The following is a 115,343-nucleotide window of genomic DNA, read 5'->3' as shown; positions in this document are numbered from 1 at the left end:
TAGGACGCTGCTTTCGCGGCATGGCACACAGGTGTGCATGCAGACGCCACGCTTGTGCCTTCAACGCTTCTGCCGACTTCGCGCTCATCGGCCATACCGCAACGCTTAGCGGCATCACTGCAAGATCGGGATTGCCCGCCGACGCCGCCGTTGGCTCGGCAGGAGCCTGCTCCAGGATGACGTGTGCATTCGTTCCCGAGATACCGAATGACGAAACACCGGCACGACGGGGACGTCCGTACTCCGGCCATTCCCGCTCCTCAGTCAGAAGCTCCACAGCGCCGGAATCCCAGTCGACGTGCCCTGACGGCGAGTCGACATGCAGAGTCTTGGGCATCACCCCATGCTGCATAGCCATAACCATTTTGATCACGCCGCCCACGCCGGCGGCCGCCTGCGCATGACCGATATTCGACTTCAGCGAACCCAGATACAAAGGCCGGACGGCACCGTCCGCAGCCACCGGACGCTCCTGGCCGTACGTCGCCAACAGCGCTCCAGCCTCGATCGGATCACCCAATGCCGTACCCGTACCGTGCGCCTCCACCACATCCACATCAGCAGGCGAAAGCCCCGCATCAGCCAAAGCCGCACGAACAACCTGTTGTTGAGCAGGCCCATTGGGGGCAGTCAGACCATTGCTGGCACCATCCTGATTAGTGGCGCTCCCCCTGATCACTCCTAGAACCTGATGCCCTAGTGCTCTGGCATCCGAAAGACGCTCCAGCACCAGCAAGCCCACGCCTTCGCTGAACACCGTTCCGTCTGCGGAGTCGGCAAACGCTTTGCAGCGCCCGTCAGGAGCCAGGCCGCGCTGCCGAGAGAACTCAACGAATACGTGGGGAGTCGACATTACGGTCACACCGCCTGCCAGTGCCCTTGAACACTCGCCAGCCCGAAGAGATCGTACTGCTAAATGCAATGCAACCAGAGATGAAGAGCATGCCGTATCCACGGTCATTGCAGACCCTAAGAGGCCGAACTGGTAGGCGATGCGGCCTGATAGTACACTTCCAGCAGCACCAGTCGCCAACATTCCCTCTAATTCTTGCGGAATTTTCCCAAATGATGGCGCATACTCGTTATGCATGGAACCCACGAATACGCCTGTATTGCTGCCGCGAAGACCGACCGAATCGATGCCTGCATCCTCAAATGCCTCCCACGCAGTTTCCAGTAACAGGCGCTGCTGCGGGTCCATCGCAAGCGCCTCACGCGGCGAAATTCCAAAGAATTCTGCATCAAAACCTGCCGCATCAGACAAAAAACCGCCCTGTCGCACATAACTTTTACCAACAGCATCTGGGTCCGGATCGAAAAGATCGTCTCGCCATCCCCGATCAGCCGGAAAACCTGATGCGACGTCCGTTGCGGAATGCACCAGTCGCCATAATTCTGTTGGATTCGTGACCCCCCCTGGGAAACGGCAGGACATTCCTACAATCGCAATTTTTTCGTGCTGGCGGTCTTCCAATTCTTTAACACGCGCCTGAGCGTTTCGGGCATCAATAAGCGCTCGCTTGAGATACTCGAGCATCTGTTTTTCGTCAGCCACTTTCGTCTCCACTCTCGCGAGCCGCACTGTCCATAAGGGCAAAGATTTCTTCAGCGGTAGCCGTCTGCAGGTCCTTATGGCTGCCGTAGATCTGCCTGCCGTTTGTATCGAGAAGAGACACGATATCACTTAAGCTGGCTCGTATCGCCGCTGAGTCATCGACACCAAGTCTCGCCTCTTGAAGATGGAGCTTAATCTTCTCAAGATCCGCAAGGACAGACGAACCATCTACATTCGCGACAGTCCTGCCCTGTATCTTCTCGTTTAAATATGCCGCCATCTCGATGGGGCTGGGGTAATCGAAGACGATGGTGGAAGAGAGTTTGAGATTGCTTAGGGAGTTGAGACGGTTCCGTAGTTCGACGGCAGTGAGCGAATCAAAACCGATGTCCTTAAAATTATCCTCACCACGGATTAGCCGCTTTCGTTCGTGACCGAGCACGGAAGAGGCTTCTCGACGTATGAGATCAAGCAGGTAATCAAAACGCTCATCGGCGTTCGCCAATGCTGCGAGCGTGCCTTGTAAGTCGACGCTGCTGCCCTGACGTTCGCCGGGCGTGCGTGTCCTACGCCGGCTTACCACGCTCCGCAGAATCCCCGGGACCCCATCATGGCGACGTGCAATCAACCCAGAATCAAGGCCTATCGGAGCGAGGGCCGGGCTCTTCGCAAGCAGGGCTTGATCGAAAAGCTCCATTCCTGTGCTGGCCGACAATGGGAGCAGGCCAGACTCGCTTAGTCTATTTCGATCAGTCACCGTGAGATGCGTCGTCATGCTGCTGTCCTCCTCCCACGGTCCCCAGGCTAGTGACAGCGCCGGGAGACCAGCCTGGTGTCGGATCCGAGCGAGCGCATCGAGGTAACTGTTTGCCGCGGCATAGACACTTTGGCCCACAGAACCTAGTACCCCTGCGGCTGAAGAGTATAGGACGAAGAAAGCAAGGTTCAGATCTTGTGTTAACTCATGAAGGTGCCAGGCAGAATCCACCTTCGATGGAAACACACGCGCTATTTGCTCCGAGGTTACCGTCATAACGGTGGCATCATCGAGAACCCCGGCCGTGTGCACAACTCCTGCAAGTGGGTGCTCGTTAGGTATACATGCCAGCAATCGCGTCAAAGCGTCTCGGTCGCTGACATCACAAGCAGAAACAGTTACTTCTGCGCCGAGGCTTTCCAGTTCCGTTACGAGTTCGAAAGCCCCCGGAGCCGCCGGTCCTTGCCTGCTGGCGAGCAGCAGGTGAGTCACGCCGTGAACACGGACGAGATGACGTGCGGCCAGCGCACCTAGTAGTCCTGTGCCGCCGGTTATAAGCACCGTGGCGTCACTCGGAAGCTGGCTACTTACCTTCGCTACGTCCGACGCAGCAGATTTCACGTCCTCGGTGCGCACAAGCCTTGGAACGAACCACCTACCGGAGTGCAGGGCGAGCTGTGACTCATCCGCTAGGAGTACCTTCGCAATCCACCCCTCGGGCGGTGACGCGTCGCCGATGTCAACCAGGATTATGCGTTCGGGGTTCTCACTCTGTACTGCGCCCAATAGCCCCCACGCTGCTGATTGGGAAGGATCTGCAGCTCGCTCCGGGAACGTAACAGCATTGCGACTGACAACAATTAGTCGACTCTGGGAAAGCCTGGCGTCAAACAGGAATGCTTGAGCCAATTGTAGAGTCCTGGTAACCAATAAGCGTGTCGCGTCCGGGCCTACCTCTTGACACGTCGGCAAATCTACTACGATTTCCGATGGAACTGGTTGACCATTTTCGAGCGAGGCAATCAGGTCGGCAATTTCTCCATGCTTGCTAGATATGCCGATGCAATTTGAAATAACCGAGCCTACGTAAGCAGTGCTGCTAAGTTGAGACGGAGAGCGCGGGGGTGAATCACGTCGACTTATGTCCAGCTCTTTCCACGTCACTTCGAAAAGTTCATGTTTGGAACCGCGGTCGGCTGCCCCATCCAGCTCCTCGATTTGAACAGGTCGGACCCTAATTTCGTCAGCAGTGATTATCGTTCGGTTATTTAAGTCGTTTGCTCGCAGCGACCAGGCATTGTTGCCCACCGGACTTAGCGTCACTCTTAACATACCGACAGAAGAATTACGTTCCATCCGAACGCCGGACCACGAGAAAGGCAGAAGTGTGGTGGATGTAGTACGGAACACCGTGGTTAGTAGGGCATGCAGCGATGCATCGAGAAGAGCAGGGTGTACAAGGAATCCACTGCCTTGCGTGTTCTCGTCAAGTGGAGGCAACTGGACTTCGGCGTAGATGTTTTTTGCATCGCGCCAAATTGACTCGACTCCAGCAAATAGCGGCCCATAGGCGTAGCCACGATCAGCGAGCTGATCGTAGAGTCCGGAGACATCCAACCTCTCTGCGCCTCGGCGCGGCCACATATCGCTCTGTGTCACTCCACCAAGGGAGAAGTCTGCATCTACACTCTCGGCGGGCGTCTGCCCCGAGGTGAGCCTCCCCGACGCATGTCTCATCCATAGACCGGAGAAATCATCAACCGCACGAGAGAGCACCGTGAGCTGGAAGGCTTCACAGTCGCCCTCGACTGCCTCGGGACTAACCACAACTCTTATATCCCGCGCGCCTTCGAGAACTAAGGGTGCTTCCAAAAGCAGCTCGTCAATATGCGGAAAATCGACCCACTCCCCTGCCCATGCCGCCATCTCCAGCAGGGCGGTTCCTGGTAGCAAAATGTGATCGCCTACCTGATGGTCCGCCAGCCATGCGTGGGTGTCGACGTCAATCCGGCCAGTCGCCACAATGCCGCCGACAGAGTCACGTCCTCCGCTTTCCAGCCCCAGGCCTACAACAGCACTCAGAAGAGGATGGGCAGCAGGTTCCAACCCGGCCGCCGCAAGATTTCCTGCCCCAATTGGTGCGTCCAGCCAGAATTTCTGACGCTGGAAAGCGTAGGTAGGAAGAGCGATGGTGTTCGTATCGGTTGGAAAGAAGGATCCCCAGGCCATGGAAACGCCGGCAACGTACGCCTTACCGAAACTGATGGCCAGATCCGAGGGATCGGCATTTCCTCTGCTGACACTGGCGAGGGTATTCGCAGCGTTCCCACTGTCGTCGATGGTAGGAATAAGCGACGGGATAAGAATGGGGTGCGGGCTTATCTCCACGAATACATTGTACCCGTCGTCGAGAAGTGACCGGGTGGCCTGATGGAATAGAACTGTCTGACGCAAGTTTCGCGTCCAGTAGTCAGAGTTGCAGGTTTCTGGCTCTATGATGGCGCCAGTGACAGTTGAATACATAGGCGCGTGTCCAGGAGCGGGAATTATCTCGCCTAGGATGTCAGTCAGGACGTCACAGAGTGGGTCCACTGCCGCTGAGTGGGAGGCATAGTCGACGTCGATTATGCGCGCTCGTATTCCGTCTGTCTCGCATTGAGCAATCACCTTCTGAACGGAGAGCCGGTCGCCCGAAACGACCGTGGCGTCCGCGCCGTTAATTACTGCAATCTCCGTGCCAGGCCATTGCGCCAGGCGGCCCTGCACAGCTTCGGCCGCAAGGCCAAGCGAGACCATGCTACCGCCACACGCGAACCGCTTCAGTTCCCGACTGCGCACCGCGACAATCCGCGCCGCGTCGTCCAGCGACAGAATTCCGGCGATATATGCGGCGGCTATCTCTCCCTGGGAGTGCCCGACAACGGCATCCGGTGGGATCCCTGCCGATTCCCAGACCCGCGCCAGAGAAACCATCACGGCGAACAACACTGGCTGCACAACATCGACACGTGACAGATCCGGCGCGTCAGGAGCACCGGATAGAACTTCAGTAAGTGACCAATCTACATGCGGCGCAAGCGCCCTCTCGCATTCGCTGATAACTCGCGCGAACACGTCAGAGCCGGCTATGAGTTCCCGCGCCATCTCCGGCCACTGCGCCCCCTGGCCGGGGAACACGAAGGCGACTTTCTGATTGTCCGTCGCCGGCTCATCCCCGACGACAAGGCGCGGGTGTGGCCGACCCGCGGCCAGAGCCTCGAGCCCTTCCAACAGGTCATCAAACGTGTGGCCAACAACGCACGCGCGGTACGGAAGATGGCTACGCGTGGTCGCCAGGGACAGTCCTACCTCTGCAGGGGTAGGACGCTGCTTTCGCGGCATGGCACACAGGTGTGCATGCAGACGCCACGCTTGTGCCTTCAACGCTTCTGCCGACTTCGCGCTCATCGGCCATACCGCAACGCTTAGCGGCATCACTGCAAGATCGGGATTGCCCGCCGACGCCGCCGTTGGCTCGGCAGGAGCCTGCTCCAGGATGACGTGTGCATTCGTTCCCGAGATACCGAATGACGAAACACCGGCACGACGGGGACGTCCGTACTCCGGCCATTCCCGCTCCTCAGTCAGAAGCTCCACAGCGCCGGAATCCCAGTCGACGTGCCCTGACGGCGAGTCGACATGCAGAGTCTTGGGCATCACCCCATGCTGCATAGCCATAACCATTTTGATCACGCCGCCCACGCCGGCGGCCGCCTGCGCATGACCGATATTCGACTTCAGCGAACCCAGATACAAAGGCCGGACGGCACCGTCCGCAGCCACCGGACGCTCCTGGCCGTACGTCGCCAACAGCGCTCCAGCCTCGATCGGATCACCCAATGCCGTACCCGTACCGTGCGCCTCCACCACATCCACATCAGCAGGCGAAAGCCCCGCATCAGCCAAAGCCGCACGAACAACCTGTTGTTGAGCAGGCCCATTGGGGGCAGTCAGACCATTGCTGGCACCATCCTGATTAGTGGCGCTCCCCCTGATCACTCCTAGAACCTGATGCCCTAGTGCTCTGGCATCCGAAAGACGCTCCAGCACCAGCAAGCCCACGCCTTCGCCTAGGCCAGTTCCATCGGCTGCGGCAGAAAAGGCCTTGCAGCGCCCATCAGGAGCCAATCCTCGCTGCCGGGAGAACTCGACGAGTGCGTGCGGCGTAGACATAACTGTTACACCACCCGCTAATGCCATCGAGCATTCACCAGAACGAAGAGACCGCACCGCCAGGTGCAAAGCCACGAGCGAAGATGAACATGCCGTGTCTACGGTCAGCGCCGGTCCCGTCAGGCCAAATTGGTAAGCGATGCGACCTGAGACCACACTGCCAGCAGCACCGGTCGACAACATGCCCTCCAGATCGGCGGGCCTCTGGCCGACCGGCGGCGCATAGTCCTCGTACATGGAGCCCGCGAACACGCCCGTCTTGCTGCCATGCAGCGTCAGTGGATCGATGCCTGCTTGCTCGAATGCCTCCCACGCAGTTTCCAACAACAGGCGCTGCTGCGGGTCCATCGCAAGCGCCTCACGCGGCGAAATTCCAAAAAAGCCCTCATCGAAATATTCAGCATTAGACAGAAAGCCGCCATAACGAGTATACATCGTGCCAGGCCGAGCTGAATCGGGGTCGTATAAACCACGTCCGTCCCAGCCCCGTTCAATCGGATATTCTCCTATTTTATCCTCACCTGCTGTCAGGGTTCGCCACAGGTCTTCCGGCGCGGCAATTCCTCCGGGATAACGGCACGCCATCCCCACAATTGCGATCGGTTCACGATTACGCTCCTCCAATTCTTGGACGCGCCGGCGGGCCTTGCGGGTCTCGGCCAGTGACCGGATAAGGCTGTCGCGAAGATTTTGCTGTTCGTCGGCCATTTGTTAGCTTCCTTGTGTCGGTTCGTCGAGAAGCGCGATCAGCTCCTCGTCGGTGGCAAGCCCCAGTTCGGCGAGATCTTTATCCAGTTCGCTCTCACCCAGCATTGACTGGATTTCCGAAAGGATATCTCGGATCGCGTCAATCTCGCTTGAGCCTGGAACTGTAGTACTGATCACTTCCTTAATTTGGGCTAGCTGAGTCATAACAGCAGGCGCACTGCTTTTTGCTGCACTATTCAGGACCAATTTCTGCTGTAGATAATGCGCAAGACGGTTCGGCGTGGGGTGGTCAAATAGCAGGGTAGAAGGCATTTTCAACCCGGTCATAGCATTGAGTCGGTTGCGGAGTTCCAGGGCCGTTAGCGAATCGAACCCAAGGTCCTTGAATGCATGACCAGTGATTAGGTCCTTCTGCTCATATCCTAGGACGGCGGCAGCCTCACGAATCACCAGATCTAGCACGAAGGCGGGACGATCCTCGCCGGCCATCGCATTCAGAGCGCTGACGAGATTGAACTCGCCCTGAACAGGCTGCTTAGCCGCGGAACTGCCACTGCGCGGAGGCACCAGGTCGCGCAAAATTGCCGGTATTTGCTCAGGCTGGTTACGCAATACGCCGACGTCCAAGCCGGTTGGTAGCAGCGCAGGTCCGCCATGGTGGAGGGCCTGGTCGAAGAGCGTCATGCCGGTTTCGGAGGGAATAGAGACGAGGCCGTTTCGCTTCATCCGATGCAAATCTGTGTCGCTCAGATGGCCGCTCATTTCACTGGCTTCTTCCCAGAGACCCCAGGCCAGAGCGAGCCCAGGGAGCCCGGCCTGCCGACGGTGCGTGGCAAGGGCGTCGAGATAGCTGTTAGCTGCGGCATAGATTCCTTGGCCCGCAGTTCCCAGGACACCCGCGGCGGAGGAATAGAGAACAAACATCGACAAGTTCAAGTCCTGTGTCAGCTCATGCAGATTCCATGCTGCGTCAGCCTTTGGCCCGAATACTGTAGCAATTTGATCAACAGTCATCGAGGTGATGGTGGCGTCCTCGAGAACACCCGCCGTGTGCACGAGCCCCGTCAGAGGGTGATCGGACGAAACCGAATCCAGCAGAGATGAGACGGCCGCGCGGTCGGCGACATCGCAAGACGCCACAGTCACCGTCGCTCCGAGAGCTTGCAGATCGGCTACCAATTGCTGAGCGCCGCTCGCCTCAGGACCGCGACGGCTGGCCAGCAGCAGATGCCTCACGCCATGGTTGACCACCAGATGACGCGCGACCAAGCAGCCGAGTAAACCGGTGCCACCCGTGATGAGAACGGTGCCGTCCGCGCTCAGAATGGGCCGACCCTGCTGGCCGGCTTCGGTCCGAGTCGACGGGGCGTTGGCATGGGTAAGCCGCGGGACCAGGAATTCCCCCCCCCGTATAGCATACTGTGGTTCGGCCGCAGCCAAGGCTGTTTCGAGCCAGTTTTCGGGCGCTTCGTCTTCGTCCAGGTCCAATAAGATGATACGGTCCGGGTTCTCGCTCTGCGCAGTCCCCAATAGACCCCATACCGCGGCGTGGGACAAATTGATTGGTGTACTAGAACCACCAGTCGCCTGGCGGGTCAAGACGACAAGCTGACTCGTCGAGAGCCTGGCATCTGCCAGAAATCCCTGGATGAACCGCACTGCATTTTCCATCGCAGCATGCGTGCCATTCAGGCCAGAGTTCGGCTCAGCTGCGAGGCCAGCCACCAGCACCAACGGGACCGGCGCACCTTCGTCAAGTGCTCTGCCGAGTTCCATCAGGTTGTCATAGTTAGCGGCAGGAAAAACCCCTACGTCGGCGCCTAGCCCACCGACCTGTGCAACGCGGCCCAGTAAAGTCTGATCTCCGGCAGTAGAATTTCTATTAGAACGAAGCCGAACCCACTGCAATTCGAATAGACGGTGGGCATTCCCTCGCTCGATTCGGCGTAACGCTTCAACGGCGACGGGGCGAGTGGTCACCGCATTGGCGGTCAAAACGGTCCGGCCAGACGGGTCGGCCACGTGAAGCGACCACGTGTTGTCACCGATCGGGCTAAATGCGGCTCTTAATGAGTCTGCCGCGTTGGCATTGGTGTGAACTTGAACACCAGCCCAGGCAAAAGGAAGGACTGTTTCACCGCTACGAACGAATATCTCAGGAAGTAGCGCGTGCAAAGCAGCGTCGAGTAGTGCCGGGGGGAACACGAAGGACCCAGTAATGAAGCTTCTCTCAGAATCGAGCACGACTTCCGCGAAGATCGAACCGTTTTCGGTCCAGGCCTGCCTCAGTCCTTGGAAGGTCGGCCCGTAACCGTAGCCATAATCGGCCGCGCGTTCGTAAAAGCGCTCAAGATTTACGCTCACAGCCCCCGCCGGGGGCCAATGCTGCGGGAAAAGGCTGGGGGTGTTAACTGGTCCGACCTCCAGAAGCCCCGTTGCGTGCTCGGTCCATATACCGGATTGTGGCTCTGCAGTTCCGGGCCGAGAGTGAACGGAAAAGGTCCGATTCCCTCTTTCGTCGGGTGCGCCAACCACAACGCGTAACTGAAGATCCCCTACTGGAGGCACCACGAGAGGTACAAGAAGATTGAGCTCGGCTAGTTGCGGGCAGTTCGTCCGCTCCCCGGCTTTCAGCGCGAGGTCTACGAAAGCAGTTCCGGGCAGCAGTACCGTTCCGAACACCGAATGATCAGAGATCCAAGGCGAGCATTCCATAGAAAGTCGGCCAGAGAGCGCCACTGAACCATCGGGGAGTTCCACCACAGCTGCCAATAGTGGATGCCCTGCTCCATCCAATCCAGCGCCCGCCGCATCACCAGGGTTTTGTCCGTAGGGCAGCCAATAATCCCGGTGTTGGAAGGCGTAGGTGGGAACAACGGCTGGTTCGGCAACAGGAAGAATTTCAGACCACGCGAGGGAGGTACCATTTGCCCAGGCTGTAGACGCCTGTGTGAGAAATTCTTTCCAGCTCCCTCGCTCTCGGCGGAGCGTGCACAATGCTACGACGTCCTGCTTGCAGGCGTCTGCAACTTCTTCGATGGGCTGAATCAGGACCGGGTGAGGACTGCACTCTACGAAGGTGTTATGCCCAGTTTGGATGAGTTGGTCAATTGCACGGTCGAATCGTACCGTTTGGCGAAGGTTCTCGACCCAGTAATTAGCACCCACCTCTGGACCCTTCAACCATGCGCCAGAAACGGTGGACAGCATCGGAATACGGCCTCGCTGCGGGCTTATCCCGGCTAGGGCATCCCGCAATGGTACTGAGACGGTGTCGACTTGCGGACTATGACTGGCATAGTCGACTGGTATGCGTCGCACCCTGGCTCCAGTTTGGGTCGCCAGGGCTTCGAGGCTTTCGAGCGCAGTAACTTCCCCAGCGACCACAGTGGATGCCGGGGCATTGACCGCTGCGACGGACAAAACTGAGTAAGGCTGTGCCTCTAGCCATCGTTGCACCTGGTCGGCAGGAGTCGAAACCCAGGTCATGGCTCCGCTTCCGGCCAGGTCGGAGGCAATGAGCTGGGACCGCACAGCCACGATTCGAACTGCATCCTCCAGCGAGAGAATGCCGGCCACATAAGCGGCGGCAATTTCTCCCTGGGAGTGACCCACCACGGCATCAGGTGTCACTCCGGCACGGGACCACAGTCCCGCTAGAGCCACTGCCACGGCGAACGATGCCGGCTGCACCACATCAACTCGCTGTAGCATTGCGTGCGGACCATCGCCGCGCAGTACCTCGTCCAACGACCAGTCCACATATGGCGCAAGCACCAAGGCGATGCGGGCGATCTCCTTTGCAAACCACGGGGATTCATCGAGTAGGTCCCGGCCCATGCCTACCCACTGGGCGCCCTGTCCGGGAAAAACCCAGACTGTGCGTGCCGTTTCGGTAGCAGTTCTGCCAGTCACCAAGGCTGGGTGCGAGGCACCTGCTGCCAGTGCGTCCAGGGCTGCAACACGAACAGCGTGGTCGCTTTCCAGCACCACGGCCCGGTCAGGGAAGGCGGTACGCGATAGCGCCAACGTCCGTGCGACGCCTAATGTGTCGACCTCACCAGCCGTATAGCGCGCTAGGTTCCGCGCCTGTGCACGCAAGGATTCGCGTCCGCGCCCAGATACCGCCCATGGCACCAGATGACCAGCGTTGCGAGCGGCGTCATCGGACACTATCCTTTCATCGCGATTAGTCAGATGGGTCGCCGTTGGCTCGGCAGGAGCCTGCTCCAGGATGACGTGTGCATTCGTTCCCGAGATGCCGAATGACGAAACACCGGCACGACGGGGACGTCCGTACTCCGGCCATTCCCGCTCCTCAGTCAGAAGCTCCACCGCGCCGGAATCCCAGTCGACGTGCCCTGACGGCGAGTCGACATGCAGAGTCTTGGGCATCACCCCATGCTGCATAGCCATAACCATTTTGATCACGCCGCCCACGCCGGCGGCCGCCTGCGCATGACCGATATTCGACTTCAGCGAACCCAGATACAAAGGCCGGACGGCACCGTCCGCAGCCACCGGACGCTCCTGGCCGTACGTCGCCAACAGCGCTCCAGCCTCGATCGGATCACCCAATGCCGTACCCGTACCGTGCGCCTCCACCACATCCACATCAGCAGGCGAAAGCCCCGCATCAACCAAAGCCGCACGGATCAAATTCTCCTGCGATAGCCCGTTAGGGGCAGTCAGACCATTGCTGGAACCATCCTGATTGCTTGCGCTCCCTCTAATCACAGCCAGTACAGAGTGCCCACGGCGTCGAGCCTGCGAAAGGGGCTCCAATACGAGTACGCCTACCCCCTCGCTAAAGCTCGTTCCGTCGGCCGCGGCGGCAAATGCCTTACACCGTCCGTCAGGAGCCAGGCCCCGCTGTCGAGAGAACTCAACGAAGGTTTGCGGCGAAGCCATAACTGTGGCACCGCCCGCCAGAGCCATTGAAGACTCACCGGACCGGAGAGATTGAACTGCCAGATGTAATGCAACCAGAGACGAAGAGCATGCCGTATCCACCGTCAGGGCCGGGCCCACGAGACCTAGCTGATACGCAACACGACCGGAAGCTACACTGGTGGCTGTCCCTGTCAAGGTGAAATCTTCATGCCCTGCAGCCTCCGGACCAGTGCCATAGCCTTGCGACCAGGTCCCGAAAAACACACCTGTGGAGCTACTCCGCAATGTTTCTGGAAGAATAGCGGCGTTCTCTAAACTCTCCCAGGCAACCTCTAGTAACAATCGCTGCTGCGGGTCCATAGCCAATGCCTCACGCGGCGAGATGCCAAAGAACGGCGCATCAAAGCGCGCTGCGTCATGCAGGAAGCCACCGCGACGGACGTAGGTCGTTCCAGTGCTACTCGGGTTGGAATCGAATAATTTCTCCATATTCCAGCCGCGATCCGATGGAAACGATTCAATTGCACTCCCGCCTCGAGAAACAATGTCCCATAGGCCTGAAGGCGATTGTGCATCTCCCGGGAAGCGGCAGGCCATTCCCACGATAGCTATGGGCTCGTTCTCATCCCCTTCCCTTCCAAGTGAGGCACTGGAATCAGGGGAGTCTCCGCCCTGTTCGTGGCAATTCTCCTGCGATCCCATGAGGCGCCGAAATAAAAAATTCGCCAAGAGGCGAGGGGTGGGGTGGTTGAAAATAGCCGCCGTGGGAAAAACAACTCCTGTAGCTTCAACCAGACGATCCCGCAGCCGCACCAATGACAAAGAATTTACGCCGATCGCGGTGAAAGTTAGATCAGGGTCAACCTTACCGTCGATTTGATCTAGAATTACCCGGAGGAGTGCTAACTCCTGATCTATTCCATAGGAAGAATGAACTTCCTCAACACGCAGTCTGGGAGCTATTTTGGTCAGACTGGTGTCACGTAAACCTTCCTGAACAATTTTCCGGCGAACTTTACCGGACGCAGTCCGGGCGATGCTGGTAACTTGATATATTTCGTGGGGGACCTTGAAGTAAGAAAGTTCCGCTCGACAGCCCGAAATCAGTACTTCGGGATCAAAGGCATCAGAGGCAGGTACAACAACAGCTATCGGGATTTCGCCCAACTCATCGTGGGGAAGCCCCACGACTGCCGCATCGAGAACTCCGGGCATCCGCTGAAGAACGTGCTCCACCTCATCGGGAACTATGTTCTCTCCAGCACAGATAATTATCTCTTTGAGGCGCCCGGTTATAACGAGCTGACCCGAAGATTCGCGGCGGGCCAAATCCCCAGTCCTATACCATTCTCCCGAGAAAACTTCCGCCGTCAGGTCAGGCTTTTTATGATAACCGATCATTACCATCGGGCCGGCGGCCCACACTTCGCCTTCTTCTCCATCAGCGAGGTCTTGCCCTGTTTGCGGGTCTGTGATGCGCAAACGCAGGCCTTCGATTGCGGAGCCACAGGACCCAGTGACTCGATCTCCAACCGACCGATGCGCGGTAAACAGTCCGCTCACCTCGCTTGCGCCGTACCCATCGAATAGGTTAACTCCAAGTGTGTCCTCAGCTGATTCCACCAAGGCGGCAGAACACTTGGCGCCGGCAGTAATGCACGCGCGCAGCGAAGGCAAAGTAACAGCCCAGTTTTGATCTTCTCCTTGCGAATTCAGGACAATTTGTTGGAAAATGGTAGGGACGCCGATCAAGATCGTACTGCATTCCCGCTCCAGAGCTTCCTTTATATCCACAGGAGAGAAGCTTGTAATGAACCTGGCACTTGCGCCACTCATAAGTACAGAGACCAGTCCCACTCCGAAACCAAAGGCGTGATGGAGTGGGACTGGGCATAGCAACCTATCTTCCGCTGTTAGGCCCAAAGGATGGATATAAGAACCCGTGGCTGATGTCAGATAGCCGCGTTGGCTAGAAACGATTCCCTTAGGTGTTCCAGTGGTTCCGGAAGAATAGAAAATCCAAGCAGGCTCATCTGGGCCAAGGCAATCGGGAGCTGAGGACCGTGGGTCTGTAGTGCAGAATTCCTCGAAGGAATCTCCGGTGACCAGGATCTGCGCCTCCGGTCGTACGCGCATAACCCTGTCGGAATTAGCAGTATCAGTGATTACAACTTTGGCGTCACAGTCATCAAGTATATTTTTGATTTCAGCGTCAGAGGAATGCATGCTGAGGGCAACGCCCACGCACTCCGCTCGGAGGATTCCTAGATAGCCTTGGACCAACTCCACACTGTTAGGCAAAAGAATCGCCACACTGGTGCCGCGTGTAAGACCAAGGTCAACCAGATTGCCGCCGAGGCATCCTGTACGACGCCAAAGATCAGAGTACGTAACTATGCGCAGACCGTCTGAGAAGGCAACCTTTTGGGGCGCCCGCAGAGCCATGTTTCGTAAGTGGTCAATCAAATTAAATGTCACTGCTTAATCCGTTCTGCAACGAGAAAAGTAAATTGATTTCACCTACTTAGCCGTAGATGAAGGCAGGACCACACTAGTGTTCAACGGCGTTCGGGCGGCGTGTCAAAAATGCGCCGCCTGATGGCAACTAACTATGCATACCCTCTGTCATTCAGAGCGTGATTTTTTCCACTGTGACACGGCTGCTAAGAGAAGCTCGATGTCATCAACGTTGTTGAAATAGTGACATGATACTCGTATTCCACCGACGCCAGATGTATAGCGGACGCTGACGGCAATTCCAACATCTGCCAGATACTCCGACAGGGCAACATTCGATGAAGCGCCGTTGAGATCAAACGCCACGATGCCGGACCTCGCGATCTCCTCGCGTGGGGAGACAACCTTAATGGAAAGTCGATCGAGTCCCTCGATAAGTCGATTTGTGAGATTGATGATGTGCTCCGAGATTGCGCTCAAACCTAGTTTGAGCGCAAACTCCGCTGATGCCCCTAACGCCACGGCCCCAATAAAATTTCCCGTGCCGCCGCTTTCGAATAGGCGAGCGGTGTTCTCGAATTTTAGATTGCCGTGAGGAATAAATTCTGGATTTTTGAAAGCATCACCCCATGTGGGCGCTGGAGGTGCAGCAGCAAAGAATCCGGATATGGGAGCACGTAAGTACTCGCGAATGGCTGGCGAAATATACAGAAAACCCGCCCCGAAGGGCGAATTCAGCCATTTATGCCCACCGCAAACGAGGAGATCTACCGGGCATTCGGCCACATTGAATGGAATGGACCCTATGTGCTGAGCTGCGTCCACTAGAAGCCAAATGCCTCGATTTTTACAAATCTCTGAAATCGTTTCTAAATCGGCACGGAACCCGTGAGTCCACTGAACGGAGCTGATCGCAACGACACGCGTGTGCTTATTTATGGCCTTCAGGATCGAGTCTGCGCTTACTCTCCCTGATTCATTCTTCAGAATATTAACAGAAATCCCTTGCCGAGACTCTATTTGGCTCCACACCGCCCCCATCTGCACAAACTCTAAATCGCTGTATATTACCTCATCACCTTGGTTTAGGGGTAAGGCTTGAGCGGCTACAGCGAGCCCTTGGCTGGCATTCTCTAACAGTGCAATATCATCTGAATCGCATCCGATTAATCTAGATATGCTGGATCTTGCCGAAGCGCGTAATGCAGATAGCTGTTGATGATGCTCCGTGCCGGTCCGAGCCGGGCAGAGTGTGACCCGGTCAAGATATGATGTGACTGTTTTCGCAGAGAAGCGCGAGACCAAACCAATAGTTGCAGTATCTAAGTAAACCTTATGGTCGAGCGCCGAAAAGTGATTGCGCGCAGCAGCTAATGATGTGCCACTATCAATCTGCAAGTTGCCACCTAAGGCGAGATGCTCAGCTTCGTTGGTTGCGTAAGGGCCCAAGGTGCTCTCGATACGGCTGCGTTCTGGCGAGCAGGAATGACCTGTCACAATAGCTCCCATTCTTATTCTTGCCTAGACTTGCTCAGGTCGACGCCTACAGCTAAATGTAAAAATATATTGCTAGCAATTCACCCGCCGCGGAAGAGCGGACTTGCCAACCAGCTAAGCAAATGCGCACGCCGAGGGTCCGCTCCGCTGTAAGTAGTGCGTGCGAAAATTGCTCTGCGGTTTGACTTATCGGCTGCACTTCGGCGTCAAGGTGAAGGGAGGTGGGACAGAAAGTTGCGCCAGGCGCGGCGCATACTCGCATTAAGCGGCTCGGTTAAATGGGACCACATTGCTCCACGTCAGGACACCATTCTCGATCACGAGCAGCATCTCGCTGGCCACTGCAGGAGGGAGGTGGAGGCATCGTTGGGCAGAACGCTTAGAGATCCTGCACCTGATAGCAGGTCAGCTCGTGAGTAATCCTTGCTCTATTGGCTCATTTGTGCTGTTGGAATTGATTTCCCGCAACTACGGACATTGACGATTGGCCTGCATTGTGGTATGGGCTGAGCACGGACGGTGGCCTACGTGGTAGCAGACGGCAGATGAGAGCGGTCCGTGACAAATGTTTGCCGACTGGGACTGGTTCAGTTCGGCAAACGTCCGAGAGCTGGGCTCGAGCCCTGTCCGACGCGGCTGAAGCACGCATATCGGTTCATAGCCCTCGCCGACAGTGGAGTTGAGGCATTTGCCCACTATCGGGGCGCCTGTCCGGATCTCGGCTACCGCCCTGTCCGGGAGCAGCGTGGTCCTCACGGGCGACAATCGTTCAGCCTGCTATTCGCCAAAATGAACGAACGAACCGAGTTCACCAGGCCTTGCCGGCCCCTCAGCGGCGAGACGAGCCCGATGCATAGCGGTTCGCCAAGGAAACGCCGAGCCCACGCCTTCCCTACCTGGTGATTTGGTTGTGAGTTGATTCGGCAGCACGTGAGTTGCTTTGCGTACCAATTCGCGGGGGGCCGGGTGGCAGGTGTTGAGCAACTGGGTCAGGCGTCGGGCGACCGCGCAGGGTCTGGCTCTGCGGGCGAGGATCGTGCTGGCGTGCGCGGTGGGTGGGCCGAACCTGGCGGTGGCCGCCCGGCTGGGAGTGGACCGGGGCACCGTCGCGAAGTGGCGGGCCCGGTTCCTGCGAGACCGGCTCGATGGACTCGCGGACGAACCGCGGCCCGGGGTCCCGCGGACCATCACCGACGCCCAGGTGGAAGAGGTGGTGGTCCGCACCCTGGAGGAAACCTCTCCTGGCGGGACGCACTGGTCCAAGCGGGAACTGGCCAAGGCCGTGGGCATCTCGCCAGCCAGTGTGCTGCGGATCTGGCATGCCTTCGGCCTCCAGCCGTGGCGGACCGAGACCTTCAAGATCTCCCCGGACCCGTTCCTGATCGAGAAGATCCGCGACGTCGTCGGCCTGTATCTCGCTCCGCCGGCGAACGCGGTGGTCTTCGCGGTGGACGAGAAACCGCAGATCCAGGCCCTTCAGCGGACCGCGCCGGTGCTGCCCATGATCCCGGGGGTGCCCGAGCGGCGCAGTTTCGACTACGTCCGGCACGGCGCCGTCGACCTGTTCGCCGCCCTGAACACCGCGACGGGCAAAGTGATCACGAAACTGTCCGCGCAGCACCGGGCAGTGGACTTCCGGGACTTCCTCGACGAGATCGACCGCCAGACCGACAAGAGCCTGGCGGTCCACGTGATCTGCGACAGTCTCTCCGCCCACAAGGCGCCGGTGGTGCACAGGTGGCTTCTGGCGCACCCCCGGTTCCAGCTCCACTTCACCCCCACCTACTCGTCGTGGATCAACCAGGTCGAGCGGTGGTTCGCCAAGCTGGAACAGCGCTGCCTGGAGCGCGGAGTGTTCTGCTCACCCAACGACCTCAAAACCGCACTCGAAGGCTGGATCAAGGTCTGGAACGACGACGCCGGCCCTTCAAGTGGACCAAGACCGCCGACCAGACCCTCAACCAGATCTGCCGCCACTGCTCACGCATCTCCGAACCAGATCACTAGGCTAGCGGCACCAGCAGGGCGCCTATGCGTTGATAGCCGCGGCGAGCCGGGCAGGCTGCGATTGCTCGGCTCAAGGATTGGTAGGCAGATGCAATACCCCGGACACCAACCTGTCGGTCCACTCGGTTGCTGGCCGTCTGCACGTAGGGGCGTGCGTTTTTACGCTCCTCACGCGCGTTGCCGACCCTAGAACTGCTCGCAGTCTTTGCACGCGGCTACGGCTTGAGAGACCGGTTGTGGAACTCACTTGATTACGTCTGGCTGCCCGCACCTGGCGAGCGTGCAGCGGCGGAAAATCCATGATGGTGTAGCCGGGCCGCGAGGGCAGATTATAGTAGACCAAGCGATGCTAATTTAGCAGGCCACCAGGCGTCCTAAGGTTACGAGTGGCCAGGCCCGGCGAGAAGCCAGGCCGCAGAGACGAAGTGGTGCTTTGCACCGACGCCACGGGCCGCTGTTGAATGTGCACCGTGGGGCCCGTGTGCTGGCGTTCGACAACAGCATCGGCGAACGGGCGGGATTCTTGAACGTGTTCTGCGGGATCGACTGGGCGGAATCACGACGTACAGTGCTCATCTACGGCACCGGCAAGCTGCTGGAGCAGTGCCGCATCGGCGACGACCTCGACGGCTACCGCCTGCCACTGGATTTCCTGGCCGAGCACAGGACACCGCCGAGGCGCCGATCCCGGTGGCGACCGCAACCAGCCGTGGCCTGCTGGTCGCGACGCTGAGGCAGGGGCCTCGGCAGATGATCGCGGTCAACCCGATGGCAGCTTCCCGCTACCGCGACCGCCACGGGGTGAGCCGCAAGAAGTCTGACCCCGGCGACGCGCTCGTGTTCGCCAACATCATCCGCACGGACATGCCGATGCACTGACCGCTGGCCGCCGACACCGAATTGGCCCAGGACGTGCCCGTCCTGGGCCGAGCACAGCAGGACGCGGTCTGGAACCAGCAGCAGGTCTGCAACCAGCTCCGTGCCATGCTGCGTGAGTACTTCCCTGCGTTCCTGGATGCGTTCGACGACAAGCAGGGCGGTCTGTCCCGCCCGGACGCTGGCCGGATCCTGGCTGCTGGTGGCACCCACGCCTTCGCTGGCTGCCAAGCTGCCGCTCTGGCGCATGACGGCGATGATGAAGCGGGTCGACCGCCGCATCAACATTGAAGCCGATGCCGAGCGACTGCAGCACGTCTTTCGCCGGGAAGCCCCGTTCAACGTCCCGCTGGTCGAAGACACGATAGGCAAGCAGGCTGCGGCTCTGCTTCGCAGCTGGACACTGCCTGCGCAGCAGTCGCCGATCTCAGCGAAGCCACGGAGGGGGGTTTCCGAGCTCATCCCGACGCCACGATTATGCTGAGCTTCTCCGGCAGCGGATCCCAGATCGGCGCACGGATCCTCGCTGAGATCGGCGACGACCGCACTCGGTTCGCCAGCGCCGGAGGGCTAAAGACACACGCGGGCGCTGCCCCCACCACCCGCGCTTCCAGCAACCGCCACTACTCGGACGTGGGTACGTCAAGGACTACCGGCTCAAATACGTCGGCCACCTCTGGGCTTTTGCCTTCCTCAGCGGCTCGGCCGGCGCCGACACCCACGGACCGGCGGGGACTGGTACGGGCAGGCGCTGCGGCACCTCTTCAACCGCATGCTCGGCCAGCTCCACCACTGTCTCCAGGCCCGGATCCCATTCGCCGAAATCATCGCTTTCCGCACGCTCCCAGAGCCCGCCGTCGTAACGTCCTAACTCCATGCTTGACCAGGGCTTCTTGAGCTCCTCGGCTCGGCTGGCCCACCCCCACGCGAGCTGATTAGACAAGCCGATACAGCAAGGCGCTCACAGCTCCCTCCAGGGCCTTGGAAAAGGACATCTGTAACCGAATCGCGCCTGAAACACCGACCCCGAACCCTACGTCTGGAAGCAAGATCACGGACGAGAACCTCGAACGCCTCGCCCGATACCTGAACTTTCGCGGCCTTTATCCCCTAATTCTTTGGCGCCGTTCATGCCATGGCGGATCGGCCTCTGTGATCAATCGTCAGTATCCTTAAGATCCGCCAGTGTATCCACGAGTCCCTTAGACTAGCGGCCACACGAACGTACTGTCGTGACAAGCCCGTCAGGGTCTGGGGGGGCTGATGGAGAGGTCAAGGCAGGCGTGCTGAAGGGCATGACGGGCCTGGAGGAGATGGGCTGCGGTGGGAGGGTAGGGCTGGGTGCGTGTGGTGTGAACTGCTGCTGCGGCACTATGGACGATGAGGTCGTTGGCCGCAGCTGTCAGCTCGGGGAGCCAGGCGAGATAAAGGGGACGATCGAGGCTGGGGTTGGCGCGGGTTTGAGTGCGGTGGTAGGCATGGACTAGCCAACGGCGAGTCGGCAGGCCCCCAGTGAGAGACGTCAGGTGCTGGTTGGCGATCATTGCTAGTCGGAGACGCCAAAATCGCGCGTGTGGTCCAGGTAGGGACGCCAAAGCGTCGTGGAAGGTCGCGAGGGCCTCGAGCAGGATGCCGCACCATCGGCGCAGGCTGTCGGTGGGGGAAGGGGGACGCTGGGGGTGCCGGGCCGCTTGGCGCGTGATCCAGTGCAACTGACTGCAAGCCGCCTCCTCAGCCCTGCAGACTAAGCCATCGATGGAGCCGGTACAAGCGGTGGAAGCACGTCGCAGGGGGATTGTCATGGGGTCGGCCATTCGTCTAGACATACCGCATCAGCGCAAGCAGCTTGTTCTTGCCGTCGGACCATCCGCGGGGCGAAAAGCTCGAAATAGTCATCTGCATTCTGGGCCCCCATTGCCCCGTTCGAAATCGCCCTATCGGGGAAATACTCGGCGATCGCCCTATTTGCCGTCTTCGATCTGCGCCAGTCGGCGCGACGTATGAATGCGCGAGAAATGCTCTGTGCCCGTATCGGCACTATATATCGCGTCAAAGCTCCAACCCGAGGCTGCGCCGTCCTGTCCATCAATGCCTGCGTCTCTGCTGCCGACCCTTAGCCGGCTCGCGATCCAATAGAATCAGTTCTTTCCTCGCGTCTCATCTTCGCAGAAGGCAGAAAAACTTCCTGAGTAGACGATGCTGATCCTTGGACGCAGGTAATCTCTGCGGACTCGCAGCGCGGCGTCGCCGTTGATCATGAAAGTAGCCCTGCCGGGTAGCCTGTAGCGTTTGCGGGACCCTGGTGCCGACGCTACCATTTGCAGATGCAAGTTCGATTGGTGCCGTAGTACCGTCAGGCGGGCAATGTTCCCCGTGACCGCGTGCCAGGCGGGGAGTGGTCGTCGGCGGCGGAGTCAACGAAGCAGTAGCCAATCACCGGCTTGGAGTTCCGCCGTTCGTCCGTAGTGGCGAGTTTGTTATCCATCGCCGGCCGGCGATCCATGACTTGGTGCCCGCCTCCGTCGAGGATGCTGCCCAACTTCTCGAACGGACGACCTGGAGGGTGTCGCCGGGACCGGTATGTGCCGTCACAGGCGCTGATAAGAGACCCGGACACCGCCCAGTCCGGTGCAATGCCGGTCGGTTGCGGGCGGCAGGTCTGCATAGCATGGACGCGCGACCACGGTGCCATTGTCGAGGCCGGAACGATTACTGACTGGAAAGAGTGCGAGGTTAGACACCGAAGGCGTGGGCGTGTTCCTCAACCTGGACGTCGGCCCAACAGCGAGCCGAAGCCGCGAGCCGTTTTCGACAAGCTAAAGGCCAAATTCGACTTCCTGTCATTGTGCACCAGTCGGCATCCATACGGCGCCCTGCTTCTGACCGTCGTCCGCGATGTCGACTGCCAGGTCGCCTACCTGCCCGGACTGGCGATGCAGCGGAATGCGGAGCTCTATCCGGGAGAAGCTAAGACCGACGCGAAGGACCGCGGAGGTCATCGCGGACTCTGCCCACACCCTGCGGTCTCTGGAACTCACCGACGAGATCAACGCCGAGCTGACCGTCCTGACCGGCTTCGACCAGGACCTCGCTGCGGAAGCCACCCGCACCTCCAACCAGATGCGCAGCCTGCTCACCCACATTCACCCGTCCTCTGCAGCGAGTCCTGGGCCCGCGGCTGGACCGCCCCGCCATCACCGGCTCTTCGAGTGATACGGCTCCCCCGGCATCGGGGAACATCAGCACAGCCGTTGGCGCTGAGAATGATCATGGTCGGCTAGCACAGTGATCGTCGCCGGAGCAGGGTTTACTGAAAGATCGTTGATCATGGGTGGGGCCTGACTACGGTCCGCCTCATGCCGGTTGATTTCTTAACTGATGATCAGGTCGAGGCGTACGGGAAGTTCTCCGAGGAGCCGACGAGGCCTGAGCCTCACGGCCGGGCGTGGACGCACCCGGAGGGGCCGGTGGCCCTGTTCAACCAGGCGGTGGGCTGGCTGCGCAGGAACCGGGTACTACTGCCGGGTGTCTCGGTGCTGGCCCGACAGGTGTCCGAGGTCCGCACGATCGCGGAGAAGCGGCTGTACGCCGCCGTGGCCAGGGCGGCTCACCGCGCGGATCCAGCGCTGCCAGCGGATCTGGTGGCCACGCTGGTGGTGCCGGAGGGCGGGCGGTTCTCGGAGTTGGAGCGGCTGCGTCGGCCGCCGACGCGGACGACGGGCACGGCCTTCGCCCGGTCGCTGGAGCGGGTCGGTGAGATCAGCGCATTCCAGCTGAGTCGAGCGTTTCGCGTTTGAAGGTCGTGTTGAAAGACTCCGCCAGCGCGTTGTCCGCGCTGGACCCGATCGCGCCCATGCTCTGGATCACTCCTGCTGACGTGCAGGCTTCGGCGGATGCCCGGCTCTTGTACTGCGAGCCGTGATCGGTGTGCATGATCGCACCGGTCAGGCTGCCGCGGGTCCGCCGGGCCGCGGCCAGGGCGTCGGTGACGAGTTCCGTGCGCATGTGACCGGCGATCGCCCAGCCGGCCAGGCGACGTGAGGCGAGGTCGATCACGGCCGCCAGATAGAGGAACTTCCCACCGTCCAGCGGTAGATAGGTGATATCGCCGACGTACTTCGTGTTCATCTCGGTCGCGGTGAAGTCACGTCCGAGCAGGTCGGGGGCGTTGGCCGCGGCCTGGTCGGGGACGGTGGTGCGGTGCCTGCGGCGAAGCCGCAGGCCTGCGAGCCCGATGCTCCGCATGATGCGGGCGACCCGCTTGTGGTTGACCGGCTCGCCGTCCTCTCGGAGCTCGGCAGTGATCCTGGGGACGCCGTAGGTTCCGTCCGATTGCTGGTGCACGACCGGTATTCGGGTGGCGAGCCGGGCGTCGGCCGCCTGGCGGGCGGCTCGGTCGGAGGCTGTCGCGCGCCAGCAGTAGAAGCTGGAGCGGGCGATCCCCAGAATCCGGCTTAACCGCTTGACGCCGTACCGGCGCTGGTAGTCGGCGACGAACTGGAAGCGGTTCACCAGCGCGTCTCCCCGGCGAAATACTTCGCCGCCTTCCTCAGGATCTCGCGCTCCTCCTCCAGCTCGCGGATCTTCATCCGAAGAGCGGCGTTCTCCGCCTCCAACGGCACCGCCGGCTGGGCCGGCGCCTGCGCTTGGTGTCCGCGGGGCCGGCTCGCGCCAGCGGCTCGGATCCAGTTGCGCAGGGTTTCGGGGTTGATTCCCAGATCGGCGGCGATCTGCTTGATCGTCGCTCCGGGCCGTGACTGGTACAGCGCGACCGCGTCCGCCCTGAACTGCGGCGGACAGTTCTTCATGACCACGAGATGTCCGTCCTTCAGATCCTCAGGATCCACTGTCTCGTGTGTCCAGGATCAGGGGTCAAGGCCCCCAACCAGGTCCGCGCCTACGACCTGCTGCGGATGTTCGGCCGCGAAGGACACCCCACCCAGCTGGGGCAGGCGTTCGCCGAGTACGGGCGGATCGCCAAGACCGAGCACCTGCTCCGCGTGGTCGACCCGGTCGACGACACATACCGCCGCCAGATGAACCGCCAGCTCACCGTGCAGGAATCCCGGCACAAGCTGGCCCGGGATGTGTGCCACGGCAAGCGCGGCACCATCCACCAGGCGTACCGCGACGGTATGGAGGACCTGTTGACCGAACTACCGGGGTGTGAGCCGACGAGTCCCCGGAGATCGACGCACGGTGACGGGACCAAGCACCAGGCCGGTCAGCTTGCCTCGGAAGCCGTGCCACATCACCTTCCTGATGTGCTGTCATCACGAGCTGTTGGAGACCACAGCAGCTCGTGGAGGCTCAGGTGCAAGAGGGCATGCAGTTACGGGACGTCACGGCGCTCGCGGTGCCGAGGGTCGGCCGGGTGGAGGAGACCGGCGATCCGTCGCTGCCGTACCGGCTGCTCGACCGGGACGGGATTGAGGTGGCGGCGGTCAGCGAGTTCCTGCTCGACATGCTTGCCGACGACGACAGCCCGGCCTCGCTCCGCTCGTACGCGTACGAGCTGCTGGCCTGGTTCCGGTTCCTGTGGGCCCTCGACGTGCCGTGGGACCGGGCCGGCCGGGCGGAGGCCCGAGACTTCGCACTTTGGCTGAAGATGGTCAAAAAGCCGCCGCGGCCCCGGCGGCCGGACGCCCCGGCGCCCGGGTCGGTCAATCCGGTGACTGGCAAGCGGTACGCGGGCGAGAACTACGCGGCACGCACCCGGAGGCACGCGCGGGCAGTCGTCCGCAGCTTCTACGAGTACCACCGCGACATGCACGGACGGCCGCTGCTCAACCCGTTCCCGAAGACCAAGCGCGCCGAGGACGAGCACCTCAACGCCCACCACAACCCGGTGCACGCCTTCAAACGCCCTGCCCGCCGGGCCCCCTACCAGCCGAAGGAACCCCGGCGAACCCCGCGTGGCATTCCCGACCAGGCATTTAACGAACTGTTCGCGGCCCTGCCCTCGCACCGCGACCGCGCGCTGGTCGCCTTCTACATCTCGGCCGGCCCGCGCGCCTCGGAACTCCTCGGGGTCAGCCGCGACCGGGTCAGCCCCGGTGACCAGACGATCGGCGTCATCCGCAAGGGCTCCCGGGCCCTGCAATGGATCCCCGCCTCCAGCGACGCGTTCGTATGGCTGCGGCTCTACCAGCAGCAGATCCGCCCGCAGGCCCTCGACGGGCCGGAGGAACCACTGTGGTGGACCCTCCGGCGCCCGATCAGGTTGCTGAGCTACGACGCGGCCCGCATGGTGTTCACTCGGGCCAACGAGACCCTGGGAGCGAACTGGACCCTGCATGACCTGCGGCACAGCGCGGCCAAACGCATGGTGCGCGACCCCAAGCTCTCGCTCACCGACGTCCAATGGGTCCTTGGCCATCTCCACATCAGCACCACGGAGCAGTACCTCGAACCCGCTGAAGACGAGGTCGTCGCGCACGTGCTGGCCCACCACGCCCGGCAGGCTGCTGAGCCCGTCAAACCGGTGATGCCCGCCCCGGGCTACCGTTCCGAGGTTCTCCAGACGCTGCTCGGCACGGCCGCCCTCGGTGGAGGCCCGGCATGACCACCGCGACCGTGACTGCCCGGCCCTCCGCCCCCGTCCGCCACGCCCCCTTGCCTCCCGGCCAGGAGAAACGCGAAGCGCCGACGACCTGGTGGCAGACGGAGGAACCGCGCGAACAGGTGCTGGAGCGCACACTCGCGCTGCCGTTCACCGCGGACAGCGATGCCAATCAGCGCTCACGGCACCGCGGTCTGATCAAGCTACTGGACTGGCTGGAGGACCAGCCCGGCGGCACCTGGCAGGAGCGCTGGATGGCCAGCGGAGCCGAGGAAGCAGGCCGGGAGTGGACGCGGCTGCCAATGCAGTGGCTCGCCGAGCACCAGCGGGCACGCAAGTACGACCGCGCCGATCTGTGCTGCGGCATGATCCCGCTGCTGGGCGGCCAAGTCGTACGCCCCGCCTACCGGTGGCTACTGCGGCAGCGCCCTTCGCAACTGCTGGCGCACATCCGCAGCGTCACCGATCCCGACGGTTTCGCGGCGCTCAAGGACCAGTACACGGCCACCGGCCACGCGGGAGCCAACGACTGCAACAACGCACTCAACCGCGTCACCTGGATCGTGACCTCCAAGGGCGGGACCGTCCACGACGTCACCATCGGCGACTGCGTCGAGCTGCAGCACGCCATCGGCGAGCACCAGACCAACGGCTACCACGGCAAGCACCTTTTCTACGCGCTCCTCGCGGGCCTCGGCGTCTTCGGCCCTGATGCCCCGGCGCGGCTGAAGACGGTGATGCTGCCGGGACAGTTGACACCGGCAGCCCTGGTCGACCGGCAGGGCATCACCTGCACCGCGATACGAGACCTCCTGGTCGACTACCTCACCGAGCGCGCGGTGGACGTCGACTACACCACGCTGGAGGACATGGCCCGCACCCTGGCCGGACTGTTCTGGCGCGACCTGGAGAAGCACCACCCAGGCATCGACTCGCTGCGGCTGGACGCCGGCATCGTCACCGCCTGGCGGGAGCGCGTCCGCATGGTCCGTGACCGGCACGGCACCCCCATCCGGCCGCGGGTCAACGCGCACACTGTGTTCAGCTGGGTCCGCACATTCTACCAGGATCTCGCCCGCTGGGCTGCCGACGAGCCGACGCGCTGGGGCCCGTGGGTCGCACCCTGCCCGGTCCGCGACAGCGACACCGACCACAGCAAGAACCGTGCCCGCCGCAAGGCGGCCATGGACCAGCGCACCCGCACCCTGCTGCCCGCACTCCCGGCCCTGGTCAAAGCCGTCGAGCGCCAGCTCAAGGACGCCCAGACCTGTCTCGCCACCGGGCAGGAGACCCCGGCCGGAGCCCCGTTCACCACTCCGGCGGGCGAGAACCTCCTCCGCCGCGCCGGGGTGTCCTCCCGCATCTACGCCGACGACCCCGCCACCGGCCGGCGCCGGGACCTGACCGTGGAAGAGGAACGCGCCTTCTGGGCCTGGGCCATCGTCGAAGTCCTTCGCCACACCGGCATGTGCATCGAGGAAGCACTCGAACTCACCCACCACAGCTTCGTCGCCTACCAGCTGCCCACCACCGGCGAGATCGTGCCCATGCTCCAGGTTGCCCCGTCCAAGCTCGACCAGGAGCGGCTGCTGCTGGTCTCACCAGAGCTCGGCGAGGTGCTCACTGCGATCATCCATCGCGTCCGGCGCGGGCAGCAGGCCATGCCCCTGGTCTCCGCCTACGACAGTCTGGAACGGCTCTGGAGTGCATCGATGCCGTTCCTCTTCCAGCGCCGCTGCGGCCCGGAAGACCGGGCCATCCCGCGCAACTACATCTACACCTGCCTCAACGATGCCCTCGCCACGAGCGGGCTGACCGGGCCCGGAAGCGAGCAGCTGCGATACACACCCCACGACTTCCGGAGAATCTTCGTGACCGACGCCCTCCGCTCCGGTCTGCCCCCGCACATCGCCGCCCGCATCTGCGGCCACCGGACGGTCGACACGACCCTCGGCTATGCCGCGATCTATCCCGAGGACGTCATCAACCACCACCGGTCCTTCATCGCCCGCCGCCGGGCACTGCGACCCGGAGAGGAGTACCGCGAGCCCACCGCACAGGAGTGGCAGGACTTCCTCGCCCATTTCGAGCTGCGGAAGGTCGCCCTCGGCGTCTGCGCACGCGACTTCGGCACCCCCTGCGTCCATGAACACGCCTGCATCCGCTGCCCTGTCCTGCGGCCCGATCCCGAGCAGATGCCCCGCCTGGAGGAGATCCACGCGAACCTGCTCGACCGGCTCCAGGAGGCCAAGGAACAGGGATGGCTCGGCGAAGTCGCCGCGATCGAGGCCAGCCTCGCCGCCGCCGAGCAGAAGCTCGCCGCCATGCGCGACCTCGCGGCCCGGCATACCACCGTCCACCTGGGCATGCCCGATCTCCGTGGCGTCGTCGCACGCATCGACTCCGAGCAGCGAAACGAGGATGCGAAGGGGCAGTCCTGAGCACTACAACGAGGGGATGACCGTCTTCCTCTGTGCCAAGTGCGGCACCGCGATCACGCCGGAGCTCGCCGAGCTTGCCGCCGTCCCTGACGTCTCAGACGACGAGCGCGACCGGGACAAGAAGACACGGCGGGCACCGGCCACTGTTCCGCGGGGCCACTACGCGATCGATCCCGAGCCGTGGGGACCTCCCTACGTCGTGCAGGACGATCAGGAGGACCCGAAGCCAGCTCAGTCCCGCGGACCTGTGGTCTGCCATGAAGAAGGCTTCGTCATCTCGGCCGGCAGCCGACACACAGTGCTGGTGCACCCTGATGACGCCGCCGGCCTTCAGCCACTGCCCAACTGGGAGAACGGCAGTGGCTGCTGCGGACCGAGAGGCGACGAGGGACTCAACCGGGCCTGCCCCTGCGGCGCTCCGGTCGCGACCCTCGCGGCCGACTGTTTCGGGCCCTTCGAACTGCACCTCGACCCCGTCCGGACCTACGCGTTCTCCCAGTAGGACCGCAAAGCGCGCGGACGACGTGCACGACACGCCCGACGGAACCCGTCCGCCCAACTTCTTCACGACTACTTTCCGTGGTGAACGACGGCTCGCAGACGGACCTACCGCCGAGCTGGGCTAGTTCGGATAAGACCAGCTCGGCTCGCTCGGCCTGGTCCTGAACGCAGTGGTCCTGGGGACGACCCGGTACATCGACGCCGCCGTCGCCCGGCTCCGCGCCGAGGCCACGAGATCCGGGACGAGGACACCGCTCCCCTGTCCCCGCTCAAGCACAAGAACCTCAACATGCTCGGCCGCTACAGCTTCACCGCCTCCACTCCGGCAGGCTGGCGGCGGCCTGCGCCGCTGCGCGATCCGGACACAGTCGAACTCGACGAGGACGAAGAGGAGTAAAGGGCGACTTGCCAGGACCTCCTTCGGAAATTCTGCCCAGAAGCCCCGAAGGTCTACCGGTGGTGGAGACTGAAGAGGGAAACAGGTGGAAGCCGCAAGTGGGCACATGGCGAAACGGCCCTCGCCTGCCGACAAGATGTACCGCCCTATTGATACAAGCATGCGGCCAGTGTGATGATGTTGCACATCATTGGCACAACTTGGCGGAACTTATGAACCTCTTGCAACTGTTGCTCAGCTTCAACACACTCCTGACCGTCCCCTTTATCATCGGCCTGCTGATGCTCCTGCTTCCGCAGCGCTGGGCTGTCGATCACCTCCTGCTGCACGAACGCCGGGCCTTACGCTGGCGACGAGGGGCAATGGCGCTCGGGCTCGTTGCCGCCGCTCTGCTCGCATACCTGCCGATTCCCCACCTCCAGGGGGACTGGCTTGCCGGTCCGGTCTTCGGCTTCTTCGTGCTCGCAGGCGTCCTCGCGGGAGAAGCTCCTCATTCCCGGTCCGGCAGGCAGCGTCCGGGCGGCAGCACTGACAACCCGACGGGTCCGCGACTACCTGCCCCGCCGACACCATGCCCTGCTAGGCATACCCCTCGTGAGCCTCTCCGGGCTACTGACGGCCATGGCTGCTGTCGCGGCCTCGCACTCAGCCGGCCGGGGCGGCATCCGCCTTACCTGCGGTGAGATGGCCACCAGCTTTCCGGCTACCTGGATGGGCGCGCCCGCGATTGCAGCCACGACCCTCTCGCTCGCTGGAAGTGCCAGCGTGTGCCTGCTAGTCCTGCAAAAGATCGTCAGCCGTCCCGCAGTCACGGCAGGCCCAGAGAGCGACGCCAAAGATACCGCCATGCGCAAGGCCTCTGCCGGAGCCGTGCTCTACGCCTGGGGCTGCCTACTGGCATCCTCACTCTTCTCTTCAGCCCTGGTCGCCCACATCCTGTTCGACAGCCTCGCTGACAGTTGCACGAACTGGTGGCTGGCCCCGATGCGCCTGACCGCCTACCTGACTATGGCAATGGGCGGATCGGCCTTCGTCTACCTGCTCGACAAACTGACCAAGCAGCACGGCTTCCGGCGGGCCGCAGTATGAACCAGCTGACCGTACACGTGGACACCGCCAGCGCCATCCCCGCATACGAGCAAGTCCGTGCCCAAGTGGCCGACCTGGTCTTGGGCGGCCACCTTGCCGAAGGCGACCGGCTTCCCCCGGTACGGCAGCTTGCTGCAGACCTCGGGCTCGCCGTCGCCACTGTTGCCAGGGCCTATCGCGAGCTGGAATCAGCAGGAATGGTCAGAAGCCGCCGCGGAGCAGGCACTCGAGTCACCCCACCGGCGCACCCACGACCCGCCATCGACGACCAACTCGCCCAGGTCGCCCTCACCTACGTCACCACTGCACGCCAAATGGGCGCCAGCGACGATCAGCTCCTCGCGGCAGTCCGCCTCACCCTCACCGTGGCCCCTCAGTAGCAACAGGCCGGACTGAACCCCCGACACCAAAAGCAACGGCATTTGGGCTTCGTCGCCCCTGGCCCCCACTACCCTCGGTGCAAAGCGATTTCCCCGTCGCTGACGGCAGTGGGCGCCAGGGGGCACCGGGGCCTGAGCCCCTCGCTCCCAGCTGCGCCAGCCTGCCGCCTGCACATGGCATTCCGGTCGACGTCCTCCAGGAAGAAAACCACTCCAGCTCAGGTCTCGTCGGCTCTTCGGCGACTTCCCCTGCGCCTCGGCCTGGCCATGCGCCAGCTCCCGCCGCTCGGCCGAAGAAGGTTGCATCGCGTGACTCTCACAAATGAGCGTTTGTGAGAGTAGCTGCGAGTACGGCTCTGGCCTTCACTTCCGGGCGGGGAAGATCACCAGGGTGAGGTGGACGGTGTCGCGGCCATCTGTTTGAGCTCCGCAATGACGAGCCGCGCGTCGGCGACGGCATCGTGCGGGCCGCCGAGCGCCTGGTTGCGGTAGGCACCGCGCTTGACAGACCACAGTCCCCGCCACACCGCGTACGGCACCATCGCGTCCTCCCACCGGACCCGGGCCAGCCACGCGTTGACTGCTGCGGCGTCGCCGTGGTGGTGGCGGAGCTCTCGCTCGATGACGCTGCGGTCGAAGGCCGCGACCCGGCCGTGGCCGCGACCCGGCCGTGGAGGAGGTCCGTGAGACGGGGCAGGAGCTCCGCGAAGGTCGGGGCCTGGGCGAGGCGGTCGGGGGTGACGCCGTGCACGGCGACGGCGGCCGGCTCCAGGACGGCGTTCGGCTGGACGTACTCGTTGAAGACCACCGCGCCGCGGCGGTCGACGGCGGCGATCTGCACCGCGTAGGCGTCGGTCAGCCCCGTGGTCTCCACGTCGAGGGCGATCAGGGAGTCGTCGGCCAGGAGACGGCGGGCCCAGCCGCTGGCCTGCGCGCGTTCCCGTGGCCAGGACGGTGGCCGCCGCATTGCCCTGATGGCGTCGTCGAGCCGGCGGTGGGTTTTACGGATAGTTGCAGAGCGCCACATTGTCTCGCTGCCAGCCTAGTCTGCCTTCACCGTGCCGAGGTAGGAGCCGTGCTCGTAGACAGCCCAGGTGGCGTCGCCGGTATCAGCAGGGCGCACGAACCGTGCGGGCTGTTCCTCGACATCGCGGACGAACAAGTCCTCCCAGAGCCTCGGATCCTCGATGTCCACCAGTACCCCCTTTGCACTCCGGCCTCGCAGCGGCTCCGTCACCGCGCCCGTCTATCGTCGCGCATGTTGCCAGGGGTACATGAGCCGCAAGCGGACAGGCGGGTTGTGCCGGACGGGCAGAGAGCGTCGGCCTGTCGGCAGAAGAGAAGAGGGGGGCGGCAGCAGCCGGTTGGGTGATGTCGTTCCTGCTGTCGGCTCTTGGGTCTACCGGCGGTGGACTTGTTCGGCCTGGAGTCCCTTGGGGCCTTTGGCGACGCTGTATTCGACGCGGTCTGCTTCGTGGAGTTCCTTGAAGCCGGTGGACTGGATGGCGGAGTAGTGGACGAACAGGTCCGGGCCGCCGTCGTCCTGGGTGATGAACCCATATCCCTTCTCAGCGTTGAACCACTTCACGGTGCCTGTCGCCATCTTCGCGTCCTTGATCGTTCCGTCGTGCCAATTTCGGGCGGGCGCTCACGGCGCTTCCCGCCGCGGAGGGCCCGCCGGACGAGAGTCTGCCACCCCTCCGCCGACGGGCAAGCCGACTCACGTGACCGGACGAGCACATCTCCCGCCCACCCGAGGACGGTTTACGGGCGGCGGGTGTGGGGGTGGAGCCGGTCGATCTCCTGGAAGCTTCCTGCTGATGGAGTTCTGCGACCAGGTCCTGGCTGGCGGAAGGGTCGGTGGGGGCCTCGAGGAGGACAACGAGTTCGCGGATGCCCCGGTCGGCGAGGTGCGCCAGGCACTGTCGCAGTGAAGGTGACCGGTCCGGTTCTCCTGGGAGGTCAGGCTGATCCATTCCAGGACCGCGGTCCCCTCGACGGGGCGGCTGACGACGGCCTTTCCGATGGGGGTGCCGTCCTTCTCCCTCAGCCGTACATACCACCCGTACGGGTCAGGGCTTTCGGTGATGTCGACGATCTCGTAGGGCGGGCGCTGCAGCTGATGGAGGCGGCAATGCAGGTAGCTCCAGCCGTCCTCGCGGGAGAATCCCGCGGCCTCCAGCGCCACCGCGCTGCCCCGCCGGTTGCGTACCGCAAGACCCGCGGACGCCATCGCCGTTGGCCTGCCGAACGCCCGCACCGTCCGCCGGCCCGCCAGCTCCACACCGTGCCGTACCAGGACCTGCGAGATCTGCTGGTCGTCCTCCAGGCAGTGCAGCCACAAAAGCAGCCCTTCACCCTGCGTACCAACGGCCCAGCCGGCGGCCCCCGCAACCTCGCCGCCGGCGGCGACCGCCACGTCCGTGCGCGGTTCCGGAAGCAGTGAGAGTGCCGCATCGCAGGGATGGCATCGGGCAAGAACCTGCCCGAAGACCTCCGCGGTCACCGCGGGACGCCCGGTCAGCCGGTCCCCCTCGACCAGCTCCAGGCCCCCCCACCACCACCAGGTCCCCCGGTTCGAAGGGCCGGACCGTCAAGCACGACCCGGTCCCCACCGACATCATCGCTGCCACTGACCGCTACTCCCTCTCCCGTGAAAACCGTCATCCGGCTCAGCTTCGCCCAGTAACCGCAGACAAGTCCCACACGCCACGTCCCCGTACCTGGAGGCGGAGCGCCTCCAGGTACGGACTCTCCGGGGGCTTGGGCTGCACACCGCGCTTCCGTCTGGCCATGCCTGTAAGGCCATCTGATGCCGTGTCTTGCGCCCGGCGAGCCGGGGCACTTTCCTCCCGGCGTGGAGCCAGAGTCTCACGACCTCGCCGTAGATCGGCGTATCCGAGGTCTCCCATAGCCGTCTCCCTGTCCCCAGGAGGCGGGCCGCGGCGCAGGAACGGTCCTGCTGTTCTCGTTCACGCCTGTGTCAACGACTGGCCCGGTGGTGAGTAAACCACGGCTGCGGCCGGACCCGGGCCAAGGGGTGCGGCCCTGCCGCCGGGCGCGGTAGCAGGGCCGTCGCGCGTGCCCCGGCTTCAGATGGCGGGGCCGGGGACACGTGCCGGTCGATCCAACGCCGGCGCCCGGGCGCTGGTCACGGTGCTGGGCTGTTCAGGTGTGCAGGCGGCTGTTGACGCCGTCGTGGCCGTCGGCGTCCTCGTCGTTGAACCAGTAGTCGCCCGCGGCCAGGTAGCGGAAAGAGTGTGCGCTCCCGCCGGGGAGGGCCACGGTCACGGCCCGGTTGCCGTCGCGGCGGGCCAGCAGGGGGTGGGTCCCGGGCTGCCAGTCGTTGAAGTCCCCGACGACGCTGGCCGGGCCCGCCGGGGTATCAGGGGGCAGGACGAAAGTGACCTCGGTACGGCTCTTGCGAGGGATGCGTTCCAGCACGGGAAGACTCCTTGGCGACAAGGGAGCAGGTGGTCGGCAACCATCCTCAGGGCCCGCAGCCGACCGCGCCTGCCGACGTCGTCTGTCGGGCTCCTGCCGTCACCCGCGCGCCACCATCCGCTGCCGAGATGATGCAGTCGGTCACGGTGCGTGTGAACGTGAAGGGGAGAGCCGCCACGCATGGAGGAGTCACCCGTCATGGGCGATATGCAGGACAAACACCAGGAACCCCGCAGGGGCCACCAGGAGCAGGAGCGCACGCCCCGCCCGGGTCAGGACCCCGTCCACCCGGAGCCGTCCCACGACGACAGGGGCGCGGACCCGGAGCGGGAGCGCCGCCGCGAGGAAGACCTGCGCGACTGGGACGTGCGCGACGAGGACTTCTGAGCCCAGCACCATCCCACGCACGCAGAGCCCGGCCGGGTCCCGTCGTCACCCCGGCCGGGCTCTGTCACGTGCTCCGGCGGGTGAACAGCGCACCGGACATGCGTCCCGTCAACGCCCGGTCCCGGCTTCCGGTGCTGGAACGATGCTGTCCATGCACCCGTCCCCTCCCGGCAGCGATCGGCCCGCGATGCGGGAAAGGGAAGGGGGACGACGGACGACACTCGTGACGGCCGACGAAGAGGACTCCAGGCAGTTTGCCGCGCGGTATGTGCGGTCGGGGCTGAAACTGGATGCCCAACTGGATGAGATCGCCGCGAAGCTGAGAGCCTGTTTTCGATCCCCGGTTTTGAGTAGCTTTGGGCCCTAGGCTGGCTGGGTGTCCAAGGACGCCGGGGGCCGGGGAAAGGGTGTGTGAGGGCTGGGGTGAACGGTTGCGGCCGGACGCACGGCCTACTGCTGTGTACTGCTCGGCAGCATGTCGTTCCAGGCAGGGGCGCCGGGACCGCCGGTTGCGCAAGCGGGTGGCCGCGGAGTTGAGTGGCGCTGGCAGGGCCGGGTGCTCCGAGTGCGGGGCGACTTGGGTAGCCGGGGTGGACCGCCGTTCGAATGCGGTCTACTGCTCGCGGCGGCGTGTCACGAGGGCCTGGAGGGCCCGGAAGGAAACGTTCGGTGAACGGTCACAGTGACCGCACCGCGAACGCACCCGGAACCCAAATCCTTTCAGAACGTGGCCAATTACGGCTTTTCGTTGTGATCGTCTTATTTCCGGTCCGACTCTCGGTCGGGAAGCGAGCCGGGTCTCGCCACGGCCGCTTGGCCGTGCACCGGTCCGCGGTGGGTGGTGGAAGCCATGCCCGAAGAGATCGAGTCCGCCGACAAGGTCGGCAGCGTCAGCGGAAACCGTTATGCGGCGATCGTGGCTGAGCTGCGGAAACTGGTCTAGACGTCCAGCCGCATCCAGTTCACGATCGGCGACTACGCCCTCGAAGTCGAGCCGATGCGCGAGGCCGGCGGCCAGGAACGCGGCGATGAGCTGTTCACGGTCAAGGACTCGCTGCTCCGCCTCGCCGAGGACATCGGGGTGTCGTACTCGCAGGTGAGGTCGGCGAGGTGGACCGCGTCGAAGTGGCCAGAGGACCGCCGGGTGTCCGGGGTGTCCTTCACCGTCCACAAGATCATGGCGTCCATCGTCGACGACGAGGAACGGTGGGCCACGGTTTTCACCCCGCCCGAGGGCAGGAGCCGGTGGACACCGGACGAGGCCAACCGGCAGGTCGGCCGGCAGGTCGTCAAGCCTGTCACTCCGCAGGAGAAGATCACCGCGATCCACACCCTGGCCCGTGACGAGGACGTCGCCGCGGTGGTGACCACGGACCTCCTGAAACGTCCGACGGTCGCGGCGAAAGCGCCCGATCAGGAGAAGGTCCGGGGTCGTGGCGGAGTTCACCCGCGACGAGGCGGTGGCGACCACCGCCGCGACCAGCCTGCTCCGCAGGCCGGACAGGCGGGCTCCCCGCTGTTCTGGACTCCCGTGACCCTTACGGCCGGTTCGAGCTCGACATGCACAGCCTCCTGGACCCGGAGCTGACAGCCCGGGCGGTAATGGTGCCTGGCCCGCGCACTCCCGAGGGTGAGACCGGCCGTCCCCTGTATGACCGGCGGCTGCAGCGCTGCTACGTGCGGATTGCCCGGCTTCGTCGCGTTAGCTGGATGAGTAGTGAGTACTGCCGATCTGCTACCGGGATTTATCGATGATTGTGACAATACGTTCAACATCCGCAGGTATCTGGCGCCCTACGGCAGGCTGGAGCGGCCCTGGGGGGAAATTCAGGTGACTTGCGAGGACGGTCCTTCTTACGATCGGGCGCTGCGCAATCTGCCCTCCTGTCTCTGAACGGCTCCTGCATGAAATCCTTGATCCCTGGCGTGCTGCGTGATGAACCGCAGTTCGCCCGCCTGTTCATCGGACAGTCCCTGTCGGTGCTGGGCGACCGTGTGTCGTTCGTGGCCGTGCCCTTTGCAGTGCTCTCGGTGGGCGGGTCCGCCTCTGACGTTGGCCTGGTGGCGGCCGCCGGGCTGGTGCCTATGCTGCTGTTCACCCTGGTGGGCGGGGTGTGGGCGGACCGCTTCCGGCGCCACCGCATCATGCTGGTCTCCGACCTGGTGCGGTTCGCCGTGCAGGGGCTCATTGCCGTACTGCTGCTGACCGGTGTCGCCGAGGTTCCGCACCTTGCCCTGCTGATGATCCTGTTCGGCACGGCGGATGCGTTCTTCATGCCCGCTTCCACAGGACTGATGCCGCTGGTGGTCGAACCAGACCGGCTGCGGGAGGCGAATGCCCTGCGCGGAGTCGTCCAGTCGTCCGGGCTGGTGCTCGGTCCGGCCCTGGCCGGTGGACTGGTCGCACTGGCCGGCCCTGGAGGCGCCCTGGCCCTGGACGCCTTGACCTTCGCTGTCAGCGCCGCGTTCCTGGCCCGGCTCAGGACCCGCGAGACGGCATCCGAGACAGTGCAGGGCGCTGCTGGGGGGACCTTTCTCGCGGAACTGCGCGCCGGCTGGGTTCAGGTGCGCAGCCGGACGTGGGTATTGTCCGGCCTGGCTGGCATGGCGGTCTACCACGTTGTGGTGCTGCCGTCGGTCTATGTGCTGGGCCCCGTGCTTGCCGAGCGTGAGTGGGGTGGTGCGGCAAGCTGGTCGGTGGTGGTGGCGGCCTTCGGTATCGGGGCCATCGTCGGCGATGTATGCGCCTACCGGCTCAAGATCACGCGGCCTATGGCCCTGGCCGCTGCGGCGCTGGCGGTGGCCTCCTGTCAGGCGATCATCATCGGATCCGGTGCACCGCTCATCTTGATCGCGGTCCTCGAAGCGGTCACCGGCGTTGCTGTCTCCCTCTTCTTCGTCCTGTGGGAGACAGCGCTGCAGACACAGGTGCCTGGGAATGCCCTGTCCCGCGTGAGCTCCTACGACCATTTGCTGTCGGCCGGACTGATGCCAGTCGGCCTGGCGCTCGCCGGTCCGGTGTCCGAATCCCTCGGCGTGCGGCCCACTCTGTACGCGATGACGGTCATTGCGGTCCCCGCCACTCTCGCGCTTCTCTGTGTCCCGGCCATACGACGTCTCCCGGCGCATGCCCCGGGCACTGCGAGCGGCGATGGCAGCGTCCACGCTGCCTCAGAGGTCAGCCGGCCGTGAGGGGTGCCGGTAAGAACTCTGTCACCAGCCGCAAACAGCAGGGGTCGTGTCCGCCATTGCAGAGTTTGGAACCGGCCGCGAGCCCCACGCTAAGCCCTGCGAAGGTTACTCTGCGGGACCGATATCAGAGGCTGTCGTGATCTTGTGGAGCGCAGGACGATGAGGCTCAGCCCTGTGATGGCTGCGCCGCCGACTAAAAGTGGCGGGAGGGGGCCCCGCCTCCTTCTGGATCGATGATCTTGTTCGGAAAATCAAGACACACGTTGTCCTTGCCTCTTTCCGCAGTCACCGCGTCGGAGTGCAGGGTAAACGTGACGCCGCCGGGTCCGGTGTATGTGTAGCCTCGATCGGAGTTGAGATACTTCTCGCCTCCGCCGCCGGTGACCTTGACTGTGGGTCCGATCATGGTGTCCTGGGAAAGCCGGGCCTTGTCGCCGGAACTGAGGGTGTAGGCGATGGTGTCTTCGCCGACGTCCCTCTTCGTGATCTTCAGGGGGGCCTCCGAAGGCTCCCGTGTCTCGTTCATCTGCCTCTGCGACGACACATAACGGTGCAGCCGGGCTGTCGACCCCGCCTTAAGGCGGAACCGTTCGCCGCGACTACTGACGCAACACACGAACCCGCAGAACAGGGGACGCGTTGGAGGTTCGGACACGTGCCCGTGGCTCCTGACCATCTCGGGGGCCGATTCGTGTGCAGCTTATGAACCGCGACCTGCGAAATGTGTGCAGCTGCGATGATCATCCCCGTCATCAAGTAGTCAGGATGCTGCTTTCCGGCTGCGGCTGCGGGTATGACCGACTGGCATAGGGGTGTCTGTTCGCAGGCAGGTAAATGATGCGCCGGGTAGTTGTGGAGGCTGGACGGTTTGCGTCCATAGGGGCTGGGCGAGGGTGGTGAACCGGCCATCTCGTGGCTGATGCCTCAGGTGTCTGCTGAGGCTGTCTGTCTGGTGTAGCTGTCCGGTTCCTGGTCCGCGGCAAGATCATCATCTTCGCTGATGCCCTGGCAGCTGCGCCCGCCTTGGGATGAGCCGATGGGCAACGCTGAGGGCTGGGCCTGGCTATCCGCAGCCGGAAGTGACCGGCAACGCCCCCCCGGCTGGAGAGTTGTCGCCAAGTTGGCACGCCCTATTGCCACCGGCTGGGTTGCTGGCTCATGCTTCGCTGAAACAACAAGTTAGTGATTGTTTACCTGCAGTGCATGACCTGCCGAAGGGGAGCTTTATGCGTATCCGACGATTACTCGCGTCCGCAGCTGCAGCATTAACTCTGATCGCGGGCGCTCCCGCGACCTCCCACGCCGCCCCCGCCACGACGCCTCAACCCTTCACCGAGCCTACGTTCGCGGGCGAGTGCACGTGGCACCAGTTCGGTGAAGCCGAGAAGCCGTCTTGGTGGCTGGCGTTCAGCAACCCTTTGTGCGTCGAATACTCAAAGCGCGCCATCACCGTCGACAACGGTGACGCCGTAAGGTTCCTCCTGTCAGAGCCGAAACGTTTCGCGGTAGCTATGCTGACATGCCGGTATGTCCAGATCGACCACTGGAGCTTCCAGTCGACCACCGGGGCCACTCCGTACGTGGCATGGGACGGTTACTACTGGTTCGACAAGACCCAGGGAGCAATCGCCGGCCACCTGAAGAACTTCCGGATTAACGGAGAAACAGTCGGAATCGGTGACGCAGTACAGGCGCTGCGCCCGGACTTCCCCCAGCTTGCCGACGCCCTTGACGACTACGGTTCAGAGTACGGAGAGACAGGACTTCGACTCCCGCTGGACCGGTCAGTCTGGTGCTGAGAGTTCTGGCTTAAACTTCCACGGCTGATAGTTACCGGAGTGCCGGAGCACCATACTGGCTGAATTGCCACGGGTTTCGCTGCTAGGCGTCGCGGGTCTTTACCGATGCAGTGCCGCCGACGGCGAGCGGTTCTTACTGAGATTTTCGTGCTGACGTCGAATGGTGACGGTTCATGATCTCTGCGGTATGTCGGTGGGGCGACATATCCGGAGGGTAGGGGCCTGAGCATCGGGCGTTCCGTGAGGGGATCTGGCTTCAGGTCGGCGAGCGGTTCGTGGCGGGCGAGAAGACCGCCGTGATCGCCAAGGACCTGCGGGTGAGTGTGCGGCCGGCGGAGCGGCGCCGTGCCTGGCGCGGGGGCGTAGGTAAGCCCTGCGCTCGGGGGGCCCGGCCAACTCCTCGGTCGTCACCTACTCCCAGTTCACCGTGCTCGAGGCGGAATTTGGCAATGGACCGTCGGCTCACGGCTTCGCCTACGAAGGCTGGACCCTGGCCCGGATCAAGACGTTGATCCGCGGGCGACTGCGGGTGAGTGTGTCGGTGGCGACGATGTGGCGGCTTTTGAAACGGCACGGCTGGTCCTGGCAGGCGCCAGCCCGCAGAGCCCTCGAGCGTGACGAGCACGCGGTGGAGCTGTGGAAGAAGGAGGTGGGGCTGCGGGTGGAAGCCTAGTGGCGGTCCGGGGCCTGGATCGTCTTCGAGGACGAGGCCAGCTTCTCGATGACACCGCCCCGGGCCCGCACCTGGGGCCGGCGCGGGCACACCCTGTCATCCGCGTCCGCGGCCGCTCCCATCTCCGTCCCAGGTGCACGCAAGAGTTTCTCCTGGCAGGACTACCGCGTCCTGCTGGTGCGGCGCACGTCCCGCTCGGCGGCCCGATCGTGGTGGTCTGGGACAACTGTGAGACTTGCGCTGTGCCGCTGGGAGCGGACGTCTGCCCCGTGGACAACTGGCCGCAGTGCCTTGTTCCGGATCTGTCGGCGTCCTGTTCCCTGCGGTGCTTGTTGTCGCTGACACGGTAAGCGTCTCCTGATAGGGCTTTGCTGCACAAGGCACCACCACAGTTCTGACGGCCCGTTGGACCGGCGTCGGGCACCAGCACCCGGCCGAGGAGCCGCGTCACAGCGCCGTCGGCGATCAAGTCCCGCTTGCGGTGTCTGAGCTCCGCCCGCCGCGCCCTGCCAGGCGCCCGCCCGTCTGCGGATGGAACATAAGTACGCCCTAAATCAAAGCCGGATTGAGAATTCCACCGATACAGAGGAGGTCGAAGCGGCCTCGAGCTCGAATTGCTGCGGAGACGCATGACATATACGCGCTGAAAGCGGGCCTCAAGCGCCCCGCGGTACGCCAATCAAAGAGCAAGAGCGCACTAGACAGTCCTTGCGGAGCATCTGGGAAATCCATCTGGCGACCTTTATGTTTCGGTCTTGGTCGCGCCGAAAGGCGAAAAGAGGCCCGATGCGCCGACAGACTGGAGCGTTTTCCCACCTGTCGGCACATCAAGGATGAGGCACATGCTGGTGGCACGTAGCACGGCGCTTCTCATCAGCTACTGCATAGCGGTTTTGACCTCCCCAGGTCTTTTCCCCGCTCAGCAGCCCCGCAGTCCAGGAAACTCCTCCTAGCAGATTTAGGCATGAGCAATCACTGCTTATTTTTAGCGGGCAGGTTAATGGCGTGCTGCTCCTGCAGCATTTTCGGTGCCGTATCAAGCGACGAAGAAAGGCCAAGGAGCAGGGAAATCGACGTGCCAAAGAGCTCCGGCGTGGTGGAGGTATCTAGACTGCACACCATACGCGGCCGTTCGTGGGCCTGCCCGCCTCGACCGTGCACCGGACCCTGACCCGGCGCGGCCTGAACCGGGTGGCCTGGCTCGACCGGCTGACCGGCGAACCGATCCGCCGCCACAAACGTGACCTACCGGGTGAGCTGATCCAGGTCGACAGCGAGATGAACCGTTCCGACTTTCCTGCCGGTGCTTTGATGGCCGGTGATCAGTCGGCTCCTGGTTCTGTGTCAGCGTAGTGGGCTGCCTCGAACTGGGGCTGTAGAGTTTTTGGTGTAATTGGGTTGGCTGGTCGGGCCAGATTCGGTTGTTGGTGAGGGGGCCGTCGAAGGCGATGTCGAAGGCTTGGAGGGCCCGCTTCCAGCGGGTGGTCCAGCGTTTGCGGCCGGTGCCCGTCGGGGTGAGGGACATCGCCGCGAGGTAGACGCACTTCAGGGCGGCGTTCTCGGAGGGGAAGTGGCCGCGGGTCCTCACGGCCCGGCGGATGCGGGCGTTGACGGAATCGATGGCGTTGGTGGTGCAGTGGATCCGGCGGATCTCGGCGTCGAACTGCAGGAAGGGGACGAACTCGGCCCAGGCGTTCTCCCAGAGCCGGACGATCGCTGGATACTTGGTGGCCCATTCCTCGCAGAACTCCAGGAACCGGCTGGTCGCGGCATCTTCGGTCGGAGCGGTGTAGACGGGCTTGAGTGGTTTGGCGATCTTGTCCCAGTCCTGGCGGGCGGCGTAGCGGAACGAAGCCCGCAGCGGGTGAACGACACATGTCTGCACGACGGTCTTGGGCCAGACCTCCCCAGACCGTGTCGGGCAGGCCCTTCAAGCCGTCGCAAACCAGCATCAGGATGTCCTCGGGGCCGCGGTTCTTCAGCTCGGTTCAGGACACGGAGCCTGTGCTTGGCGCCTTCGCCTCCTTCGCTGCCGGCCCAGAGCCCGAGGATGTCGCGGTTGCCCTCGGCCGTGACCGCGAGGGCCATGTAGATCGGGCGGCTGGTCGACCTGGCCCTCGCGGATCTTCACGTTGATGCAGTCGATGAAGACGGCCGGGTAGACGCGGTCGAGCGGGCGGGCCTGCCATTCGGCCATGCCCTCCATCACCGAATCGGTGATCGTGGAGACGGTCTGCTTCGACACGTCGGCGCCGTAGACCTCGGCCAGGTGCGAGGAGATCTCACCGCGGGCCAGGCCCCTTCGCCGACAACGAGAGGACCATTTCGTCGACGCCGGTCAGCCGGCGCTGGTACTTCACGATCTGCGGCTCGAAGGCGCCGTCACGGTCCCGGGGAACCTGGACGGTCACCAGGCCGGCATCGGTGATGACGGTCTTGACCCGCTTGCCGGTACGGGAGTTCTGGCCGTTCTTCCCCGCCGGATCCTGCCGGTCATACCCGAGGTTACCGGTCATCTCACCCTCGAGAGCGGACTCCAGCAGCCGCTTCGTCAGCTGCCGGAGCAGCCCGCCCTCACCCGTCAACTGCAAGCCCTCCGTCTGGGCCCGGACCACAAGTTCCTCGATGAAGCGGTCATCCGCAGCCGTAGGCCCAGACCCCGTCTCAGACGCCTTGACTATGTTCTCACTGGTCACAAACGCCACTCATCCATGATCGGAGTTACACCGAATTCCTTACAGTCTCGAGAGGTCTCTACGATTCCAGGGGATTGACACTGGAACGGCGGGGCTGCTGCTGCGGTACCGGCCGGACGGCGCCGCCGGCGGTTCGCTATCGCCGAACAGGGCCGCCCCCGGAGGCCTATTCCCGGGGTTCTTGGCCCGATTTGCTTGATCGTGAAGACGGCCTTGCTCCGTAGCCTGATTTTTCGACGACATCGGATCACTACGGGGGCAGGGTCATTGAGCTGGGACGTTACGACAGGGCTGGACAAGGATCAACTGGACGGACTGGTGGCGCGGGTCCACCGGGCGTTGGCGGAGGATCGACCAGACGGTGGCGCCCGGAGCGGATGTGGGCGCTGGGGCTGTACAAGGCGGTGGTGCTCGTCTTGTTCATGTTGCGGCAGAACCTTGTCCAAGAGGCTGCCGGTGAGCTGTTCGGGGTCTCCCAGGCCACTGTCTCCAGGCGGTGGACGGCCCTGCTGCCGGTGGTGGAGAAGGTCCTGGCCGTACATGTCCCGGATCCTGCCGGGGTGTCGGCCGGCCGGGTCGTGCTGATTGACGGCACCCTGGTGACCACGTTGGACTGGGCAAGCGAGGGTACTTCGATGTTCTCCGGAAAGCACCGTGACATCGGCTTCAACCTGCATAGGTCGCGGCCATGCTGTCCGGGGATGTACTCACGGTCTCGGCACCCGTCCCGGGCTCGCGCCACGACATCTATGCCTGGCGGCAGTCCCACTTCCCCCAGGCGTTCGCCAACCGGGAAGACATCGGCGACCTGGGCTACCTCGGCTCCGGCACGCTCACCGGCCGCCGCAAGCCGCCCGTACAGCAACGGCCCGCCACGGACAAGGTCGACAACCAGATCATCAACACACTCCGCGCTGCCGTCAAACCTTTCCCCTCATCGTCAAGAAGATCACCGCTCTCGCCTTCTATAAAAAGGGCTGGTGAGCCCCGTGAATAGGCCTCCAGGCCTACGGGGAGATTGCCATGGACGCTGGCAAGACGCCGCCGTTCTACCTCAACCAGGCTCAACTGCCCACGAGTTCGAGTCCTCATACATCTGGTACGCCGCACGCAGCCGACTCGTTAACCAGGGCCTCGAATATCAGTAACCTAAAATGAGTACTACATACACAAACGTCGTCGACTGCATACCTTTACTCTCTTCAGAGGCGATTCCCGCACGTTATTGAGCCGGAATGGTGCGGTTGCCTGATCCAGCGGAGTAACGCCGCAGGCCAGCGCTTCACTAGCAGGTAATTTAACAGTTCCTGATCAATATCGCAATTCGTCCGCTGACGAAATTACAGGAGAGCTTTCGGATGCGTTGTGTATTCACCGCCTTCGGGGCCTTTCTGGGTCGTGTAGACAGTGTTTCCAGATGCGCCTTCTGGGCTGACGACCCTTCCGAGCATGGGTTCGATCCACGGCGACTCATCACTGTCGATCTGGACAGGACACCACTTGCCGCGGCGTCTGGAAAGATTCCGTGGAGTGAGGTCCAGGTAGATGATTGCTTTGCGGGACTGAACGGTATGCTGCAAGGTACGACGCTGGGGCCGCGGTGGCCTGAACTGCACCTGGCCGGAGTGGTTCTTTTGGAGCGCCGACTCCTGGAGGGCTTACCCGAGGCAGTTCAGCCGGCTTGCCCGCCCGAGGGCATGAGCGGACAGTCCTACGAGTACTCGACGGTGGTGTACCAGCCCAGTACGGGCGATGCACGTGCGGGATACCGCTACGCCGGGCATCACGCCAGGATTCTTGAGGAACGAGGCTCACTCGCCCGACTGGCGGTCTATCCCCGTGACCGATCGGATGACTCTGCAGTGCAGCCGGAAACGATGTGGATCGACATGGCCTCGCCCGAACAACACGACGCGGGCCACCTTGGAATGACCGAGATCGGTATAGGGGACGCCCCTAAAACGGGGGCCATTTTCCTACGGTCCGGTCAGCTCTGACACCCAGTAGAACCATGAGAGAGAATAAGATTATGAATGCTCAGCCCAGCGAGTTTCGTGACGTCGATACGGCAAGCCAGGATGCCGTCCAACTGACCCCCGCCGCACCTTCCCGCCGGCGTACCCGCGTCGCCGCCCTTTTCGCGATGACGGGCACTGCTATCGTCGCGACCTCCTCCGTGGCAACGGCCGTCGCGTAAATCCCCAAGTGGCCCACGTCCATGGGAGAGTAAGCAGCATGCTCATCGCCCCGGCAGCGGTCAGCGTCCTGTCCTCCGGCGCCGAGGCTGTGCTGTTCAACCACTCAGCGCGCCGCGGTACTCTGCGGCGCGCTGAGAACCTTAACGCGGTGCGCCAGATTCTGGAGGACAGCGAGCCGCGCTCACATACCCCCGCCAGTCTCGACCTGATCGGTCACTCCACCAGCGGACACCGCCTCCTGCGCATGGGCAGCACTGTAGTCAACATGCTCGATCCCGCCGTATCGGCTTTCTTCCGCGATCTCGCATACTCCCGACTGCTGGATGAACTGAACATCACGGCTGTCCGTCTGCTGGGTTGTCAGACCGCCGGCACCGCCAGCAGCCGGCTTACCATCCGTATGCTCAGCAGCGAACTCGCTCTCCCGGTCTACGGAACCACCAAGGTGCTTTTCAGCGGACATTTCAGCAAGCAAGGATTCAACCCCCAGTTCAACCATCTCCTTACCGAGGGTCTGTAAAGATTTACCGGACCGGGCCTGTACTACAGCCGGAGATCTTGTGGGTCGGTGATCGGCGGGATGGGTCTGTCCAGTAAACGGTGTAACATTCGCTGACGCGGATTCGATCCTTGCCATACTTTGTGAACTCTGTCCGCACCTGGTGGACGGCCACCTGCCGGTCTGGATCCGGAATCTCGCCTATCGGCTGGTGCTCTTGCAGCGGCCGGACGAACCGGCACTGCTTCGGGAGGCTGCTGAGAATCTGTGGATGCATGGCCCGGACTGGGACCACGTTGCAGAGGATCTCAAGGAGCGGCCCGACGCTCTGGAAGCCGACTGATCATGGCCTGAGCCAAAGGCGGATCGACGCAACCGTGACGGTGCCATAGAAGACGTAGGCGCGCTTGTCATACCGCGTTGCCACAGCCCAGGAGTGCTTGAGTCGGTTGATCGTGCGCTCGACCTCGTTCCTGCGCTTGTACATCTCTTTGTCGAAGCCAGCTGGCCGGCCTCCCGGCTGCCGCGGCCCCGACGGTTGGCCCGCTGGTCCTTCGGTTCCGGGATGGTGTGTTTGATCTGCCGTCTGTGCAGGTATCGGCGGTTGCGGTGAGAGCTGTACGCCTTATCGCTGCCCAGATGGTCGGGGCGGGTGCGCGGATGGCCACCGCCGGGCGCTTGACCCGGATCCGTTCGAGGACGGGTACCAGCTGCGGGCTGTCGCCCCACTGACCCGGCGTGATCAGGAAGGCCAGTCGACGGCGGCCGCCCTCCCCTGCCAGGTGGATCTTGGAGGTCAGACCGCCACGGGACCGGCCGAGTCCTTCATCGAGGCGGGGCTGTCGGGGCGTTGGTCTCCGTTTCGGTATACGGGGTGTTCTGCGCGGTGCACCGGCAGCGTGCTGGTGGGCCCGGCACGAGGTGGAGTCCACGCTCACCATGCTCCAGTCGATGTACCCCTGAGATGCGGCCTCGGCCTGGACGGCCTGGAGGATCCTTTCCCAGGTGCCGTCCGACGACCACCGGCGGTGGCGCTCGTACACGGTTTTCCAGCTCCCGAACCGCTCCGGCAGGTCCCGCCACGGGACACCCGTGCGGACCCGGAACAGGATACCGTTGATCACCGTCCGGTGATCAATCCAACGTCCACCCCGGCGCCCGCTCTGCGGTAGATGTGGGACAAGTTGCACCCACTCGTCATTCGTAAGGTCACCCCGCCCCACGACCAACACAATGGTCCACGCGAGGCGATCGCATGATCCGCCGGACAGAACCTAGTGTCATGAGTCTGAAATTCCCATAGTGTTGTGTCATGACGCGTCCGGGGCCGAAGCTTGCGCCGTTGAATCTGACTAATGCCGAGCGGTCGGTGTTGGAGGGCTGGGTTCGGCGGCGTAAGTCTGCGCAGGACATGGCGATGCGGGCGCGCGTGATCCTGGCCTGCGACGACGTCGGGGAGGACGGCTTCCCGGTGTCGACGCGTGCAGTTGTGGAGCGGGTCGGGGTGTCCCGCGACACGGTGTCGAAGTGGCGGCGACGATTCCTTGCGGAGCGTCTCGACGGGCTGTCGGACGAGCCTCGTCCTGGCCGTCCTCGCACGGTGCTGGACGAGCAGGTCGCGGATCTGATCGCTCGGACGCTGGAGTCGAAGCCGGAGAACGCCACGCACTGGTCGACCCGGTCGATGGCGAAGAAGACGGGCCTGTCGCAGTCGACTGTTTCGCGGGTGTGGCGGGCGTTCGGGCTGCAGCCGCACCGCTCGGAGACGTTCAAGCTTTCCACCGATCCGTTCTTCGTCGACAAGGTCCATGACGTGGTGGGGCTGTATCTCGATCCGCCGGAGCGGGCACTGGTCCTGTGTGTGGATGAGAAGTCGCAGATCCAGGCCCTGGACCGGTCGCAGCCGGTGCTGCCGATGATGCCCGGGGTGCCGGAGCGCGCTTCGCACGACTATGTCCGCGCCGGCACCACCACCTTGTTCGCGGCCTTCGACGCCGCGAGCGGCAAGGTGATCGGATCGCTCCACCGCCGCCACCGGGCCGAGGAGTTCAAGAAGTTCCTGGGCAAACTCGACAGGGAGATCCCTGCAGGGCTCCAGGTCCACTTGATCTGTGACAACTACGCGACCCACAAGACCGCAGCGGTCAAGAAGTGGCTGCTGGCCCATCCCCGGTTCCACATGCACTTCACGCCCACCAGCTCGTCCTGGCTGAACCTGGTCGAGAGGTGGTTCGCGGAGCTGACGAACAAGCGGATACGGCGAGGCGTCCACAAGTCGGTCCAGGCGCTGGAGAAGGACATCCGCACCTGGATCGACTCGTGGAACGAGGACCCCAAACCGTTCGTCTGGACGAAGACGGCCGACCAAATCCTCGAATCGCTCGCTTCGTACTGTCGACGAATTACCGACTCAGGACACTAGTACTCCAGCAGCGTTTTGCTATCTGGCCTGGTCAGGGGTGTCGTGGGGAGTGTAGTGGGAGGGTGGGGTGCCGGTGGTGGTCTTGGCCGGGTGCTCCACCAACGAGTGGATGAGAGGTATGGGCCGGGCTGAGTCGTGGACAGCTTGTCTTCGTGATCGACGACCACGCGGACGCGGCCTGGGAACGACAACTCGAGGACCTGTTCCTTCGGATCGGCCACCGTTTCGGCCGCGCCGACCTGCGGCGCCGCGGACGGGACTACATACGAGGCCTGCTCGCCCCCGTCGGCCGCAAGAACGGCTGGCAACTGGCCGAATTCGCTGGCCATCGCACGCCCGACGGCCTGCAACGGCTCCTGAACAGGGCGAACTGGGACGCTGACGACGTCCGTGACGACCTCCAGTCCTACGTCGCTGAGCATCTCGGCGAGGAAGCAGGGGTGCTCGTCGTCGACGACACCGGTTTCATCAAGAAGGGCAGCACCTCCGCCGGGGTCCAGCGCCAGTGCTCCGGCACCGCCGGCCGCACCGAAAACTGCCAGATCGGCGTCTTCGCCGCCTACGCCACCACCCGCGGCCGTGCACTGGTCGACCGGGAGCTCTATCTGCCCAAGTCCTGGACGGACGACCGAGACCGCTGCCAGGCGGCAAAGGTCCCCGACGAACGGGGCTTCGCCACCAAAGGAGAGCTGGCCAAGCGCCTGGTCCTGCGTGCTCTGGCCTCCGAACTTCCGATTGCCTGGGTGACAGCGGACGCCGCATACGGGCAAGAGGGACGCTTCCGCCGACTACTGGAGCAGTCCGGGCTCGGCTACGTGCTCGCAGTACCCAAGTCCCAGCAGGTTTTCGGCCCGCGCATCGACCACCTCTTCGCCCGGGCCCCCGACGAGGCATGGGAGGCGATCTCCTGCGGCGACGGCGCCAAGGGGCCACGGCTCTACCACTGGGCGGCCCTGGAGCTGCCCACGGTGGCCGAGTTCGACTACCAGGGACAGGCCCCCGTGCGCCGCCGGTGGGCTCTGGCCCGCCGCAGTCTCAGCAAGCCTGAGGAGATCGCCTACTACCTCGCCTACACACCGCTCGAGACAGCCATTCAGGAGATGGTGCGGATCGCCGGGATGCGCTGGCAGATCGAAGAGTGCTTCCAGGCCGCGAAGAACGAGTGCGGCCTGGACCAGTACGAAGTTCGCCGATACGTGGGCTGGTATCGCCACATCACGCTGGCGATGCTGGCCCACTCCTACCTCGCGGTCATGGCCCACGAAGCGACAAAGGGGGGTGCAGAAACGGTTCCGGCGCCGTGGTTCCCCTCACCGTGGCAGAAGTCCGCCGGCTCCTGGCGCTTCGCCTCGGCCCAGGCGGCCGCCCGGGCCGGGCGCTCCGCCGCCACGTGCTGAGCTGGTCACTTTGGCGTCGCAGACGCCAGGCGACAGCCCGCCACTGCCACTACCAGCGGCGAATCCACTCGTTGGTGGAGCACCCGGCCAAGACCACCACCGGCACCCAACCCTCCCACTACACTCCCCACGACTCCCCTGACCAGGCCAGATAGCAAAACGCTGCTGGAGTACTAGTGATCTGAGTCAGGGATTCGTCGGCAGTAGGCGGCGACTTTGTCGAGGATCTCGTCTGCGGTTTTCGTCCAGACGAACGGTCTGGGGTGTTCGTTCCAGTCGGTGAGCCAGGCTGGGATGTCGCGTTCGAGGGCCTGGACTGAGTGGTGGACGCCGCGCTTGAGCTTCTTCTGAGTGAGCTCGGCGAACCACCGCTCGACCAGGTTCAGCCAGGACGCACTTAGGGCCTGTATTGGGTCGTGATCGGTTTGTCGGATCTGCCCTCGCTGCGGGGGTGGATCCGGTAGTCCGGTGCGTGTGACGCGTGCGCAACTGACGGACGATGAGTGGGGATTCATCGAGCCGTATCTGCCGATTGGTGAGTACGGCCCGTATCCCGAGCGGCTGCGGGAGCAGTTCGAGGGCGTGATCTGGAAGTTTCGTTCGGGAGCGCAGTGGCGGGAGATGGCGGAGCGGTTCGGTGCCTGGTCCACGGTGCACAACAGGTTCAGGCAGTGGCGGGACGGCGGGGTCTTTGAGGGACTGCTGGAAGGCGTGATCGCCGAGGCGGCTGGGCGGGGCAGGGCTGACATGTCGCTGGTCAGCGTGGACTCCACGACGGTCCGCGCCCATCACGACGCGGCCGGGATGCGCTTAGAGAAGGAGGTTCTGGACGCTCTGGAGAAGGCCGCCCTCGAGGCGGAGGCGGCCCGGCAAAAAAAGGGGCGACACGGCGGAACAAGACGGACACGGCAACGCCGGGGATCCCGGCCGGGCCGAGCGACGGCGCGTCCGGCGACGGCGCAAGCTCCGTCTGAAAGCAGCTCTGCTCGGGCGATCGCGAGGCGGGCAGACCAGCAAAATCCACCTGGCTGCCGACCGCCGCTGCCGGCCTCTGGCCCTGACCTGACCGCGGGGCAGGCCGCGGACAGCCCCCAGTTCATCCCCGTGCTCAAGAAGGTGCGGGTCCGCGGGCCCGCCGGACGTCCGCGCACCCGGCCCGGCGCGGTCGCCGGGGACAAGGCCTACTCGTCCCGCGACAACCGCTCCTACCTGCGCAAACGCGGGATCAAGGCAGTCATCCCGGAGAAGAAGGACCAGGCCGCCAACCGGAAGAACAAAGGCCGCAGGGGCGGCCGGCCAGTCACCCACGACACCGACCTCTACAAGGAACGCAACACCGTCGAGCGCCTGATCAACAAGCTGAAGGCCTGGCGAGGCATCGCCACACGCTACGACAAGAACCCCGCAGCTACCTCGCAGGCCTCCACCTCCGTGCCGCCATGATCTGGATCAAAGACCTCACCCGGACCGACCTTTGATCACGACCCAATACGCGCCCTAGTCGGCGTGAAGTGCAGGTGGAAACGAGGGTGGGCCAGCAGTCACTTCTTGATGTCGGGCCTCTTGTAGGTCGCGTAGTTGTCCAGGATCCAGATGAACCTGCAGATCAGCTGGGACTTCCTTGTCCAGCTTGGTGAGGAACTCCTTGAACTCTGCTGCCCGGTGGCGGTGGTGGAGGGAGCCGATCACTTTGCCGGTGGCGACCTCGAGCGAGGCGAAGAGGGTGGTGGTGCCGGCTCGGATGTAGTCGTGGCTGCGGCGTTCGGGGGCGCCGGGCATCATCGGCAGGACCGGCTGGGACCTGTCCAGGGCCTGGATCTGTGACTCCTCGTCCGCACAGAGGACGAGTGCCTTCTCTGGCGGGTCGAGGTAGAGGCCGACGACGTCACGGACCTTGTCGATGAACAGAGGGTCCGTAGACAGGTTGAACGTCTGCGACCGGTGCGGCGCCAGGGCCAGATCCGCGAGACCGTCGACTGCGACATGCCCGCGGCCGCCGCCATCGACCTGGTCGACCAGTGGGTCGCGTTCCTCGGTGTCTCCTCGAACGTATTGACGATGACCCGCTCGACGTCGGCATCGGTGATCTTCCGAGGGACACCAGGCCGCGGGTCGTCGCACAAGCCGTCCAGGCCCCGCTCGATGAAACGGCGCCGCCAGGCGCGGACCGTGTCCGGCACGATCCGCACCGGCGTGACACCTCCATGATCGAGTGGCCCTCAGCGCACTCCAGCACGATCCGCGACCGCTGGACCAAGCCTGGGCCGTCGTGCGGCGACGTAACCAGCCTTCCAGCACCGCCCGCTGGACATCAGTGACCGACAACGGCGGAATCTTCGGACCCGGACGACCCATGCCAGACCAACAATGAATCTCTGACTCAGGTCACTAGGAGCCTCGCGGGAGTTCTCGGGATTCGCGCTGATGAGACCCGCCGCCAGTTCCGAGGGCACGTAACGCTTCGAAAGTCGTCGCTGTCCCTGCTTCTCCCCCTCCCGCATCTCGAATATGGTTCACCATGACGCCATGAGGGGCCTTCGCGAGTACACTTCGTGTGCGCATACCCGCGGCGGGACGTCCGCTGGCGTGACCCGAGATGTCAAGTTCAACAATCTGCAGCGAGACGGGAACTGTCTGTTGCTAGCCTCACAAGTTTCGCAACCGAAGACCACAGGCCTAACACACAGGCCGTCGGCTATGATTGGCCGGATATGGTAGCGGGGAGGCACGTCGAGACGGCCACAAAGTCGACCTCACGCGCATTTACCACCGTATCGGTACAGACGCCGATATTGAGCCGTTCGGTGCACTACATCAACAACATGAACAGAACGTGGTCGCCCGTCAGAGCCTCCGTACAGCGAACGCCCTCACAATAGGCACCCCACGCCTCTCCATGCGCTCGTGGGACGATGCCGACTGTCGACACAGAGCAGTGCAATTAAGAGTCTCGGCCTCAACGCGTCATCTATGGGTGTATCATCCCGTACATGGCACAGAGGCATGTAACAATTTTCATCGACGATCTCACTGGTGAAGAGACCGCAGAGGGTGACACGCACACCTTCACTTTGAATGGCGTCGGCTACGAAATTGATCTTTCGCCGGACAGTTACGACCAGATGCTCGAAGCATTTGGCCCCTATCTTAAAGCTGGTCGAAGGACCGGGCGTGGCAAGCGTCCACAGAAGATTTCAAGGCAACACACCGGCGGTCCGTCCACGGCCGAAATCCGCGAGTGGGCAAAATCGAATGGACACGAGGTCAACGAACGCGGCAGGATCCCAGCGGAGGTCCGCGCTGCTTTTGAGTCGGAACACCGACAATAAGCTTATGGTGTGCGGCCCCTGCAGGGGCCGCACACCATAAGCTTATGCCATATATCTGATGGTCACGGAAAAGGGACATTTGGCTTCTCCTTCATATCTCAGAAATGTCAAAATTTACGATTATTTGTAGACCACATCCCACTGCGCTGGGACGATTGCGGCCAGGGTCGGCGCGTTATTTCCTTCACGGCTAATGAGGTCAGCGCTCTGTACGTTCAGCGACATAGCCGGCGCGGTCTAGTATTCCGATTTGCTTCCGCTATGATGCGGAGGGGGCGATCGAAGACCGAGATTATAATGTCGGATGCGGAGCGGACCGCTCTCGAGAAATGGATGCCCCGCTCAACACTGCATGTGGGGACCTTGTGGTTTCGTGCAGTACCGGATTACCGGCCTGGGTGACATACCGCGTCCCGGAGGCCCCAGGACCATAGAAACGAACAGTGGGGAGGGATGGGGCAGCAGCCGATGGTCGCCGCGTGGTCACCAGGGCGCTGAATCCATTACGAAGAACGCGACGCACTGGCTCTACGCGGTCAATAGCGCATGATATGGCGCTGTATTCTAGTGATCTGAGTCAGAGATTCGTCGGCAGTAGGCGGCGACTTTGTCGAGGATTTCGTCTGCGGTCTTCGTCCAGACGAACGGTCTGGGGTGTTCGTTCCAGTCGGTGAGCCAGGCTGGGATGTCGCGTTCGAGGGCCTGGACGGAGTGGTGGACGCCGCGCTTGAGCTTCTTCTGGGTGAGCTCGGCGAACCACCGCTCGACCAGGTTCAGCCAGGACGCACTAGTGACCTGCGTCGGAGATTCGGTTGTAGTAGGCGGCGACCTTGTCGAGGATCTCGTCGGCGGTCTTCGTCCAGACGAAGGGTCGTGGGTGGTCGTTCCAGTCGGTGAGCCAGGCCCGGATGTCCCGTTCGAGGGCCTGGACCGAGCGGTGGGCGCCGTGCTTGAGTTTCTTCTGCGTGAGCTCGGCGAACCACCGTTCGACCAGGTTCAGCCACGGCGAACTGGTGGGTGTGAAGTGCAGGTGGAACCGCGGATGCGCCAGCAGCCACCTCTTGATCTCCGGTGTCTTGTGTGTGGCGTAGTTGTCGAGGATCAGGTGGACCTGCAGGTCGGCGGGCACCTCCTTGTCGACCTTGGCCAGGAACTTCTTGAACTCCGCTGCCCGGTGGCGGCGGTGGAGGGATTCGATGACCTTGCCGGTCGCGACTTCGAGGGCCGCGAAGAGGGTGGTGGTGCCGGCTCGGATGTAGTCGTGACTGCGGCGTTCGGGAACGCCGGGCATCATCGGCAGGACCGGCTGGGACCGGTCGGGGGCCTGGATCTGCGACTTCTCGTCCACGCAGAGGACCAAGGCCTTCTCCGGCGGGTCGAGATAGAGGCCGACGACATCGCGGACCTTGTCGATGAACAGCGGATCCGTGGACAGCTTGCAGGTCTGGGACCGGTGGGGGGCCAGGGCGAAGGCCCGCCAGATCCTCGAAATCGCCGACTGCGACATCCCTGTCGCCGCGGCCATCGACCTGGTCGACCAGTGTGTGGCGTTCTTTGGTGTCTCTTCGAGAGTTTTGACGATCACACGCTCGATGTCCGCGTCGGTGATCTTCCGAGGGACGCCGGGTCGCGGCTGGTCATGCAGGCCTTCCACGCCTCTGTCGAGGAACCGGCGCCGCCAGGTGCGGACCGTCTCGGGAGCGATCCCAAGACGGCGCGACACCTCCGCAATCGAATGTCCCCCGGCAGACTCGAGCACGATCCGGGACCGTAACGCCAACACCTGGGCTGTTGAACGGCGACGCACCCACCCCTCGAGCACTGCCCGCTGGACATCGGTCACAGACAACGGCGCGACCTTGGGTCCAGGACGACTCACACCCAACCAACGACGAATCTCCGACTCAGGTCACTAGGGCCTGTATTGGGTCGTGATCGGTTTGTCGGATCTGCCCTCGCTGCGGGGGTGGATCCGGTAGTCCGGTGCGTGTGACGCGTGCGCAACTGACGGACGATGAGTGGGGATTCATCGAGCCGTATCTGCCGATTGGTGAGTACGGCCCGTATCCCGAGCGGCTGCGGGAGCAGTTCGAGGGCGTGATCTGGAAGTTTCGTTCGGGAGCGCAGTGGCGGGAGATGGCGGAGCGGTTCGGTGCCTGGTCCACGGTGCACAACAGGTTCAGGCAGTGGCGGGACGGCGGGGTCTTTGAGGGACTGCTGGAAGGCGTGATCGCCGAGGCGGCTGGGCGGGGCAGGGCTGACATGTCGCTGGTCAGCGTGGACTCCACGACGGTCCGCGCCCATCACGACGCGGCCGGGATGCGCTTAGAGAAGGAGGTTCTGGACGCTCTGGAGAAGGCCGCCCTCGAGGCGGAGGCGGCCCGGCAAAAAAAGGGGCGACACGGCGGAACAAGACGGACACGGCAACGCCGGGGATCCCGGCCGGGCCGAGCGACGGCGCGTCCGGCGACGGCGCAAGCTCCGTCTGAAAGCAGCTCTGCTCGGGCGATCGCGAGGCGGGCAGACCAGCAAAATCCACCTGGCTGCCGACCGCCGCTGCCGGCCTCTGGCCCTGACCTGACCGCGGGGCAGGCCGCGGACAGCCCCCAGTTCATCCCCGTGCTCAAGAAGGTGCGGGTCCGCGGGCCCGCCGGACGTCCGCGCACCCGGCCCGGCGCGGTCGCCGGGGACAAGGCCTACTCGTCCCGCGACAACCGCTCCTACCTGCGCAAACGCGGGATCAAGGCAGTCATCCCGGAGAAGAAGGACCAGGCCGCCAACCGGAAGAACAAAGGCCGCAGGGGCGGCCGGCCAGTCACCCACGACACCGACCTCTACAAGGAACGCAACACCGTCGAGCGCCTGATCAACAAGCTGAAGGCCTGGCGAGGCATCGCCACACGCTACGACAAGAACCCCGCAGCTACCTCGCAGGCCTCCACCTCCGTGCCGCCATGATCTGGATCAAAGACCTCACCCGGACCGACCTTTGATCACGACCCAATACGCGCCCTAGAACGCCGCGTGGCCCGCTTGCGCTCGTCACCAGCGCATCAGCGAGCGAAAGGGGAGGGACAACTTGACCATCACCTGCGGAATCGACTGGGCGGAGGGGCACTACGACGTCGCCCTGGCCGACGAGGCCGGCAAGCCCGTCGCGAAGCTACGGACCGACGACACCCTGGTCGGCTACCAGCTGCTGCTGGACCTGCTGGCCGAACATGGCGACACCGAGACGCAGCCCATCCCGGTCGCGATCGAGACCAACCGCGGTCTGCTGGTGGCCTTCCTCCGCCAGGGGGGCCGGCCGGTCTATGCCATCAACCCGATGTCCGCCGCCCGCTACCGCGACCGCCACGGAGTCTCCCGGAAGAAGTCCGACCCCGGCGACGCCCTGGTGCTGGCCAACATCCTTCGCACCGACCGTGACATGCACCGGCCACTGCCCAACGACAGCGATCTGGCCCGGTCCGTGGCCGTGCTGGCACGAGCCCAGCAGGACGCGGTCTGGAACCGCCAGCAGCTGAGCAACCAGCTCAAGTCCCTGCTTCGGGAGTACTACCCGGCCGCGCTCGAAGCGGTCGCCAGCTGGCAGAACGGCCTGACGCGTCCCGAGGCTCGCGCGATCCTGGCGGTCGTCCCGACGCCCGGCAAGGCGGCGAAGGTCACCCGCCAACGGCTCTGCACCGCTCTCAAAAAAGGCCGGCCGGGTCCGCGGCATCGAGGCGGAGGCCGAACGCTGGCAGAAGATCCTCCAGACATCACAGGCCAGGCATCCCGAGCTGGTCGAGGATGCGCTGGGCAGGCAGATGCTCGGGCTGCTGCGGCAGTTTGACGCCGCCTGCCGCACCGTCGACGATCCCGCGGACGCGACGGAGAAAGCATTCCGGCAGCACCCCGACGCGGAGGTGACGCTCAGCTTTCCAGGTCTCGGCGTCCAGCTCGGCGCCCGCATCCTCGCCGAAATCGGAGACGACCGGTCCCGGTTCGCCGACGCCAGAGGACTGAAGGCATACGCCGGGGCCCCACCGATCACCAGGGCCTCAGGCAAGCACCACTACGTCGCACGGCGCCGCGTTAAGAACAACCGACTCCTGAACGCCGGGTTCCTGTGGTCCTTCTCGTCCCTCACCGCCTCCGGCGGCGCCAATGCCCATTACCGCCGCCGACGGGCACATGGCGACTCCATGCGGCGGCTCTCCGGAACCTGTTCAACCGCATGCTCGGCCAGCTCTTCCACTGCCTCCAGACCCGCACCATGTTCGAAGAACAGGTGGCGTTCCCGCACCTTCTCGCCACCGCCGCTTGACGAGTAGATGCCGTGAGAGGTCTGCAACCCCGGCAGCCCCTGGCAGCGCGGCTCGAACGAGACACCAACGGCCTGCTACGGCAGTACTTCCCCGTCCACCGATCTTTCCCGGCATACGCAGCGCCTGGACGAAGTCTCAGCTGAACTCAACAGCCGCCCAGGGAAAACACTCTGCTGGGATACCCCAGCCGAGCGCATGCAAGAGTGGTTTGGTTCCGCGGTTAGGCCCGGCAGCACCACGATTCTTGCCGGAGTCCAATAGGCCCAAAAAATTATCGTGAACGCTGAGGAAGGCTCCGCTTGAGACGCCTTATCAGGTCTTGATCACTGGGCGGTCAGGCGAGGTATTCATACCCCACAAGGTGGCAACCAGTAAAGCACCCACCCGCGCCCGAGCACGAGATGCGATTGCATTCGATTTCTCGGATCTGGCATATCCGCATGTCGCGGCCCGCTTCGGCAAGACTAACTGGGCATGCGCGTGACCTGCCGACGGGCATCCTGAGTGCCGATTACTCACGCTTAAGGTAGACACTCGGACGGAAGATGGGGAATGATCATTTATTTTTCCAACGAGGTTTTTTGTATCTGATGCCAATCTTTGAGGAAGTTCGAAATGCTCGGAGAGCCATTTTTCGGCAGGAATAGCCCGCTTGCAGGCGCTGGGCGTGGGCAGCTGGCGCGCGATCCCAGGGCGTTGTACGAGGGTGGCTTGTCGATACGGGATCTGACGAAGCGAACCGGCCGCTCATACGCTTCAGTGCACCAGCTCCTCAAGGAAGCGGACACGGAGTTCCGCGCGGCCGGAAAGCCGGGGCGCCTACGTGATGACTGAATCAGGCGGCGGCACGCCGTAGCTCTACCCTTTGCCGTTCATCGCCATTTCCCACGCTGACACAGCCCTTAGCCACCCTTGCTTGCGCCACCAGCTGCCGCGTGTAGGCACCCCGCGCCCACCTTGCCGGGCGAGTTCGTCAGGGATCCCGCGGTTCGGTTTTTGGTTAGCCGACCGAGACCCGTGGGCGCCTGGCGTGACGAAGGTGGTGCCGGGCGAGGCCCCGCTCCTGGAGACCGATCGTGCTCAACTTCCGCAGCAACTGCCGTTCTTCATTTTTCTTTCTGCCTGTCACAGGCGCTGTTTCATCAGCCCTACTGCTTGGCACCGCAGGCCACTCCTCAGCCGCCGATACAAGCAGCGCCGCTTCGAAGTCCGGCCACGGCGTGACGGCTGCGGCCCCGGCTACGGTTCCTGTGCCGGTACCCGATAGAGGAGTGTCACCGCTCACAGGTCTACCGGGGCAGCTCGGTCCAGTACTGGCCGTCAAAATTGACAACGTGCGGGCTGCTCGGCCTCATACCGGGGTGGAAGCGGCTGACCTGGTGTACGTCGAGCAGGTCGAGGCCGGCCAGAGCCGTATTCTGGCGGTCTACTCCTCCAGGCTGCCGTCTAAGATCGGCCCTGTCCGAAGTGCACGTGAGTCCGATCTCGAGCTACTGCACCAGTTCGGCAAACCGCTTCTCGCCTACTCCGGATCACAAACGGCTCTAAAACCCCTGATCAAGAAGGCGCCGGTGTTCGCTTTTCCGCCCGAGGCGGCACCCCTAGCCTTCACCCGGGATCCGAATCGCTCCGCCCCCCACAATCTGTATCTGAACCCCTTCAAGGTGAAGGCTGTGGCCCCGAAATCCGATGACGCTAAGGATATCGGCTTCCGCTTTGGTCCATCACCTTCAGGCGGCGCCAAAGTCAACGAGTACACCGTGCAGTTCCCGGCAGCCACCTTCAGCTTCACCTGGTCGGGAAAGCACCATCAGTGGATGGTTTCGATGGACGGCGAGGTGTACCGCACTCCGGCAGGCCTCCCCATCGGAACGTCGACGGTGGTCGTACAGAGCGTTGACGTCCATCCTTCCCGGTTTCAGGACCGCTGGGGGAGCGTCTCCCCCTACACGAAGACCATAGGCAAGGGCACTGCTACTGTCCTGCGGAACGGCAGGAGCTTCAAGGCAAAATGGTCAAGGCCGAACGCTGAAGCAAAGACCACCTTTACCACCCTCGCAGGCAAGCCGATGAACTTCACCCCCGGCCAGGTCTGGGTCCTGCTCACAGCTCGGTAACCCGGCCCGTCGGTTAGTAGTGCTTTGTTAGCTGGTCTTGTCACGTCGGTTGTGTGGTAGTTCGCTGGCTATATGAGGGCTGGGGAGCTTGCTGCGGTGAGGGGGCGGTTGGAGGAGTTCGTCGCCGAGGTTTTCGCGCCGCTGGTGCGGCGGGACCAGCGGGAGAAGGGCGCCTTGTATTTGCGGGACCTGCTGCTGGAGGGTCGGCGGAAGTCGATGCAGCCGATGGCCGAGCGTCTTGGGGTGGATCATCAGCGGTTGCAGCAGTTCATGACGTCCTCGACATGGCCGGTCGAGGACGTCCGGGCCCGGCTGACCCATGAGGTAGTCCAGAGTCCGATCACGTGGATCCGACCTGCCAAAGCGATGCCCGAACCGGGCATGCAAGTCCGCTACACCCTCGGACCACGACTCGATCTGCTCGACCATCAGCGATTGATCACACAGTCACAACAACGACCGACAGGGGCTTCTGCCCCTGCTCGACGGCAAGATGAACCTTGAGGGTCAGGCCGCCGCGGGGCCGTCCCAGGCCATGATCGGCCAGCTCGACGAAGACGCCGCCGGGCAGCTCCTTTTGGATGTCCCCCTTTTCATCGCGCCGGCGTCGTGCTGACGGGCCCGGCAGACCGCCGAGTCCACGTTGACCTCCCAGGTGATCAGGCCCTTCGCGTCCGCCTCGGCCCGGAGCCGAGTCAGGATCCGGACCAGGTGCCGACCCGCTGCCAGCAACGGAACAAGTCCTGCGGGACGTGCGGCGACTTCGATCTGGGCCGATCGATTGATGGCGGCACCGTTCCAACCACCCCCACGGGCCCTTGTTCATGTGTGCCGTTGACTGATGCGCAGTGGGCGCGAATCGAGCCGTTACTCCCAGATCGGAAGCCGCAATGAGGTGACCGGTGGCGGGACCATCGCCAGATGATCGACGCGATCGCATGGAAGTTCCAGACAGGACCGCAGTGGGTCCACCTGCCCGAGAAGTACGGCAACTGGCGAGGCGCCTACAACCGGCTGCGGATGCGGGCCGTCGACAGCACCTGGGGAGCAATTGTCAATTCCTTTGGATGGCTAAACCACAGTGGCAGGCCGATGGCTCGATCTCTTGTGATCCCCCGTTCGCTTCGTAGCTGTCAGCCGGCTGCCAGTATCTCTGTGCCGTGCGCGGTGAGTTGCTTAAGGGCCGGGTGGGAGGGGTCGGCATCGGTGATCAGTCCGCTGATGTCCTCCCAGGGCAGGACGCGGAACCGGGAGGCGGTGCCGATCTTCTCGGACGAGGCGAGGATGTAGGTGTCCGCGGCCCGTGCGGCTAGGCCGCGCTTCATCGCGGCCTCCTCGGCGTCGCCTGTGGTCAAGCCTGCTTGCGGGTGGACGCCGGTGACGCCGAGCAGGCACAGGTCGGCCGAGACGTTCTGGGCGGCCTCGACCGCAGCGGCGCCGCAGGTGACCGCCGAGTGCTTGAAGAGGCGGCCGCCGAGGAGGAAGACCTCGGCCTGTGGGTGGTCCAGCAGTGCGGCCGCAATGGTCGGGCTGTGGGTGATCACGATGCAGGCCAGGTCCGTTGGGAGGGTGTGGGCGACGGCGAGGCCGGTGGTGCCGCCGTCCAGGATCAAGGCGCAGCCGGGCCGTACGAGTGTGGCGGCGACCGCAGCGACTTTCTGCTTGCCGTCGGGGGTGACGAATTGCCGGGCCCCGTAGTCCGCGATGGCTGGGGAGACGGGCAGGGCTCCGCCGTAAACCCGTTGGCACAGTCCTGCGGCGGCCATCTCGCGCAGGTCGCGGCGCATACTGTCCTCGGAGATGCCCAGGTCCGCGGCGACGTCTTTGGCGACGATCTTGCCCTCGCGGGCGAGCAGGCTCAGCAGGTGGTCGCGTCGCTCGGCAGCCAGCATTCCGTAGTTTCTCCCGTTCTTGTATGTTTCTGCGTGTATCGTAGCGCGCCATGACCGACAAGCCCATGCTCATCCTCATCGCCGGCCCCTACCGCTCCGGCACCGACGGCGACCCGCAGGCCATGGCCGCCAACCTCGCCCGCCTCGAAGCCGCGGCCTGGCCGGTGTTCGCCGCCGGCCACGTCCCCCTGATCGGGGAATGGGTCGCTCTGCCCGTCCTGCGCTCGGCCGGTGCAGGCCCCACCGCACCCCTCGCCGACCAGGTCCTCTACCCGACTGCCGAGCGCCTGCTCGCCCACTGCGACGCCGTACTCCGCCTCCCCGGCGACTCCACCGGAGCCGATCAGGACGTCGCCACCGCCCGCCGCCGCGGCCTGCCCGTCTACTACGACGTGAACGAGATTCCCCGCCGCACCCCGCAGGAGACCGCGTGAACACCCGCCCCGGCATCGACGCCCCCGACCACCGCGGCCGCACTGGCCTCGACCACGTCGGGCGAGACCTGGACCGCAACCCCGACGTCGTGGTCCGCGACGTAGAGCTCACCTCCCAGGGCTGGCACGTCCTGCGCCGCACCACCTTCGACTACCGGCGCGGCGACGGACACTGGACCACCCAGCAGCGCGAGACCTACGACCGCGGCAACGGCGTGGTCGTCCTACCGTACGACGCCGAACGCGGCCGAGTGCTGCTCAGCCGCCAGTTCCGCTACCCGGCCTACGTCAACGACCACCCGGACGGCATGCTTGTCGAGGCAGCGGCCGGACTGCTCGACGGCGACGACCCGCTCGCCGCCATCCGGCGCGAGAGCACCGAGGAACTCGGTGTCACACTCGGACCGCTCACCCACGTCCTCGACGCCTATATGAGCCCCGGCTCGGTCACCGAGCGCCTGCACTTTTACGCCGCTCCCTACACCCCGGCCGACCGAACTGGAAACGGCGGCGGACTCGAGGAGGACGGCGAGGACATCGAAGTGCTCGAACTGCCCTTCACCGACGCCCTCGCCATGATCCGCGACGGACGCATCATCGACGGCAAGACCATCATGCTCCTGCAATGGGCGGCCCTGGACGGGCCCTTCGCCGCCACAACGGGCACTCACTGACGCCGCCGCCCCGGCCGCCCCCGCTCGGGTCGCAGATCCAGGCCCTGGACCGGTCCCGGCCGGTCCTGCCGGTGGTGCCCGGCACTCTGAACGCCGCAGCCACGACTACGTCCGGGCCTGCACCACCACGCTCCTCGCCGCCCTAAGGTCGCCACCGGCAAAGTGATCGGATCCCTCCACCGCCGCCACCGGGCAGCGGAGTTCAAGAAGTTCCTGGCCAAGGTCGACAAGGAGATGCCCGCCGACCTGCAGGTCCACCTGATCCTCGACAACTACGCCACACACAAGACACCGGAGATCAAGAGGTGGCTGCTGGCGCATCCGCGGTTCCACCTGCACTTCACACCCACTAGGTGTGTTGTCCGGGGAGCTTGGTGCCGCGGCTGGCTGGTGTGTGGCCGCCGATGCCGGTGTGGGGTCGGTGGTAGTTGTACCAGTGCAGCCAGTCGGTGAACGCTTCCATGCGTTCCCGGTCTGAGGTGTAGGGCTTTTGGTAGGCCCGTTCGTCGGGCAGGGTGCGGTGGAAGCGTTCGACTTTGCTGATGCTCTTATAGCTGTCAAGGACGGTCAGGCTGCGGTTGCCAGGTCCTGTTGGGACGGCGGCTGGGCTGGGATGCGGGGGACGGGCAGCCGGTAGATCTCGCGTGCGATGTGCCGTTTCAGACAGCGGATGATCTCGGTCTTCGTCTTGCCTTCGGCTGTCCTGCGGGCGACGTAGGCGCGTGTGCGTGGTTCCCAGGCCATGCGGGTGACCGTGATCATGTAGAGGGCGTGGTTGGCCTGGCGGTCGCCGCCGCGGTTGAGGCGGTGGCGGCTGGTCTTGCCTGAAGAAGCGGGGATGGGGGCGACGCCGCAGAGGTGGGCGAAGGCCGACTCGGACCGGAGCCGTTCGGGGTTGTCGCCGACGGCGATGAGCAGGGCTGCGACCGTCTCGGCGCCGAGCCCCTTGACGGCCATGAGCTCGGCTGCTGCCTGGCTAACGAGCCTGTGCAGGTGACGGTCTAGGGCCTGTTGCGAAAGTGGATCTTGTTCGTTGATGATCACCTGTCGTGGGACGTGGAGATCTGACGAACGGCCAGTGGGCCCGGCTTGAGCCGTTGCTGCCGACGGGCATCAAGCCGGGCCGTCCGCAGGTATGGACACGGCGGCAGCTGATAGACGGCATACGGTGGCGGACCCGAACCGGCGCTCCCTGGCGGGACGTGCCCGAACGCTATGGGCCGTGGGACCGGGTCTATGACCTGTTCCGGCGCTGGCAGCGGGACGGCACGTGGGCCCGGATCCTCACGCGGCTCCAGGCCGAGGCTGATGCGAAGGGCCTGATCACCTGGGACGTGAATGTCGACTCCACCGTCTGCCGGGCCCATCAGCACGCCGCCGGGGCGGCAGAAAGGGGGACCTCCAGAAGGAGCCGCCCGGCGGAGTGTTCGTCGAGCCGGCCGACCACGGTCTCGGACGCTCCCGTGGCGGACTGACCAGCAAGATCCACCTCGCGGTCGAGCAGGGGCAGAAGCCTCTGTCGGTGGTGATCACGGCTGGGCAGCGGGGTGATTCCCCGCAGTTCGAGCCGGTCCTGGAGGCGATCCGGGTGCCCCGGCTCGGGCTCGGCAGGCCGCGCAAGCGGCCAGACCGGGTCCGGGCCGACAAGGCCTACGACTCCCGCAGCAACCGCTCCTACCTGCGCAGACGCGGAATCAAAGCCACCATCCCGGTTCCGGCGGACCGGGTCCGCAATCGCCTCAAGCGCGGATCGCGCGGCGGGCGCCCGCCAAAGTTCGACAAGGACGACTACAAGCAGCGGCACGCGGTCGAGTGCGGGATCAACCGGCTCAAGCGCCACCGGGCCGTCGCCACCCGGTACGACAAACTCGCCGTCCGTTACGAAGCGACAGTGCTGATCGCAGCCATCAACGAATGGCTGTGACCAGCACTTTCACAACAGGCCCTAGTCCTGCGATCTCGTCACTGAGCTGTTGATACCGGAGGGCGATGGACCTCATCGCCAGCTTGGTGACTGCGGTCAGCGTGTCCGGTTCAGCTCCCGTCCGCCAGCGAGTGACGGTGCGGATCAGCTCCGACCGGTGGAGGCCGCGGATGCGCTCGCGAAGAGTGTCGGGAGCCGTCACGATCAGGGATCTGAGCTGGTTGACGGCTTGGGTGCGGGCCTTCATCGCGCTGCGGCGGGCGACCCTGAGGGTGCGGATCATCTCGACGGCACCATCGCCGGTCTTCGGTATGGCCGTAGCGACGCCGGCCTGCACCGCTCGTGCCGCGGCCTCGGCGTCGACTGCGTCAGACTTCCCGCGGCGCCGTCGTGTCTGGCGGTCAGGTCGGTTGACCTCGACGACTCGATGACCCCGCTGCCGCATCCACCTGGACAGGCCGGCGCCGTAACAACCGGTGCCCTCCAGACCGATCTGTTCGATGGTGCCCATGCTTGCCGCCCAGGACTCGAGGGAGGCGTAGCCCTGTGGTGTCGAGGGAACGGTGAGCGTGCCCAGTCGCCGGCCGAGCTGGTCGAGGGCGGCCGCGACATGGATGTCTGCGTGGGTGTCGACTCCGAGGGTCACGCTCGTGGTGGAGCTGCTGGGCACCTGTCCTCCTGGCGGTCCATGTGGATGGAGCCGCACCGATGGAGCACTGGGGACACAACTGCGATGAGGCGCGTGAGCCAGGCTCTTATCAGGTCACATCCGGCGGTCCGCCGGTGCAGCCGCACACGTTCTCCCGGCCGGGCGACACATCGGCAACAAGGCACGAATGGCCGGTTGGTCTGTGGGTCAGACCAACCGGAAGAACGCCGTCAGATCCTCGCAGTTGGTCTGCGGGCGCCAGGGCCGGGTCCAGCGAGGTTGGATGCCCAGGTCACGGCAGGTGTCGCGCCAGGTGTTCTTGGTATAGGCCCAGGCGTTGTCGGTCAGGAGGCGTTCGACGCGGATGCCCAGGGATGCGAAATGGGCGGTGGCCCGGGCCAGGAAGCCGGCGCAGGTCGGGGCGGTCTCGTCAGGCAGGTCCTCGGTGTAGGCGATCCGGCTGTGGTCGTCGAGCGCGGTGTGGAGGTAGGCGTATCCGGCGCCGTTGCGGCGGTCTTTGTTCGGGCTGCCGGCGGCCCGACCGAGAGCTTTGTGACCGCCGCCGTCGGGGATCCGGCCGAGTTTCTTGACGTCGATGTGGATCAGTTCGCCGGGGCGGGCGCGTTCGTAGCGGCGGACGGGCTCGCCGGTGGCCCGGTCCAGGGCGGCCAGGGCGGCGGCTGACCGTGCCGGGTGAGGATGCGGTGGGCGGTGGAGGCCGCGATGCGGCAGCGGATGGCCAGCCGCAGCGGGCCGATGCGGTGCTCGCGTCGGAGGCGGAGCACTTCCGACTCGATCTCGGCAGAGGTCCTTCGGGGCTGGTGGTGGGGCCGGCTGGAGCGGTCACTCATTCCGGCGACCCCGAGCGTCCGGTAGCGGCCGGCCCAGCGGGCCGCGGTGGTGTGGCTGACCTGGAAACGCTCGGCAGCCCGCCGTAGCGGCCAGCCGTCGTCCACGACACAACGCGCCAGACGCAGTCGTCCGGTCTCGGTCAGCGGGGCATTACGGTGGACCACGAGGGCCTCCTGAACTCGGTGCCGATGTCGCAATCCACACCGAACCCGGAGGCCCTCACCCATTTCCGCCGGACAGAACCTAGCGCTTGCCATCACTGCGCATATTCAGTGGCCGGACAGATGAATCCCCGGGCCGCGACGGTGGACCAGCCGACGACGCGCCGGAGGCGGTCGGCCTTTGCGTTCGTACTGTCGGCGCCGGCAGCCGGCGAGCCAGGCCATGGTGCGTTCGGTGGTTCAGCGATGACGACCCAGTCGCTGGGAGGACTGGGCCATCCAGCAGCACCTGATATCCCTTTGCCATTTCTTTACAACATCTGGGGCGTCTGGACCGTCTCTTATCGTGGATCACAGGCTGGCTGCTCGAGTCCGAGCGCCAAGAGATAAGGAACTTTTTATGCGTCGTACCTCTATCCCCGCCGTGGCACTTGCATGTGCGGCGATGTTGTCCGGAGCCGGAGCCGCGTTTGCTGATGGCCCCTCCCCGTCTCCCACCAAGGATGCGCCCCAGCCCTTACAGCCGACGTACGCTCCGGCAGCGAATGACTCCATGACGGACCTCGCGCCTAGGGCCTGTTGCGAAAGTGGATCTTGTTCGTTGATGATCACCTGTCGTGGGACGTGGAGATCTGACGAACGGCCAGTGGGCCCGGCTTGAGCCGTTGCTGCCGACGGGCATCAAGCCGGGCCGTCCGCAGGTATGGACACGGCGGCAGCTGATAGACGGCATACGGTGGCGGACCCGAACCGGCGCTCCCTGGCGGGACGTGCCCGAACGCTATGGGCCGTGGGACCGGGTCTATGACCTGTTCCGGCGCTGGCAGCGGGACGGCACGTGGGCCCGGATCCTCACGCGGCTCCAGGCCGAGGCTGATGCGAAGGGCCTGATCACCTGGGACGTGAATGTCGACTCCACCGTCTGCCGGGCCCATCAGCACGCCGCCGGGGCGGCAAAAAGGGGGACCTCCAGAAGGAGCCGCCCGGCGGAGTGTTCGTCGAGCCGGCCGACCACGGTCTCGGACGCTCCCGTGGCGGACTGACCAGCAAGATCCACCTCGCGGTCGAGCAGGGGCAGAAGCCTCTGTCGGTGGTGATCACGGCTGGGCAGCGGGGTGATTCCCCGCAGTTCGAGCCGGTCCTGGAGGCGATCCGGGTGCCCCGGCTCGGGCTCGGCAGGCCGCGCAAGCGGCCAGACCGGGTCCGGGCCGACAAGGCCTACGACTCCCGCAGCAACCGCTCCTACCTGCGCAGACGCGGAATCAAAGCCACCATCCCGGTTCCGGCGGACCGGGTCCGCAATCGCCTCAAGCGCGGATCGCGCGGCGGGCGCCCGCCAAAGTTCGACAAGGACGACTACAAGCAGCGGCACGCGGTCGAGTGCGGGATCAACCGGCTCAAGCGCCACCGGGCCGTCGCCACCCGGTACGACAAACTCGCCGTCCGTTACGAAGCGACAGTGCTGATCGCAGCCATCAACGAATGGCTGTGACCAGCACTTTCACAACAGGCCCTAGCCCGTCGCCTACACACCTGTCGGCTAACCGTCAGGTCGACGTGGTACCCAAGGGAGCGCCGAACACGGGCGTCACCCCGGCGTCGGCGTCTGATATCCCGGTGCGACTGATCGGGGGCGCCGGTGCGGCAGTCGTCCTAGCGGGTGGTGTGCTCTTCAGCGTCCGCCACCGCAGGGCAGCGGAAGTCAAGTAGTGGCATCGTTCTCCAGGCGGACATTCGGCGCTGCCATGTTTGCGGCGTTGCTGACCGGGTGCAGTTCTAACCCAGCACAACAGGCACCCGCCCGTGAGCCTGTTGCACCGGAAGCTCAGGCGTCCTCGGATACAGGTGCCGATCGGGTACCACCGCCGGCGCATTCGGTGCCCGCGCAGTTGGTGATTCCTGCCATTGGTGTCGATTCCCCACTGCTGAGTCTTGGCCTGGCGCCTGACGGCACCGTGGAGGTCCCGCCGGTCGCCCGGAACGACCGGGCAGGCTGGTACCGGCACTCCCCCACTCCCGGACAGCGCGGACCCTCCGTAATTCTGGGCCACCGCACCGTCGGTTCCTATGGGGACGGAGTGTTCCGCCGCCTGGACCGGCTGCGCACGGGACAAAGCATCACGGTCCGCCTGGAGAACGGAGCGCGGACAGAATTCACCGTCACCTCCACACAAACGGTGACCAAATCCCACTTTCCCGCCAACAAGGTCTACGGGAACGTGAACCGTCCGGAGCTGCGTCTCATCACCTGCGGCGGACCGCAGGAGGCACACGGCTACCGTGACAACCTCATCGTCTTCGCCACACTGCGCACGATCATCCATTGACGATCATGACCTGCCGGCGCGTGGTCGGCTCGCCCGGCGAGACGCCATGCGAGCCGACCACATGCCGTGAAGCGCGCCAAACACTGCACGTGCGACTGAGCACCCGGCCTCTGGAGAACATTGAAGCGGACCCGCGAGAAGGCCGCCTCCGAGCTTTTCGCTGCCCTGTATCCGCATCTTGCCGGATGGTGTCGCCGCCTGGTGGACGACGACGAAACAGCCCACGAGATCGCCTCAGAAGCGTTCACACGCTTGTGGGCCCGCTGGACCGCTGTAGAGGAACCCCACGGATTCGTCTACGTGACCGCGGCCAACCTCGTGCGCGATCACTGGCGCAAGACAGAACGGGAACGCCGGGCAATCCGGCACATCTCGGCCGAAAAAGCCGTTCGCGTGCATAGCGAGCAGACAGACCCCTCAGTCCGCCTGCTCGTCCAGTCCCTACCCCAACGGCTCCGCGTCCCCACCCTCCTGCACTACTACGCTGACATGACGATCCGCGAAATATCCGCGCTGACCGGACGCAAGGAAGGGACCGTCAAAGCCGACCTGCACGCGGCCCGTGAACTACTCCGCGCCCACCTGAGGAAAAGCCTTGACCACTCACTTTGACGACGACACAGACCTCCCCTCCCCGGACCCACTGATCCAGTTCCTGCAACCAGCCCACAGCCTCCTCCAGCCACCTGCCGGACGTTATCGAGCCATCCGCCGCACGGCGGGCCGCCGTAAACTCCTCCATGCTGCTATCACAGCAGTCCTCACCTGCGCCGCCTCCGCCATCACCCTCCCCACATACCTGACCACCCCCATCCCTCACTCCCCTCCGGCAGCCCCACCCGCACCGCCACCCAAACCACCACCCCCGCACCCCAGCCCTCCACTACTCCCTACGACCTCAAACCCACCCCTCTACCTACACCAGACACCTCTATAGACATCACCTCCCAGACAAACGACTCCGCCATAAGCACAACACCCCCGCCGCCAGCACCTGAGCCTTTTCCAACTGGTTCGGTCATAAGGCTCTTAAGCCGGCAACGCGGTGAAGCGTCTGATAGATGAGTTTTCGGCCAATAGAGCCGTCTCCACCAGGGGCTTCACGTGCTTGTCTACCCGTCGGGCGTCGACGTGTCCAGCTCCGCCCCCCCACTTCCTCACTCAGCAGTTGCGGCGCCATCGCCGTGTGATCGGATCTCGGTCGACCCGCGGCATGTTCTCCACAACCGACTGCGGCCGTTGCTGGCCGGCATCGACCTGTCTCCCAGCCAGAACTACCGGTGAACCGTTCCGTGCTCAATAGAGACTCGATTCCATGGAAGAATCGAGTCATGGCACGCCCCTCCTCTCATCCCCTTGAGCTGCGTAAACGAGCGGTCCGTATGGTCGCCGAGGTCCGCGGTGACTACCCGAACGAGTCGGCTACGATCAAGTCCGTGGCCGGGAACATCGGCTCGACCGAGACACTGCGCAAGTGGGTTCGTCAGAGTCAGATCGACTCAGGCGTCCGCCCCGGCGTGACCAGCGAGGAGTCCGCGCAGGTCAAGGCGATGAAGAAAAAGATCGCCGAGCTGAAACGAGCGAATGACATCCTGAAGGCTGCGGCGAGTTTCTTCGCGGCCGAGCTCGACCGGCCACATCCTCGCTCGTAGCCTTCATCGACGAGCACCGGGACCGCTTCGGCGGCGTCGAGCCGATCTGCAGGGCGCTCACCGAGCACGACTGCAAGATCGCCCCTTCCACCTACTACGCCCACAAAAAGCGATTGGATTCACCCTCACCGCGAACGGTGCGGGACTCCGAACTCAAGCCCCTCATCCACGAGGTGTTCAAGAACAACTACCGCGTCTACGGAGCCCGGAAAGTCTGACGGGAGCTGAATTGACAGGGGCACACCGTGGCCCGCTGCACCATCGAACGACTGATGCGCGAGAGCGGCATCGCCGGCGCTGTCCGCGGCAAGAAGATCATCACGACGGTCCCGGATCCCGCCGCCTCGCGGGCGCCCGACCGTCTTGAGCGCGACTTCGTCGCCGATGCCCCGAACCGCACGTTTCGACATCGCCTTCGACGGCCCCCTCACCAACAACCGAATCTGACCCGACCAGCCAACCCAATTACACCAAAAACTCTACAGACCCGTATGGGTGTGTCCGCGGTGTCGCCGTGTGTGGTGAGCAGGTCGAGGAGTTGCTGCAGGCCCGTTGCGTCGTCGCCGATCCGGGCCCTGCCTAAAAGGGTCCCTTCGCGTGACCACCGCGATGTCGTGGTGATCGCTGGCCCAGTCGATACCGCAGAAAACTTTCACGGGTCCGGGTCCTCGCGGTTGAGGTGTGTCGCTGCTGGTCGCAGCCGTGCGGGGCACGCGTCTCCCTAATGGAAGGGCTCGATGGCCCTGCATCCAAATAGCCGTTCGTGACCCCAGCGATCCGCAGTGCCCTCGGTCTGTGAGGGAGCTCGTCAGGCTCCCGGCTTTTTCAGAGGTGACCCCTGCGAACGGCTTGGACCACGAACTTCAACGTTCCGGTCGTCTGCCTCGGTTCCGTACGAACGCGGTGGCAGCGACGGGACCGGGTGCCGGCTTTTGACCAAGGGATCGAGTCCCAGGGGTGCGTCATGACTATCCTGGTGCCGACCGCTGCCACCGCGAACGGGGAGTGAATCCGGAGGCCGCGCTCTTTTTGAAGACCTCAAGGCCGGGTATCGGGTAGCGATCCGCCGGCTTCAATGCCCATTAGGTAACGGGGGGTGCCAAGGTGAGGGGAACGCAAATGATTTGCCGCTGACGGAAGAGAAATCTGGTGGAAGAGCCGGAGCTGCGGTTCACCCCGAACGGGATACCGGTGGCCCGGTTATAACGGTCGGTTTCACTCCCCGAACCTTCGACAGGGACACCGACCAGTGGTGATCAGCCATCGACCACCCAGCGCGCGTCTGCCGGCCAGCATCCCATGCCGACGACCTATTTCACGAGCCTGAACGTCTCACCGATGGGGGCGGTGTCCCGAGTAGTCACTACCCATCCCCGCAAACTGGACTCGCTGGCTTATTATTTCAACTGCCTTGGGGAGTCCGGCTGCGGCAGGGGGCGGGGTCCGTTAACCCGCTGCCGGATCATCTCCGTCGGCGAACATGCCGCAATAGGAGGAGACCACGGCGTCGATATCCACATTCTGGAATTCAGTTCCGACTGGGACGGCCTCGTACACGAGCTTGATAAATTCCGCCAGGGGCGCCTTCTTGAACCTCAGCAAAATCTGTCTTTCATCGTCCATCAACCTGATCACCACGTTTCCGTTCAAGGCGGGCCATATACTCACCGCCCCTATTCCGGAGTGCCCGTCAAAGCCAGGAAGTATCAGGTCGCGACTGAAAAGCCATGCACCGAGGAGTGTCTGGTCGGAAAATATTTCCATACACACTGCAAGCGGATCCGCGGGAGCGTAGGAAAACTGCAGGTGCAAGGATCCATCGACACCGTCTGGGCGGAAGAACTCTGAGGCAAATTTTTCTGTTGTAATCCTATTCCCCATTACCTTGCCCTTTCGAATGATTATGAAAACAATTGCCCTATAGCTCCGGTTTTTCAGCGCGCACCCTGGGGGTTTCCTCAAATTGCCAGGGTTCCCAAGCGGGCCGAGTGGTCCCTCTATGGCATGGAATCCCGTGGTGACCCCGAGGCGGTTCGCTGTTCGCCTTCAGCCGGCGTCGCATGTTTGGCTTCGGGCGGCGCTCATCCCTCGGCCGGTATGTCTCGATGCACGGCATCATGGCACGAAAACAAGCCATCCGGGATGGGTGTGGCTGAAAAAAGTGACTTGGTGAGCATTCGCTCGAGGAAGGCGTTCGCTTGGAAACCCATCTGCCTCGCACGCCTCACACGTAACTTTCATCCCACGGGGATCGCGTTCGAGAGCATCATCGAAATGTCTCGTCTGCGACCAAGAGGTCATCTCATTTGGTTTTTTGGGTAGGCTGTCGTTCATGGTGGGGATCGTTGAGCGGGTGGTGCCCGAGGCGCCGTCACGTTTTTCGGATGGCGGTCGGCGTCGGCATGGTGACCGAGGAAATGTTGGCGGCGATCGTGTTCGTCGCCTCGGGTTGTACCTGGCAGCGGTTGTATTCGGCGTCGTTCGGACCCTCGGCGCGACCGCCTATCGGCGGTTCTCCGAGTGGTCGAAGGCCGTGTGTGGGCCAAGCTCCACCGCCTGGTCCTCTACCGGCCTCGGGACTGATAGGCCCGCATATTGAGGTGTCGCGTATCCTCCGGAGCTCCAGTTTGGTCACCCTGGGTGGTCGGTGGTGGGCGCATAGGGCGGGATTGTCCAGCGCATCGTCGTCTGGCCCGTAGGACCAGGCTGGAGAGTTACGCGATAAACCTGTCCCTTGTCGGCGTGATCGAAGAACTGCTCCAGCTCGGGCTTGGTGAAGGCCCGTCGTCCAGGCTCGCCCTCGGCTTCGTCGGTCTGCGCTGCAGCATTCCAGTCGTGGACCACCTGGACTGAGTGAGTACCTAAATACCGCATGCACTCGTCGCTTCAGCCGTAGGCGGGGTTGGTCAGGAAGTCGCAGAACTGGCGAAAGCCTTGGTAGTTGCGCAGGGTGGAGCGGACGCAGCCATGCACGGCTCGCAGATCGGTCGACCATTCGTCGACATGCTGCGGCGTCCACTGCCACGGCTTCGCATCGGTGTGCCGGGTGAAGGATCGGATCGTACGTTCTTGGTCATTGACGTACCCTAATAGGACTCCGTTAGGTCTTCTGGTTGCGGCTGTCCTTGTGTGGGCATGTCGGGTGTGTGGACACACGTGAAGTGGACCGTGTTCGGGTTGAGTTGGCGTCGTATGTGGCTGACGTGTTCGCGTCTTTGAGGCGTAAGGACCAGCGGGCCAAGAGCGACTGCTACCTGCGGGGACTGATGCTGGACGGTCGGCGTAAGTCGATCCAGGCCATGGCCGGTCGGCTGTCGGACGGCAACGAGCAGAACTTGCAGCAGTTCGTGAACCAGTCCACCTGGGATCCGGTGCCGGTGCAGCGTCGGATCTGCGAACGCATGCTGCCGCTCATCACTCCGACGGCGTGGGTGATCGACGACGTGTCGCTGCCCAAGGACGGAAGGATGTCGGTCGGGGTGGCTCCGCAGTATTGCGGAGCTCTGGGCAAGCGGGCGAACTGCCAGGTCGCGGTCAGCGTCCATGCCGCGACGGATGCCGCGTCCTGCCCGCTGCAGTGGAGGCTGTTCCTGCCACGGTCATGGGAAGCGGACGACGACCGCAGGACGTCCACCCGAGTCCCGCCCGAGGTCACCCACCGTCAGAAGTGGCGGCTGGCCCTGGACATGCTCGACACCCTGGCCGGCTGGGACCTGAGGCCTCCGGCGGTGGTGGCGGATGCCGCCTACGGCACCAACGCGCAATTCCGGGCCCCGGGCTTGCCGACCGCGAAATCCACTTCGTTCTGGCCATCCGGGCAGATGTGAGTGCCTACCCGTTCGATGCTGAGCCCGAAGCGCCTCCACGCATGGGACCGGTCGGCTGCTGGCCCCAGCCCCGCTACCGACACCCCGCACCGTCGGTGGCGGCCCTGGCTGCCGGTGTGGGGCCGGAGGCATTCAACACGGTCAACTGGCGCCAGGGGACCCGAGGCCGGCTGAAGTCCCGCTTCGCCGCCCTACGGGTCCGGCCCGCCGGCAAGGCTGTCGAGCGCCCGATCAAGACCGCGGCCTCGTCCACTCAAGGCTGGTGGGGCGGGGTCCTGCCGGACTGCTGGCTGCTGGTCGAGTGGCCGGAACACGCGGAAGCCCCGACCGACTACTGGTTCTCCAGCCTCCCGGCCGACACCCCGATCCCCGAGCTGGTCAGGCTGGCCAAGGTCCGCTGGCGCATCGAGCACGACTACCGCGAACTCAAGCACGGCCTGGGCCTGGACCACTTCGAGGGACGGTCCTGGCCGGGTTGGCACCACCACGTCACCCTCGTGTCCGAGTCGCCTCCGGCATGGTGGATCGCGGTGAAGCCCGTTGATCCATCCGGCGAGGGCGAGGTTGTACATCCGGGCGATACCGAGCATGGCGTGGTGGACGCCTTCTCCCTTGAGGCGGCAGTCGCGGAGGATCTTCCAGGTCTTCATGCGCGCGAAGACGTGTTCGACGCGGGCTCGGACTTGCTTATGGGACTTGTTGTGTTCCTCTTTCCAGTCCGGGAGTTCAGTCTGGCCGCGCTCGCGGCGGTGCGGGATGACGAGTCCGGTGCCCGGGTAGCCGCCGTCCGCGATGACCGTGGTCTTGCCGACGGCGGCCTTGGCGCCAGCCTCCTCCCACGCCTTGCAGTCGTTGCGGTTGCCAGCGAGCGGCCGGCCAACCACGACGACCAGCCGCGTATCGGCATCGATGACGACCTGGTGGTTGGTTGAGTACCGATAGTTCTTCAACTGCTCGGCCACAGTGTGATCCCGGGTGGGCACCAGGGTGCCGTCGACTATGAGAACGGTGTCCTTAGCGAACCGCTTGAGGGGCTGGAGCGCGAGCATCGGCCCCAGGTGGTCGATGATCCGGCCCGCCGCCGACCTCGACACCCCAAACAGTGGCGCGAGTTGCCGCATCGTGAGGTTCGTGCGCCAGTACGCAGCGACCAGCAGGGCCTCGTCCTCCAGCGGAAGGCTCCATGGCCTGACCTTTGCGGACCGCGTCCGCGCCCCCACGTCGCAGCACCGTCACCAGCTTGCCGAACTGCCGCGGGCTCAGCCCGGTGAACGGGGCTATCCAGGACGGCTCCGACGCCGTGATCATGATCACACCAGCCACACCAAGATCATTCCAGTTGCAGGCGCTGCCCCGCGTCCTCGATCCTGTGTGCTCGGCAAGCAAGGAGGACACATGGGACTGGTCCTTTTCCCTGGCGACGGAGACAACAGCAGTCCGGATGTCTCCTGGACATACAGCGGCTTCGCCGCGTTCCGGCGGCGTCTGGCCGAGGCCGAGGGGTTCGTCCTCTCCGACATGTCAGGCTTCGGCGGCGAGCGCCCGTGGAGCGAGGTGTCCGCCGTTCTGGAGCCACTCCTCGATCATCCGGATGCCGGCGGCGACGACCTTTCGCCTGCCGAATGCGCTTCGATTCTGGTCCGGCTGGAAGCGATCACCGACCAGTGGACACAGGAGGCCGGCGACCAGCTCTTCCAGCACATCGAGGACGCCCGCCAGCTGGCGGGCGTCCTGCGGCTCTGCATCGCGAAAGACGTCCCGCTGGGTCCTCTGAAGCCCCGACCGCGGACCCGCTTACGAGACAACCCGTAGGCAAAAACCTCTTGGTGGGTCAGGCGGTGGCGGAAGAGGATCTCCATGGGCGCGTCGCAGTCGCTGAGGGAAAGCGGGACCAAGGCTTACCACAATAGAGCCGAAATGAGCAGAAGTACTCCACCCTTCTCGTCGCCTCACTAAGTAGAATCACCTGTGCCCAACAAAAAGATTCAGGTCTGGACGCTCGATCATTCCGCGACAGGCCGGGCGCATATCTCCTGAAGGAGCGGGTGGTAAAAATGGGTCACTCAAAGAAGAAATACACCTGCGGGATCGCAACTCTCGGCCTTATTGCGGCAGTCATCACGATGGGGCAGCCAGCTTCTGCCGCCTCTGCGTGTCAGCTCACCATGGGGGATACCCGTGGCGCCTGGGAGGCGCACACTGTTTGCAATATCAGTCGCTCAAGCGCTGTAATCGAACGCATTGAGTACTGGGGAGAGGATGCCTGGCCTTTCCCTGATCACTGGCTCACACAGTGGCTGCCCACTAAGGGGCGGCCCAGTCCTGCGAACCGGGAAATCGTCCATAGGGCCGGAACCGTTTTCAACGAAGACAACGGAATTCCGTACGAGGATGATGAAGTATATGCAAAGATCTTCCTGCTTGATCCTCTCACGCATACCAAATGGGAAGTGAAGACAAACACTGTCAGCGGCGATTTTAGTTAGGCGCTTTTATCCTCATGCGGCAGAAGAGCCGTTTGTGGCGGCAGGGGGCGCTGCAAGACCCAGAGAGGTCAGATATTTTCGGGGTTCGTAGCGGTTACGAAGTCGCCGGTAGCTGGTGATGCAGGATATGGTCCGCTCAATCACTTATCGGCGGCGCACTAGACTAGGGTCTGTTGTCGAAGTGATCTTGTTTTGTGGATCATGGTGTTGTGCTACGTCGCCGTGAACTGTGTGATGCCGAGTGGGAACTCGTGCGGCCGCTGCTGCCCCGGCCTGTGCTGGGGCGGCCGCGGTTGGACGACCGGACGTTCCTGAACCGGCTCGTGTGGAAGTTCCGAACCGGTGTCGCCTGGTGGGATGTGCCCGAGCGATACGGCCCGTGGGCCAGTCTCCACACGCGTTTCCGCAGGTGGGCGGCGGACGGGACCTTCAAGCGGATGCTCCGGGTCGCGCAGGCGAACGCCGACGCGGCAGGTGGCATCGACTGGCTGGTGTCGGTCGACTCCAGCATCGTCCGTGTCCACCAGCACGCGGCCGGGGCCCGAAAAGGGGGCTCCAAAGCCCGGCCCTCGACCGGTCACGAGGCGGGCTGACCAGCAAGATTCATCTGGCCTGCGACGGCCCGGGCCGACCGCTGGCCTTCGTACTCACCGGCGGGAACACCAACGACTGCACCCAGTCCACCGCCGTGATGGACGCGATACGGGTTCCCCGGATCGGGCCCGGCCGGCCCCAGGCGAGGCCCGACCACGTCATCGGCGACAAGGGCTACAGCTCGAAGGCGATCCGCGTCTGGCTGCGGCGCCGGGGCACCACGCACACCATCCCGGAACGGTCTGACCAGATCCGCAACCGAGCCCGGCGCGGCAGCCGGGGCGGCCGCCCGCCCGCCTTCAACAAGCACGTCTACAAGCGCCGCAACGTGGTGAAACGGTGCTTCAACCGCCTCAAGCAGTGGCGCGGAATCGCCACCAGGTACAACAAGACGGCCCAGTCCTACCGAACAGCCGTCACCCTCACACCGCTCCTGACGTGCAGCGCTGTACGACACCGCAGGCGTGGGCCTTGCGTTGCCGGATCGTCCTTGCCGTCTGCGGTTTCTCGTCCACCGCGAACACCGCTGCGCTGGCCGGCGGGGCGAGGTAGAGACCGACGACGTCACGGATCTTGTCGATCAGGAACGGGTCCGGGGAGATCTTGAAGGTCTTGGTCCGCCACGGCTGCAGGCCGAAGGCGTGCCAGATCCGCAGCACGCTTGCCGGAGAGATCCCCACGACCTTGGCCAGTTCCCGCTTGGACCAGTGCGTCCCGGCCAAGGGCGTCTCTTCCAGGGTGCGGACCACGACCTCTTCCACCTGGGCGTCCGTGATGGTCCGCGGCACTCCGGGCCGCGGCTCGTCCGACAGACCGTTCAGACGATCCTGCAGGAATCTAGTCCGCCACCGGTCCACCGTCTTACGCTCTGTGTCTAGCTGCGCGGCCACCACGGTGTTGTTCCACCCTCGCGCGCACGCAAGCACGATCCGCGCTCGCTGGGCCAGGCCCTGCGCAGTCGTGCGTCGCCTGGCCCAGCTCTCCAACGTCGGCCGCTCAGCCTCCGACAGCACCACCGGCGGCAGCCTGTTATCGCCCATGTCTTCAGGACACCGGACCGAATCCGCCTCCGTCAGGCAAAGCCCAAGATCTGAAACAGAACACGACTCATGGGGCGAGCCCAGAACTCAAAACCAGATCACTAGGTGTATTGACCCGCAGCGTTGTTGATTCGGCTGATGGGTGGATGTCCGCCGAGTGTGATCCAGTGACGGTCGGCATGTAGACCCGAGAGTTCCTGCGGCTTGGAGTCCGGCGATGGCTTCGGCAAGTCCGGGCCGAGGCGTGCCGCCTGTGTCGAGCATGACTTTGTGCCGCCAAGACCAGATGCCCCAGAGCTGTTGCGCAGAGGCCGTCTGGTTCAGAAAGACCTCGAAGTCCGCGCCTGCCTCCAGCTCGGCCAGGGCTGCGCGGGCAGAGGCGCTGACGTCCTGGGACAGTGCGAATTGCAGGGTGTCTCGGTCCATGCGATCAGTTTGCCGGGTCGGTCTGTCGACTTGGCGCAAGTGCCGGTTAGGTCAGGGACAGCACCTGGCGGTGGGTGATCAGGCAGCAGGCGAGCCTGAGGAAGGCTCGTGGATGTCGGTCCGTCGTTCCCAGCGGACTCGGAGTCGTTTGAAGCCGTGGAGCCAGGCGAAGGTGCGCTCGACCACCCACCGGAAGACGCCCAGGCCGCTGCCGTGGGGTGTGCCGCGTCGGGCGATGACGGGCACGATCCGGCGGGCCCGGACCTGGTCGCGGTAGACGTCGTGGTCGTGGCCTCGGTCGGCAAAGACCGACTGGGGCTTCCGGCGGCGCCGCCCCGGCCGGCCGCGGACAGGCGGGACGGCGTCGAGCAGAGGCATGAGCTGGGTGAGGTCGTTGCGGTTGCCGCCAGTGAGGATGACCGTGAGCAGGGTGCCGAGGCCGTCGGTGATCAGGTGGTGCTTGGAGCCGGCCCGTCCTCGGTCGACTGGCGACGGTCCCCTCTGGATCCCCCTTTTAGCGCCCTGACGTGGCTGGAGTCGACGACCGCTCCTGACCAGGGTCGGCGGCGGGGTGGGTGCGGCCGGCGCGCCGGGGCCCGGCCAGTACACCGGTGAAGGGGAAAGAGAGAGTTGGGTGTGGTGGATCAGTTGCAAGACCTGGGGGCTGGAGGACGGCCTAATGTGTTCCTCCGGCCGGTGGCCGGTCGTGCGGTCGGGGCCCGGCCCGCGGGCCCCGGGGATCACCCGGCGCGGGCTCACCAGTAGACGACGACCTTGTCGCCGACCTGGACGTCGTCGAAGAGCTTCGACAGCTTGCCCTTGTCCCGGACGTTCACGCAGCCGTGCGAGGCGCCGGCGTAGCCGCGGGCCGCGAAGTCCGCGGAGTAGTGCACCGCCTGGCCGCCGCTGAAGAACATCGCGTACGGCATCGGCGTGTGGTAGATCGTCGACGTCCACTCCTTGGCCTTCCAGCCCACGTTGAACACGCCCTCGCGGGTCGGGGTGTTCTCCGAGCCGAAGCGCACGTCCATCGTGGAGACGACCTTGCCGTCGATCATCCAGGCGAGCGTGCGGCTCTCCTTGCTGATGCACATGACGCGGCCCGTCATGCAGCGCGGGTCCGGCGCGGCGACCTCGTTGGTGGTCGGCGGGCGCAGCTCTTCGGCGGTGGGCTTCTTGCTGGAGCTCTGGATCTTCTTCCAGGTCTTCTCGTCGACGCCGCCGGTCGCGTCCAGACCGTTCTTCGCCTGGAAGGACTTCACCGCGGCCGTGGTCTTCGACCCGTAGAAGCCGGTCGGCGCCACCGTCATCAGCTTGAGCTGCTTGAGGCGGGCCTGGAGCTCGCGGACCTGCTCGCTCTCGTCGCCGTTGGCCATGATCTGCTTCACCGAGGGCGAAGGGGAGGCCGACGCGGAAGCGGAGGCGGAGGCGGACGCCGACGCCGAGGCCGAGGGCTCGCCGGGCTTGTTGTCGGTGGACGGAGAGGCTTCGGGGGTGGCGCCCGCCGTGGGCGATGACGGTGCCGCGGAGGAGGAGCCGGAGGACTCCGTCTTCTGCGGACCGCAGGCGGTCGCGGCGAGCGCGACGGCGGTGGCAACCCCGATCGTGCGGATTATGGCTCTCTGGCGCTGCATTGCAGTCCCCCGGTTTCTACGTCGTGTATCTAGGTGATGCCTGGCGCGCGTGGAGAGTTGCACAGGGTCCCGGGATGTTGCGCCATTGTGACCAGCAACCGTCCGCAGCCTTACGAAGCGACGCGCGGGCACGGTTGTACCAGCCCCGGGCCCGGTTGCTCTACGGAGGACTTCGTCACATGGCAAGCACGGAGAGCGGAATCCCGGTCGAACCGGTCTACGGGCCGGGCGATCTGACGGAATGGGACCCCGAGGTCCAATTGGGTGCACCAGGGGACTTCCCATACACCCGAGGGATTTATCCGAACATGTACACCGGGCGGCCGTGGACGATGCGGCAGTACGCCGGCTTCGGTACCGCCACCGAGTCCAACGCCCGCTACCGGCAGCTCATCGCGGGCGGCGGCACCGGCAGTGGCGGGCACATGCCGTCGTCGGTGGATGAAAGGACCCGTTACCTGACCTGGACAGCATGGTTCTAGCATGCGAGGTCGCAGGAGGCGACCGATCTCGGCTTCGAGACTGACTCTCTAGCCACGACCTCGAGCGCGCAATGACGGCTTTAGATCATCTCATTTGGCGAGTCGGCGGCAGCCCGCGAGCGAGGACACGGTCCGCTCTACGACCCATCGGTGCCGGCCGAGCCGGTCCCAGGACTCGATGCCCTTCCGTGCGATGCCCTTCCGTGCGATGCGGTGCCGGACTCCGCGGCCGCGCAGCCATCTACGCAGGTCGCGGGATTCATATGCCGTATCGGCGTGGAGCTTGCCTGGCCGTCGGCGGCGCGGCCCGCGACGGGATCGTACGGGCGGGATGCCCCGGACCAGAGGCTTGAGTGTCGTGCAAGTTCGCACCAGAGAGCGACGGATATGGGCAGACCCGTCCGTTCGGTGATCAGATGGATCGACCCGTACTTGCCCCTGTCGACAGGATTCGGACCTGCCAGGCCGCCCCTTTTCAGGGCCCTTATGTTCACGGAGTCGATCGCGCACCGGGACCAGTCCAGCTCTCCGCGGACCCCCAGCTCGTCCAGGACCAGCCGGTGGAGCTTGGCCCACACCCCGGCCCTGCTCCACTCCGCGAACCGCCGGTGGGCCGTCGCCCCCGAGGGACCGAACGAGGCCGAGGGCAGCTGCTGCCAGGTACAACCCGATGTGGCCACGAACATGATCGCCACCAGCACCTCCCCATCTCCGTACAGCCGCCGCCTACCGCCCTGCGGCCGCGACGGAGCCTCCGGCACCACCACTTGGAACAACTCCCACAACTCGTCCGGCACCAACCACTCAACGATCCCCCACCATGACCTCAGCCTACTCAGCAAGGACAAATGAGATGGCTTCTTAACCAGAATTACGCAGTTCAGTACCAGCCGGATAAGGTGCCCGTGCGGGCCTGCATAGAGTGCCTATCGGCATCGATCCATTTAGCAGTACAGTAAACCTCATCCTTCTCCGATATATCTTCATTCAGCCAACTAGGACGTTGGCTATGGATTGAGAAGTTTGCGCGGACTCCATCATCGGTCGCGAGCAACTTGAGGGGCGCGTTTTTGTGAAATACGAGAGACTTACCGTATCCAGGGATCCATAGAGTGTCGTCGAAACCCGGATCCTCGCCGTGACACACCACCTCGATGCTAGCACCATTATAGATGTAGCCTTCCGCTTCCTGGCGCTCCATAGGTACATGCATACTCAGATCCATAAGGACGGCTTGGTCGGCTACATTGATATTCAGCTTCGCTGAAATGCCGCTAGATGCGGCTGCGGGGCTCGCCGCGACGCCTGCAATTGTACCGGCCGAGAGAGCAAGAGCAGCACTCGCCCGCAAAATAATACCGACACTTCTATTCATGCCTGTCCTCCTCATCGCCCACCCTTGCGCAGAGCCAAGGGTCGCTTTCCGATAAACTTTAAGAATTAGAGCTGGTTCGCGACAATTAAAGCGTGAGGTCGGACATCGATCACCTAAAACATCGATCGCGTCGGCATGAACCTCTTAGAGTCAAGGCGCCCATCTCGTTTGCAGGTCTGCACTGTATTGCCGCTTCGAGGTGTCGCAGAGTGAGTAATAGTTGCTCAACCTTGATCCTGACTCGAACAAGGGCCGCCGTGCTCCTATGCATATGCGAGGACATGTATACGCAAATACCGGGTACGTCGATAACCGAGCCGTAGCACCTAATGAGCGTCTTAATTATCAGTATTCCTTATACGAACCCTACGGGGCGTCTATTTATATCACAAACAAGGCCTCCGAATTGAGCCGCCGGCGCTAAGTCTTGCAATTCGGATACCGTTCTCCAGTTGTGCAATTCTTGAAATTCGACGCGTTGACAAAATAAACTCTATCGCCGCCGTCAGACCTAACGACGAGCTTATAGCGCCACTGCTTTCCGGTTTTCATAATCTTCCTATCGACTATCGTTCCAGAATCCTCTTTGGCGGAACATGACAGGGTGCAGAGTGTCACGAGTGCTGCAGCAATTGCGGCAATCGGGAGCTTCAGCCTGTGCAAAACAGGGGCAGGCGAGAGTCTTATTTTCCAGTTCTTCATGTTCTAAATTCCTCACGGCGGACGCTTGATATTAGAATAGAGAGTACATTTTTGTCGGCGGGTGTTCATGAGTATCACTTGCTCACGTATTAACGGTCGGCCTTGGGGCACGCTAGGCACCTGAATCATCTGAGACTGTTCTATGGGAGATGCCAAGTGCACAGCTGTAAAGTCGCGCCTCAAGCGGATACGATGCACTCTATCGGATCGCCGGGACGGGCCGTATGGATGCTCCGATTGGCGATCCGTCAGGCTCAAAGGTCGCGATGCCGACAAAGGGTAGGTGCGGTCATTGCCATGGGAAATCGAGTCCTCGCCGCATCGCCGAACTTGCGTCGAAATAACCCGTCTATAGATTTTCGGCATGCCACATTCCATGCAGAGGAAGCTGCTGTGAGACGAAGCGGCAATTGCGAAAGCGCCACAATATATGTAGCCCGCATAGGGTGCGACGACGTTCCTACACTAGCGCTTCCATGCCCGCGATGTCAGGAAGCGTTATCTAGTGTGGGAATAAACCGCGCATATTTCACAACTGCCCCGGAAGGTGCGACGTACCCGATCAATTTTAATTTCAGTTGCGCTATTTTCTAGTTAAGTTGGCAGTGACCGTTTTCAGCGCTGCCGCTCCAGGGTGAGGATGGCGGCGGCGATTGACGAGAGGGCGGCTCGGGCTGCACCGGGCTCGGCGGAAGATCCGCCGGGATTTCAGTCGCGCGGTGTTATATGCAGGGACCGGCAAGGGTGTACCGGGTGACTCCGAATATCATTCGATGAAGTCTAGGATCAAGGCGAGGGAAATGAAAAAAGGAACTCCCGTAACGGGCGCAAATCGTGCGTCACTTGCCGCAAAAATAAAGGGTGAATACGAAGCCGGCGCTTCTATTCGCAGCCTTGCTGTAATTAATGGCCGCAGCTACGGATTCATCCACCGTCTGCTTGGGGAAACTGGCGTGACTATGCGCCCTCGAGGTGGAGTTTCAAATAAAGAAGCCGGAGAAGAAGGTGGCTCCTAATGTTCTAAGTTGGGAATCCTGCTCAGATGTATAGGCTTGTCCTACGGTACGGGCAAGTTGGCCGAAGGCTGACTTGGTGCTGATGGGTGAGGAGCGGGCCGTGTTCGAGGGGTGGGTGCGGCGCCGTTCGACGCCGCAGCCGTGAGCCTTGCGGTGTCAAATCATCCTGGCGGGTGCTGAGGGCACGACGAACAAGGATGTTGCGGCCCTGGCGGGTTGCACGCCTCACGCGGTGGGTTACTGGCGAGCAGGTCGCCGCGGTGGTCGCCAAAACATTGGAATTCCCTCCGAAGATCGCGACGCACTGGTCGACGCGGTCGATGACGAAGGAGATGGCGCTGTCGCAGTCGCCCGTGTCCCGGATCTGGCGGGCATTGGGCCTGCGGCCGCACCAGTCGGAGACCTTAAGCTGTCGACCGATGCGACAACTAGCCACCTACAAGACCCCCGCCCTCAAAAAGCGGCGGGTCTGATGCAGCGTTGGGTGACAGGTTCAGTCACGCGGCCTGCAGAGCCGGTGTGCTCATGACGGTTTCGTATTCGACGGGGGTGAGTCGGCCGAGGGCGGTTTGCCGGCGGCGTCGGTGGTAGGTCCGTTCGATCCAGGTCACGATCGCGATGCGGAGTTCTTCGCGGGTGGCCCAGGTGCGGCGGTCGAGGACGTTCTTCTGCAGCAGGCTGAAGAAGGACTCCATGGCCGCGTTGTCGCCGGCCGCTCCGACTCTTCCTATCGAGCCGGCCATCCGGTTGCGACTGAGGGCCTGGACGAATCTCCTTGATCGAAATTGCGATCCCCTGTCGCTGTGCACGATGCATCCGGCGACGTCCTGGCGTCGGGCGACGGCGTTGTCCAGGGCTTGCACGGCCAGGCGGGACTTCATCCGTGCGTCGATGGAGTAGCCCACGATCCGGTTGCTGAAGACGTCCTTGACCGCGCAGAGATACAGCTTGCCCTCGCCGGTGGCGTGTTCGGTGATGTCGGTGAGCCAGAGCCGGTTCGGGCCGGTCGCGGTGAAGGCCCGGTTCACCAGGTCGTCGTGGACCGGCGGGCCCGCCTTCCTGGCCCGGCCGCGTTTCTTGCCGAACACGCTCCACCACCGGTTGTCCCGGCAGATCCGCCACGCGGTCCGGTCGGACATGTCGGCCCCGGCGTCGCGGGCCTCGTCGGCCAGGAAGCGGTAGCCGAACTCCGGGTCGTCGCGGTGCGCGGCGAACAGCGCGTGCGCGCGATGGGCCTCGGCGAGCTCGGCTGCGGTCACCGGGTCGTCGAGCCAGCGGTAGTAGGGCTGCCTGGCGAGCTTCAGCACCCGGCACGTCACCGCGACGGGCACCCCGCCTGCGGCCAGCTCCTTCACGAGCGGGTAGATCCTTTTCCCGGCAGGTTCGCCTGCGACAGATAGGCCGCCGCCCGCCGCAGGACCTCGTTCTCCTGCTCCAGCAGCTTGATCCGCCGACGCGCTTCCCGCAGCTCCGCGCTCTCCTGGCTGGTCGTCCCCGGCTTCACGCCGTCGTCGATGTCCGCGCGGCGCATCCACTTCCACAACGTCATCGCGTGGACGCCGAAGTCGGCGGCCACCTGCTCGACCGTGACGCCCGGACCGCGGTTCCTCGCGACCCGCACGACGTCCTCGCGGAACTCCTGGGGGTAAGGCTTGGGCACAGCGACATCCTTCCCACCTGCCATCGACAGCAAGCCAGTTCAGATGTCACCCGATCGTGCGGCAGACCCGGCTGCTAACGGGCGACCACGTCATCGTTGACGGCACTCTCATTCCGATCGACCGGGATCCGCGCGGACGAGCCGTACTACTCGATGAAACACCGCAAGCACGGCATGAACGTGCAGGTCATCGCCCGCCCCGACGGCACACCGCTCTGGTTCTCCCGCGCGACACCTGGCCGGACCCACGACCTGACCGCGGCCCGATCCCACGGCATCGTCCAGACCTGCCTCACCTGGCAGATCCTCGCCCTCCCCGACCGCCCCTACCAGGGCGCCGACGCCACCTTCCGCACCCCGTACAAGAACCATCGCGAACAGCCCGCCCACTACGAGCAGTTCAACCGCGACCACGCCCGCCTGAGAGCGCCCGGAGAACGCGCCTTCACACAGCTGAAGTCCTGGCGAACCCTCCGACGAGCCAGATCCCCCACCCGACGCATCGGCACCATCGTCCAAACCGTCCACACCCTGCTGACCTGCAAATATTCAGGACGAAAGAGGCTCACTAGGACAGAGTCTTCTTGCACAGTCCAAGCTGGAGGGATGCTGGGCTCTTGACTTACCCCGGCCCCATCGATTGAGTGGCTGGCCCAGTGATCCTTCCGCTGAGGAGATGAGTTATGGAGGCATTGCCCCGCGAAACCCTTGTTGACGTCCTGGAAAGCCGTCTGCGCGAGGATATTCTCGCCGGTCGATACGCAACAGACAGTTACCTACCCCCTGAGCGGCAGCTCGCCGAGGGGTACGGTGTCACCCGGACGACGCTTAAACATGCTTTCAGCCGTCTAGTGCAGGCTGGACTGCTGGAAACCCGTCACGGCATCGGTACCCGCGTCCGTGACTATGCCCGTGCAGGAGGCGCCGATCTGCTGCCCATGCTCGTGCGGCACAACCCTGATTGGATCGGCGACATCTTCGAGGTCCGCCACAGTATCGGCGCATTGATTGCGGAACGGGCCGCCGTCCACGGTAGTGACACACAGCGCGATGAACTGAGTCATCTGCTGGAGGCAGTGCGAAGGGCTGACGCGGGGGACGGGGTGCAGCTTGCCGACATCGAGGTGCACCGCGCCTTGGCCCGCGCAACGGGCAACCGGGTCTACGTACTGCTTACCAACACCCTCTTCAGCGCCTACCTGCCGGTACGGGCAGCTCTGGCAGGTCCGTTCACAGATCCCCTCGTAGCCCACGACCGACTGGCGCCCGTTGTCGACGCCGTTGTAGCAGGTGACCGAAGCGCCGCGAAGAATGCGGCCGAAACATATCTGGACATGACGGAGCGGATCATGAGGGAAGATCTTGCACGAACTTACGCGGAACGCGATTCACGGAGACCATGACCGGTACGGCTCAGTTAGACGGCGAGGACCCATCCCGGGCGATACGCCTCGACCTGCAGATCTCCGCTGATCATGTTTTGAATCCATTCGGCACGACGGATGCGCGGATCAACTGACGGGTACGCGTACCCAGCCACACTGATGATCAGGCTGCTACCGGGAAACTGGACCTGGAGGTGAGGTATCGCCGCTGGCCGGGCGCCGCCTTCGCTACCAGATCTGGTTGACCGCAGAAGGCCGCCGACTGACCCTGGACGACTGTAAATCCGTGAGCCGTCATCGGCCCGTAAGGTCGATGACCTGTCTGCCTTTCACGCTCTATGAGAACGATCCTTAGGTCGGCACGAGTGAACTGCGCTTCCCGGTAGTGACAGGAATCGTGCCCTTTTTCGCGAGTTTTCGCTCGCATCCTGACCCGGCACCGCCTGAACCGCCTGTCCTGGCTGGATCGCCCGACCGGCACAGTGATCCGACGCTATGAACGCGAGCGGCCGGGCGAGCTCGTCCATGTGGACGTGTAGAAACTCGGCCGGATCCCCGAGGGCGGCGGCCACCGCGTCCTGGGCCGCGAGGCCGGCCGCAGAACCAAGTCCGGCGTGGGCTTCGATTACGTTCACTCCGCCGTCGACGACCACTCCCGGCTCGCCTACAGCGAGATCCACGGCGACGAGAAGGTCGCGACCTGCGCGGGCTTCCTCGCCCGCGCGGCCGCGTTCTTCCACAGTCAGGGCATCACCCGCATCGAACGGGTCCTGACGGACAATGCCTGGGCCTACCGCAAGGGCCTGGCCTGGAAGGCCGTGCTTGCCGACCTCGGCGCGGCCGGCAAGCTCACCCGCGCCTACCGGCCACAGACCAACTGCGAGGATCTGACGGCGTTCTTCCGGTTGGTCTGACCCACAGACCAACCGGCCATTCGTGCCTTGTTGCCGATGTGTCGCCCGGCCGGGAGAACGTGTGCGGCTGCACCGGCGGACCGCCGGATGTGACCTGATAAGAGCCTGGCTCACGCGCCTCATCGCAGTTGTGTCCCCTGTGCTCCATCGGTGCGGCTCCATCCACATGGACCGCCAGGAGGACAGGTGCCCAGCAGCTCCACCACGAGCGTGACCCTCGGAGTCGACACCCACGCAGACATCCATGTCGCGGCCGCCCTCGACCAGCTCGGCCGGCGACTGGGCACGCTCACCGTTCCCTCGACACCACAGGGCTACGCCTCCCTCGAGTCCTGGGCGGCAAGCATGGGCACCATCGAACAGATCGGTCTGGAGGGCACCGGTTGTTACGGCGCCGGCCTGTCCAGGTGGATGCGGCAGCGGGGTCATCGAGTCTTCGAGGTCAACCGACCTGACCGCCAGACACGACGGCGCCGCGGGAAGTCTGACGCAGTCGACGCCGAGGCCGCGGCACGAGCGGTGCAGGCCGGCGTCGCTACGGCCATACCGAAGACCGGCGATGGTGCCGTCGAGATGATCCGCACCCTCAGGGTCGCCCGCCGCAGCGCGATGAAGGCCCGCACCCAAGCCGTCAACCAGCTCAGATCCCTGATCGTGACGGCTCCCGACACTCTTCGCGAGCGCATCCGCGGCCTCCACCGGTCGGAGCTGATCCGCACCGTCACTCGCTGGCGGACGGGAGCTGAACCGGACACGCTGACCGCAGTCACCAAGCTGGCGATGAGGTCCATCGCCCTCCGGTATCAACAGCTCAGTGACGAGATCGCAGGACTAGACCGTCACCTGCACAGGCTCGTTAGCCAGGCAGCAGCCGAGCTCATGGCCGTCAAGGGGCTCGGCGCCGAGACGGTCGCAGCCCTGCTCATCGCCGTCGGCGACAACCCCGAACGGCTCCGGTCCGAGTCGGCCTTCGCCCACCTCTGCGGCGTCGCCCCCATCCCCGCTTCTTCAGGCAAGACCAGCCGCCACCGCCTCAACCGCGGCGGCGACCGCCAGGCCAACCACGCCCTCTACATGATCACGGTCACCCGCATGGCCTGGGAACCACGCACACGCGCCTACGTCGCCCGCAGGACAGCCGAAGGCAAGACGAAGACCGAGATCATCCGCTGTCTGAAACGGCACATCGCACGCGAGATCTACCGGCTGCCCGTCCCCCGCATCCCAGCCCAGCCGCCGTCCCAACAGGACCTGGCAACCGCAGCCTGACCGTCCTTGACAGCTATAAGAGCATCAGCAAAGTCGAACGCTTCCACCGCACCCTGCCCGACGAACGGGCCTACCAAAAGCCCTACCAGTCGAATAACGCGCGGACCCAGGCACTGACAGACTTCCTCCACACCTACAACCACCACCACAGCCACACCGCACTCGGCGGACACCCACCCATCAACCGAATCAACAACGCTGCCGGTCAATACACCTAGGGCGTGTGTCGGGAGTGCTCTAGGTTGGCTGACGTGAGTACGCGGGGGCGGAGTTACCGATACGTCGGACCGGTCGAGCTAAAGGGCTGCGGTCCGGCCTGACAGCGGCGGGTGCCCGGTCGGCTCGGCGGCTGACTTCGACAGCTGGATCGCTGAGCTATCGGCAGCAGAACTGACCGAACCGTTCACCTTCGTGGTCGGCGTGGACGGTGTGCTTCGGCTGGCGCCGCGACGGAGCGAGCACGTGGCCTATGCCGGCGGAGCCATGGTCTTGAATGCCGGCGAGATTGGTTTCGTGCGCAAGCGGGACCGGTGGGCTGTGAGCATGGTCAGCAACCAGTCCACCGGATACTGCCCCGACATCGGCTCCTGGTCGGCAGTCGCTCGAGCGGCACCTTCTATTTACACGGATCGTTCACGGAATTCCTCCCTACCTGTACGGAAGCGGTTCCACTCGGCCTCCGAAGGCGGACGTAACCTATGGCCATCATGTGATCACTTAACGTGAAATTCACTTCCGCTGCATGAACCGCGCGGTAGGGTCGGCGGGAACTCGCCCAGGGGCGCATGCAGTACATACAAGGCTGATCGGCAATTACGTCATCCCCCTCGGGCCCGAGTCGCCATGTGCGACACGGCAGAATCAGCCCACGCTCGGTAGAATGCACACAATGGACAGTGCGGGGAAATGAGGTATGGAATACTCAGGAGTTTCGGGTTGACGGCAGGTGTTCTGGATATGTAGCCACCCCCGAACAAGCAACGAGGGAGTGCGGATGACTATTTAATTGTTTTCGATCTACTAAGATCCTGTCGGCGCTAGGAGCGCTATGCTGCCCCACTTGCAATACGCGACTGCCCTACATTCTGCTTTCCTCGATGAAAGAATAGCCCCTACTGTGCTCGCCGTCCGCACTATTGACTCGGACTCAATATATGAGCTGGTGGCCATAATTTCGTGGGATGACCTTACTTTGCGCTGGTCGTCCAGTACTGGTTGGCGCTACGAGCAGTGGCAATTCGGCGGGGGCCGTCTACCATTGAGCGATTTGGCGGCTCCGACTGCAGTAGCGAGTACGGTGGCTCTCCTCCTCAAGCGACGCCCGCTGGTGGAACGCCACGAACGGTGGAACGAGGCACGTTCCCTGGCCGTTGCCATCGGCAGCTGGGAGTGCCGCAAGCAGCACCTGGGGCGTGTGTCGGGAGTGCTCTAGGTTGGCTGACGTGAGTACGCGGGGGCGGAGTTACCGATACGTCGGACCGGTCGAGCTAAAGGGCTGCGGTCCGGCCTGACAGCGGCGGGTGCCCGATCGGCTCGGCGGCTGACTTCGACAGCTGGATCGCTGAGCTATCGGCAGCAGAACTGACCGAACCGTTCACCTTCGTGGTCGGCGTGGACGGTGTGCTTCGGCTGGCGCCGCGACGGAGCGAGCACGTGGCCTATGCCGGCGGAGCCATGGTCTTGAATGCCGGCGAGATTGGTTTCGTGCGCAAGCGGGACCGGTGGGCTGTGAGCATGGTCAGCAACCAGTCCACCGGATACTGCCCCGACATCGGCTCCTGGTCGGCAGTCGCTCGAGCTCTGGACGACGTAGGGATCGAACGGCCCTCCAGCTTCACCCACGAGGTGGTGTTCCGCCGGTGTCCTGTCTGCCAGGAGCACAACATCGTGCGCGAGGACGACTTCGTCTGCGTCTTCTGCGGCAACGATCTGCCGGAGATGTGGAGCGTGGATCCCATCGTGTGATAGCCGAGGGTCACAGCCACTCGTTGATGGCCGCGACGAGGACGGTCGCCTCGTAGCGGACCGCGAGTTTGTCGTATCGCGTGGCGACAGCGCGCGGTGTCTCTTGAGGCGGTTGATCCCGCACTCCACCGCGTGACGCTCGCGGTAGTCGACCGGATCGAAGTGCGGTGGCCGGCCGCCGCGGCAACCGAGCTTCCGGCGGTTGCGGGCCTGGTCAGCCTTGTCGGGGATGACATCGGCCATGTGCGTCACCCTATCGAGGTCCGAAGCGTCTACGACGTGACGGTCGGTGGCGGAGTGGTAGGTGTGAACGGCCGCACTTCATTCTCTGGTTATGAGTTTTTCAGTTCGTGGTCGACTCTCGTGTGAGCCTGCGGCTCATCAGGTCGATCATCGCGATGCGGATTATCGCTTCGGAGCGGTGCGGGTGGGTTTCGTAGTCGCGGGCGAGGCGGCGGTGGTGCACGAGCCAGCCGAAGGTCCGCTCGACGACCCAGCGCTGCGGGATGACCTTGAATCCTTTCTGGCCTGGGTCGTGGCGGGTGACCTCAACGTCGATGCCGAGGATGGCGCCGTGTTCGATGGCCTTGGTTCGATAGCCGGTGTCGGCCCATGCCTTGGTGATCGTGGGGTGGGCCTTGGCGATGTGGGAGAGCAGGTGGATGCCGCCGGCGTTGTCGGAGACGCTGGCCGCGGTGACCCAGACCGCGAGGAGGAGGAGGCCGAGGGGGTCGACGCCGATATGGCGCTTGCGTCCGGCGATCTTCTTGCCCGCGTCGATGCCTTGCCCGGCGGTCGGGACGTTGGCAGAGGTCTTGACGCTCTGGGCGTCCAGCACGCACGCGCTCGGTTCGGCATCCCGGCCTGCGGCCTCCCGAACCAGTCGGCGGAGCAGGCCGTTGAGCTGGTCGAGCACTCCTTCCTTCTGCCAGGCCGCGAAGTATCCGTAGACGGTTTCCCACGGCGCGAAGTCGTGGGGAAGGTAGCGCCAGGGGATCCCGGTCCGGTCCACATACAAGACCGCGTCCAAGATCCGATGCAGGTCGTGCTCAGGCGGCCGCCCGATGTCCAGGCCTTCCCTCTCCGCTCGGCCCGCCAGGCCGACAGAATGGGCTCAAGTAGTTCCCACCGGGCATCGGACAGGTCACTCGGATACGGCCGCTGTCGGGACACGTTTCGATAGTTCCGTCGGCAGGCACGCAGCCACAGGGCGCAAACAGGGGTGACTGGGGGCGCCTTGGGATCAGACAGGAGCGAACGGGCGGAAACGTCTCCGGCGATCGAGTCAGCCGTCTCTCACATCACGGGTAACGACCCTGACCTCAGCAGCCCCAGCCCACTCAGCCACCCATCCGACCGTCAAACACCCCCGACGGGACAAAACGCTCTTTTAGAGGGCGTTTCATCCTGTTGTTTGATCCCGGATTGCTGGGTTGATTGTGGTTTCATAGGCCGCGCCAGGTCTGGGTGGATTCGGCGGTGAGTCTGCGGGTCACGAGGTTGATCATTGCGAGGTTGATCATGGCTTCGGAGCGGTGTGAGTGGGCTTCGTAGTCGCGGGCGAGGCGTCGGTGGTTCATGAGCCAGCCGAGTGTTCTCTCGACGGTCCAGCGTCGTGGGAGGACTGAGAATCCCCTGGTGGTGGGGTCGCGTCGTATGATGTGCATGTCGATGCCGAGGGTGGCGGCGTGCTCGACGAGGTGCTGGCGGTAGCCGCCGTCGACCGGTCTTGCGGACGGTGGGATGCTCGGCGGCGACTCGTTCGATGAGGGTCTGGCCGACGGTCGACGAGTCCTGCACTCTTGCGGCAGTGACCACGACCGCCAGGAGGAGTCCGACGGTGTCGATGACGATGCTCCGCTTGCGGCCCACGATCTTCTTGCGGGCATCAATTCCTTGCTCGCAGATGGGTACGTTGGTGGAGGTTTTGAAGCTCTGGGAGTCGATGACGCAGGCGGTCGGTTTTTCCTCCCAGCCTTCCTGCCTGCGGATTTGACGTCGCAGGAGGCTGTTGAGCTGGTCGAAGACGCCTTCTTCCTGCCAGCGGGCGAAGTAGGCGTAGACGGTGTTCGAGTGCGGGTGGTCGTGCGGAAGGTAGCGCCATGGGATGCCGGTCCGGGTCACTAGGGAGCTGTGCGAGTTCGGATCTGTGTCGGGACGAACGGAACGCAACCGGGGTGCCCCGGCCGACGCGGCCCGGCAGACTATTCGAGTGATCTTTCGATTGATGCCAGGCACCGGGCTCGTCCTCCCAGCGAACGCAGGCGTCCTGCGATTCGGCATGACCGAGCATGCGGCGCAGTGGACGGCGTCAACTCTGGCGGACATCCGCGCCGGCGGGTGGATGTGCGGAGCACACTGGACCTTCTTCTTCGTCCACCGCGGCATCCTGGTCACGGCCTATGCCTGCACGGCTTGTGCCGAGCAGGCCATGGGGCACTTGATCGTCGAGCGGACCGAGCGCGTACTGGACCGGGCCGCCGACGTTCCGGTCGCCTTCGGCGACTTAGACCTCTTCGGCTACCCAATCCATGAACTGACCGACGTCCTCGAGCCGTCGGACCGCAAGCTCCTTCTGTCCGCAGACGTCAACCCTCAGAGCACGCACTACCTGTCCGCCGTACGCCTCGACGCCTGTGAAGGCGACCGCCGCTAGTCTTCTGAGTCAGGAATTCTGTTCAGATAGCTGGTGAGGCGTTCAAGGATTTCGTCCGCGGTCCTGGTCCAGACGTAGGGCTTGGGATCGCTGTTCCACGCGGCGATCCAGGTCCGGATGTCCTGTTCCAGGGCCTGGACGGTCTTGTGAACGCCTCGCCGTATCTGCTTGTTCGTCAGCTCCGCGAACCATCGCTCCACCAGATTCAGCCAGGACGACCCGGTGGGTGTGAAGTGCAGGTGGAATCGGGGATGGGCCAGCAGCCAGGTCTTGATGGCCGGGGTCTTGTGGGTGGCGTAGTTGTCCAGCACCAGGTGGACCTCCACGCCGGCCGGGACTTCCTTGTCGAGCTTGATGAGGAACTTCTTGAACTCCTCGGCGCGGTGGCGGCGGTGGAGTGAGCCGATCACCTTGCCGGTGCCGACCTCGAGGGCGGCGAAGAGGGTGGTGGTGCCGGCGCGGACGTAGTCGTGCGTGACCCGCTGCGGGACACCGGTCATCATCGGCAGGACGGGCTGCGAGCGGTCCAGCGCCTGGATCTGGGATTTCTCGTCCACGCAGAAGACCAGGGCCCGCTCCGGCGGGTCGAGGTAGAGGCCGACGACGTCGTGGACCTTGTCGACGAAGTACGGGTCCGTCGACAGCTTGAAGGTTTCCGAGCGGTGCGGCTGCAGGCCGAACGCCCGCCAGATCCGTGACACGGTCGACTGCGACAGGCCTGTCTCCTTCGCCATCGACCGCGTCGACCAGTGCGTGGCGTCCTTCGGTGTCGACTCCAGCGTCCTGGTGACCAGCGCGGCGACCTGCTCGTCCGTGACCGACCGTGGACCGCCGGATCGCGGCATGTCTGCGAGGCCGGCGATCCGGTGCTCGACGAACCTCGCACGCCACCGGCCCACCGCATGCGCGGTCGAGCCGAGCCGGGCTGCCACGTCCTTGTTCGAAGCGCCTTCCGCACAGGCCAGAATGATCCGGCAGCGAAGTGCCCACGCTAACCAAGCCTACACATCTGAACAGAATTCCTGACTCAGAAGACTAGGCAGTGTCTTCAAATGCTCACCTCTTGATGGATCATGGTGTCGTGATACGTCGCCATGAACTGTCTGATGCCGAGTGGGAGTTCGTCCGGCCGCTGCTGCCCGAGTTACTGCGGGGGCTGAAGCGGCTGGACGACCGCAGGGTCCTGAACGGGAGTTCCGGACCGGGACAGCCTGGCGGGATGTGCCCGAGCGCTACGGGCCGTGGGCCACGCTGCACACGCGTTTCCGCAGGTGGGCGGTGGACGGGACGCTCGACCGGATGCTGCGGGCCGCTCAGGCGAAGGCGGACGCGGCGGGCGATGTCGAGTGGCTGGTGTCGGTCGATTCCACAGTCATCCGCGCTCACCAGCATGCGGCCGGGGCCCGAAAAGGGGGCTCTGAGACCCGGCCCTTGGTCGGTCCAGAGGCGGTCTGACCAGCAAAATCCACCTGGCTTGTGACGGCCGTGGCCGTCCGCTCGGCTTCGTCCTTACGGGAGGCAACACCAACGACTGCACCCGGTTCATTGCCGTGATGGAAGCGATTCGGGTGCCCCGGCTCGGGCCCGGCCGTCCCCGGGTCCGGCCCGATCACGTCCTGGGCGACAAGGGCTACAGTTCCAAAGTGATACGAACCTGGGCATACAAGCACCGCAACGTGGTGGAACGGTGCTTCAACCGTCTGAAGCAGTGGCGTGGGATTGCCACCCGGTACGACAAAACCGCCGAGTCCTATGAAGCAGCCGTCACCCTCGCATCACTCCTGATGTGGGCGTGATATTTGACGACAAAACCTAGAGGGCAACCTCCGAAACCGCCTCCTGAAATGCTGCCTGAATGTCGCGGATGCCCTGGAGTACATCGTGCTCGTCGGTGCGCCAGTTGGTAACCGAAATCCTCATAGCCGACCTTCCGTGCCATTTCGTTCCAGTCATGAAGGAGGACCCGTTCGCCAGAAGTAGGCGAACCACCGATTCCGTCACATTTTTTTCGCCGGAATCGAAGGTAACGATCACTTGGTTCAGGCACACATTATTTAGTACGGTAATGCCGCATACTGATTCGAGCTCGCTCGCAAATATTCGAGCATGAGAGCAGCAGCGCTCCACGAGATCGGAGATCCCATCCTTCCCGAGGGAGCGCATTGCCGCCCACACTGCAAAACCCCGGGCGCGCCGAGAGAACTCTGGGACAAGCTCGAAAGGATCAGGCAGACCCTTGCTTTGGATCAAATAGGGGGCAGTTGACCCCATGGCGCCACGATGGGAATCTGGATAGCGAACGATCGCCAGGCCGGAATCATAAGGAACATTGAGCCACTTATGTGCATCTGTTGCCCATGAATCGGCATCACCAATTCCATCGACAAGGGGCCCGGTTTCAGGAGAAGCCGCAGCCCACAACCCGAAGGCACCGTCGACATGAACCCATCCACCTGCGGCATGAATCATGGGAATCAGAGTTGAAAAATCATCAAATGATCCCGTGTTTATGTTTCCTGCAGAAAGGCATACAATGATCGGCCCATCTGCACTCTTAAGAATGCTTCTGAGTGACTCAGGGAGCATTCGGCCTTGATCGTCAGTCTCCGCCAATTGAAGATGACTACCGTTACCTATGCCGAGATAGCGGAGAGCCAAGTCTATAGTCGCATGTCGATCTCTGCTTGCCACTACAGTTAGAGCTGGGCTTCCATCAATGCCATCTTCTTCAACGTTCCATCCATAATTCGCGAGCACGTGATGCCTGGCCGCTGCCAAACAAGTAAAGTTAGCCATACCTGCGCCAGTAACAAATCCTACACTCGAAGTGGATGGAAGCTTGAGTACATCAAGCAGCCACTCCGAGGCAATTACCTCGACGGCCGCCGCTGCCGGCGAAGTAGCGACCAGCCCCGCGTTCTGGTCCCACACACTAGTCATCAGATCAGCACCAAGTGCTGCTGGCAGTGTTCCCCCGATCACAAAACCATAGAATCGCCCGGACCCGCTCGCTACTAGACCAGACTCAGCTCCTCGTACGAGTAGATCAACTACTTCTATTGGATCCATCCCCTCCCGGGGCAGCGCGCCGCCAAGCACATCTTTTATGGAGCTTGGTTCTGCCTGTGCGGTTATCGCCATATGTGAGGGGCGAGAAAGCCAAGAAGAACCGTGCTTACCGACTCTATCAAGAAGCCCGTCATAAGTGTGCTTGAATTCGCTGGTCATCTTCTCGTCTTTCGTGAAGGACTTATTTCTGATCATCCCGTACGCTGGGGTGGGAGGAGACGGGAGCCTGTATTGCCTATAAATGACGACAGAAGCTTATGTATCGCGATAAAAACTTGCCTTCGAAACGAATCGGATGATGCTGCCATAATGAAGGCCGAAAGATTATTCGGCGCGAGCATCTTTATGCGCACGACAATAGAGGAAACGGCGGCTCCGCCACGCCGAAAAATTCACCAAGGCGCCGGATGGAAAATCCGATCCGTGGGTTCCCAATGATGCGTGATGTCCGAAATCTCTCTCCCTCGCGCCCAGGGTCGCGTCGATAGACCCCGCTCTCGTCGCTTCGGAGAAAGCGACCTTTTCGCTTGATCACCGCTCCATTCAACCCTCGAACGCGCTATTCAGGCCTGCTTCCTTGGCTGAAACGGACACCCCCGGGACCGTTCGTCCGAACCAAGAAAGCTGACCCAATCCTCGTCAAGGGACGCTGCCTACTGCGACAGCGCCTCTGGCGCAGATCATTTAATCCTGAGCCGACCGACGGGCTGGCCGGCATGACTAGGCCCGCCCACCAATCAGCCGGCCCGATGCTACGCGTGCTTGGCTTGTCGAGCACCGGTTTCTGGCAGGCACAAACCTACGTTTCTGTCCAGCTCGCCACAGCCGAACTGACCGACAATGGCCCCTGCAACGAGTCCAGGGTGTTCAAGTGCGCCTTGACGACAGTCGGCATCTCCCATGAGGAATCACGCCTGTCGATTGCAGACGTACTGCAAGGTGAAACGCTTGAATCCCATTATTTATTACGCACTTCATACGACGCTGCTTAGGCGATCCGCGTGGCGATAGTCTCTAGATAGGAGCTAGGAATCGCAAATCCGTGATCAGACATGACATTTGCCTGCGTCGCAAGATCAATTAGCTCTTTCTCGAGCGCTTCCCCGTCGGCAACGGAAACCGCTGCGAATGCCTTGTGTACCGGTCCATAGAAAGACTTAAATGAGTGCACAAAATCTTGCGCTGAGGCTGCGCGGAAGACGTGGTGTCGGCGTTCAAATTTCATTTCAACCCCGCCGCCAAAAATCTCGGTTACTGTTTCCTCTCTTCCCCAGTTTAGGGGTGAGGATACTCCCGTCGGCGGCTTGACGTATCGGGTCACGATCCGGAGCAATTGACCAATGAAGCCATCGGGAGTCCAGTTGGTCACACCTATCTTCCCGCCCTTTCGGCATACACGCTTAAGTTCAGAAGCCGCAATGCTTTGCTGAGGGGCAAACATCACGCCGAACGTCGATAGCACGAAATCAAATTCCGCGTCATCGAAGGGGAGAGCCTCCGCGTCCGCAACCTGGGTTACAAGATTCAGCTCCTCTGCGAGGGCTCGCCGAGCAGCTTTCTCAAGCAACTCTGGCACGTAATCTGTCGCGGTGACTCGACATCCACGGCGTGCTGCTGCCAGCGAGGCGTTGCCGTTTCCTGCAGCCACATCGAGCGCTGCGGACCCTGCCTGAACATTTAGCGTTTCGGCAAGAAGTTCGCCAACAAGCTGCAAAGAAGTGCCGATTATTGCATAATTCCCCGAAGTCCACATAGCCCTTTGGCGATCTTTGATCGCCGCGTAATCGACAGCCGAGGATTCCATTCTCAACGCTCCGTAATTAGAGAGGTGATTTCCAGTGGAACAGTCCCCGCGTTTTCGCAGATCCAGCCGACTGGGTTTCCCATTAAGTTTCAAGCAATTACTACTACTGGTGCTTGAGTAGGTGATACTCATACATTCGGGATGGGCGCGTTACGGAGCGTGATGCTCTGGCGAACGGTGAGTTATCGTAACGGCGCACCGAGTGACGCAAGTATCGGCAGGTGTGATTGTAAGGAATTCGGTGTAACTCCGATCATGGATGAGTGGCGTTTGTGACCAGTGAGAACATAGTCAAGGCGTCTGAGACGGGGTCTGGGCCTACGGCTGCGGATGACCGCTTCATCGAGGAACTTGTGGTCCGGGCCCAGACGGAGGGCTTGCAGTTGACGGGTGAGGGCGGGCTGCTCCGGCAGCTGACGAAGCGGCTGCTGGAGTCCGCTCTCGAGGGTGAGATGACCGGTAACCTCGGGTATGACCGGCAGGATCCGGCGGGGAAGAACGGCCAGAACTCCCGTACCGGCAAGCGGGTCAAGACCGTCATCACCGATGCCGGCCTGGTGACCGTCCAGGTTCCCCGGGACCGTGACGGCGCCTTCGAGCCGCAGATCGTCCTACCGGCACAGTGATCCGCCGCTACGAACGCGAGCGGCCCGGCGAACTCGTCCACGTGGACGTGAAGAAACTCGGCCGGATCCCCGAGGGCGGCGGCCACCGTGCCCTGGGCCGCGAGGCCAGCCGCAGAACCAAGTCCGGCGTGGGCTTCGACTACGTCCACTCCGCTGCTGCCTGCTCACGGCCCGTCTGCCGGGTTTCCGTTGTGAAAGAGAGAGCACCGGCCTTGGCCTCACTGTCTGGCATGGCGCGGGTTAGAGCGTCTTCACCGTCTGCGTCTGGCAGTTTCCTGGCGGGGCTGTCTGTGCGTGTCATGCGGCGGTTTGCTGTCGGGCGGGGTGAAGCTTGGCCATCAGCACGACGCGGGAAGGTGGATTCGGGTGGTTACGGCAGTGGCAGGGGCGGGTGCGGAAACGAGGGTGCGGCCACATGAGGCCGGAGACCGCGCGGCGGTGCTGGAACTCGTGACCGCGGATCTGCTGCCTGGCCTGCCCACCCCGACGTTCGCCGACCTCGACCAGGCGCTGGAAGGCACCTGCCCCCACAGCCCTGGAGTCCGGGCCGAGCTGGAGGAGGTGTGCACCGAGGTCCTCGCCTCGCCGGACGGGCAGGTTATGGGCGCGGTTTCCTGGGCGGTGCGGTCCTCGGACGGGGCGGGGATGCTGTTGTGGCTGCACTGCCTGGAGGACGAGCAGCACCTGGCCCGGGCGCTGATCGAGCGTGCGGTGGCCCGGCTGGGGCGGCGCACGGTGCACGCGTATATGGAACCCACCGCCTTGGCACCCGCCGGCCTTCCCTTGCGCATGCGTCCCGGTACGCGCCGGGCGCTGGAGGCGTGCGGGTTCTCCGGTACCGAACGCTCGCGCTTTCTGCACCGCCGTCTGGATGACCGTGGGGGCCGGCTGTATGCGGTCGCGGATGTGGTGGAGTGCCCGGGGCTTCCCGGCTGGCGGCTGCAGTTGCGCGAGCGGGACGGCGCCCGGATCGGTGAGGCCCTCGTCGGTGTCCCTGTTGACGGGTGCGCGGCATTGCGGTGGGTGAGCCTGACCCCGGCGCGCCGCAGCATGGGCAACATCCTGCTGGAGCAGTGCCTGGCGCATCTCGCCGACCGCGGAGTCTGCGAGGTGACCACGGTTCTGCCTGCTCCCGCAGACGGCGAGCCGGACCTGGATGCCGCCCTCGCCCTGCACACCGCGGCCGGGTTCGCCGAGATCGACCGGCTCCACCTCTACACCCGCCGCCCTTGAACGCCTCCCACCGGCCCTCCCCCACACCGAAGCCGACCGGACCGCCCGACAGGGGGGCTGATCGCCGCAGACCGTCTGCCCGGCCAGCATCCGGCGCGCACACTGTGCTCGCACCAGCAGATGAAAGCGTGCCGGGAGTGGAGACGCTCGTGGTCTGCGGTATGGAACGTGACAGGGGTGGTGCGCTGCCAGGTGCGGGCTGCGGACGGGGCGGGTCTGATCGTGTGGCTGCACGGCCGAGAATGCTTCGAAGTGGTCGCCACGCTGCTCGGGCGCGGCTGGGCGACCGGCAGCTGTACGCGTGCACCGGCCCGGCCACCGCGACCGGCATCCCGGGCCTGCCCACCGGGCACCGTCCCTTCACCGCACGCGCCCTGACCGCCGCCGGCTTCACCCCGACTGCCGCGCAGCGGTACTTCCTGCGCGGCTGGCGGCGAAGACGCCGATCTGGCAGTTCTCGGTGCGACCGGCGGTCCCGGAGTACTGGCGCTGCACTCCCGCGGAGGTGACGCCCTTCTTGATAAACCGGTGTCGTCGATAAAGAGGACTCCGTCGGTCTCGCCGAGCTTGTCGGCGACGTATTCCTGCAGGTCGTCGCGAATGTCGTCGGGCTCCCCCTTGGCACCGGCGAGCAGGTGCTGCGAACCATCGGGTGTGGCGTGGCCGGCCTGCTCGGCCAGCTGCCAGCTGTTCTTGCGGGCCACCGGGGCGAGCTGACCGCGTACGTAGTCGCGCATGCGGGGACGGAGCTCGACTCGGTCGAACAGTGGCCGATGGTTACGAAGAGGTCGTCCAGTTCCAGGTCCCACTGCTCGGCACCCTGCTCGATGATCACGTCAGGAGGCTGCCCGGCCACTGTCACTACCAGCGACGCTGTCGCACGATCGAGGGGCGGTCTCTTCAAGAACGCCCCTGACCAGCTTCCGTCCCACTACACTCGAGCCGCCGAACATCGCCCCAGGTCAGACATCAAAGTCCTGCTGAAATACTAGCGGAGCAGCGGGCAGCGGGCTGGCTCGGGAGCACTCGATGGGGTGCACCTGGCGCGCGAGGGGCAGCCGGGTCCCGGGCAGGCAGGTTGCCGAGGGCATGAACGACGAGAACGTCATCACCATCGAGATCCGGGGCCACGACCCGGCCGCCGTCGAAGCGGCACAGCGGATCTCCGAGCTTGTTCTCTCCAGCGGACCGTTCCGGCTGCGCCGCACCCCGGGCGAGGTGGATGTGCAGGCGTTAATACACGCGGACGTCTGGTCTGGTGCAGGGCCGGTGTGTGGGGCCGACTGCACGAGGAGACCCTACACCGCCTCGACGACGCCAGCCTGCTCGACCTGTCCCGGGCGGTTCCGCGACTCCGCCCACGTCAGGGCGAAAAAGGAAGGGGGTGAACTCACAGGTCCAAGCCCCGTGGACCGGGGCAAAGCGGGCTCCAAGATGGAGGTCCCGTCGGAGCGAACGGACTGCCGCTCCTCGTAGGAGTCTCATCCGTCAACCCCCGTGACAGCCAGGCCCTGAAGCCCATGGTCTCGGTCACCAAACGAGACACGACCCCCACTGCAGGCGTTACTTCAAGCCCCAGCGCCTACATGCCGACAAGGCCTACGACATGCCTGAGCTGCGGAAAGGGCTCCGCGGTAAACGCACCGGCGTCCGCATTACCTGCAAGGGCATCGAGTCGTCAGAACGGCGTGGACGCCGCAGATGGGTCATCGAACGCACCATGCCCTGGCTGACCGGCTACCGCCGGCACAACCCCCGCTACAAACGCCACTCCCGCAACTACTGGCCTTTCCCGGCATCGCAGCCGCCCCCTGCTGCTACCAGCGACTCGTCCGCCTCACCACATAGGGCACGGTCTATGAGCCGCTTGACCAAGAAGCGGTAGGAATCGGTGCAGCGGGTCCTGGAGGTCCTTGACCTCGTCGGCGGTGCTGGACAGCAGGTTAGCCCGAATATCTGCGGCGCAAGACCAGCCTGCTCCACCAGGTGATCGAACGCCTGCTGATCTGAGGATTTGATGTCCCCCCCCCATTACCGTTCTGGTGGCCCCGCAATGGGGCGCCCGGCCTCCGGAGTCGGTATGACTTTCTCCCCCTGTCGAACGCATGGCCTGGGGGGTGGTGTCACCGGCTCCGGAGGCATCGACAGACCGCTGATTAGGGGCATGACCACCGACCTTTCCGCAGGTCGGGAGGCTCTTCGTAATGTGGATGTGGCGATCGGTGCCGTGGGACGGCCGGGCAGGGACGACCGGAGGACGCACGTGATCGACGTCAGCGACATCGGTGTCTTCCTCGGCCTGGACGTCGGCAAGGGCGAACACCACGCCACCGCCGTCACCCCGGCCGGGAAGAAGGCCTTCGACAAGCGGCTGCCCAACAGCGAACCCAAGCTCCGCGAGGTCTTCGGCAAGCTGCAGGCCAAGCACGGAACCGTGCTCGTGGTGGTCGACCAGCCGGCCTCCATCGGGGCCCTGCCCTTGGCGGTCGCCCGGGACATGGGCTGCCCGGTCGCCTACCTGCCCGGACTGACAATGCGGCGGATCGCCGACCTCTACCCAGGCGAGGCCAAGACCGACGCCCGCGACGCCTTCGTCATCGCCGACGCGGCCCGCGTCATGCCGCACACCCTCCGCTCGGTCGATCTCGAAGACGAGACGATCGCCGAGCTGGAGATGATCGTGGGCTTCGACGACGACCTGGCCGGCGAAGCAACAAGGATCAGCAACCGGCTGCGGGGCCTGCTGACACAGATCCACCCGTCGCTGGAACGGGTGCTGGGCCCGCGAGTGCAGCACCCGGCGGTACTCAGGCTTCTCGACCAGTTCGGCTCCCCTGCCCAGATTCGCAAGGCCGGACGCCGACGGCTCGTGACGCTGATACGCCCGAAAGCACCGCGGATGGCCGAGCGACTGGTCGAGGACATCTTCACCGCCCTGGACGAACAGACCGTCGTCGTTCCTGGCACGGACGCGGCCGCGCTGATCGTCCCCAGCCTCGCCAACTCGCTGCAGACAGTGCTTGACCAGCGGAAACTCCTCGCCGCCCGGATCGAGGAACTGCTGGAGGCACACCCTCTTTCCAAGGTCCTGACGTCCATGCCGGGGATCGGCGTCAGGACCGGAGCACGGATCCTCATCGACGTCGGCGACGGCACTTCGTTCCCGTCCGCCGCCCACCTCGCCGCCTACGCCGGCCTCGCCCCGGCGACCCGCAGCTCGGGCTCCTCGATCCGAGGCGAACAACCCTCCCGCCGCGGAAACAAGCAGCTCAAACGGGCCTTCTTCCTGTCCGCGTTCGCGGCTCTGGCCGACCCGACGTCCCGGGCCTACTACGACAAGAAGATCAGCCAGGGCAAGCACCACACCCAAGCCCTCCTCTGCCTCGCCAGACGCCGAACCGACGTGCTCTTCGCGATGCTCCGCGACGGCACCTTCTACGAACCCCAACCCGCCCCCACGGGTTGACGAAACCCATAGGGGCCCCCCGCAGGCGGCGGTTATCCGGCCACGAGCCCAGATCTCCAGATGTCCGCCAACCGAACCAACCTCAATAGGTGATCGGTGCTGCTTCGACGGTGAATCTTGGTCGAAAAACCCGGTCAGTGTCGGGGGCCCGCGGCCGTGTTCGGCGATTTTACAGGCGTCCCTTCAGAGGAAGACGCACGCCCGTGCAGTCGCGCCTTCTCGCCAGGGCTGATCGTGCCGGCCACGGTGCGATGGCAGCGTGCTTTCGCACCCACGCTTAGGCAGACCTGCCGTCGACGTTTCAGCCGGGCATTGCGGCCGGGCGGGGCACTGACCGGGTCTCCCATCAGCGCTAGCGACATGCCTCCTGGGCCCGGGCACACCCCCGATCATCCGTTCGACCGAGAAGACACCGTCATACCAGTCCCAGAGACCAAAACAGGGGCAGGGACATTGATACGCGCCCTGGCATATGACCCAATCCGTGAACCCCATCAACTCTCTGCCCGCCTCGCAGCCCACGGCAATCGACCCATTGACTTACGCGCTCCTCATTGATTGAGTGGCTCATCGCCGCACCGATCGGAAGCGAGTGCTCGGCTTGCCACTACACGCAACACAGGTTTGCCGGAGAGGTTGATATAACTGGATAGCGGTAGCTCATATCCAGCAGAAGGCATTGAGAAGCATCCTCATTATACGAAGCAAGCGAAAAAGACCCTATAGACGCTATTACCGCAAGGAGGCGCTAGGCTATTCTGCGAGATAAAGGTCCATGCAGCTGTCATAGCGGGCCAACGCCGCAACCTCACAGCATTTGATTAACTCTGGATAATTATTTCATTGCGCAGAGACGAACAGAAAGTGGCTGCCGCAGGCGAGCGGGTTGCCTGCGGCTAAAAAAGGTAAGCTAGTTTCGCTCATTGATGAATTCACTGAATAGTCAGCTGTTGGCGTCGACTGGATACACCGAGGCCAGCTCGTGCGGGCTCGCGCTTAACGTCATCACCGGCGGGCGCGCTGCAGCCCTCCCTACCTCTGCCCACCACAGCTGCCGGGACTCTGCCTTCCTCATAGTGCGGAGGCAGGCCCAACTGAGTAGAATCTGAGTAGTTGGCAGACGGCTACAGTGATACACTAGTCGGTTACTTAGGGTGATAACGGGCGTGTCGGACCTTTGGGGATCGAGTGCGGTGCTCGGGTACATGTAGGCAGGGCACCGCGATTATCGCCGCCAACGAACTCTCTATAGGGCAGGCAGTTCTAGAGATGCCGAAAACGTGACCTAATGGCAGCCCCGAGTTGTCCACGAGGAAAGGGCACAGTGCATGAATGGCGCAGTTGGAATTTCCGCCAGATGGCCAATGGTCGCTAGGGAATCGGAAATAGAAGCATTCGGGCAAATTTGGGTCGAAAGATGGTGTCGAGGTGTTGTAGTATTCGGAGCTCCAGGTGTCGGAAAGACGAGACTTGCAGAAGCCTTTATGATGCGTGCTTCGGGTAAGGGTGCACGAACTTTCCAAGTCACCGCGACACGAGCTGCATCTAGTATTCCTCTGGGCGCTATTGCGCATTTGATTCCGCCGTCGGCTGATGTGTCAGACCCTGTCAAGGGATTCGCAGTCGTGGCGCGCGCTTTGAGTGAGCGATACAGTGGGCAACGCCTCGTGGTTTTCGTCGATGATTTGCATCTTCTCGACAATGCCTCGGCGGTACTACTTCGCCAGCTGATGGATGCAGGGCTGGTCCGGATCATCGCAACAGTATTGCAAGGAGATCGTCAGAGCGATGCCGTGAGCACACTGGCCGCGAGTGAATCGGTCTTCCGTTTTGACTTGGAACCCTTCGGGCGCGAACAGCTTGAAACGGTTCTGAAGAGCGCGTTGGAGGGGCAAGTTAGCCAACGGACGCTTTCTGAGCTCTATACGGCTTCCAGTGGCAACGCTCTGTTTCTACATGAGCTTGTTCGAGCAGCCATAGAAACAGGCTCTCTGGGACGCTCAGGGGAAATTTGGGAATTGACTGAGGGTTCGCTCCCCACCACCCGTAAACTGGAAGAGTTTGTAGAAGAGCGGCTTGCTACTTCCGCTCCGAACGCCAGAAAGCTCCTCGACCTGCTATCCCTTTGCGAACCTCTCGCACTGACTGATGCTCAAAGTGTTACATCCTTGGAGCTGCTGGCGGACTTGGAGTCACTAGACATAATTCGAGTGATCAGAAGTCAGCGCAGAACCTCCATCGTTTTGACCCACCCGATTTTCGGAGAAGTAATCAGATCTGGCATGTCAATAATGCGGCGCAAGGAATTGCTAAACGAGCAGGCGTCGCGAACTCGCTCACACGGCGCGAGGCGGCGGGAGGATATACTAAATCTAGCCAATTGGGATCTCCTCTCCTGTGGTGTTGTAGATCATGATCTACTTCAGGAAGCAGCCCTGCTGGCACGCCTGGGTCATGACTATCGGCAAGTGAAGGTGTTCATCGAGGCTATCCCCAAAGATGAACGCACGCATGACATAAACAAAACTTACGCATATGCGCTTGTGCAACTCGGAGATTGGGAGAGCGCAGACAAGATACTTGCCGAGACCGAACATTCGACGGCGAATGAGGAGGAGGCTGTCGCGATAGTCCTTTTTCGCACTTGGAATCTTTTTTGGATGGCGGGGCTTACAGAGCGGGCATTGGCGGTCAATTCGGCAGCACATGAACGTGTCATGGGTGATTCAAAGATCCTTCTGGAGCTTAATAGTGCCATGCTGAGTACTGTTTCCGGTCAGCCTGTTAGGGGGCTGTCGCTACTCGAACGCTTGATGGCAGCACCTGAACACGCACAAAGTCTAGACCTGTGGCTCGAAGCCGCGATGTGTAAAACAGCAGGGCTGTCCTATACGGGGAGCACGCGTGAGGCCATTTCATGGGCTCAGCGAGCCCATGAAATGCATGTTCGCTTTGACGATCGACTGACAGGAACCGCCCACCCAATCACTCAACTATTGCCCACAATATTCGCGCTAGCTGACACGGGGCGGATATCAGAATCGCGCGAGCTCGCCGAGCGAATCGCCGCTGATCCGGTAGCCACCAACTCACCACTAACGCGGGTCTGGGTGGCCCATTTCCGAGGTCGCACAGAATGGGTGGCTGGTGACGTTGCCGCCGCTAGACGATGGCATGCCGAGGCTCTAGCACAGGCCCAGCTGAATGGCTGTGTGCGCCCAGCATTCCACGCTTGGGCTGGCTTGGCAGCGGCCGCGGGTGCCTTGGGGGATGTGGAATCAGCAGAAGCGGCTCTCTCTCAGATGAGTAAGTACCCCCCTATGGGGCACCTTGCAGGCGAAGAGCTGTTGGGTGAGGCGTGGCTCAGAGTCGCCCAGGGTAATCTGGAAGGCGCGAAGAACACCCTTCTCAAGGCAGCAAATATCGCACAGGTTTCAGGCCACATTACCTCCGAGGGGATGCTGCTCACCGATGTCGCACGCCTCGGCTTGGCCAAGCAGGTCGAAGGGCGCGTCCGGCAGATCGCCGATAAAAGTGATGGCGCTCTTGCTAAAGCTCGAGCCAATTTTGTCAGCGCGCTTGCGGCGACAGATGTTTCGTCTCTGTTGTCTGTTGCTGACGATCTTGCAGAGCTTGGAGTTTTTCTTCTGGCTGCAGAGGCAGCCACTACCGCGTCGGTGATTCTCCGCCGGCAGGGGCAGGCACGCGCAGCGGCGGCCGCAGCTGTAATCGCCAGCGATAATGTAAAATTTTGCCCTGGCGTCCGGAGTCCACTCCTTGTAGGATTTGAAACCGCGGGCGATCTGACTCGCAGGGAGCGCGAAATTGCACTCATTGCCTCCAAAGGAGCTCCCAGTAAAGAAATTGCTGAAGTGCTGCATCTGTCTGTGAGAACAGTCGATAATCACCTTCAGCGAATATATTCAAAACTGGGTATTACTACACGTCGAGAGCTATCGAAAATATTCCGATAAGTTTTTAACGGTAGTGGTATCTATTATGTGTCCACATTTGCATGGGTACTCTTACGTGCTCCAGGTGAAAGGTGAGGTGGCCGCCCGCCCGCAGGGAGCGGAGCCGCATCAGCCCGCCCATGGCGGCCTCGGACCCCGGCCGCTGCAGCGATACCGCACCCGCCCGATTCCTCTGCGCGGGCATGTCTTGGCCGTCCGCCGGGGACGGGCCGACGGCCTGGCGCAAGGGTTCCAAGGCCTTACTGAGCTCATACTGCGTGCTGTTGCAGGTCCGCCGCGCCGGCCGGCGACCGAAACCCGCCGACGACGGCACAATCGGACTGACCTGGCTGATCGCCCAATGGCCGACGCCTCGCCGTGTCTGCTTGATGGTCGACTTGGTGAGCCATCGCTCGACGGAGTTCAGCCAGGACGAGCCAGTCGGCGTGAAGTGCAGGTGGAATCGGGGGGTGGGTCAGCCCCCGCCTTTCCCCATGGGTCGGTGCGACGTAGGCGGACGACGGGCTTGGTGCGGTCGTAGACGATCGACCTCGGCACCCCGCCGAGGTGAGCGAACGCCTGATGGTGGCAGTCGAAGAAAGTGGCCAAGTCCTGGCTGGTGGTAAAGCAGCAGAACGGGTCCCGTGAGTAGGACAAGGTCATGTGGAACGAGTAGCCCTTCGAGATGCCGACGCGAGCCAGGATTCTGCCCCCGTGTCCCCAGCCGACCTGGGCCTGTGGTTCGGGCACTATTTCGAACCGGCGGTGGAGGCCGGCCAGCTCGTTTGGGCTGACGCCCACTTCTTCCGCGACTCGGGGGGCCTCTTGCATATGGAGCTTAACTCGCTGGTAGTTACCGCTGAAGCCGTATTCCGCTTCCAGGCGTTCGTGGACCACGGCTCCTATGATCAGTATCTCGGACCGCAGCATCGCCTCGATCAGCGGGGAGACCTCATCCACCATCCATCGGCGGGCACGGCTTCGGCGAGCCTGGGCCCGCCGGGGCTGTGCGGCCGGAGCCCCTGAGAACAGGTACTTGCGGACCGTGCGGCGGTTGAGCCCTGTCTCCCTTGCGATGTCCGACAGGCTCATAGTTGGACTCAAACAGCCCACGACATCGTCGCCAGGCCCGCAATACCCGCTGGCGCAAGTGCGGCTGTTTCAAGCAGGCGTTGCTCACCTGGTGCACCTGCGGAAGAACGAGACGTTTTCGCAGCTCGGGGCCGATATCGGGATATGTCAGGCCACCGCCTGGCGCTACGTCGACGAGACCCTGGACATGCTGGCCGGCTGGGCGCCCGGCCTCCACGAAGCCCTCACCGGGCTCGGTGAGGGCGACCACGTCATCGTTGACGGCACTCTCATTCCGATCGACCGGGATCCGCGCGGACGAGCCGTACTACTCGATGAAACACCGCAAGCACGGCATGAACGTGCAGGTCATCGCCCGCCCCGACGGCACACCGCTCTGGTTCTCCCGCGCGACACCTGGCCGGACCCACGACCTGACCGCGGCCCGATCCCACGGCATCGTCCAGACCTGCCTCACCTGGCAGATCCTCGCCCTCCCCGACCGCCCCTACCAGGGCGCCGACGCCACCTTCCGCACCCCGTACAAGAACCATCGCGAACAGCCCGCCCACTACGAGCAGTTCAACCGCGACCACGCCCGCCTGAGAGCGCCCGGAGAACGCGCCTTCACACAGCTGAAGTCCTGGCGAACCCTCCGACGAGCCAGATCCCCCACCCGACGCATCGGCACCATCGTCCAAACCGGGAGCTCATGAGGGACCTCGAGCGTGGCAGGATACGGAACCAACAGGGCCCCTTCGGTCGCCGGTGTGATGAGTGGAATCACCACGCCAACGACCAGGGGCCCTGCCTCGTCACCACCCCCGCTGACCAGCCCATTTCACCCTCTAGCACAAGATGAAAGAGGCTCACTGATCGTCTCGGCATCATAAAAGAACCACGAGTCGACGGCTGCCTCAGTTCGAGCGCGTGCTTAGAACCCGTTTCTGATCCCTGGTTGGCAAGTAGCCTGAGCCCTAAACTGGTTCGGTGTCCGAGGGTGCCGGCCGGGCCGGGGAGAGGGTCTGTGAGGGCTGTGGTGATCGGCTGAGACCCGACGCCCGGCCTCACGGTGTTCTGCTCGGGAGCGTGTCGTTCCAGGCAGTGGCGGATGCGGCGCCGTCTGCGGCAACGTCTGGCTGCGATCCAGAGCGAAGCCGGGCGGAGGCAGTGTCCGGTCTGCGGATCCGTCTGGACGGCCGGGATCGACCGGAGCGTGCGGGCGTTCTATTGCTCGGCGCGGTGCAAGGTGGCCGCTTGGCGGTCACGGAAGGAAACGCTCGGGACACGGTCACAGTGACGGTGAGGCGAACCCTTCCGTGGACCAGATCCGGTCACAGCCCGGTCATTTGCGGACATTCGTTGTGATCTCCGAGGTGGCGGCTCGACTCTCTGTAGGGAAGCGGGACCCGTCCCGTCACGGCCACAAGTGCCGTGCCTGGTCCCGTGTTTGGGGGTGGTATCGCCATGCCGGAGGAGATCAACAACGTCGGAGAAGTGAGCCAGTCCCGCTACGAGCAGATCGTGGCCGAGCTGCGGGACTGGTCGAACAGCAGACCCGCGGGCAGTTCACGATCGGGGACCGTGCCCTGGAGATCGAGCCGATGAGGAGCCAGGGCGGCCAGGGCCTGGCGGATCCGGAGTGGTCGGTTACCGCGTCGCTGACACGGCTGGCTGAGGACATCGGGCTGAGCTTCAGCACGGTGAAGTCGGCGAGGTGGACAGCCTCGCGCTGGCCGGCCGTTCATCGCCTCTGAACCTCACGGGTCAAGACGATCAGCCGACCGAAGGACACCTCCGGCTTCGTCGTCCTGCCCCGCCGCTGGGTCGTGGAGCGCAGCATCGCCTGGATGATGCACGCCCGCCGCCACGCGCGCGACTACGAACGGCTCATCCAGCACTCCGAAACCCTCATCACCTGGGCAGCCATCACTCTCATGACCAGGCGTCTCACGCGCCGACCGAGTACCTGGACCGCACGCCGGCCTCACCAGGCGATCACGAGCACCCAGGACGCATGAGCCGGCTCATTCGCGTTGCAGAAGCACGTATCCCGCCTTTTCCGCCACGGTCCTGTATCCCTTTTCGCGGAATCGTTCCACTTCTTCGGCTTCTTGTTCCCGGCTGATGGGCCAGCCTTGAGGATCGTGAGTGTCAGCGATGACCCATTCAGGACTCTCTTGATTCTGAGGCAGACCGAGGACCATGACCGTGCAGCGATTAGTGAGCTGCGGAACGAGCCGGTTGGACGCTGCGACGGTCGCCCCATCGGGAACCATTTCGAGAACATGACGCGCGACTGTCACGCGCGGGCCCGGTTTCCAGGTCATGCCTTCTGCGAGCTGCGAAAACGGAAAGAGCGGAAGTGTAATCGCCGTGAAAACCGCACTCACGATCAGCGAACGACGCACAGAACTTTCCCGATTTCCGATCGAGTGCTGCCGGTGGATCGAGGCCAGGGCGTGGATGAATGAGCCGAAAATAATGGGCATCAATACCGCACTGTAATGAAAGCGCGTTCCCCAGTAGGCCTCATTATCGGATGCGAAACGCCATGCGAGCGTGGGAACAGTGATAAGTATTAGCGGCGACCGAAGGGCAACGAAAGCTGTGGGAGCCAGCAGCATCAGAAGCGTGAGCAGCTTCGTTTCCGGGGTGATCAGACCAACGGTATAGCGCAAGAGGAGGTCGAGTGTCCCGGCGTTTGAGCTTTCTGGCACCTTATCGAAGTAGGCGAACACTCCGTCAGGGTTGAATGCAGGTATGACGACCAGCATTTCCAGCGCAGTGCCCGCCAGGCCGGCGACGGCCGTGACGATGCCCAGCCGGTGCTTTCCGCGGTAGGCGATGTAGGCGCCGATGGCAGCTACCGTCAGGCCGAGGTCTTCCTTGACCAGCAATAGAGGAAGGGCCCATGCCGCTGCCGCCCGCCAGCGCTCATTCCCGAGCGTTTCGACGGAGAACGCGATCAGTGGCACCGCGAAGCACACCTCGTGAAAGTCGAACCCGACTGTCTGAGCGATTCCCCACGAAACGCCGTAGCCGAGCCCGATGACCAGAGCACCTGCAGATCCCACGACGCGGTGTGCCCACCGAGTCAGCGGGACCGCCGCCAAGGCAAGCAGAAACGCCTGGGCCAGAAGCAGCGTGACCGGTGACGGCCATATTCGATAGAAGGGTGCAATGGTTGCGGTGATAGGAGAGAAATGGTCACCCAGCAACGGGTAATCATGACCCTTCAACTCCGCCACCGGGAGATGGCCGTGCGCGTAGGAGCGCACGGCCTGTTCGAATATCCCCAGATCGTATCCGGTGGTCAGCATGAGCCGATGCCGGAACAGCGACAGCGCCGCGTACACGATGAAACAAAGCGTCGCCACTCCCCAGGCCAGGAGAGTTCCACGAGGCGCAGAACCTGCCATCCTCCACCGTTCAGGCGCACGTGGGGGCGCCAGCCTTTTAGTTATGGCCAGAACGGAGGAAAAGCCTTGCACAGGGTCGCCTTCCGGTATGCGCCGGCGATCTCAGGCAACACACGCGAAAGCCGCTTTGAGCTCCACCAGCAAGAAGTCACACGTCTCTCGCCATTTGACGACATTCAAAACGAAACATCATGAGTAAGCGGTACTCGATTGAGTTCATAACACCACACGCCCAGAGAATTTTAATTAGAATCTCACCCCGGCAGCCCTTGACATCTGTACAGGGCGGCAGTCTTGGCCGACGCGGATTGAAAACAAGCACTTAGGCAGGCTTCCATGCCCCGCATTCGGAATCACCCGGCCCCGGAAGCGGCGAGACCCTGTCCCAGTGGGCAAGGCTTACACGTTTCGGAAAAGCCGTCGCTGCCTGCGACGACGCGGGATCCGGCACACCATCCCGAACGCCTCGACCAACAAAGGCATCGCAGGAATCGCGGTTCCGGCCGTCCTGCCGGCTTCGATCGCGAGCGATTCAAGAAACGCAACACCGTCGAACGCGCCATCAACCAGCTGGAGAGCTTCCGCGCCATCGCCACCCGCTACGAGAAACGCGCCTACCCCTACCTCGGCACCGTCACCCCAGCAGCCCGCAACATCTGACTCCGCACATAATTCGAGAAGCAATGCTAGAAACATCCTACACAAATCGTCCGGCACCAGCCGTTAAACCAGCCATCCTCAGGCGGCATCGGACCAGCTCAGAGCGATGATTGAAAAGAATCAATAAGGATAAGATGCCGACTCCATTCTATAAAATGAGTCGAGTCCAGCCCTTTCCGTAATCATCGAAAATCCGGCAACTGAAATTCCGCATCATCCAATATGCGAATTCTCGAACCTCCCCGCCTCAAAACTCCTGGTCCACTCTAATCTATCGCTCGCCCACGGTAACCAGGACCGCGTAGGGAAACCTAGAAGGATCGGCAATCCTGCGATCTCGTAGCGTTCTCTTCCTAGTTCAGCGCGTTTGGGCTTGCATGTCCTGGGCCTCGTTGGGCGAGAGGTCGCCCCCGCCTTCCCGCCGTGACCACGAAGACTTCGTCGTTCAGACGGCCACCACCCGCCCAATCGTGCTGGGCAAACCCTTCACACGCTGGTCCATCCGCAAGCGGACGTGTGCCGGGGGCAGCCTGTCTGAGCAGACGGGCCTATCCCATGGGTGGCACCGGTCGGCTGCCAGTGGCCGGGCCAGTCGCAGTTGGGTGTAGGAGACGAGGATCAGCCAGGTCCAGCGGTCCGCGGCCTCAGGTGAGCGGATCTTCGGCAGCGTTCTACGGTCCAGCGGTGGCGGCCCAGCCGCTGCGAGGACTTGACTCCCTTGCGGTGATGCGGTGGGTGATGCCACGTTCGCGTAGCCGCCGCCGCAGGTGGGTGTGGTCATAGCCCTTGTCGGCGTGGAGTTTGCCGGGCTTGCGCCGTCGCCGACCACGGCGCGGGCGGATCGGGGGATGGCCTTGACGAGCGATATCAGGGCCTGGCTGTCGTGCAGGTTGGCCCCGGAAATGCCGACGGATGTGGGCAGACCCGGCCGTTCCGTGATCAGGTGGATCTTCGAGCCGTACTTCCCCGGTCGACAGGATTCGGACCCGTCAGGTCGCCCTTTTTTTCAGAGCCCGTATGGGCACCGAGTCGATCGCGCACCGCGACCAGTCCAGCTCGCGGGTGCCGAGTTCATCAAGGACCAGGCGGTGGAGCCTGCCCTACACCCTGGCCTTCGACCACTGCGAGAAGCGCCTGTGGGCGGCCGCTCCGGACAGGCCGAACGCTGCCGAAGGCAGCTGCTGCCAGGTACAACCCGACGTGACCACGAAGACGATCGCGGCCAGCACTTCCCGGTCGCCGTGCCGACCCCCACCACCCTGCGGCCGCGACGGCACCTCCGGCACCACCCGCTGCAACTCCCACAACTCGTTCGACACCAGCCGCTTACTGTCGGATGAGGAGCGGGCCGCACTCGGGGAGTGGGTGCGGCGCCGTTCCACGCCGCAGGCGTGGGCACTTCGCTGCCGGATCATTCTGGCCTGTGCGGAAGGCGCTTCGAACAAGGATGTGGCAGCCCGGCTCGGCTCGACCGCGCATGCGGTGGGCCGGTGGCGTGCGAGGTTCGTCGAGCACCGGATCGCCGGCCTCGGAGACATGCCGCGATCCGGCGGTCCACGGTCGGTCACGGACGAGCAGGTCGCCGCGCTGGTCACCAGGACGCTGGAGTCGACACCGAAGGACGCCAGACCCTGGAACGGGTCGGCCTGGTGGTCGAGCGGGTAACCGAAGTGGTCTTGTCGCGGGCGTCGGTGTGGCGGTTGCTGACGAGCCGGCTGGGGTGGAGCCTGCAGCTGCCCGAGCGGCGGGCGGTAGAGCGGGACGAGTCGGAGATCGCCCGCTGGGTCGCGCATGAGTGGCCGCGGATCAAAAGGGGGCGGTGCACACACGTGCCTGGATCGTCTTCTTCGACGAATCAGGCTTCTCGCTGCTGCCGCAGGCCCGCCGCACCCACGCGCCCCGGTGCCGCACCCCGCTGCTGCGGCACCGGCTGAACTGGAAACGTGCGTCGATGGCCGGGCCCCTGGGGTTCCACTCCACCGATCCCGATCGAGGGGCCCGCCTGTGCTTTCCACCTCAAACCCGGAAGCTACGACACCGCCGGGTTCATCGAGGTTCTGGAGCAGATAAAGGCGTTCTATCGCGGGGAGCGGGTGGTGCTGGTCTGGGACGGGCTGTCGGCCCACTGGAACCGGGCCATGCGGGCCTGGGTGGCCGAGCAGGACTGGCTCACCCTGGAGCGATTACCGGTTTGCGCGCCTGAGCTGAATCCGGTGGAGCTGCTGTGGTCCTCGTTCAAGAAAGACGAGCTCGCCAACCCTCGGAGGCGACCACCTCACCGGACTCACCCTCCATCCACCAACCCCACCCAACCAACGAAAAGATAAATAGGGAGTGCGCGGCCGCTGATCTGGTCGACGCGTCGGGGGAGGAATGCATATTAGGTGCGAATTATCAATTTTTTATTTAGAAGCATTTCTCACACGATAGAAAATGGAAGCGTAATGGGCATTCGAGCTTGATGGTGTTTACTCCATGCATGCATGCCACCGCCAGCCGATGCTGCCAGCATCGTTGATGATCTTGAGTTCGAGCACGGAACAGGTAGATTTTCAGCCGCCTGATCGAAATAATATTCAGTTCAGCCAACTACAGCCTCTCTCGCAACATCAACCAAATGATTGAGTAATTAATACTCAGCGATCCACCTTCACAGTGTGACATATTTACGCGGCTGTACGTCTGAAGTAGGGGCGGATGGAGTCTCCGGGATTCGAATCAGGATCGCCTCCAAATTCAAGAGAGACAGCTTCTCCATTGACTTTGCCGTCCCCTAGCGTGCAACGCTGATGGCAAAATACGATAATTTTTGCATGTTAGAGGTTTGAATGTCGACTAAAGAGACTCGTCATGCAGTGGTCCTCGGGGGCAGTATTGCCGGTTTGCTGGCTGCCCGAGTATTGTCAGAGCACTTTGACCGAGTGACGATTATTGAGCGGGATAACTTTAAAGGTTCGGACTGCATGGGTGCCCGCCGTGGCGTGCCTCAAGGGCTTCACGCCCATGGTTTTCAGCTGGCTGGAAAGGCCGCTCTAGAGGAGCTCTTTCCGGGAATATCAAGCCAGGCCATCAAGGAGGGGGCCATCAGCGTTGATTACGGAGCTGGAGTGATATGGCAACTGTCGGGCCACGAGATGATTCGACCTGAACTGGGGATTAAGAACCTTCAGGCAAGTCGACCGTTCCTGGAAAATAAAATTCGCGGCAGAATAGAAGCGATTTCTAACATCCACCTGATGGAGCAGAGT

The 115,343-nt window shown here is 63.4% G+C and carries 68 protein-coding genes and 54 pseudogenes (2 of these 122 cut by a window edge); 75 read left to right on the top strand and 47 right to left on the bottom strand.

Annotated features, from left to right (window positions below):
- The 4 genes from AC2RP6_RS01775 to AC2RP6_RS01760 all read right to left on the bottom strand — a co-directional run.
- Window positions 1-1,555, bottom strand: partial view of a type I polyketide synthase gene (locus AC2RP6_RS01775; RefSeq protein WP_486444461.1) — the beginning only. 2,411 nt of this gene lie to the left of the window's left edge; 1,555 of the gene's 3,966 nt are visible here — the first part of the coding sequence; it begins with the start codon at window positions 1,553-1,555; the stop codon falls past the left edge of the window.
- Window positions 1,548-7,232, bottom strand: a complete 5,685-nt coding sequence (locus AC2RP6_RS01770) for a type I polyketide synthase (protein WP_486444460.1) — start codon at window positions 7,230-7,232, stop codon at window positions 1,548-1,550. The genes AC2RP6_RS01775 and AC2RP6_RS01770 overlap by 8 nt, the downstream gene beginning before the upstream one ends.
- Before the next feature lie 3 nt (window positions 7,233-7,235).
- On the bottom strand, window positions 7,236-14,570 hold the full coding sequence (locus tag AC2RP6_RS01765) for a type I polyketide synthase (protein ID WP_486444459.1): 7,335 nt from the start codon (window positions 14,568-14,570) through the stop codon (window positions 7,236-7,238).
- A gap of 180 nt (window positions 14,571-14,750) precedes the next feature.
- On the bottom strand, window positions 14,751-16,091 hold the full coding sequence (locus AC2RP6_RS01760) for an aminotransferase class V-fold PLP-dependent enzyme (RefSeq protein WP_486444458.1): 1,341 nt from the start codon (window positions 16,089-16,091) through the stop codon (window positions 14,751-14,753).
- A 928-nt stretch (window positions 16,092-17,019) separates the two neighbouring features.
- Between AC2RP6_RS01760 and AC2RP6_RS01755 the strand changes: the two are divergent.
- The 4 pseudogenes from AC2RP6_RS01755 to AC2RP6_RS01740 all read left to right on the top strand — a co-directional run.
- Window positions 17,020-18,086: pseudogene (locus AC2RP6_RS01755) on the top strand (IS630 family transposase).
- A gap of 523 nt (window positions 18,087-18,609) precedes the next feature.
- Window positions 18,610-19,833, top strand: a pseudogene (locus AC2RP6_RS01750) (IS110 family transposase).
- 1,877 nt (window positions 19,834-21,710) lie between these two features.
- Window positions 21,711-22,194 (top strand): annotated as a pseudogene (locus AC2RP6_RS01745) (IS110 family transposase); the annotation flags it as partial.
- A gap of 202 nt (window positions 22,195-22,396) precedes the next feature.
- Window positions 22,397-22,744 (top strand): annotated as a pseudogene (locus AC2RP6_RS01740) (DUF4158 domain-containing protein); the annotation flags it as partial.
- Here the strand turns inward: AC2RP6_RS01740 and AC2RP6_RS01735 are convergent.
- Window positions 22,722-23,474, bottom strand: a complete 753-nt coding sequence (locus AC2RP6_RS01735; protein WP_486444457.1) for an IS3 family transposase — start codon at window positions 23,472-23,474, stop codon at window positions 22,722-22,724. The pseudogene AC2RP6_RS01740 and the gene AC2RP6_RS01735 overlap by 23 nt on opposite strands.
- A complete protein-coding gene (locus tag AC2RP6_RS01730) occupies window positions 23,471-23,770 on the bottom strand; it encodes a transposase (protein ID WP_486444618.1) in 300 nt (99 codons plus the stop codon). Before AC2RP6_RS01730 ends, AC2RP6_RS01735 begins: the two co-directional genes overlap by 4 nt.
- Before the next feature lie 81 nt (window positions 23,771-23,851).
- On the opposite strand from AC2RP6_RS01730, the pseudogene AC2RP6_RS01725 reads away from it, so the two are divergent.
- The 5 genes and pseudogenes from AC2RP6_RS01725 to AC2RP6_RS01705 form a co-directional block, all read left to right on the top strand.
- Window positions 23,852-24,121: pseudogene (locus tag AC2RP6_RS01725) on the top strand (Tn3 family transposase); the annotation flags it as partial.
- A gap of 167 nt (window positions 24,122-24,288) precedes the next feature.
- Complete coding sequence (locus AC2RP6_RS01720) at window positions 24,289-25,527, top strand: tyrosine-type recombinase/integrase (RefSeq protein WP_486444456.1); 1,239 nt, start codon at window positions 24,289-24,291, stop codon at window positions 25,525-25,527.
- Complete coding sequence (locus AC2RP6_RS01715; protein WP_486444455.1) at window positions 25,524-27,965, top strand: tyrosine-type recombinase/integrase; 2,442 nt, start codon at window positions 25,524-25,526, stop codon at window positions 27,963-27,965. Before AC2RP6_RS01720 ends, AC2RP6_RS01715 begins: the two co-directional genes overlap by 4 nt.
- Window positions 27,966-27,981: 16 nt before the next feature.
- Complete coding sequence (locus AC2RP6_RS01710) at window positions 27,982-28,467, top strand: hypothetical protein (RefSeq protein WP_486444454.1); 486 nt, start codon at window positions 27,982-27,984, stop codon at window positions 28,465-28,467.
- A 133-nt stretch (window positions 28,468-28,600) separates the two neighbouring features.
- A pseudogene (locus AC2RP6_RS01705) lies at window positions 28,601-28,863 on the top strand (Tn3 family transposase); the annotation flags it as partial.
- Window positions 28,864-29,009: 146 nt separating this feature from the next.
- Here the strand turns inward: AC2RP6_RS01705 and AC2RP6_RS01700 are convergent.
- Window positions 29,010-29,192 carry a hypothetical protein gene (locus AC2RP6_RS01700; RefSeq protein ID WP_486444453.1) on the bottom strand — a complete coding sequence of 61 codons (183 nt, stop codon included), beginning with the start codon at window positions 29,190-29,192 and terminating at the stop codon, window positions 29,010-29,012.
- Window positions 29,193-29,547: 355 nt separating this feature from the next.
- On the opposite strand from AC2RP6_RS01700, the gene AC2RP6_RS01695 reads away from it, so the two are divergent.
- Together AC2RP6_RS01695 and AC2RP6_RS01690 are read left to right on the top strand one after the other, a co-directional pair.
- Entirely contained in the window at window positions 29,548-29,952 is a 405-nt protein-coding gene (locus AC2RP6_RS01695) for a hypothetical protein (protein ID WP_486444452.1), read from the top strand.
- Window positions 29,949-30,332, top strand: a complete 384-nt coding sequence (locus AC2RP6_RS01690) for a GntR family transcriptional regulator (protein ID WP_486444451.1) — start codon at window positions 29,949-29,951, stop codon at window positions 30,330-30,332. The genes AC2RP6_RS01695 and AC2RP6_RS01690 overlap by 4 nt, the downstream gene beginning before the upstream one ends.
- Before the next feature lie 383 nt (window positions 30,333-30,715).
- On the opposite strand, the gene AC2RP6_RS01685 is transcribed toward AC2RP6_RS01690, so the two are convergent.
- The 4 genes and pseudogenes from AC2RP6_RS01685 to AC2RP6_RS01670 all read right to left on the bottom strand — a co-directional run bounded on the left by AC2RP6_RS01685 (window position 30,716) and on the right by AC2RP6_RS01670 (window position 31,935).
- The gene (locus AC2RP6_RS01685; protein WP_486444632.1) at window positions 30,716-30,874 is read right to left on the bottom strand and encodes a hypothetical protein; all 159 of its coding nucleotides are present in this window, start codon (window positions 30,872-30,874) and stop codon (window positions 30,716-30,718) included.
- A 131-nt stretch (window positions 30,875-31,005) separates the two neighbouring features.
- Window positions 31,006-31,299 (bottom strand): annotated as a pseudogene (locus AC2RP6_RS01680) (3'-5' exonuclease); the annotation flags it as partial.
- Between the two features lie 75 nt (window positions 31,300-31,374).
- Window positions 31,375-31,527 carry a hypothetical protein gene (locus AC2RP6_RS01675; RefSeq protein WP_486444450.1) on the bottom strand — a complete coding sequence of 51 codons (153 nt, stop codon included), beginning with the start codon at window positions 31,525-31,527 and terminating at the stop codon, window positions 31,375-31,377.
- Window positions 31,528-31,731: 204 nt separating this feature from the next.
- Window positions 31,732-31,935, bottom strand: coding sequence for a cold-shock protein (locus AC2RP6_RS01670; RefSeq protein WP_470115975.1), 204 nt, complete (start codon window positions 31,933-31,935; stop codon window positions 31,732-31,734).
- A gap of 531 nt (window positions 31,936-32,466) precedes the next feature.
- On the opposite strand from AC2RP6_RS01670, the gene AC2RP6_RS01665 reads away from it, so the two are divergent.
- On the top strand, window positions 32,467-32,778 hold the full coding sequence (locus AC2RP6_RS01665) for a hypothetical protein (protein ID WP_486444449.1): 312 nt from the start codon (window positions 32,467-32,469) through the stop codon (window positions 32,776-32,778).
- Between the two features lie 722 nt (window positions 32,779-33,500).
- Here the strand turns inward: AC2RP6_RS01665 and AC2RP6_RS01660 are convergent.
- Entirely contained in the window at window positions 33,501-33,776 is a 276-nt protein-coding gene (locus AC2RP6_RS01660) for an isoamylase early set domain-containing protein (protein ID WP_486444448.1), read from the bottom strand.
- A 198-nt stretch (window positions 33,777-33,974) separates the two neighbouring features.
- Here AC2RP6_RS01660 and AC2RP6_RS01655 point away from each other — a divergent pair, with 198 nt between their 5' ends.
- From AC2RP6_RS01655 to AC2RP6_RS01645, 3 genes are all read left to right on the top strand, one after another.
- The gene (locus AC2RP6_RS01655; RefSeq protein WP_486444447.1) at window positions 33,975-34,163 is read left to right on the top strand and encodes a hypothetical protein; all 189 of its coding nucleotides are present in this window, start codon (window positions 33,975-33,977) and stop codon (window positions 34,161-34,163) included.
- A gap of 997 nt (window positions 34,164-35,160) precedes the next feature.
- On the top strand, window positions 35,161-35,751 hold the full coding sequence (locus AC2RP6_RS01650) for a DUF6192 family protein (protein WP_486444446.1): 591 nt from the start codon (window positions 35,161-35,163) through the stop codon (window positions 35,749-35,751).
- A gap of 317 nt (window positions 35,752-36,068) precedes the next feature.
- Entirely contained in the window at window positions 36,069-37,355 is a 1,287-nt protein-coding gene (locus AC2RP6_RS01645) for an MFS transporter (RefSeq protein ID WP_486444445.1), read from the top strand.
- A gap of 193 nt (window positions 37,356-37,548) precedes the next feature.
- Here AC2RP6_RS01645 and AC2RP6_RS01640 read toward each other — a convergent pair whose 3' ends face one another.
- Window positions 37,549-37,881: a hypothetical protein gene (locus AC2RP6_RS01640; RefSeq protein WP_486444444.1), complete on the bottom strand. Its 333-nt coding sequence runs from the start codon at window positions 37,879-37,881 to the stop codon at window positions 37,549-37,551.
- A 700-nt stretch (window positions 37,882-38,581) separates the two neighbouring features.
- Between AC2RP6_RS01640 and AC2RP6_RS01635 the strand changes: the two genes are divergently transcribed.
- The 3 genes and pseudogenes from AC2RP6_RS01635 to AC2RP6_RS01625 all read left to right on the top strand — a co-directional run.
- Window positions 38,582-39,154: a hypothetical protein gene (locus AC2RP6_RS01635; protein WP_486444443.1), complete on the top strand. Its 573-nt coding sequence runs from the start codon at window positions 38,582-38,584 to the stop codon at window positions 39,152-39,154.
- A gap of 248 nt (window positions 39,155-39,402) precedes the next feature.
- Window positions 39,403-40,063: pseudogene (locus tag AC2RP6_RS01630) on the top strand (winged helix-turn-helix domain-containing protein); the annotation flags it as partial.
- 892 nt (window positions 40,064-40,955) lie between these two features.
- A pseudogene (locus AC2RP6_RS01625) lies at window positions 40,956-41,099 on the top strand (IS481 family transposase); the annotation flags it as partial.
- Window positions 41,100-41,268: 169 nt separating this feature from the next.
- Here the strand turns inward: AC2RP6_RS01625 and AC2RP6_RS01620 are convergent.
- Window positions 41,269-42,508, bottom strand: a pseudogene (locus AC2RP6_RS01620) (IS256 family transposase); the annotation flags it as partial.
- A gap of 392 nt (window positions 42,509-42,900) precedes the next feature.
- Here AC2RP6_RS01620 and AC2RP6_RS01615 point away from each other — a divergent pair.
- From AC2RP6_RS01615 to AC2RP6_RS01600, 4 genes and pseudogenes are all read left to right on the top strand, one after another.
- A pseudogene (locus tag AC2RP6_RS01615) lies at window positions 42,901-43,044 on the top strand (transposase family protein); the annotation flags it as partial.
- A 167-nt stretch (window positions 43,045-43,211) separates the two neighbouring features.
- Window positions 43,212-43,520, top strand: coding sequence for a hypothetical protein (locus AC2RP6_RS01610; protein ID WP_486444631.1), 309 nt, complete (start codon window positions 43,212-43,214; stop codon window positions 43,518-43,520).
- Between the two features lie 1,238 nt (window positions 43,521-44,758).
- The gene (locus AC2RP6_RS01605; RefSeq protein WP_486444442.1) at window positions 44,759-45,241 is read left to right on the top strand and encodes a hypothetical protein; all 483 of its coding nucleotides are present in this window, start codon (window positions 44,759-44,761) and stop codon (window positions 45,239-45,241) included.
- Window positions 45,242-45,314: 73 nt separating this feature from the next.
- A pseudogene (locus AC2RP6_RS01600) lies at window positions 45,315-45,563 on the top strand (hypothetical protein); the annotation flags it as partial.
- Here the strand turns inward: AC2RP6_RS01600 and AC2RP6_RS01595 are convergent.
- A pseudogene (locus AC2RP6_RS01595) lies at window positions 45,564-46,443 on the bottom strand (IS5 family transposase).
- A gap of 89 nt (window positions 46,444-46,532) precedes the next feature.
- On the opposite strand from AC2RP6_RS01595, the gene AC2RP6_RS01590 reads away from it, so the two are divergent.
- Both AC2RP6_RS01590 and AC2RP6_RS01585 read left to right on the top strand, forming a co-directional pair.
- Complete coding sequence (locus AC2RP6_RS01590) at window positions 46,533-47,642, top strand: IS630 family transposase (protein ID WP_486444377.1); 1,110 nt, start codon at window positions 46,533-46,535, stop codon at window positions 47,640-47,642.
- Window positions 47,643-47,794: 152 nt separating this feature from the next.
- Complete coding sequence (locus AC2RP6_RS01585; protein ID WP_486444365.1) at window positions 47,795-49,039, top strand: IS701 family transposase; 1,245 nt, start codon at window positions 47,795-47,797, stop codon at window positions 49,037-49,039.
- Window positions 49,040-49,212: 173 nt separating this feature from the next.
- Here AC2RP6_RS01585 and AC2RP6_RS01580 read toward each other — a convergent pair.
- Window positions 49,213-49,437 (bottom strand): annotated as a pseudogene (locus tag AC2RP6_RS01580) (IS630 family transposase); the annotation flags it as partial.
- A 76-nt stretch (window positions 49,438-49,513) separates the two neighbouring features.
- On the opposite strand from AC2RP6_RS01580, the pseudogene AC2RP6_RS01575 reads away from it, so the two are divergent.
- Together AC2RP6_RS01575 and AC2RP6_RS01570 are read left to right on the top strand one after the other, a co-directional pair.
- A pseudogene (locus AC2RP6_RS01575) lies at window positions 49,514-50,517 on the top strand (IS5 family transposase).
- Between the two features lie 115 nt (window positions 50,518-50,632).
- Window positions 50,633-50,863, top strand: coding sequence for a hypothetical protein (locus AC2RP6_RS01570; RefSeq protein ID WP_486444375.1), 231 nt, complete (start codon window positions 50,633-50,635; stop codon window positions 50,861-50,863).
- Here AC2RP6_RS01570 and AC2RP6_RS01565 read toward each other — a convergent pair.
- Window positions 50,818-51,219: a helix-turn-helix domain-containing protein gene (locus AC2RP6_RS01565; protein WP_486444617.1), complete on the bottom strand. Its 402-nt coding sequence runs from the start codon at window positions 51,217-51,219 to the stop codon at window positions 50,818-50,820. The genes AC2RP6_RS01570 and AC2RP6_RS01565 overlap by 46 nt on opposite strands.
- Window positions 51,220-52,029: 810 nt before the next feature.
- Here AC2RP6_RS01565 and AC2RP6_RS01560 point away from each other — a divergent pair.
- A complete protein-coding gene (locus AC2RP6_RS01560; protein ID WP_486444441.1) occupies window positions 52,030-52,368 on the top strand; it encodes a histone-like nucleoid-structuring protein Lsr2 in 339 nt (112 codons plus the stop codon).
- A gap of 564 nt (window positions 52,369-52,932) precedes the next feature.
- On the opposite strand, the pseudogene AC2RP6_RS01555 reads toward AC2RP6_RS01560, so the two are convergent.
- A pseudogene (locus AC2RP6_RS01555) lies at window positions 52,933-53,160 on the bottom strand (IS630 family transposase); the annotation flags it as partial.
- Complete coding sequence (locus tag AC2RP6_RS01550) at window positions 53,156-54,247, bottom strand: IS630 family transposase (RefSeq protein WP_486444440.1); 1,092 nt, start codon at window positions 54,245-54,247, stop codon at window positions 53,156-53,158. The gene AC2RP6_RS01550 and the pseudogene AC2RP6_RS01555, both read right to left, overlap by 5 nt.
- 110 nt (window positions 54,248-54,357) lie before the next feature.
- Between AC2RP6_RS01550 and AC2RP6_RS01545 the strand changes: the two are divergent.
- From AC2RP6_RS01545 to AC2RP6_RS01520, 6 genes and pseudogenes are all read left to right on the top strand, one after another.
- A pseudogene (locus tag AC2RP6_RS01545) lies at window positions 54,358-55,361 on the top strand (IS5 family transposase).
- An 86-nt stretch (window positions 55,362-55,447) separates the two neighbouring features.
- Window positions 55,448-56,677, top strand: a pseudogene (locus tag AC2RP6_RS01540) (IS110 family RNA-guided transposase).
- A gap of 22 nt (window positions 56,678-56,699) precedes the next feature.
- Window positions 56,700-56,939: pseudogene (locus AC2RP6_RS01535) on the top strand (transposase); the annotation flags it as partial.
- 354 nt (window positions 56,940-57,293) lie between these two features.
- Window positions 57,294-57,512 (top strand): helix-turn-helix domain-containing protein, encoded by a 219-nt coding sequence (locus tag AC2RP6_RS01530; protein WP_486444439.1) that lies wholly within the window; start codon window positions 57,294-57,296, stop codon window positions 57,510-57,512.
- A gap of 242 nt (window positions 57,513-57,754) precedes the next feature.
- Complete coding sequence (locus tag AC2RP6_RS01525) at window positions 57,755-58,795, top strand: DUF3048 domain-containing protein (protein WP_486444438.1); 1,041 nt, start codon at window positions 57,755-57,757, stop codon at window positions 58,793-58,795.
- A 72-nt stretch (window positions 58,796-58,867) separates the two neighbouring features.
- Window positions 58,868-59,111: pseudogene (locus tag AC2RP6_RS01520) on the top strand (transposase); the annotation flags it as partial.
- Here AC2RP6_RS01520 and AC2RP6_RS01515 read toward each other — a convergent pair.
- Window positions 59,099-59,224, bottom strand: a pseudogene (locus tag AC2RP6_RS01515) (IS701 family transposase); the annotation flags it as partial. The pseudogenes AC2RP6_RS01520 and AC2RP6_RS01515 sit on opposite strands and share 13 nt — an antisense overlap.
- 480 nt (window positions 59,225-59,704) lie before the next feature.
- Here AC2RP6_RS01515 and AC2RP6_RS01510 point away from each other — a divergent pair.
- A pseudogene (locus AC2RP6_RS01510) lies at window positions 59,705-59,836 on the top strand (transposase); the annotation flags it as partial.
- A gap of 92 nt (window positions 59,837-59,928) precedes the next feature.
- Here the strand turns inward: AC2RP6_RS01510 and AC2RP6_RS01505 are convergent.
- The gene (locus AC2RP6_RS01505) at window positions 59,929-60,687 is read right to left on the bottom strand and encodes a DeoR/GlpR family DNA-binding transcription regulator (protein ID WP_486444437.1); all 759 of its coding nucleotides are present in this window, start codon (window positions 60,685-60,687) and stop codon (window positions 59,929-59,931) included.
- Window positions 60,688-60,737: 50 nt separating this feature from the next.
- On the opposite strand from AC2RP6_RS01505, the gene AC2RP6_RS01500 reads away from it, so the two are divergent.
- The 3 genes and pseudogenes from AC2RP6_RS01500 to AC2RP6_RS01490 all read left to right on the top strand — a co-directional run.
- Complete coding sequence (locus AC2RP6_RS01500) at window positions 60,738-61,121, top strand: DUF4406 domain-containing protein (protein WP_486444436.1); 384 nt, start codon at window positions 60,738-60,740, stop codon at window positions 61,119-61,121.
- Complete coding sequence (locus tag AC2RP6_RS01495) at window positions 61,118-61,795, top strand: NUDIX domain-containing protein (protein ID WP_486444435.1); 678 nt, start codon at window positions 61,118-61,120, stop codon at window positions 61,793-61,795. Before AC2RP6_RS01500 ends, AC2RP6_RS01495 begins: the two co-directional genes overlap by 4 nt.
- Window positions 61,783-62,146: pseudogene (locus tag AC2RP6_RS01490) on the top strand (transposase); the annotation flags it as partial. The gene AC2RP6_RS01495 and the pseudogene AC2RP6_RS01490, both read left to right, overlap by 13 nt.
- On the opposite strand, the pseudogene AC2RP6_RS01485 reads toward AC2RP6_RS01490, so the two are convergent.
- Window positions 62,145-62,333, bottom strand: a pseudogene (locus AC2RP6_RS01485) (integrase core domain-containing protein); the annotation flags it as partial. The pseudogenes AC2RP6_RS01490 and AC2RP6_RS01485 overlap by 2 nt on opposite strands.
- A 29-nt stretch (window positions 62,334-62,362) precedes the next feature.
- Window positions 62,363-62,767: pseudogene (locus AC2RP6_RS01480) on the bottom strand (transposase); the annotation flags it as partial.
- A 77-nt stretch (window positions 62,768-62,844) separates the two neighbouring features.
- On the opposite strand from AC2RP6_RS01480, the gene AC2RP6_RS01475 reads away from it, so the two are divergent.
- Window positions 62,845-63,719, top strand: a protein-coding gene (locus tag AC2RP6_RS01475; protein WP_486444384.1) for an IS5 family transposase whose coding sequence is annotated in 2 segments (ribosomal slippage) — window positions 62,845-63,238 and window positions 63,238-63,719 — 876 coding nt in all. Because the reading frame shifts where the segments join, the coding sequence is not laid out codon by codon here.
- Here the strand turns inward: AC2RP6_RS01475 and AC2RP6_RS01470 are convergent.
- Both AC2RP6_RS01470 and AC2RP6_RS01465 read right to left on the bottom strand, forming a co-directional pair.
- Window positions 63,703-64,389 (bottom strand): IS110 family transposase, encoded by a 687-nt coding sequence (locus AC2RP6_RS01470; RefSeq protein WP_486444434.1) that lies wholly within the window; start codon window positions 64,387-64,389, stop codon window positions 63,703-63,705. The genes AC2RP6_RS01475 and AC2RP6_RS01470 overlap by 17 nt on opposite strands.
- Window positions 64,390-64,611: 222 nt before the next feature.
- Window positions 64,612-65,384, bottom strand: a pseudogene (locus AC2RP6_RS01465) (IS481 family transposase); the annotation flags it as partial.
- A gap of 614 nt (window positions 65,385-65,998) precedes the next feature.
- On the opposite strand from AC2RP6_RS01465, the gene AC2RP6_RS01460 reads away from it, so the two are divergent.
- The 4 genes from AC2RP6_RS01460 to AC2RP6_RS01445 all read left to right on the top strand — a co-directional run bounded on the left by AC2RP6_RS01460 (window position 65,999) and on the right by AC2RP6_RS01445 (window position 69,360).
- Window positions 65,999-66,873 (top strand): IS5 family transposase gene (locus AC2RP6_RS01460; protein WP_486444433.1). Its coding sequence is split into 2 segments (ribosomal slippage): window positions 65,999-66,392 and window positions 66,392-66,873, totalling 876 coding nucleotides; the frame shifts between segments, so codons are not numbered across the junction.
- A gap of 253 nt (window positions 66,874-67,126) precedes the next feature.
- Window positions 67,127-67,708, top strand: a complete 582-nt coding sequence (locus tag AC2RP6_RS01455; RefSeq protein WP_486444616.1) for a class F sortase — start codon at window positions 67,127-67,129, stop codon at window positions 67,706-67,708.
- 120 nt (window positions 67,709-67,828) lie between these two features.
- Window positions 67,829-68,320 carry an RNA polymerase sigma factor gene (locus AC2RP6_RS01450; RefSeq protein WP_486444432.1) on the top strand — a complete coding sequence of 164 codons (492 nt, stop codon included), beginning with the start codon at window positions 67,829-67,831 and terminating at the stop codon, window positions 68,318-68,320.
- Window positions 68,321-69,039: 719 nt separating this feature from the next.
- A complete protein-coding gene (locus AC2RP6_RS01445) occupies window positions 69,040-69,360 on the top strand; it encodes a transposase (RefSeq protein ID WP_486444431.1) in 321 nt (106 codons plus the stop codon).
- A gap of 484 nt (window positions 69,361-69,844) precedes the next feature.
- On the opposite strand, the pseudogene AC2RP6_RS01440 reads toward AC2RP6_RS01445, so the two are convergent.
- Together AC2RP6_RS01440 and AC2RP6_RS01435 are read right to left on the bottom strand one after the other, a co-directional pair.
- A pseudogene (locus AC2RP6_RS01440) lies at window positions 69,845-70,016 on the bottom strand (IS110 family transposase); the annotation flags it as partial.
- A 790-nt stretch (window positions 70,017-70,806) separates the two neighbouring features.
- Window positions 70,807-71,322 (bottom strand): SsgA family sporulation/cell division regulator, encoded by a 516-nt coding sequence (locus AC2RP6_RS01435; protein ID WP_486444430.1) that lies wholly within the window; start codon window positions 71,320-71,322, stop codon window positions 70,807-70,809.
- 370 nt (window positions 71,323-71,692) lie between these two features.
- On the opposite strand from AC2RP6_RS01435, the pseudogene AC2RP6_RS01430 reads away from it, so the two are divergent.
- A pseudogene (locus AC2RP6_RS01430) lies at window positions 71,693-71,925 on the top strand (transposase); the annotation flags it as partial.
- Window positions 71,926-72,506: 581 nt separating this feature from the next.
- Window positions 72,507-73,690: pseudogene (locus AC2RP6_RS01425) on the top strand (IS701 family transposase); the annotation flags it as partial.
- Window positions 73,691-73,735: 45 nt separating this feature from the next.
- Here AC2RP6_RS01425 and AC2RP6_RS01420 read toward each other — a convergent pair.
- Window positions 73,736-74,510, bottom strand: a pseudogene (locus AC2RP6_RS01420) (transposase); the annotation flags it as partial.
- 72 nt (window positions 74,511-74,582) lie between these two features.
- Between AC2RP6_RS01420 and AC2RP6_RS01415 the strand changes: the two are divergent.
- From AC2RP6_RS01415 to AC2RP6_RS01405, 3 genes and pseudogenes are all read left to right on the top strand, one after another.
- A complete protein-coding gene (locus AC2RP6_RS01415; RefSeq protein ID WP_486444429.1) occupies window positions 74,583-74,999 on the top strand; it encodes a hypothetical protein in 417 nt (138 codons plus the stop codon).
- A 242-nt stretch (window positions 75,000-75,241) separates the two neighbouring features.
- A complete protein-coding gene (locus AC2RP6_RS01410) occupies window positions 75,242-75,673 on the top strand; it encodes a hypothetical protein (protein WP_486444428.1) in 432 nt (143 codons plus the stop codon).
- A 209-nt stretch (window positions 75,674-75,882) separates the two neighbouring features.
- A pseudogene (locus tag AC2RP6_RS01405) lies at window positions 75,883-76,703 on the top strand (IS5 family transposase); the annotation flags it as partial.
- On the opposite strand, the gene AC2RP6_RS01400 reads toward AC2RP6_RS01405, so the two are convergent.
- The 3 genes and pseudogenes from AC2RP6_RS01400 to AC2RP6_RS01390 form a co-directional block, all read right to left on the bottom strand.
- On the bottom strand, window positions 76,690-77,307 hold the full coding sequence (locus AC2RP6_RS01400; protein WP_486444427.1) for an IS630 family transposase: 618 nt from the start codon (window positions 77,305-77,307) through the stop codon (window positions 76,690-76,692). The pseudogene AC2RP6_RS01405 and the gene AC2RP6_RS01400 overlap by 14 nt on opposite strands.
- Before the next feature lie 472 nt (window positions 77,308-77,779).
- A pseudogene (locus tag AC2RP6_RS01395) lies at window positions 77,780-78,275 on the bottom strand (IS5 family transposase); the annotation flags it as partial.
- Between the two features lie 213 nt (window positions 78,276-78,488).
- Window positions 78,489-79,367 (bottom strand): L,D-transpeptidase family protein, encoded by an 879-nt coding sequence (locus AC2RP6_RS01390; RefSeq protein WP_486444426.1) that lies wholly within the window; start codon window positions 79,365-79,367, stop codon window positions 78,489-78,491.
- A 179-nt stretch (window positions 79,368-79,546) separates the two neighbouring features.
- On the opposite strand from AC2RP6_RS01390, the pseudogene AC2RP6_RS01385 reads away from it, so the two are divergent.
- Window positions 79,547-79,780, top strand: a pseudogene (locus tag AC2RP6_RS01385) (methylmalonyl-CoA mutase family protein); the annotation flags it as partial.
- Window positions 79,781-79,948: 168 nt separating this feature from the next.
- Here AC2RP6_RS01385 and AC2RP6_RS01380 read toward each other — a convergent pair.
- Window positions 79,949-80,661: pseudogene (locus AC2RP6_RS01380) on the bottom strand (IS5 family transposase); the annotation flags it as partial.
- Between the two features lie 68 nt (window positions 80,662-80,729).
- Window positions 80,730-81,224 (bottom strand): hypothetical protein, encoded by a 495-nt coding sequence (locus AC2RP6_RS01375; RefSeq protein WP_486444425.1) that lies wholly within the window; start codon window positions 81,222-81,224, stop codon window positions 80,730-80,732.
- A gap of 894 nt (window positions 81,225-82,118) precedes the next feature.
- Here AC2RP6_RS01375 and AC2RP6_RS01370 point away from each other — a divergent pair.
- Window positions 82,119-82,520, top strand: a complete 402-nt coding sequence (locus AC2RP6_RS01370) for a cytidine/deoxycytidylate deaminase family protein (RefSeq protein WP_486444615.1) — start codon at window positions 82,119-82,121, stop codon at window positions 82,518-82,520.
- Between the two features lie 179 nt (window positions 82,521-82,699).
- Window positions 82,700-82,942 (top strand): helix-turn-helix domain-containing protein, encoded by a 243-nt coding sequence (locus AC2RP6_RS01365; protein WP_486444424.1) that lies wholly within the window; start codon window positions 82,700-82,702, stop codon window positions 82,940-82,942.
- Window positions 82,943-83,439: 497 nt separating this feature from the next.
- Here AC2RP6_RS01365 and AC2RP6_RS01360 read toward each other — a convergent pair.
- A protein-coding gene (locus AC2RP6_RS01360; protein WP_486444423.1) for an IS3 family transposase occupies window positions 83,440-84,602 on the bottom strand; the annotation gives its coding sequence in 2 pieces (ribosomal slippage) (window positions 83,440-84,315 and window positions 84,318-84,602; 1,161 coding nt in all).
- A 65-nt stretch (window positions 84,603-84,667) separates the two neighbouring features.
- Here AC2RP6_RS01360 and AC2RP6_RS01355 point away from each other — a divergent pair.
- The 6 genes and pseudogenes from AC2RP6_RS01355 to AC2RP6_RS01330 all read left to right on the top strand — a co-directional run.
- A pseudogene (locus AC2RP6_RS01355) lies at window positions 84,668-85,157 on the top strand (transposase family protein); the annotation flags it as partial.
- A 128-nt stretch (window positions 85,158-85,285) separates the two neighbouring features.
- The gene (locus tag AC2RP6_RS01350) at window positions 85,286-86,005 is read left to right on the top strand and encodes a FadR/GntR family transcriptional regulator (protein ID WP_486444422.1); all 720 of its coding nucleotides are present in this window, start codon (window positions 85,286-85,288) and stop codon (window positions 86,003-86,005) included.
- 404 nt (window positions 86,006-86,409) lie between these two features.
- Window positions 86,410-86,865: pseudogene (locus AC2RP6_RS01345) on the top strand (DDE-type integrase/transposase/recombinase); the annotation flags it as partial.
- 222 nt (window positions 86,866-87,087) lie between these two features.
- Window positions 87,088-88,170, top strand: coding sequence for an IS110 family RNA-guided transposase (locus tag AC2RP6_RS01340; protein WP_486444386.1), 1,083 nt, complete (start codon window positions 87,088-87,090; stop codon window positions 88,168-88,170).
- A gap of 29 nt (window positions 88,171-88,199) precedes the next feature.
- Window positions 88,200-88,388 (top strand): annotated as a pseudogene (locus tag AC2RP6_RS01335) (integrase core domain-containing protein); the annotation flags it as partial.
- Window positions 88,389-89,823: 1,435 nt separating this feature from the next.
- Window positions 89,824-90,135: a hypothetical protein gene (locus AC2RP6_RS01330; protein ID WP_486444421.1), complete on the top strand. Its 312-nt coding sequence runs from the start codon at window positions 89,824-89,826 to the stop codon at window positions 90,133-90,135.
- Window positions 90,136-90,145: 10 nt separating this feature from the next.
- On the opposite strand, the pseudogene AC2RP6_RS01325 reads toward AC2RP6_RS01330, so the two are convergent.
- Window positions 90,146-90,366: pseudogene (locus tag AC2RP6_RS01325) on the bottom strand (IS5 family transposase); the annotation flags it as partial.
- Here AC2RP6_RS01325 and AC2RP6_RS01320 point away from each other — a divergent pair.
- On the top strand, window positions 90,268-90,504 hold the full coding sequence (locus AC2RP6_RS01320; protein WP_486444630.1) for a hypothetical protein: 237 nt from the start codon (window positions 90,268-90,270) through the stop codon (window positions 90,502-90,504). The pseudogene AC2RP6_RS01325 and the gene AC2RP6_RS01320 overlap by 99 nt on opposite strands.
- Here the strand turns inward: AC2RP6_RS01320 and AC2RP6_RS01315 are convergent.
- Together AC2RP6_RS01315 and AC2RP6_RS01310 are read right to left on the bottom strand one after the other, a co-directional pair.
- A pseudogene (locus AC2RP6_RS01315) lies at window positions 90,479-91,308 on the bottom strand (IS5 family transposase). The gene AC2RP6_RS01320 and the pseudogene AC2RP6_RS01315 overlap by 26 nt on opposite strands.
- Before the next feature lie 272 nt (window positions 91,309-91,580).
- Window positions 91,581-92,259, bottom strand: a pseudogene (locus AC2RP6_RS01310) (IS5 family transposase); the annotation flags it as partial.
- Between the two features lie 88 nt (window positions 92,260-92,347).
- On the opposite strand from AC2RP6_RS01310, the gene AC2RP6_RS01305 reads away from it, so the two are divergent.
- Window positions 92,348-92,791, top strand: coding sequence for a hypothetical protein (locus AC2RP6_RS01305; protein ID WP_486444420.1), 444 nt, complete (start codon window positions 92,348-92,350; stop codon window positions 92,789-92,791).
- Here AC2RP6_RS01305 and AC2RP6_RS01300 read toward each other — a convergent pair.
- Window positions 92,788-93,777, bottom strand: a pseudogene (locus tag AC2RP6_RS01300) (IS630 family transposase); the annotation flags it as partial. The gene AC2RP6_RS01305 and the pseudogene AC2RP6_RS01300 overlap by 4 nt on opposite strands.
- An 80-nt stretch (window positions 93,778-93,857) precedes the next feature.
- Between AC2RP6_RS01300 and AC2RP6_RS01295 the strand changes: the two are divergent.
- Window positions 93,858-94,587 (top strand): annotated as a pseudogene (locus AC2RP6_RS01295) (IS5 family transposase).
- A 16-nt stretch (window positions 94,588-94,603) separates the two neighbouring features.
- On the opposite strand, the gene AC2RP6_RS01290 reads toward AC2RP6_RS01295, so the two are convergent.
- Both AC2RP6_RS01290 and AC2RP6_RS01285 read right to left on the bottom strand, forming a co-directional pair.
- The gene (locus tag AC2RP6_RS01290) at window positions 94,604-96,019 is read right to left on the bottom strand and encodes a pyridoxal phosphate-dependent decarboxylase family protein (RefSeq protein ID WP_486444419.1); all 1,416 of its coding nucleotides are present in this window, start codon (window positions 96,017-96,019) and stop codon (window positions 94,604-94,606) included.
- Window positions 96,020-96,848: 829 nt separating this feature from the next.
- On the bottom strand, window positions 96,849-97,796 hold the full coding sequence (locus tag AC2RP6_RS01285; protein WP_486444418.1) for a class I SAM-dependent methyltransferase: 948 nt from the start codon (window positions 97,794-97,796) through the stop codon (window positions 96,849-96,851).
- Window positions 97,797-98,005: 209 nt separating this feature from the next.
- Between AC2RP6_RS01285 and AC2RP6_RS01280 the strand changes: the two are divergent.
- The 3 genes and pseudogenes from AC2RP6_RS01280 to AC2RP6_RS01270 all read left to right on the top strand — a co-directional run.
- A pseudogene (locus tag AC2RP6_RS01280) lies at window positions 98,006-98,287 on the top strand (transposase); the annotation flags it as partial.
- Window positions 98,254-98,445, top strand: a pseudogene (locus AC2RP6_RS01275) (IS481 family transposase); the annotation flags it as partial. The pseudogenes AC2RP6_RS01280 and AC2RP6_RS01275, both read left to right, overlap by 34 nt.
- A 250-nt stretch (window positions 98,446-98,695) precedes the next feature.
- Entirely contained in the window at window positions 98,696-99,523 is an 828-nt protein-coding gene (locus AC2RP6_RS01270) for a GNAT family N-acetyltransferase (RefSeq protein ID WP_486444417.1), read from the top strand.
- A gap of 435 nt (window positions 99,524-99,958) precedes the next feature.
- On the opposite strand, the pseudogene AC2RP6_RS01265 reads toward AC2RP6_RS01270, so the two are convergent.
- A pseudogene (locus tag AC2RP6_RS01265) lies at window positions 99,959-100,325 on the bottom strand (transposase); the annotation flags it as partial.
- A 445-nt stretch (window positions 100,326-100,770) separates the two neighbouring features.
- Here AC2RP6_RS01265 and AC2RP6_RS01260 point away from each other — a divergent pair.
- The 3 genes and pseudogenes from AC2RP6_RS01260 to AC2RP6_RS01250 all read left to right on the top strand — a co-directional run.
- Window positions 100,771-101,371, top strand: a pseudogene (locus AC2RP6_RS01260) (transposase); the annotation flags it as partial.
- A 415-nt stretch (window positions 101,372-101,786) separates the two neighbouring features.
- Window positions 101,787-102,989 carry an IS110 family RNA-guided transposase gene (locus AC2RP6_RS01255; RefSeq protein ID WP_486444391.1) on the top strand — a complete coding sequence of 401 codons (1,203 nt, stop codon included), beginning with the start codon at window positions 101,787-101,789 and terminating at the stop codon, window positions 102,987-102,989.
- Between the two features lie 1,328 nt (window positions 102,990-104,317).
- Window positions 104,318-106,963: a helix-turn-helix transcriptional regulator gene (locus tag AC2RP6_RS01250; protein WP_486444416.1), complete on the top strand. Its 2,646-nt coding sequence runs from the start codon at window positions 104,318-104,320 to the stop codon at window positions 106,961-106,963.
- Window positions 106,964-107,303: 340 nt separating this feature from the next.
- On the opposite strand, the pseudogene AC2RP6_RS01245 reads toward AC2RP6_RS01250, so the two are convergent.
- Window positions 107,304-107,411: pseudogene (locus tag AC2RP6_RS01245) on the bottom strand (IS630 family transposase); the annotation flags it as partial.
- Window positions 107,366-107,605, bottom strand: coding sequence for a hypothetical protein (locus AC2RP6_RS01240; RefSeq protein WP_486444614.1), 240 nt, complete (start codon window positions 107,603-107,605; stop codon window positions 107,366-107,368). The pseudogene AC2RP6_RS01245 and the gene AC2RP6_RS01240, both read right to left, overlap by 46 nt.
- A 51-nt stretch (window positions 107,606-107,656) precedes the next feature.
- Here AC2RP6_RS01240 and AC2RP6_RS01235 point away from each other — a divergent pair, with 51 nt between their 5' ends.
- Window positions 107,657-107,968 carry a hypothetical protein gene (locus AC2RP6_RS01235; protein WP_486444629.1) on the top strand — a complete coding sequence of 104 codons (312 nt, stop codon included), beginning with the start codon at window positions 107,657-107,659 and terminating at the stop codon, window positions 107,966-107,968.
- Window positions 107,969-108,063: 95 nt separating this feature from the next.
- Window positions 108,064-108,729, top strand: a pseudogene (locus AC2RP6_RS01230) (transposase family protein); the annotation flags it as partial.
- Here AC2RP6_RS01230 and AC2RP6_RS01225 read toward each other — a convergent pair.
- Window positions 108,720-108,803, bottom strand: a pseudogene (locus AC2RP6_RS01225) (IS5/IS1182 family transposase); the annotation flags it as partial. The pseudogenes AC2RP6_RS01230 and AC2RP6_RS01225 sit on opposite strands and share 10 nt — an antisense overlap.
- 677 nt (window positions 108,804-109,480) lie before the next feature.
- Here AC2RP6_RS01225 and AC2RP6_RS01220 point away from each other — a divergent pair.
- Together AC2RP6_RS01220 and AC2RP6_RS01215 are read left to right on the top strand one after the other, a co-directional pair.
- Window positions 109,481-109,764: pseudogene (locus tag AC2RP6_RS01220) on the top strand (DUF6192 family protein); the annotation flags it as partial.
- Between the two features lie 15 nt (window positions 109,765-109,779).
- Window positions 109,780-110,022: pseudogene (locus tag AC2RP6_RS01215) on the top strand (transposase); the annotation flags it as partial.
- Between the two features lie 18 nt (window positions 110,023-110,040).
- Here the strand turns inward: AC2RP6_RS01215 and AC2RP6_RS01210 are convergent.
- Entirely contained in the window at window positions 110,041-111,372 is a 1,332-nt protein-coding gene (locus tag AC2RP6_RS01210) for a DUF2079 domain-containing protein (protein WP_486444415.1), read from the bottom strand.
- Between the two features lie 399 nt (window positions 111,373-111,771).
- Here AC2RP6_RS01210 and AC2RP6_RS01205 point away from each other — a divergent pair, with 399 nt between their 5' ends.
- On the top strand, window positions 111,772-112,095 hold the full coding sequence (locus AC2RP6_RS01205) for a hypothetical protein (RefSeq protein WP_486444414.1): 324 nt from the start codon (window positions 111,772-111,774) through the stop codon (window positions 112,093-112,095).
- A gap of 357 nt (window positions 112,096-112,452) precedes the next feature.
- A pseudogene (locus AC2RP6_RS01200) lies at window positions 112,453-112,604 on the top strand (IS630 family transposase); the annotation flags it as partial.
- Here AC2RP6_RS01200 and AC2RP6_RS01195 read toward each other — a convergent pair.
- Together AC2RP6_RS01195 and AC2RP6_RS01190 are read right to left on the bottom strand one after the other, a co-directional pair.
- A pseudogene (locus AC2RP6_RS01195) lies at window positions 112,604-112,765 on the bottom strand (NF041680 family putative transposase); the annotation flags it as partial. The pseudogenes AC2RP6_RS01200 and AC2RP6_RS01195 sit on opposite strands and share 1 nt — an antisense overlap.
- Window positions 112,753-113,477: pseudogene (locus AC2RP6_RS01190) on the bottom strand (IS5 family transposase); the annotation flags it as partial. The pseudogenes AC2RP6_RS01190 and AC2RP6_RS01195, both read right to left, overlap by 13 nt.
- Between AC2RP6_RS01190 and AC2RP6_RS01185 the strand changes: the two are divergent.
- The 4 genes from AC2RP6_RS01185 to AC2RP6_RS01170 form a co-directional block, all read left to right on the top strand.
- The gene (locus AC2RP6_RS01185; protein WP_486444413.1) at window positions 113,461-113,760 is read left to right on the top strand and encodes a helix-turn-helix domain-containing protein; all 300 of its coding nucleotides are present in this window, start codon (window positions 113,461-113,463) and stop codon (window positions 113,758-113,760) included. The pseudogene AC2RP6_RS01190 and the gene AC2RP6_RS01185 overlap by 17 nt on opposite strands.
- Window positions 113,745-114,029: a helix-turn-helix domain-containing protein gene (locus tag AC2RP6_RS01180; protein WP_486444412.1), complete on the top strand. Its 285-nt coding sequence runs from the start codon at window positions 113,745-113,747 to the stop codon at window positions 114,027-114,029. Before AC2RP6_RS01185 ends, AC2RP6_RS01180 begins: the two co-directional genes overlap by 16 nt.
- Before the next feature lie 9 nt (window positions 114,030-114,038).
- Window positions 114,039-114,422: a transposase gene (locus AC2RP6_RS01175; protein WP_486444411.1), complete on the top strand. Its 384-nt coding sequence runs from the start codon at window positions 114,039-114,041 to the stop codon at window positions 114,420-114,422.
- A gap of 594 nt (window positions 114,423-115,016) precedes the next feature.
- Window positions 115,017-115,343: the 5' portion of an FAD-binding monooxygenase gene (locus AC2RP6_RS01170; protein WP_486444410.1), read on the top strand. It continues 927 nt past the right edge of the window; the window shows 327 of its 1,254 coding nt (coding positions 1-327); it begins with the start codon at window positions 115,017-115,019; its stop codon lies beyond the right edge, outside the window.

The sequence above is a fragment of the Streptomyces sp. WAC03905 genome (assembly GCF_057371075.1).
The sequence above is the reverse complement of the archived record's forward strand: the minus strand, read 5'-3'. Positions and strand labels throughout refer to the sequence as shown.

Bases quoted from the DNA above. Each gene is read 5' to 3' on its own strand.
- AC2RP6_RS01410 (WP_486444428.1), top strand. From the start codon at position 75,242: ATGGGTCACTCAAAGAAGAAATACACCTGCGGGATCGCAACTCTCGGC.
- AC2RP6_RS01640 (WP_486444444.1), bottom strand. From the start codon at position 37,881: ATGAACGAGACACGGGAGCCTTCGGAGGCCCCCCTGAAGATCACGAAG.
- AC2RP6_RS01370 (WP_486444615.1), top strand. From the start codon at position 82,119: ATGCACTCTATCGGATCGCCGGGACGGGCCGTATGGATGCTCCGATTG.
- AC2RP6_RS01645 (WP_486444445.1), top strand. From the start codon at position 36,069: ATGAAATCCTTGATCCCTGGCGTGCTGCGTGATGAACCGCAGTTCGCC.
- AC2RP6_RS01720 (WP_486444456.1), top strand. From the start codon at position 24,289: ATGCAGTTACGGGACGTCACGGCGCTCGCGGTGCCGAGGGTCGGCCGG.
- AC2RP6_RS01605 (WP_486444442.1), top strand. From the start codon at position 44,759: ATGCTCATCGCCCCGGCAGCGGTCAGCGTCCTGTCCTCCGGCGCCGAG.
- AC2RP6_RS01590 (WP_486444377.1), top strand. From the start codon at position 46,533: ATGACGCGTCCGGGGCCGAAGCTTGCGCCGTTGAATCTGACTAATGCC.
- AC2RP6_RS01455 (WP_486444616.1), top strand. From the start codon at position 67,127: ATGTTTGCGGCGTTGCTGACCGGGTGCAGTTCTAACCCAGCACAACAG.
- AC2RP6_RS01415 (WP_486444429.1), top strand. From the start codon at position 74,583: ATGGGACTGGTCCTTTTCCCTGGCGACGGAGACAACAGCAGTCCGGAT.
- AC2RP6_RS01365 (WP_486444424.1), top strand. From the start codon at position 82,700: ATGAAGTCTAGGATCAAGGCGAGGGAAATGAAAAAAGGAACTCCCGTA.
- AC2RP6_RS01685 (WP_486444632.1), bottom strand. From the start codon at position 30,874: ATGGTGCCGTACGCGGTGTGGCGGGGACTGTGGTCTGTCAAGCGCGGT.
- AC2RP6_RS01715 (WP_486444455.1), top strand. From the start codon at position 25,524: ATGACCACCGCGACCGTGACTGCCCGGCCCTCCGCCCCCGTCCGCCAC.
- AC2RP6_RS01770 (WP_486444460.1), bottom strand. From the start codon at position 7,232: ATGGCCGACGAACAGCAAAATCTTCGCGACAGCCTTATCCGGTCACTG.
- AC2RP6_RS01670 (WP_470115975.1), bottom strand. From the start codon at position 31,935: ATGGCGACAGGCACCGTGAAGTGGTTCAACGCTGAGAAGGGATATGGG.
- AC2RP6_RS01240 (WP_486444614.1), bottom strand. From the start codon at position 107,605: ATGACCTTGTCCTACTCACGGGACCCGTTCTGCTGCTTTACCACCAGC.
- AC2RP6_RS01445 (WP_486444431.1), top strand. From the start codon at position 69,040: ATGGCACGCCCCTCCTCTCATCCCCTTGAGCTGCGTAAACGAGCGGTC.
- AC2RP6_RS01505 (WP_486444437.1), bottom strand. From the start codon at position 60,687: ATGCTGGCTGCCGAGCGACGCGACCACCTGCTGAGCCTGCTCGCCCGC.
- AC2RP6_RS01710 (WP_486444454.1), top strand. From the start codon at position 27,982: ATGACCGTCTTCCTCTGTGCCAAGTGCGGCACCGCGATCACGCCGGAG.
- AC2RP6_RS01570 (WP_486444375.1), top strand. From the start codon at position 50,633: ATGAACCTGCAGATCAGCTGGGACTTCCTTGTCCAGCTTGGTGAGGAA.
- AC2RP6_RS01560 (WP_486444441.1), top strand. From the start codon at position 52,030: ATGGCACAGAGGCATGTAACAATTTTCATCGACGATCTCACTGGTGAA.
- AC2RP6_RS01690 (WP_486444451.1), top strand. From the start codon at position 29,949: ATGAACCAGCTGACCGTACACGTGGACACCGCCAGCGCCATCCCCGCA.
- AC2RP6_RS01400 (WP_486444427.1), bottom strand. From the start codon at position 77,307: ATGGGCGATAACAGGCTGCCGCCGGTGGTGCTGTCGGAGGCTGAGCGG.
- AC2RP6_RS01730 (WP_486444618.1), bottom strand. From the start codon at position 23,770: ATGAAGAACTGTCCGCCGCAGTTCAGGGCGGACGCGGTCGCGCTGTAC.
- AC2RP6_RS01765 (WP_486444459.1), bottom strand. From the start codon at position 14,570: ATGGCTCTGCGGGCGCCCCAAAAGGTTGCCTTCTCAGACGGTCTGCGC.
- AC2RP6_RS01500 (WP_486444436.1), top strand. From the start codon at position 60,738: ATGACCGACAAGCCCATGCTCATCCTCATCGCCGGCCCCTACCGCTCC.
- AC2RP6_RS01285 (WP_486444418.1), bottom strand. From the start codon at position 97,796: ATGAGTATCACCTACTCAAGCACCAGTAGTAGTAATTGCTTGAAACTT.
- AC2RP6_RS01695 (WP_486444452.1), top strand. From the start codon at position 29,548: ATGGCCACCAGCTTTCCGGCTACCTGGATGGGCGCGCCCGCGATTGCA.
- AC2RP6_RS01205 (WP_486444414.1), top strand. From the start codon at position 111,772: ATGCCCCGCATTCGGAATCACCCGGCCCCGGAAGCGGCGAGACCCTGT.
- AC2RP6_RS01635 (WP_486444443.1), top strand. From the start codon at position 38,582: ATGCGTATCCGACGATTACTCGCGTCCGCAGCTGCAGCATTAACTCTG.
- AC2RP6_RS01760 (WP_486444458.1), bottom strand. From the start codon at position 16,091: ATGGGAGCTATTGTGACAGGTCATTCCTGCTCGCCAGAACGCAGCCGT.
- AC2RP6_RS01390 (WP_486444426.1), bottom strand. From the start codon at position 79,367: ATGCAGCGCCAGAGAGCCATAATCCGCACGATCGGGGTTGCCACCGCC.
- AC2RP6_RS01290 (WP_486444419.1), bottom strand. From the start codon at position 96,019: ATGACCAGCGAATTCAAGCACACTTATGACGGGCTTCTTGATAGAGTC.
- AC2RP6_RS01665 (WP_486444449.1), top strand. From the start codon at position 32,467: ATGCAGGTAGCTCCAGCCGTCCTCGCGGGAGAATCCCGCGGCCTCCAG.
- AC2RP6_RS01610 (WP_486444631.1), top strand. From the start codon at position 43,212: ATGCTGTCCGGGGATGTACTCACGGTCTCGGCACCCGTCCCGGGCTCG.
- AC2RP6_RS01350 (WP_486444422.1), top strand. From the start codon at position 85,286: ATGGAGGCATTGCCCCGCGAAACCCTTGTTGACGTCCTGGAAAGCCGT.
- AC2RP6_RS01650 (WP_486444446.1), top strand. From the start codon at position 35,161: ATGCGCGAGGCCGGCGGCCAGGAACGCGGCGATGAGCTGTTCACGGTC.
- AC2RP6_RS01250 (WP_486444416.1), top strand. From the start codon at position 104,318: ATGAATGGCGCAGTTGGAATTTCCGCCAGATGGCCAATGGTCGCTAGG.
- AC2RP6_RS01530 (WP_486444439.1), top strand. From the start codon at position 57,294: ATGCTCGGAGAGCCATTTTTCGGCAGGAATAGCCCGCTTGCAGGCGCT.
- AC2RP6_RS01375 (WP_486444425.1), bottom strand. From the start codon at position 81,224: ATGAATAGAAGTGTCGGTATTATTTTGCGGGCGAGTGCTGCTCTTGCT.
- AC2RP6_RS01655 (WP_486444447.1), top strand. From the start codon at position 33,975: ATGGGCGATATGCAGGACAAACACCAGGAACCCCGCAGGGGCCACCAG.